This is a genomic window from Aquabacterium sp. A3, assembly GCF_038069945.1.
Lineage (GTDB): Bacteria > Pseudomonadota > Gammaproteobacteria > Burkholderiales > Burkholderiaceae_C > Aquabacterium.
This window is the reverse complement of the sequence record NZ_JBBPEV010000001.1, coordinates 1762640-1877260: the sequence shown is the minus strand read 5'-3', so window position 1 is coordinate 1877260 and position 114621 is coordinate 1762640. Positions and strand designations below refer to the sequence as shown.

The window sequence follows — 114621 nt, the reverse complement described above, 5'->3', positions numbered from 1 at the left end:
GTTTCCAGCAGCCGGCGCAGCACCGATTGCAGGTAGGCCGGGTTGATCAGGGGCATGCTCATGAGGGTGTCCTGGTCTGGGGAAACAGCAGGTCCACGAAGGCCTGCACCGTGGGTTGCGGTTCGTGGTTGGCCAGGCCGGGGCGCTCGTTGGCTTCGATCACCCAGTAGGTGTCGCCGTCCACGCGGGGCACCATGAAGTCAAAGCCCACCACGGGGATGTCGAGCAGGCGCGATGCCTTTTCGGCCACTTCGCGCAGGTGTGGGTGCAACTGCGCAGTGACGTCGTGGATGGTGCCGCCGGTGTGCAGGTTGGCGGTCTTGCGCACCGCGAGCACCGCGCCGGCCGGCAAGATGCTGTCCATGTGGTGCCCGGCCAGGCGCACGCAGCGCTCGGTTTCAGCGTCCAGCGGGATGCGGCTTTCGCCGTGGGTGACGGCCTCGCGGCGCTTGCTGTGGCGTTCGATCAGGGTGCGGATGTCGGTCTGGCCATCGCCCACGATGCGGGCAGGCTCGCGCGTGGCGGCGGCCACGACCTGGTGGTCGATCACGACGATGCGCAAGTCATCGCCCGCCACCATTTCTTCCACGATCACGTCGTCGCAGTGTTTGCGCGCCGCATCGATGGCGCGGCTGACATCGGCCAGCCCACGCACGTCCACCGAAATGCCCCGGCCTTGTTCGCCACGCGCCGGTTTGACCACCACGCGGGGATGCTGGGTCAGGAAGGTTTCGAGCTCGCCCGGGCAGCCCACCACCAGTTGCTCGGGCGTGGCCACACCACCGGCGGCCAGCACGCGCCGCGTGACGCGCTTGTCGTCGCAGCGGCTCATGGCCACCGCCGAAGTCAGCTCGGACAGCGATTCGCGGCAGGTGATGCTGCGCCCGCCCAGGCTGAGCTTGAAGTAGCCGTACTCGGCGTCCAGCACCTCGGCGTGGATGCCGCGGCGGCGGGCCTCCTTGACGATGATCTTGGCGTAGATGTTCAGGCCTTCGTCGCTGTCGGGGCCGACGTAGAGGGTTTCGTTGATGGGGTTGCGGTTCTTGACGCAGAAGATGGGCACACGCTCGAAGCCGAGCTTGTCATACAGCTCGATGGCCTGGGTGTTGTCGTGCATGACCGACAGGTCCATGTGGTGCAGCCCGCGTGCCTCGTAGTGCCGCGCCAGCGCCTGCACCAGCGCCAGGCCGATGCCTTGGCGCACGCACTGCGGGTCCACGGCCAGCGACCACAGGCTGCAGCCATGCTCGGGGTCGTCGCAGGCGGCCACATGGTCCACGCCGGTGACCACGCCCACCACCTGGTGCGTGTCGGTTTCTTCGGCCACCAGGATGCTCAAGGCGTCTTCCAGCTGGGCGGCCGCGTGCCGCATGAAGCCATCCCAGACCGGCACCATGTGCCGCGCCTGCAAGATGCGGTTGATCGCGCTTTCGTCATCTGGCGTGGCCTGGCGCACATGCCAGCCCGGGCCTTGCCTCAGGGGCGCCCACTGGGCGATGCGGGCCAGCGGCAGGCGAAAGGTGTGTGAGGGGTCCAGAAAGAGCTGTTGCGGCGCCAGGGCCACCAGCACGTGGGGGTCTTGTGCGTACAGCGCCACGTCGCGCTGGCGCGGGGCTTCGGCCACCAGGGCGTCGACCAGCTCGCGCTGGGTGGCGAAGGTCTGGCCCATGAGCAGGCGGCCCCAGCCGCAGTCGATGATGGTGTTGGGCGTCATGTCGTGTCTCGGGGCCGGCTCACACGCGGTGGTGCTGCATCCACATCTCCAGCAAGGCGACTTGCCACAGGCGTGATCCGCGCAAGGGCGTGAGGTGCTCGGCGGGGTGGGCCAGCAAGGTGGCGATGGCGTCGCGCTGGAACAGGCCGCGCTCCAGTGCGGCGCGGCTGCCCAGGGTGTCGCGGATCATGTCCAGCACGGGGCCGTCGATGTACTTGAGGATGGGCACGGGAAAGTAGCCCTTGGGTCGGTCCACCACCTCGGTGGGCAGCAGGCGCCGTGCGATGGACTTGAGCACGCCCTTGCCGCCATCGCCCAGCTTGTCGACCTCGGGCAGGCGCCCGGCCAGCTCCACCAGCTCGTGGTCCAGGAAGGGCACGCGCGCCTCCAGGCCCCAGGCCATGGTCATGTTGTCCACGCGCTTGACGGGGTCGTCCACCAGCATGACGGTGGTGTCCAGGTGCAGGGCCTTTTCCAGCGGGCTGCCGCCAATGCTGCGGAAGTGCTGCTCCACATAGGCCTGGCTGATGCCGGGCTGATGCGCCACGGGTTGCAGCAAGCTGCTGAGTTGATCGGGCGTGTGGTCAAAGAACACCTGCTCGTAGGCGGCGGCCGCGTCCTGCGGCGTCACCTGGGCCAGGTGCGGGTACCAGTGGTAGCCCGCAAACACCTCGTCGGCGCCCTGGCCGCTTTGCACCACCTTCGTGTGCTTGGCCACCTCGCGCGACAGCAGGTAGAAGGCCACGTTGTCGTAGCTCACCATGGGCTCGCTCATGGCGCCGATGGTGCCGGGCAGCGCGTCCATCAGTTCGCTGGTGGGGATGTGGATCTGGTGGTGGTCGGTGCCAAAGCGCTGGGCCACCATGTCGGAGTACTTGAACTCGTCGCCGGCCTCACCACCGGCGGCGTCAAAGCCGATGGAGAAGGTTTGCAGGCCGGGCTGTCCCATCTCGGCCAGCAGGGCCACGATCAGGCTGCTGTCGACGCCACCGGACAGCAGCACGCCCACCGGCACATCGGCCAGCGCCCGGCGCTGCACGGCGGTGCGCAGGGCCTGCTCGACCAGCTTTTCGCGTTCGATGGTGGGCATGGCGGCCAGCTCGGGGTCGGCCTCGACCCGCAGTTGCCACCAGGTGTGCAGGGTGCCTTCGCCTTCGCCATCGATGGTCAGGCTGGTGCCTGGTGGCAGCTTGCGCACGCCTTTGAGTAAGGTGAGCGGCGGGGGCACCACGGCGTGCCACGACAGGTAGTGGTTCAGGGCCATGAGGTCGATGCTGCGATCGATCTCGGGGTCTTGAATCAGGGCAGGCAGGCTGGAGCCAAAGCGCAGGCCCCCCGGTGTTTGCGCCACGTAGAGCGGCTTGATGCCGAAGCGGTCACGCGCCAGGGTGAGGCGGCCGGTGTCGCGCTCGTGCACCACCACGGCGAACATGCCGTGCAGCCGCTGCCAGGCGTTCTGGCCCCAGGCATGAAAGGCCTTGAGCACGACCTCGGTGTCGCCGCTGGAGGCGAAACGGTAGCCGAGCTGTTGCAGTTCGGCGCGCAGTTCGGGGTAGTTGTAGATGCAGCCGTTGAAGACCAGGGTGAGGCCCAGATCGCGGTCGACCATGGGTTGCTGGGCGTGTTCGCTGAGGTCGATGACCTTCAGGCGGCGGTGGGCCACGGCAAAGGCGCCTTGCTGGAACATGCCGTGGGCATCGGGACCGCGGGGGGCGATCACATCGGACATGCGCTGCAACAGCGCCGCATCAGGGGCGCGCCCGTCAAAACGACGGACACCGACAAAGCCACACATGGACAGGACTCCTCTCTTGTGGCGCCGGTGGGCCCGGACAGCGACGGGCCAGGAACGGCAAGGTGTTCGGCACCCGCCGGCGCGATCAGTGATCGACAACGATCAGACGGCGACGACGGATCGAAAAATACTATTGTACAAATGTATTGCACTGAAGGCAAGCCGCGCACCGGATGCCTGCAGGAATGGTGGGGGCTCGCGATAATGCGCAGGCGGCAGTCTTGCCGTGCCGTTTGCCCTGCCTGCCCATGCTGATGAAGCGATCCCTGCGCGAGTTGACCCGCACCTTTGTGGCGGGCCTGCTGGCCGCCTTGCCCTTGTTCGCCACTGCGGCGGTGTTCATCTGGCTGGGACGGCTGCTGTACGACTGGCTGGGGCCCAACAGCCTCGTGGGTCAGGTGTTCGTGCAATTGGGCATTGGCCTGTCAGGCTCGGCCTTGCTGGGCTATGCCCTGGGCGCCTTGATCATCGTGCTGGGGGTGTTTGCCTTGGGGCTGCTGGTCGAGGCGGAACTGCAGCGGGGCCTGGCCCGGCTGGTCAATGGGGTGGTGCGGCGCATCCCCCTGGTGCGCAATGTGTACGACCTCATCAGCCGCTTTGTGGACATGCTCAGCCAGCGTGAAGACGACGGCCTGAAGTCGATGAGCCCGGTGTGGTGCAGTTTTGGCGGTGAAGGGGGCGTGAAGGTGCTGGGGCTGCTGTCCACGCCGGACCCCATCGTGCTGGATGGTCAGCGCTACCGCGCGGTGCTGGTGCCCACCGCACCGGTGCCCGTCGGGGGCGGCCTGCTGTACGTGCCCGAGACCTGGGTGACACCGGCCGAGGTGGGCATGGACGGACTCACCAGCATCTACGTGTCGATGGGCGTGACCAGCAGTCAGGTGCTGGCCGGCGTCGGGGTGCTCAAGCCGAAATGAACTGGCGCACGGCCTGCGCAAACAGCTCGGGCTGCTTGAGCGTGATCCAGTGGCCTGCCTTCAGTTCGTGCCGTTGCAGCGAGGGGGCCCAGCGGTCGAGGTTTTCGCTCAGCGAGGGGCTGACGAAGCGGTCGCCCGTGGGCACCAGCACTTGCACAGGGGCGTGGGCCACGCGCTGACCGGGGTGCATCAGCCGAGGCAGGAAGTTGGCGCGGTAGAGGTTCACGCCAAAGCGGCCGTCATCGGCCTGACCGTCTCGCGGCGGCACGGGGGTGCGCTCCAGCCAGCGCATCACCAGGTGCCACTGCCGCCCCAGCACCGCACGCCACAGCAGCTCGGGCACCCAGGGCAGGTGAAACAGGTACACGTACCAGCTCTTGATCAGTTGCAGGCCCATCTGGCCCATGCCGCGCAGGCTGGGCTGGCGCAGGCGGTCGCGCATCCAGTGGCCCACGTGGTCCAGGCAGGGCCCGGAACACGAGGTGTACGAGGCGATGCGGCCCTTCAGGCTGGGGTCGGTGACGAACTCCCAGCACTGCACCGAGCCCCAGTCGTGCCCCACCAGGTGCACGGGGGCGTTGGGGCTGACGGCGTCGATCACGGCGCGGAAGTCCTCGGTCAGGCGGGCCAGGGCATACGCCTGGGTGGCCGTGGGCTTGAAGGACTGCCCGGCGCCGCGCACGTCATAGGCCACCACCTGGTAGTCGTTGGCCAGCCAGGTGGCCACGGCCTCCCACTTGCTGCTGTTGTCGGGGTAGCCATGCACGCACAGCACCACCGGCCGGTCGCGGCGTCCCCACCGGCGCACGGCCAGCACGCCATCGGGGCCTTGAACCGTCAGACGCTGAAAGGGCAGGGTGGGCATGGTGGTGGCGCGGTGGGGGCAAACACAGGCAAGCTCTGATCCTAGCGATGACCGGGCCGGGCCATGGCAGCGTGCGCGACAAGGGTGGTGGTCTGGGCGACAGGCGGGCCCCAGGGTTTCCCTTGGTGCCTGCGGCGGCGGATCAGCCGCGTGCGCTGTCGGGCAGGCCGAACACGTGATCAAACACCCAGTTGAAGACGAAGGTGTAGATCAGAAAGAAGACGACCAGGCCAATGTCGGCCACCAGCGCGGCCCACCAGCTCATGTCCAGCCACCAGGCGATCAGCGGCACGGTCAGCAGGATCAACCCGCCTTCGAAGCCGAAGGCGTGCGCCACGCGGCGTTGGATGGTGCGGGTGCGGTCGGCCTGGCGGCGCTCCCAGGCTTCGAACAGCGCGTTGAAGACCATGTTCCAGCTGACGGCGGCCACCGAGGTCAGGGCCGCGAGGGCGCCGGCGTGCGCCAGCCCGTGCCCACTGAAGAGCATCACCGCCACGGTCACCACCGTGATGGCGATGGCCTCGTACAGGGTGGCGTGGATGAGCTTGCGGCGCACCCCTTGCAGGGTGCCGATGCGTGGCGGCATGGTGGTGGCTCAGCGGGCGCAGGACTGACGCACGGCGTGCTCCCACTGGCCCATCAGCTCGGCGGCGCGCTCGCGGGAGAGGGTGGGGTAGAAGGTGCGTTCGGCCTGCCACAGGCGGGCAATCGCCAAGGTGTCGGGGTACACACCGGTGGCCAGGCCGGCCAGGTAGGCCGCGCCCAGCGCGGTGGTTTCCACCACCTGCGGGCGCACCACCGGGATGCCCAGCAGGTCGGCCTGAAACTGCATCAGCAGGTTGTTCACGCAGGCGCCACCGTCGACGCGCAACTCGCTGACGGCACGGCCTCCGGCGGCCGCGTCCCGGCTCATGGCCTGAAACAGTGCGGCGCTCTGGAAGGCGATGGATTCGAGTGCGGCACGGGCGATGTGGGCCACGGTGCTGCCCCGCGTCAGCCCGACGATGGCGCCCCGGGCGTCGCTGTCCCAGTAGGGCGCGCCCAGTCCGGTGAAGGCGGGCACGAACATGACGCCACCGGCGTCCGGCACGCTTTCGGCCAGGCTCTGCACCTCGCTGGCCGCGCGGATGGCTTTCAATCCGTCGCGCAGCCATTGCACCACGGCACCGCCGATGAACACACTGCCTTCCAGGGCGTAGTCGGCCTGGCTGCCGATCCGGGCGGCGGCCGTGGTCAGCAGGCCATTGCCCGATGTGCGGGCCTCATGCCCGGTGTGCATCAACATGAAGCAGCCGGTGCCGTAGGTGTTTTTGGCCAGGCCGGGGGCGAACATGGCCTGGCCGCACTGGGCCGCCTGCTGGTCGCCCGCGATGCCCGCCACCGGCAGGGCCGGCACGCCGTCCAGGCCCCACACCGAGGGTGCGACCTCGCCAAACAGGTGGCTGGACGCGTGCACCTGCGGCAGCACCGAGTGCGGGATGTTCATCAACGCCAGCAGCTCGTCATCCCAGCACAGGGTGTGGATGTTGAAGAGCATGGTGCGCGAGGCGTTGCTGACGTCGGTGGCGTGCACGCGGCCCTGCGTGAGCTGCCACAGCAGCCAGGTGTCCACGGTGCCGAAGGCCAGCTCTCCGCGCTCGGCGGCGGCACGGGCGCCGTCCACGTGATCGAGCAGCCAGGCCAGCTTGCTGCCCGAAAAATAGGGGTCGACGACCAGGCCGGTCTTGTCGCGGATCATGCGCTCCAGGCCCTGCTGGCGCCACTGGGCACAGCGCGCCTCGGTGCGGCGGTCTTGCCAGACGATGGCCCGGGCCACGGGCTGGCCCGTGTCGCGGCGCCACAGCACCACGGTCTCGCGCTGGTTGGTGATGCCGATGCCCCGCACCTGCGTCAGATCGTGCCCCTGCGCCCGCAACATCGCCAGCGCCTGGTGGGCGGTGTCGCGCTGGGTGGTCCACAGCTCCAGCGGGTCGTGCTCCACCCAGCCGGGTTGAGGGTAGTGCTGGTGGATCTCTTGTTGCGCACTGGCCAGGATCTGGCCTTGCGCATCAAACACGATGCTGCGAGAGCTGGAGGTGCCCTGGTCCAGGGCGAGGAGGTAGGTCATGGGTGTACCTCAGGAGGCGATGGTCAGCGCCACACCCCATTCCTGCATGTGCTGCGCGAAAGGCGCGGGGGGCAGGGCTTCGGTGAACACGCGCGTCATGTCTTGCAGGTGGGCCACCTTGGCCAGGGCGGCTTCGCCAAACTTGCTGACATCGGACACCAGCCAGCGTTCGCGGGCCTGGCGCATCAGGGTCTGCACCACGGGCAGCTCGCGCAGGTCGCGATCGCGCAGGGTGCCGTCGGGGTCGACGCCCAGGGTGCTGATGATGGCGAAGTCCACCCGGAACTGCTCCAGGAAGGCCACCGTGCTCTCACCCTCCAGGGCGCTGTCACGGCCGCGCAGCACGCCCCCGGCGATGTGCACCTTGCAGTCGCGGTGCTCGCTCAGCAGGTTGGCCACGTGCAGGTTGTGGGTCACCACGGTGAGCCCGGGCGTGTCCAGCAGCGCGCGGGCCACGGCCTCGACCGTGGTGCCGATGCCCAGCATCAGGCTGCTGCCCGGGGGGATGGCGGCGGCCACCGAGCGCGCAATGCGGGCTTTGGCGTCGGCGCGCAAGGCCTGGCGCTCTTTCCAGGCGCCGCCCAGGGGCACCTCGCGTGGCAGGCTGACCCCGCCGTGAAAGCGCTGCAACAAGCCCGCCTCGGACAGCCGCTGCACGTCGCGGCGCACCGTCTGCATGGTCACGTTCAGGCGCTGCGCCAGACGCTCGACCGACACCGCACCTCGGGTCTTGACCTCTTCCAGCAGGGCAAGCTGCCGGGGGTTGGGGCTCCAGGTGGCGGTGGGCATGGACGCGGTCTCCTGACGATGTGCCCGGCGGCCGGGCATGCTGATGAACGGGGTGATCGTGCAGATTATCCGAAAAATCCCGGTTGTTTTCGATCAGAAACGAATCGAAACGATCAAATACGATACGATTCGATCATGTTCGAACAAAATCTTGCCGCCCCCGATGTCACCGCAGACGTGCTGGTGGTGGGCGGCGGCATCAATGGCGTGGGCATCGCCCGAGACCTGGCAGGCCGGGGGTGGCGGGTGGTGCTGTGCGAACAGGACGACCTGGCCAGCCACACCTCGTCGGCCTCCACCAAGCTCATCCACGGCGGGCTGCGTTACCTCGAATACCGCGAGTTTGGACTGGTGCGCAAGGCGCTGCAAGAACGTGAGGTGCTGCTGCGCAGCGCGCCCCACATCATGTGGCCCCTGCGCTTCGTGCTGCCCCATGATGCCAGCATGCGGCCCGCCTGGATGATCCGCCTGGGGCTGTGGCTGTACGACCACCTGGCCCAGCGTGAATTTTTGCCGGGCAGCCACGGCGTGGCCCTGCAGCACAGTGCGTTGGGGCGGCCACTGCAGCCGGGCTGGCGCTGCGGGTTCGTGTACTCCGATGGCTGGGTGGACGATGCCCGCCTGGTGGTGCTGTGCGCCCAGGATGCTCAGCGGCACGGCGCCACCATCCTCACGCGCACCCGTTGCGAGCGCCTGCAGGCCCATGCCGATGGCTGGCGGGCCGAGCTGCAGTCGCGCGATGCGCACACCGGACAGGCCACCGCGCAGACCCGCGTGCGCGCCCGGTGTGTGGTCAATGCGGCAGGCCCTTGGGCCGAGCACCTGCTGCGCCAGGTGATGGCCGTGCCGCCTCAGGGGTCGGTCCAGCCGGCCTCCAGCGGGCGCTTGCGCCTGGTCAAGGGCAGCCACATCGTCGTGCGCAAGCTGTTTGAGCATGACCACGCCTACATCTTCCAGGGGCAGGACCGGCGCATCATCTTTGCCATTCCCTACGAAGACGACTTCACCCTGGTGGGCACCACCGACGTCGAGCACCACGATGACCCGGGCCGGGTGGCGATCTCTGAGGACGAGGTGCAGTACCTTTGCCATGAGCTGGGTCGTTACCTGGCGCAACCCATCACGCCAGCCGACGTGGTGTGGGCTTACGCCGGCGTGCGGCCCCTGCTTGACGACGCCAGCGGCAACGCGGCGGCCGTCACGCGGGATTACCAACTGCAGACGCACACGGCGCCCGCGCCCTGGTTGACGGTGTGGGGCGGCAAGCTGACCACCTTTCGGGTGCTGTCTGAGCAGGCGGCCGGCCAGGTGGGGGCCTTGCTGGGCGAACAGCGGCCCGACTGGACCGCGTCAGCCACCCTGCCGGGGGGCGACCTGGGCCAGGCCATGGGGCAGCCGGCCCAGCCCGGGCGGGCGCACCGGCAGTGGGCCCAGTGGTTGCAGGCGCGCCACCCCGGGCTCAACCCGGCCCTGCTGAACCGCTGGGCGCGCAGCTATGGCAGTGCGGCCCTTGACTTGCTGGACGGCGTGCGCCACACCGCCGACCTGGGCGCCGAGGTGGCCCCCGGCCTGCACGAGCGCGAACTGCGCCACCTCATGACCCACGAATGGGCACGCACGGCCGACGACGTGCTGTGGCGGCGCTCCAAGCTGGGGCTGCACCTGGATTCGGCCGGCCGCGAGGCCGTGGCCAGGTGGCTGACCTCGGTTCGACCCCAATAACCCTACCAAGTGGTACATTAAATTACTGATTGGTAATTTAATTCGGCTGATCCGACTACAGTGGGCTGGCGGTCACTTTTGGCCGCGTCACTTCAGGAGATCGAGCCCATGAAAAAAGCACTGTTGGCATCCGTGTTGGCCTTCGGCACCATGGTGAGTGCCCACGCCAAAGACCTGGTGGACACCGCCGTCTCGGCCGGTTCGTTCAAGACCCTCGTGACCGCCGTGCAAGCTGCTGGTTTGGTGGACACCCTCAAGGGCCCAGGCCCGTTCACCGTGTTCGCGCCCACCGATGAGGCGTTTGCCAAGATCCCCAAGGCACAGCTGGATGCGCTGCTCAAGGACAAGGCCAAACTCACCGCCGTGCTGACCTACCACGTGGTGCCGGGCAAGGTGATGGCCAAGGACGTGAAGCCCGGTCAGGTCAAGACCGTGCAGGGCGGCGAGATCACCATCAGCACCACCGGTGGCGTGATGGTGGACAACGCCAAGGTGGTTGCCACCGATGTGGAGGCCAGCAACGGCGTCATCCATGTCATTGACACGGTGATCATGCCCAAGTGAGCGTGCTGCGTGGCGTTCAGGTGGCGCCTTGCCCCTGACGCCGCCACTGCATGGGCGACACCCCGGACCATCGCCTGAAGGCGCGTGAAAACGCGCTTTGTTCGGTGTAGCCCAGCAGCTCGCTGACTTCGGCCAACGTCAGCCGAAGATCCGACAGGTGCAGCTCGGCCAGCTCTTTGAGCGCCCCGTCTCGCAGACTGCGAAACCGATGGCCACGCTCAGCCAGTCGGCGGTACAGCACCCTCGGCGACAGCTGCAGCTCCGCCGCCACCCGATCCAGTTCGGGCATGCCGTGCGGCGCCAATTGCCTCACAACCCGCCGTGTCAGCTCCACCAGGTCGCCTGGTTCTGGCAGGTGGGCCAGTGCGGCATCCACCTGCGCTTCCAGCAAGCCCCGCAGCACCGGGTCGGGCTGATGCAACCGGGTTTGCAGCAGCGCCATGGGGATGAGCAGCCGGGTCACCGGCTGATTCCAGCGCACCGACGCACCAAAGTACGCGTGAAACTGGGCCTGTGACGCCGGGCCGGGCGGCGGGTTGACAAAGTCCACGCCACGCACGGGCATCGCCTGGCCGATGAGCACCCGCGCAAACTGCACGATCGCGGTGATCCCGGTTTCGTCGAACAGCGCCCCCGGCCGGCCCCGGCTCACGCCCCACTGCAGCACCATGCACCCATCTTCGACATGGTGCTGAATGGGGTTGATGTCGTTCAGCAGGCGGTGGTAGCGCTGGATGCGCAACAGCGCGGCCCCGAGGCTGTCGCAGGCCAGCAGCACATAGCCCAGCGCACCCAAATGGGCGGGCTGGATGTGCTGGCCCAGGTGCAGCCCCAACAGCGGGTCGTTCAGCCGCTCGGCCGCCCGCAGCAGCCATTGACAGAAGGCCTCAGCGGGCATGCGCCCGAGATGATGCGCGCCAGGCTTCAGGGCCTCGGCGGGCAGCACGGTGGCGGGGTCCACGCCGTGCTGCTGCAGGTGACTGCTCAGCACGGCCACCAAGGTGTGCGGCACCATGCCCTGGATGGCATCTCGGATGTACAGGCGGCGGAACTCTGGATCGACGGCGGGGGCCAGCATGGACGAAATTGTTAAATGCCCAACCGTGCCGGTCAAGACAGGTCAGACCCGCCAAGCCTAAGCTGTGTCATCGTCATTCATGTGATGCACCACATCCACACCATGTCCAACACCTCCCACGCCACCCGTCCCACCCTGTTCGTCACGGGCGCCGCCGCAGGCATCGGTCGTGCCGTGGCCGAGCACTTTTTACGCGCCGGCTGGTTCGTGGGGCTGTATGACGTGGACGAGGCGGGCTTGCAAACGCTGCAACAGGCTTGGGGCGCGGAGCAGTGCATCACCGCGCGACTGGATGTCACCTCGGTGAACGACTGGGTCATGGCGCTTGCGGCCTTTGAGCAACGCACGGCGGGCCGCCTGGACGTGTTGTTCAACAACGCCGGCGTGGCTGTGACGGGCCCCTTTGAAGAGGCCCAGCTGGTCCGCCATCACCGGCTCATCGACATCAATCTCAAGGGGCTGGTCAGCGGCTGTCATCTGGCATTTCCACTCTTGAAGCGCACCCCGGGCAGCCGCGTCATCAACATGTGTTCTGCCTCGGCCCTGTATGGTCAGCCCGAGCTGGGCTCCTACTCGGCCACCAAGGCGGCGGTTCGCAGCCTGACCGAAGCCCTGGACATCGAATGGCGCCGTCACTGCATCCGCGTGGTCGACGTGCTGCCCTTGTTCGTCAACACGGCCATGGTGACCGATGAGGTCAGCCGCATGAAGACCGTCTCCACACTGGGCGTCCGCCTGGGGCCACAAGACGTGGCTGACGCCGTCTGGCGCCTGGCCAACACCCCGCCTTCACGGCTGGCCGTGCACAACCTGGTGGGATGGCAGACCAAGCTGTTTGCGACGCTGTCCAAGCTGTCTCCCGGCTTCATGAATCGGCTGGTGACAGCCCGCATGGCCGGTTACTGAGCGTCGGGCGCCTCAGTCCTCACGCGGCATCAGGAAGTGGCCGCGCGCCTGCACCACCGGCTTGCTGGGATCGTCCTGCCACAGCGACACCATCACCAGGGCCACGCGGTTGCCCTGACGCACCGTGGTGCACTGTGCGAAGGTGTCGATGGGCTTGGCCGACCGCATGTAGGCGATGGCAAAGTCCACCCCGCGCGGCACGCCGGTGATGCCGGGCGTGGTTTGCACCAGGTGCAGGATCATGGCGGTTTCGCCAAAGCCCGCCAGGATGCCGCCGTGCAGTGCCGGCAACACCGGGTTGCCGATCAGCTCGGGCTTGAAGGGCATGCGAAACACGGGCCCGGCGTCCACCTGGGTTTGCTGGTGGATGTTCAGGAAGTCCACATAGGGCGAGCGGCCCACCGGCAGCGCCGAGGTCTCGGCCGTGCTGTCGGGGGTGGACACGAACACCGCGCTGGGCTCGATGCTGGCCGGGGCGATCAGGGCCGACGCGGCCTCTGATGGGGTGGGCGCCTTGGGCGCCGCGCCCGCATCCTTGCGACGGGTGTTGGCCGTGGCCCGCATGAAGGTGGCGTGCACCGTGGCCACCGGCTCGCTCTGGCCAGGCTGGTGCAGTTCGCCGCGCACAAAGGCCACACTGCGCGACAGGCGGTGGCATTCGGCGGTGCAGATCAGGTCGGTTTCGGCCACGGGCGGGCGCAGGTAGTCCATGCGCAGGTCCAGCGTGGCGTAAGGCTCCAGCGTTTCCATGGCGCAGCCCACGGCCACCCCGCAGGCCGTGTCGGCCAGCACGCTCAGGCAGCCGGGGTGGATCAGCCTGCGCTCGCTGTCGCCCGTCCAGGTGGCGCGTGCCGGCAGCAACAGGCTGCAGCGACCTTCGGCCACGTCCACCAACTGCATGCCAGAGGCCGCCGCGTAGGGAATGCCGGAGATGAAGGCCTGGGCCCAGGCCTTGCGGTTGTCACCGTTGAAGATGCTCATGAGGAACCACCCGTTTCACGCGAGGAGGGGTCAGGGAAAACGCGAAGGCTCCATTGTCCACAAAACGGAGGCGGCTGACGCAAACGTCAGCGAGGCCGCAGGTCCACCGCCAGCCCCGAGGCCGTCACACGCAGGTCGTGCACCACATACCCCATGCGGTCGGCGCTGCGCAGGTCTTCGGGCTTCAGCCGGTGAATCACCTGCCCGTTGAGCCGATCTTCGGCCAGCCAGCCTGCCAGACGGGTCAGGCCTCGTTGCAATGGCTCGGGCAGCCCGGCCACCCGGGCCGACTCCAGCCTGGGCTCGCGCAGGCGAATGGTGAGGTCGGTCGGCTCGTAACGCAGGCCAAAGCTCAGCGCCACCTCTCCCGTGTGCTCGCGGCTGCGCAACAGGTCGCGCGCCACCAGCGGCACGGTGGCCGTCACGCGATTGGCCTGGGGCTGCAGGCTCAGCCTGGGCGACAGGGCCTGCACATCCAGCACGTTCAGCACCCGTTGCGTCAGCGGGAATTGGCCTGACAACTTCTCCAGCAACTCACCCTGGCTGATCTCGACCGTGCGCGGACCCATCAGGCTGGCGCAGCCGGCCACCGTCAGGATCAACATGCTCGATGCGTACAGCAGGAGCGAGCGTCGGAGGGGCGGTCCGGAGGGCGTGGTGATCAATGTGATGAAGAACAAGTCTTGCGAGACGCCATCATGCCATCACACTTGGCGCCGGCAGCGCCTCAATCCTGCCAGTGCCAGCAGTCCCAGCCCGGTCAGGGTCAGGCTTGTCGGCTCAGGGACGGCCACGGTGTGCGCTGCCAAGCTGGAGACATCTCCATTGGCCCACAGGGAGTACAGGTCCTGAAAGTCCTGCTGGTCATCGTAAGCATCAAGCTGCCCATACACAAAGGGGTCCCAGGGCAGGTTGTTCGCCGCAACGAACGGGCTCCATGGGTGCAGATCAACATCCAGGAACTCGCTGAGCATGGGCCAAGTCTCGATCGAGCCGCTGCCCTCTGCGAACTCGAGGGCGCTCTGGTCTGGATCCAGGCCATCCGCAAGATTCACGGTCTGCCCTTGGAAGCTCGCCAGCATCCAGATGTTGCCGTTCCGCCAGTGTTGAGAATCACTCAGAACTGCCATGCTGAAGGCGGGCAAGTTGTCGTTGAAGCCGAATGTGATGCTGACATCCAGTGCTGGCGAGGCAACCTCTGACGAATCAGCATCTGGATTCATCAGGAAGTGATATTCGTAGCTGGAGGCGTATGCAGTGCTGGCGACACCCATGGCCAATACCGCTGCAGCGATGGTTTTAAACATCTCATCCCTCATTGATTAAGTTGGTGTTTGGGCGATCTTTGATGCCCAGTAGCGGACTGTCAACGGTGTGCAATTTGGCGTCAATCACCCATTCGTAGGAGGGGGCTGACGTCACTCAAAGGCAGCACCTGCACCCCATGAAACTTCTGCGCCCGTCGCCCCAGCTTCAACAGCGCCGCGTCCTTGCTGAACAGCCAGCGTGCGCCCACATGCACCGCCAGGTCGATGAACACCTGGTCATCCGGGTCTTTGCAGCGCAGGCTGCAGCGTGGGGGCTCGTCCACGAAGGTGGCGTGCTGGAACACCGTCAGCGTCAGCATCGGGTCGGGTTGCCAATCCTTGAAATAGCTGCGTGGCCACACCTGGTGCCACTCCTGCTCCATCGAGGGGCAGGCCAGCCAGCGCAGGCGGCCGTTCAGGATGCCCTCCACGATGGGGTGCGCGGCCGGGTCTTTGAACACCCGCCAATCCAGCAGGGCGTTGGTGTCGAGGATGACGATGGGGGCGCCGTCTGCGGGAGGCCGGGTGCTCATGTGCACATCACGCCGCCGAGGCGATCACGCCCCCGCCCAGGCACACCTCGCCTTGGTACAGCACGGCTGATTGGCCGGGCGTGACCGCCCACTGCGCCTCGGGGAAGCGCAAGGCCAGCGTCTTCGCGTCCGCGGCCGTCACCTCGCAGGGGGCATCGGCCTGTCGGTAACGCGTCTTGGCGGCCAGCCCGGTGGCGCCCATGGCGGGGCCACGGCCATCCACCCAACTCAGGTCGTCGGCCACCAGCGTGTGCTGCTGCAGCCAGGGATGATCATGGCCTTGCACCACGTACAGCGTGTTCTTCTCGATGTCTTTGCGCGCCACGAACCACGGGTCGTGCTCGCCACCGCCGCGCTGCGAGCCTTTCTCTTTCACGCCCCCAATGCCGATGCCCTTGCGCTGGCCCAGGGTGTAGAAGCTCAGGCCCACGTGCTCGCCCAGCTTGCGGCCGCGGTCATCGAGGATCGGGCCGGGCGTGTTGCTCAGGTAGCGGTTGAGGAACTCGCGGAACGGCCGCTCGCCAATGAAGCAGATGCCGGTCGAGTCCTTCTTCTTGGCGTTGGGCAGCTTGATCTCATCGGCGATGCGGCGCACCTCGGTCTTGGGCAGCTCGCCCACCGGGAACATCGTTTTGGACAGCTGCGCCTGGTTCAGGCGGTGCAGAAAGTAGCTCTGGTCTTTCAGCGGGTCCAGGCCCTTGAGCAGCTCGAAGCGCTCGCCGCTGTCATACGACGCGTCGGCCACGCCGCGCACCCGTGCGTAGTGGCCGGTGGCGATCTTCTCGGCGCCCAGGCGCATGGCGTGGTCCAAAAAGGCCTTGAACTTGATCTCGGCGTTACAGAGCACATCCGGGTTGGGCGTGCGCCCGGCCTGGTACTCGCGCAGGAACTCGGCGAAGACGCGGTCCTTGTAGTCGGCCGCGAAGTTCACGTGTTCTATCTCGATGCCGATCACGTCGGCCACCGAGGCGGCATCCAGAAAATCCTGACGCGACGAGCAGTACTCGCTGTCGTCATCATCTTCCCAGTTCTTCATGAAGATGCCGATGACCTCGTGGCCCTGTTGCTTGAGCAACCAGGCGGACACGGCCGAATCCACGCCGCCGCTCAGGCCGACGACCACACGTTGCGGACGCAGGGACATGCTGTGGATCAGGCGGCGCGGTGGTAGTGCGGCGCCGAGAACACGCTGTCGTGCACTGTGAGCAGCGACAGGGGGTAGCGCTCGCCGGCCAGGTAGCGCTCCAGGCACTCCAGCACCAGCGGGCTGCGGTGGCGCTCGGGGCAGGCGCGGATTTCGTCGGCCGTCATCCACACGGTGCGCACGATGCCCTCGTCCAGCTCCAGGCTCAGGTCAGGCTCGGACACCGTGCCAAAAAACGCCAGGCGCAGGTAGGTGACGTCTTCACCCGTGCGGGTGCGCCGAAAGCGCGACATGAACATGCCGATGAAGCCCTGAGGCTCGAAAGCACAGGCGGTTTCTTCCAGCGTTTCGCGGATCACGCCCTGGATGGGTGACTCGCCCTGGTCCAGGTGCCCCGCCGGGTTGTTCAGCAACAAGCCATCAGAGGTTTGTTCTTCCACCAGCAAAAAGCGGCCCTCGCGCTCGATGAGCGCAGCCACGGTGACGTTGGGCTTCCAGCGCACCTGGGCAGGTGGCTGGGGCACTTCCGCAGCAGGGACGGCTTCCAACAAATCGGCGGTGTTCATGAGGCCGACATTATCCGCCAATGTCGTGTCTTGTGTGTGACCCCCGGCAGGGGGATCGGGGGGCGGGTTCGCGTCATTTTTGACAACATTCATCCTCAAATCGGGGGGTGAACCGCCCTCCCGCACGGGAAAACCAGGGCACGGGGTGACATTCCCCCCAGGGAAAGCCCCGAACTTTGTGTATGCTGGCGCGTTCTGCGCGGTTTGCCCGTGAGAACACCTTCACCAAAACACTGCCCCAGTCAGCATGTAGGAGACACGTATGCTCATCGGCATACCCATGGAGACCACGGTCGGCGAAACCCGCGTGGCCGTGACCCCGGAAACGGTCAAGAAGCTCAAAGCACAGGGCCACACCCTGCGCGTGCAGTCGGGCGCCGGCGTGGCCGCCAGCGTGACCGACGAAGCCTACGTGGCCGCCGGGGCCGAGATCACCGATGTGGCCGGTGCCTTTGGCGCCGACATGGTGCTCAAGGTGCGTCCGCCCTTTGCCAACGAGATCGCCCTGATGAAGCCGGGTGCGGTGCTGGTGGGCATGCTCAACCCGTTTGACAAGGACGGGCTGCAAAACCTCACCAACGCCAACCTGACCGGCTTTGCGCTGGAAGCCGCGCCGCGCACCACCCGTGCCCAGAGCATGGACGTGCTGTCCTCGCAGGCCAACCTGGCGGGTTACAAGGCCGTCATGATCGCCGCCGACAAGTACCAGCGCATCTTCCCGATGCTCATGACCGCCGCCGGCACCGTCAAGGCCGCCCGCGTGGTGATCCTGGGTGTGGGTGTGGCCGGTCTGCAGGCGATTGCCACGGCCAAGCGCCTGGGCGCGGTCATCGAAGCCTCGGACGTGCGTCCTTCGGTGAAGGAGCAGGTCGAGTCGCTGGGCGCCAAGTTCATCGACGTGCCGTATGAAACGGCCGAAGAAAAGGAAGCCGCCGAAGGCGTGGGCGGTTACGCCCGCCCGATGCCGCAGTCCTGGCTGGACCGCCAGAAGGTGGAAGTGGCCAAGCGCGTGGCGCAGGCCGACATCGTCATCACCACCGCCCTGATCCCCGGTCGCGCCGCCCCCGTGCTGGTCACTGAAGACATGGTCAAGTCCATGAAGCCCGGCTCGGTCGTCGTCGACCTGGCCGCGCCCGCCGGTGGCAACTGCCCGCTGACCGAAGCCGGCCGCACCGTGGTCAAGCACGGCGTGACCCTGGTCGGTGAAACCAACCTGCCGGCCCTGGTGGCCGCCGACGCGTCCGCACTGTACGCCCGCAACGTGCTGGATTTCCTGAAGCTGGTGTTCAACAAGGAAGGCCAGTTCCACGTCGATCTCGAAGACGACATCGTCAAGGCCTGCCTGATGTGCCGTGACGGTCAGTTGCTGCGGGCCTGAAGAGCTGAGTAGGAGTACCCCCCCATGCAACGCGTCATGCTGCGAGCCAAGCTTCACCGTGCCACGGTGACCGAGGCCGACCTGAACTACGAAGGCTCCTGCGGGATCGATGAAGACCTGCTGGACGCCGCCGACATGAAAGAGTTCGAGTACATCGAGCTCTACAACATCAACAACGGCGAACGCTTCTCCACCTACGTCATCAAGGCGCCGCGTGGCTCGGGCGCGATCTCGCTGAATGGCGCCGCGGCTCGCAAGGCCCACGTCGGCGATCTGCTGATCATCTGCACCTATGCGCCCATGAGCGATGGCGAGGTGGCCACGTACAAGCCCAAGGTGGTGTTGCTCGATGAGCGCAATGCCATCAAGGAAATCCGCAAGTTCGACTGATTCAACAAGCTCCCAGGAGACCACGATGGAAGCGATTTCGCACGTCGTCATCAACCTGACCATCTTCGTGCTGGCCATCTATGTGGGCTATCACGTGGTCTGGAACGTGACCCCAGCCCTGCACACGCCCCTGATGGCCGTCACCAATGCCGTGTCGGCCATCGTCATCGTGGGCGCCATGCTGGCCGCCGCCCTGACGGAAACGCCCACGGGCAAGATCATGGGTGTGCTGGCGGTGGCGCTGGCGGCCGTCAATGTGTTTGGTGGCTTCCTGGTCACCCGGCGCATGCTGGAGATGTTCAAGAAGAAAGACAAGAAGGCAGGAGCCAAGTAAATGAGCATGAACCTCATCGCACTGCTGTACCTGGTGGCCTCGGTGTTCTTCATCCAGGCCTTGAAGGGCCTGAGCCACCCCACCACGTCCATCCGCGGCAACCTGTTCGGCATGACGGGCATGACGATCGCCGTGCTCACCACCATCGGCCTGATCCATGGCCAGGTGCAGGCCCTGCAGATCAACTTCACCGAAGGCCTGGCCTATGTGCTGCTGGGCCTGGTCGTGGGCGGCGGTGCTGGCGCCGTCATGGCCAAGCGCGTCGAGATGACCAAGATGCCCGAGCTGGTCGCCTTCATGCACAGCATGATCGGCCTGGCCGCGGTGTTCATCGCCGTGGCCGTGGTGGCCGAGCCCTGGGCCTTCCAGATCGTGGCCAAGCCCCTGGCCGGCGAGCTGGCCCAGATCCCGGTGGGCAACCTGCTGGAGCTGGCCCTGGGTGCGGCCATCGGTGCCATCACCTTCTCGGGCTCGGTCATCGCCTTCGGCAAGCTCAGCGGCAAGTACAAGTTCCGCCTGTTCCAGGGTGCGCCCGTGATCTTCAAGGGCCAGCACATGCTGAACCTGGTGCTGGGCCTGGTGCTGATCGCCCTGATCGGCGTCTTCATGGCCACGCAGCGCATGGACGTGTTCGTGGCGCTGATCGCGCTGAGCTTCATCCTTGGCGTGCTGATCATCATCCCCATCGGCGGCGCCGACATGCCCGTGGTGGTGTCCATGCTCAACAGCTACTCGGGCTGGGCCGCAGCGGGCATCGGCTTCTCGCTGAACAACTCGATGCTGATCATCGCCGGCTCGCTGGTGGGCTCGTCCGGTGCCATCCTCTCGTACATCATGTGCAAGGCGATGAACCGTTCGTTCTTCAACGTGATCCTGGGCGGCTTCGGTGGTGACGCCGGTGCGGCCGCAGCGGGTGGCGCACAGCAGCAGCGCAGCGTCAAGAGCGGCTCGGCCGACGACGCCGCCTTCATCCTGGGCAACGCCGAGACCGTGGTCATCGTGCCGGGTTACGGCCTGGCCGTGGCCCGCGCCCAGCACGCCGTCAAAGAACTGGCCGCCAAGCTCACCGAGAAGGGCATCAACGTCAAGTACGCCATCCACCCGGTGGCCGGCCGCATGCCCGGCCACATGAACGTGCTGCTGGCCGAGGCCGAAGTGCCCTACGACCAGGTGCACGAGATGGAAGACATCAACGGCGAATTCGGCCAGGCCGACGTGGCCATCATCCTGGGGGCCAACGACGTGGTGAACCCGGCGGCCCATGTGAAGGGCTCGCCGATCTACGGCATGCCCATCCTGGAGGCCTACAAGGCCAAAACCGTGATCGTGAACAAGCGCTCCATGGCCAGCGGCTACGCCGGCCTGGACAACGAACTGTTCTACATGGACAAGACCATGATGGTGTTCGGCGACGCCAAAAAGGTGGTCGAGGACATGGTCAAGGCGGTGGAGTGACCGCTTTCCCCCTCATCCAAAAGGCCGACCCTGTCGGCCTTTTTTATGGGCGCCACATCGTCCGTTTGCGGGAGTGACGCTGCCATCCGGGCTGTGTAATATCAAGGATATTCAGGGGAGAAACCATCATGTCGATGAAACAATGGGGCGCCGCTCTGGTGCTGGCGGGTGTGAGTGGCATGTCAAGCGCTGCATTCAATTCTGCTGTCGCCGAGCAGGGGGTGTCGGCTCAGCTGACGGGGCTGCAATCATCCAGTCTCGTGCCGGACTTCCCCTACCAGCAACTGAGCATCGGCACCAGCGGTCTTGATTGGGATTGTGCCGCCGGCAGTTGTACTCTGGCGGCCGACGCGCGTTTGGATGTGCTGATGACGGCGCCAAGCCCCCGCACGGTTCAGGTGGAAGGTGGCTGGAGCCATTTCTTTCTGGAGGTGAGCGCTGAATGGCCGGGCCTGACCGTGCAAGATCCTCTGGGAGGTTCCTGGAGCCTGTTGCCCGACTTGGCGGATTGGCATTATGGTGTCCACGTTGCTGAGAACCTGCGGCCAGACGACGTGCAGTTCATCAGCACCAAGGGGGTGTTGCAGGTGCCTGAAATGTTCACAAGTGCTGTCCTGTCCACGGTGTTCACCGCTCAAACAGGTTGGGTGGAAGTTCAGCCCAACACGTCGGCTGGTAGCATATTGTCCACGCCCACCACGCCGGCGGTGGCAGCCTGGCCATTTTTTGGGTTTCGAACGCCCTATATCTCGGCGCCCGTTTACGCCTTGCCCTCCCTCGATCCCTCATGCACGAGCGCCTCGTGCATGCGCTACGAGCACGGTACCCTGGTGATCGACGCCCACCGCATGAGCTTCGGCGTGCAGGCCGTGGCAGCGGTGCCTGAGCCCGCCACCTGGGCCAGCATGGGCCTGGGCCTGCTGGCCTTGGGAGCGCTGGCGCGACGTCGCCATCGCGCCCACTGACTCACTTCAGCCCATCCAGCCCGAACTTCTTGCTCAACACCCGGTCCAGCAGACGGGTGGGCAGCCATTGTTTGAGCGCGGGCAGCAGGGTGCTTTTTTCACCCAGGCGCACCACGGGTGGGCCATCGGCCTTCAGCAATTGATCCACCAGCAGGCGGGCAAAGGTGTCCGCCGGCATGGCGTTGCTTTGGCTTTCGTTGGCACGGGCCAGCACACTGGCCTTGATGGCCTGGTAGGGTGAATCGGCGCCCAGGCTCACGGCGTTGCCCGCATTGCTGCCAAAGGCCGACTGGATGCCACCAGGCTGCACCGTCACCACCTTCACGCCCAGGGGCGCCAGCTCCATGCGCAGCGCGTCCGACGCGGCATTGAACGCCGCTTTGCTGGCGCAGTAGGGGCCGGCAAAGGGCGTGGTCAGCACGCCTGACACGCTGCTGATGTTCACCACCAGCCCGCGTCGCCTGGCGATCATGCCCGGCAGCACGGCACGGGTCAGGGCCATGGGGGCAAACAGGTTCACGTCAAACTGGCGTTGCCATTCGGCGGTCGGTACATCCAACATGGGGCCCATGGCGCCATAACCTGCGTTGTTCACCAGGGTGCCGATCTGGTGGCCCTCTTGGGCCAGTCCGGTCAGCAGTGCCTGCACTGACGCCTCGTCGGTCACGTCCAGTGGGCGGGTCATCAGGCCTTCGGCCGCGAGTGGGGCCAGCGTGTCCAGTCGGCGTGCGGTGGCGCACACCGGCAGGCCGCGTGCGTGGAAGGCCCGTGCCAGGGCCTGGCCAATGCCCGAGCCGCAGCCCGTGATGATCACCAAAGGGGGGCGCGTTGCCATGCCGCAGTGCCTTTCAGGAGTTGTGAGGGAATCCAGCAGAAGGTTACCGCGATAATCAACGCATCTCCCTGTTGTGTCCACCCAAGTACTGCCCGTGCCTGATGCCCGTCCTGCCAAACCGTCGGCCACGTCCGCGCTGGTCCGGCGGGGCCGTGGCCGCCCTCCGTTGACCCGCGACGAGGCCCAGGCGGTGCGCGACCGCATCCAGGCCGCTGCCGCCCAGGTCTTTGCGCAGCACGGCTACCACGGGGTCTCGGTCGAGTTGATCCTGCAAGCCTGCGGGGTGTCCCGCCCCACGTTCTACCGCTACTTTCGCAACACCGACGAGGTCATCAACCTCGTGCTGCAGGACGTCAATGATTCGCTGATTCGCGAGGTCACCCTGGCTGTGCGCACGGCCGATGGGCCCTTGCAGAAGGTGGAGTCCGGCTTGCTGGCGTGGCGCCACTGGGGTGAGCGACAGGGCCCATTGCTCAAGGCCGTGTTTGCCGAGATGCACGACACGCACTCTCCTGCCGCCGCCCATCGGCAACGTGTGCTGGAGGCGCTGGCCCGCGAGCTCAACGAGGCCGTCACCAGCCTGGGGCGTGAGCCCTTTGACCCTCTGCAGGTCGAGACCTTCGTGATCGGGGTGGAGTACCTGGGCTATCGCTTTCACTTCGGGCCTGATGGCCCCACCGAAGAATCCTGGCAGCGCACCCGCGATGCAATGGTGCGGCTGGCGCTGGGGATGCTGGGCGGGGCGCTGGAGTGGGCGCACGCGCCGCAGCTGGCCGGGGTGCTGGGCCTGCGCGTGCGCTGACGCGTCAAGGCTGGGGCGCGCTGGCGACGGCAGGTGGCGCCGCCACCGACAAGGGCGCGGCCGGCGGCACACAACCCAGTTGCGCGCCCACGCCTTTCAAGAAGGCCCGCCGGATGCCACCGGTCACGATGGCCTGGCTCACCCGTCGCGAGTGACGCTCGGCGCCACTGAGCTTGCGCAGCCAGCTGCGAAAGGGCACCACCCCCTCGACCGTTCGGCGCACCATGCCCACGCCAGAGTCTTCGGCAAAGTCGCTGCCGCGCTCCAGCCACGAGCTCACGTCGCCGCCTTTGGGCGCATCCAGGTCCGAGCCCAGTGCGGCATTGAGCAGGATGATCTGTTCACCGATGTGCTGGCAGCTCAACTCCTGGGGTGGGTGGTAGGCGCCTTGATCCACGGCATCTTGCAGCACGGCAGGGATCTCGCTGCGGACCATGTTCAGATCGCTCAAGGGGGTCAGCACCGCGCCGCCCACCCGATCGGTGACGGCCTCTTCATGCTCGACGACACGGCCGTCGGCCTGTGTGGTGGCCTTGGGTTTGCTGGCGCAGGCCGACAAGCCCAGGGCGGCCGCCAGGCTCAGGGCAACGATGCAGGTCGGTCGGCGCGTGGTGTGTGGCTGGGTCATGGTGTGATCGGAGGCTCGGTGGAGGTCGTTGCGGCAACCACCTGGTTGCGTCCCTGGAGCTTGCCCTGGTAGAGGGCCGTGTCGGCGCGCTGAATGGCGTGCTCCATGTCTTCGTCTGGCCCCACCTCGGCCACGCCCAGCGTGGCGCTGAGGGCCAGCGGCAGCTGGCCTGGGTGTTCGATGCGCTGGATGGCCAGGCGCAACCGTTCGGCCACGGGCAGGCCGTCGGTGAGGCCCGCAAACGGCAGCACCACCAGAAACTCTTCGCCGCCCCAGCGTGCGACGTAGTCCATGTCGCGCACCTCCGCGCGCAGCACGCCGGAGACGGCCTGCAAGGCCCAGTCGCCCACGGCGTGTCCGTGAGTGTCATTCAGGCGTTTGAAGTGGTCGATGTCGAGCAGCATCACGCACAGGGGATGTGGTCGGCGTTGGCGTTGCGCTTGCTCACGCTCAAGGGCTTCGATCAGGCTGCGTCGGTTCATCAGACCGGTCAGGTGGTCGGTGGTGGCCACGCGCTGAAGTCGGCGCTCGGCCTCGGCGATCACGTGCACGTAGACCACCGTCAAGGCCCCGAGCACGACCATGGTCGACAGCAGATTGAAGTGGTGCATGTAGGCGAGCGTGGCGGGATCCATGGCGCGGGCCGGCGCCGCCTGACGCCACCACAGGTCCATGCCCAGGTACATGAAGGCCACCAGCAGGCCCAGGCCCACCCGCAATGGCCACCTTGCCAGCGTGCTGGCCAGGATCACCGGGATGGTCACCAGCAGGTAGTAATGAAAGCCGCTGTCCCAGCCCACAACGTACACGGCCAGCATGGCGTGGCCGATGACCTCGACGCCCATCAGGCTCAAGCCCCAGCCCAGCCTGTCGCGCTGAATCCAGGCGCTGGCCAGCACGTAGATGAGCACGCTGCCGATGTTGATCCACCCCAGTGGCGTCACCCCGTGCTGAAAAAACAGCCATGCGAACGCCGCGTGGACCACGCCGCCCAGCAGCGATGCCACGAGCAACAACCTGGCAAACGCTTCGTAAGCCACCGACGCACGGCGCATCCATCTCCTCCAGCATGCTGTGGATTCAGCATAGCAGGCGCGTCGTGGGCTGATCCATTGAAATGCACGGTGAGTCCCGTTTGGGGTTTTCCCGGTGGGGTTTCGTGATGAATGGCACGACTTCCGGTCGATGTTCCGGCCCTTGCGCTGGGGGCCATTTGCCTAGCATGTCAGCATGTCCAAGGGTGCCACACCGGGTGGTGATCTCATGTTCGGGCTGAAGCCATGTTGACGCAGCGCGAGTCGCCTTCCACGCCATCAGGCACGGATCTGCCGCAGGATCCGGGCCCAGATGGGCTTGTGCGCGCGTCGCTGGCGGCGGTGCTGGGTGAAGCCTCGCTGGACGCGGCCTTGGCCGCCCTGGCCACGGTGCTGGCGCAGCGCCTGGGGTGCCGGCGTGTGGCCATCGGGTGGGTAGAGCGTGACGCCTGGCGGGTCAGGGCGCTGTCTCATGGCGCGCAGGTCAGCGAGCGGGCGCGCCTGCCCGAACTGCTGGAGGCCATGCAGGAATCGGCCGTTCAGGGTCAAAGCCTGTGTGTGCCCCGCGTGGCCGATGGCCTGGTGCGCATCACGCTGGCCCATCGTGCCTTGATGCGCCAAGAAGGACTGTTGGGCGTGCTGACGGTGCCACTGGCGCTGCGGGGTGTCACCTGGGGTGCCGTCACCTGTGAGCGCGAACACGGTCGATTCTTGCCGGGCGAGATCATCGCCATGGAATCCATGGTGGAGCAGGTGGTGCCGCTGTTGCGGCTGCATCACCAGGCCGGCCTGGGCGCCTGGGCGCGGTGGCGCGATTCGGTGCGCACGGGCTGGGCGCAACAGGGGCGCCGCGGCCGCATGGTGTGGCGATGGGCTGCCGGGGCCACGGTGCTGGCGCTGGCCGCCTTGTTGGCGTGGCCTCTGCCCCGAAACCTGCCCGCGCCCGCCAGGGTCGAAGGGGCTTTGCAGCGCGTCATGACGGCGCCCATGGATGGCTTTCTCCAACAAGTGATGGCGCGGCCGGGCGACGTGGTGCAGCCCGGTCAGGTGCTGGCCCAGATGGCCGATGAGGACCTGCAGCTGCAAGTGCGGGCCTTTCAGGCGGATGTGGCGCAACACGACAATGCCTTTGTGGACGCGTTCACGCGCGGTGAACGTGCCGAGGCGGCCATGGCCCAGGCCCGTGCCATGGAGGCCCGTGTGCAGTTGGCGCGGGCGCAGCAGCAATTGGCCCGCACCCGCATCCTTGCACCGTTCGAGGCGGTGGTGATCTCGGGCGACCTCAGTCAGCGACTCGGCGCCCCCTTGCAGCGCAGTGACCTGCTGTTCACCCTGGCCCCGTTGAGCGGTTGGCGGCTGGTGCTGGACGTTGACGAGCGCCAGATCGCCGAGGTGCGGCCCGGGCAGGTGGCGCAGGTGCTGCTCACGGCCTTGCCGGACTCGCCCATGCGCCTGCGTGTGACGCGCGTGACACCCCTGGCGCGCTCGGTGGAGGGGCGCCAGCGCTTCGAGGTGCTGGCCCAGCCCGATGGGGCGGTGCCGGCAGGGTGGCGCCCGGGCATGCAGGGGGTGGCCCAGATTGAACTGGCGCCGCAGCCGCTGGCCCTGCGATGGGCGCAAGAGGCTTGGCGAGGCCTGCGCTGGATGACGTGGTCGTGGTGGTGAGGACCGGACATGCACGATGCCCTGTTGTCGCCCCATTGGTTCCGCATCGCCGGCTTGCACGCGCAGTTGCGCCCGCAGGTTCGGGTGCACCGACAGCCGTCGCGAGGGCAGGGCTGGTATGTGCTGTACAACGCGGCATCTGGTCGATTTCACCGCGTGCATGCGCGTGCCTACGAACTGGTCGGTCGCCTCGATGGCGAACACAGCATCGATGCCATCTGGAAAGACCTGATCGAACAGCTCGGCGATGACGCCCCCACACAGGACGAGGTGATGACCATGCTCGCCCAGCTGGCCGAGGGCGACCTGCTGCAGGCCGAGCACATGCCGGATCTGCGCCGGCTGCTGGCCCAGGCAGAGCGGCGCACACAGGCAGAGCGGCGCGCACGGGTCAATCCATTGTCGTTTCGGGTGCGCTTGTTCGACCCCATGCCTTGGATGCAGCGCATGGGCGCATGGGCGCGGCTGCTGTTTGGTGCGCCGGTGGCCTGGTTGTGGCTGCTCTCTGTGTGCGCTGCAGGGGTGCTGGCCTGGCGCCATCAGCCCGAGTTGTGGGCGCAAGCGCAGTACAGCCTGGGACAGCCGCATGTGCTGTTGATGATGTGGCTGATCTATCCCTTGATGAAGGCCTTGCACGAAGCTGGACACGCCCTGGCCTTGCGCCGCTATGGCTGTGAGTCACGCGAGGTGGGCGTGACCTTTTTGTTGTTGATGCCCTTGCCCCATGTGGACGCCACGGACGCCTTGCGCCTGGCCAGCCGGTGGCAGCGGGCCACCATCGTGGCCGCCGGGATGGCCGTGGAGCTGGCGGTGGCGGCGCTGGCCATGTTCGCGTGGCTGGTGGTGGAGCCCGGTCTGGTGCGAGACATGGCGCTCGTGACCATGCTGCTGGGCGGGGTGTCTACCCTCTTGTTCAATGGCAACCCATTGATGCGCTATGACGGCTATCACCTGATGTGCGATGTGCTGGACCTGCCCAATCTGGGGCCACGCAGCACGCGCCACTGGCGCCGGCATCTGCAGCAACTGCTGTTGTGGTGTGTGGGGCAGCGCGCATCGACGGCAGCAAGCCCGGCCACCGACATGCGTGAGCGCTGGGCCCTGTGGCTGTATGCGCCGCTGGCCTGGTGGTGGCGGCTGGTGGTGTCGGTCATGGTGATGCAGTGGCTGGGCCACTGGTCACCGTGGCTGTCTTGGGCGGTGGGCTTGTGGATGGTCTGGGCGCTGCTGCTGTCGCCGGTGCTGACCTGGGTCAAGGAGACCGTCAGCCTGCCCGAACTGGGCGCTGCGCGGGGCCTGGCGCGTTGGGCGCTCACGGCCTTGGTTCTGGCGCTGGTGCTGTTGACCTTGTGGTGGCCGTGGTCGCCCTCCTTGCACGCACAGGGCCTGGTGTGGCTGCCCGACGCGGTCATCCTGCGTGCACCCCACGCGGCACGGGTCGACGCGGTGCTGGCGCGCGATGGTGAGCGCGTGCAGCTGGGTCAGCCGCTGTTGCGCCTGAGCTCGGATGAGCTCGTGGCCGATGCAGCGGTGCTGCAGGCCCGCATCGCGGCGCTGGAGGCCGAACGCAGCGCGGCCTGGGGGCATGACCCGGTGCGCGTGGGTCAGGCTCAGGAAGCCTTGGCCCGCGATCAGGCCGCGCTGGCGGATGTGCAGCAACGCCTGCAGCGCCTGGTGCTGCGGGCGCAGGCCCCCGGCGTGTTTGTGCTGCCCACCGCCCAGGATGGCTTGCTGCGCCATGTGCAGCAGGGCGAGACGCTGGCCCACGTGCTGCCCGCCCATGGTGCCCGCGTGCTGGCCTTGATCGACGACGATGACGTCGGTCTGTGGCGGCAGGCGCTGGAAGGCGCTGAAGCGTCAACGGCCCGACCCGAAGTGATGCTGGCCGACCAGCGTGGCCAGGTTCACGCGGCGCGCCTGCTGCGCCAGGCCCCGGCGGCACTGGAGCGTCTGCCCACACCCTCACTGGGTGCTTTGCAAGGTGGGCCCGTGCCCACCGACCCGGCCGATCCCGAGGGCTTGAAGCCCCTGCGGCCTGTGTTCGTCGTCGAGCTGGACGTGCCCACGCGCGACCACGCACGCGTTGGCGCGCGCGCCCAGGTCAAGCTCAACCTGCCTGAGCAATCTCTGGCGCAGCAACTGTTCTTCCGACTTCGGCAACTGCTCTTGAGGCAGTTTGCCCAGCTGGCCTGAGGAGGTGTTGCATGCCCACCTTGTTGCACTCTTCCTGGCGCGCAGCGGCGCCCACCACCCACCGTCAGGTTCTGGCCGATGGCGTGCGCCAGGCCCATTGGGTGCCGCGCCCGGGCCCTCTGTGGGGCACCTATCCCATGATGAATGTCGCGCAGCGTGGCCCCGCCACGGTGGCTGACTGGTGGCGTCGCTGGCGGCACCAGGAGCCGCCGCCGTCGGCGGCCCGCTGCCAGGTGATCGTGCAGCAGGTGCTGCGCCGCGCCGAGGCGCTGGCCACCACGCCGCCCACGGCGTTCACCCAGCGGGTGCAGCATGCACGCCTGGGCCTGGTTCGCCATGGCCTGGGCTTGGCGCATCTGGTCGAGCCCTTGGCCGTGGTGGCCGAGGCGCTGCGCCGCCACTCGGGGCTGACGGTGCGTGACGCCCAGGTGCATGCCGCCGTGCTGATGCTCTCGAACGTGCTGGTCGAGCTGGCCACTGGCGAAGGCAAGTCGGTCGTGGCCGTGCTCACGGCCGGTGTGGCGGCACTGGCTGGCGTGCCGGTGCATGTGCTCACGGCCAACGACTACCTGGCCGCACGGGACGCCGAACAGTGGTCTCCGGTGTACGCCTTGCTGGGCCTGCGTGTCGGATTGATCCAGGCCAGCGATGAGCCCGATGCGCGGCGTGAGGCCTACCAGTGCGAGGTGGTGCACGCCAGCGCCCGTGAGGTGGCCTTCGATCACCTGCGTGATCGCCTGGGTGCGCAAGACAACGCCCGGGCGGGGCTGGGGCATGAGCGCCCCGTGCTGCGCGGCCTGTGCATGGCCGTGCTGGACGAGGCCGATGGCGCCCTGGTCGACGAGGCCACGGTGCCCATGATCCTGTCTCGCCAGGTGGCCGATGACCTGGCCCAGCGTCACCGGGTGGCGCTGTTCCTGGCCCGGCAGATGCAGGTGAACGTGCATGCGGTGGAACATCTGCCCGGTCGCTGGCAACTGACCGAGGTGGGGCGTGACTGGTTGCGCGCCCGTGCCCAGTCGCTGGGCGGCGACTGGCGGCTGCGGCGTTGGCGCGAAGAGATCATCACCCTGGCCCTGACGGCCTTGCACAGCCACCAGCGCGACGTGCACTATGTCGTGCACGATGGCGAGATCCAGATCGTCGATGCCTTCACGGGTCGACGCGCCGAAGGCCGCCATTGGTCACGTGGCCTGCATCAGCTGGTGGCCCTCAAGGAAGGCCTGAGCCCCGCTCCCCTGACCGAGACCCTTCAGCAACTGAGCTACCAGCAGTTCTTTCCGCGCTACCTGCGGCTGTGCGGCCAGAGTGGCACGCTGTGGGAGGCCCGCGCCGAGATGCTGGCGGTGTACGGCGTGCCCGTGGTGCGCGTGGCCCCGCATCGTCCGGTGCAGCGGGTGGAGCGTGGTGTGAGGGTCCGCCAAGACGACCACGCGCTGTGGCAATCCGTGGCCCATCGTGTGGGCCAGCTGCACGCCGAGGGCTTGCCGGTGCTGGTGGGCACCCGGTCGGTGGCCGAATCCGACGAGGTGGCCTCGGCGCTGCGCCTGGCGGGTCTGGCGCCCCGGGTGCTCAATGCCCGGGACGACGCCGACGAGGCGGGCATCGTGGCCCGGGCCGGACAGCCCGGGGCGATCACCGTGGCCACCCAGATGGCGGGACGGGGCACCGACGTTCCCGTGCCCGAGGCCGTCGCGGCCCGAGGCGGATTGCAGGTGCTCAGCGTGGGCCTGTTGCTGTCCGGTCGGGTGGCTCGGCAACTGGCGGGCCGCGCCGGTCGCGGTGGGCAGCCTGGCGCCCATGAGCGCTGGCTCAGCCGACGTGATGCACTCTGGCGGTCTTGCCCATGGTGGGCCCGCGTGCTCGTGGCCACCTTGCCCGGGGCGTGGTCGTGGGCCTGGTGCTGCACCCTGGCGGCCGTTCAGGCGCACCACGCGCGTGCGCAGGTGCAGGCCCGCTGGCAGGGTCTGGCCCATGAGGACCGACAAGGCGAGCGCCTGGCCTGGACCGGGCATCATCCCTGGGATCGGTGAGGCCCGCTGTGCGTCGACACCCCTCGCCCCCATCCCCCCCGCCCGTGGCCTTCCAGGTGGAAGAGCTCGAGTCGCGTCTGCTGTTTTCAGCCGATGCCGCCGTCTTGCTTCCGGGGGCCGCGCTGCTGGACACCGGCTCCTCCCCTGAGGTGAGCTCGCTGCAGGCCTGGGTGGCCCCGGCCGCCGTCGCCGAGGTGGTGGCCGCACAGTCGCCATCGGACGGTGGCGAGATCGTGTTCGTGGACGCAGGGGTTCCCGACGCTCATGGCTTGGTCGAGCAGATCCGGGCGCAACTGTCGCCAGAGCGTGATCTTCAGGTCGTGATGCTCGATGGTCAGCGAGATGCGTTTGCGCAGATCGAGGCGGCGCTGGCCCAACACCAAGGCCTGAGTGCGATGCACCTCATCACCCACGGTGATGGCGAAGGGCTGCAATTGGGCGGTGTGCGCCTGAGTGCCGACACCCTGCTGGACCACGCGGGCGACGTCGCGGCCTGGGGCGGTGCCCTGGCGCCCGACGCAGACCTGCTGCTGTATGGCTGCGACCTGGCCTCCACCGAGCTGGGCCGTGCCTTGGTGACGCAATTGGGCGAGTTGACGGGGGCCGATGTCGCCGCGAGCACGGACCTGACGGGGCACACCGATCTGGCGGGCAACTGGACGCTGGAGTACAGCGTGGGGACGATTCAGGCAGCGACCCTGGAGGGTGGGCAGTGGCACAACGTGCTGGCCACCGCATCGTTCAGGGATGGCGAGAGCGGCTACACCGGCACCGAGGACACGTTCCTGGAGCTGCTGGGTCCGGCCAACAACAACGCCGCCGACACCACGATCTATGCGGGGCGGTCGGGCACCTACGACCCCTTCCAGATCCTGTTCAAGTTCAACGACATCGTGGGCGCAGGCGTGGGCCAGATTCCTCAGGGATCGACCATCAACAGCGTCACGCTCACCCTGACCATCACCGCCCAGTCCACCTTCACCAACCCCACCTTCAGCATTTACCGCATGCTGGAGAGCTGGTCGGACACGACCACGTGGAGCACGATGGGTGGCGGCGGTGGCGGTGTGGACGGTCTCGAAGCACGGCTCATTGCCGACGTGACCCTGGCAGAAAGCGGCAACAAGACCTACACCGTGGGCAGCACAGCGGCCCTCGTGGCCAGCGTGCAGGCGTGGGTGAACGACCCCGCCAGCAACCAGGGTTGGTACATCTTCAACGACGACTACGGGTCACGGGTGGGGTTTGCCTCGTCCGAGGTGGGCACCGTCAGCCAGCGTCCCAAGCTGACCGTGGATTTCACCCCGCCCACGCCACCCTCGATGGACCTGGACGCCAACAACAGCTCTGGCGCCACGGGCAACAACTACAGCGGCGCGTATACCGAGAACATCCCGGCGGCCATCGCCGATGTGGCCGATGCCACGATCACGGCGGGCGCCGGCACGCTCACCGGCATGACGGTGAGCTTGAACAACCGGCCTGATGGCGTGCTGGAGTCCTTGAGCTTCACACAAGACACCACGCCCATCACGGGCAGCTACGACAGCGGCACCGGGGTGCTGACCTTGTCGGGCAGCGCCAGCGCGGCGCAGTACCAGGAGGTGTTGCGTTCCATCCGCTACGACAACAGCTCGGACAACCCCACCACCACAGCGCGAGGCCTGACCGTCACGCTGACCGATCAATATGGCCAGACAGCGACCGCCTCGTCGAGCCTGAGCGTGACACGCGTCAACGACGCCCCCACGATCACCAGCAACGGTGGCGGCGGCAGCGCCACCATCTACGTCAATGAAACGCTGACGGCGGTCACCACCGTCACGTCCACCGACCCCGACAGCGGCTCGCTGACCTACAGCATCTCGGGTGGTGCGGACGCGGCGAGGTTCAGCATCAACAGCAGCACCGGTGTGCTCACCTTCTCGTCGGCACCCGACCATGAGGCACCGACCGATGCGGGCGCCGACAACATCTACGACGTGATCGTGCGCGTCAGCGATGGCAGCTTGACCGACACCCAGACCCTGTCGGTGCAGGTGCTGGACATGCCCACCACGCTGGTGGTCACCACCACGGCCGACACCAACGACACGGGTCTGGGCAGCTCCTTCACCATTGAGCAACTCAACGCGGTCTCGGGTGGCAGCGATGGGCGGGTTTCGTTGCGCGAGGCGCTGATCGCCGCCAACACCACGGCGGGCCTGGACACCATCGGCTTCAACATCCTCACGGGGGGTGTCGATGCCTACGGTGCGTATGTCATCACCACCACCAGCTCGCTGGCCACGATCTCTGACGCCGTGGTGATCGACGCCTCGACCCAGCCCGGCACGGGCGCGGCAGGGCATCCCTTGATCGTGCTGGACGGCAATGGCGCGGTGGCGTACGGCCTGCAGCTCAGCTCCACGTCGGACGGCAGCACCATCCGGGGCCTGGTCATTCGCGACTTCACGTCTTACGGCCTCTACCTGCCTGCGGGCTCGGACAACCAGACCATCGTGGGCAACTACATCGGTTCGTTCAATGCCGATGGCAGCGATGCGGGCGCGGCCAAGGCCAACAACTCGGCCGGTGTGTACAGCCATGGGGCCAACCTGGTGCTGGGCGGCACCACCGCTGCCGATCGCAACGTGATCTCAGGCAACGGGGCCACGTACAACGTCTACCTGGGCACGGGCTCGAACAACGCCGTGGTGCAAGGCAACTACCTGGGTACCAACGCCGCCGGCACGGCGGTGATCGCGGGCAATGGCAGTTATGGTCTGATGGTGGAGTCCTCGTCCACCAACGTCACCATCGGTGGCACCGCCGCGGGCGCTGGCAACGTGATCTCGGGCTTCACCTCTCGGGGCGCGTGGATCACCACCACGGGCACGGTCACGATCCAGGGCAATTACTTTGGCACCAACGCGGCGGGCACGGCGGCGCTGGGCAATGTGGTGGGCCTGTACATCGATGACGGTGGCGACGTGGTGGTGGGTGGCAGCGCGGCCGGTGCGCGCAACGTCATCTCGGGCAACACCAGCCACGGCATCCATGTCACGGGCAGTGGGGTCATCAGCATCCAGGGCAATTACATTGGTGTGGCGGCCGATGGCACCAGCCTGCTGGGCAATGGCGGGGCCGGGGTGTACATCGCGGCCAGCGATGTCACGGTGGGCGGCAAGAATGCGGATGAAGGCAACCTGATCGCGGGCAACACGGGCGCTGGCATCGCCGTGGCCTCGGGTTATCACAACTTCTTCTACCGCAACAGCATCTACGGCAACGGTGGCCTGGGCATCGACCTGGGCAACGATGGCGTCACCGCCAACGATTACAACGATGGTGACGGCGGCGCCAACTATTCAAACAACTTCCCCGTCATCACCTCGGTGGTCACCATCGGTGATACCACCTTCATCAAGGGCTCGATCGACTGGTACACGGGCGGAGAGCCCATCTACATCGAGTTGTTTGCCAGCCCGTCGGCCGACGCTTCCGGGTATGGCGAAGGCCGAACCTACCTCGGCGCAGTGCAGGTGAGCACCGACACCAATGGTGACGCGACGTTTTCGCTGGCCGTGACTGGCGCCTCGGTGGGCGACTGGATCACGGCGGTGGCCAACGTGGAAGGGGGCTTCACCGGAGCCTCCGAGTTTTCGCTGGCCGTGCAGGCCGTGTCGCTGGCCAACGCACCTCGCGGCAAGGCCATCTGGAACAACAACGATCGCTTCTTCCAGTACACGGCCGACTGGAATGGCACCAGCTTCAATCCCACCGGCGTGACGGGCGTGGACCTGGGCGACGACATCACCATGATGGCCGCGGCCGAAGCGCCCACCCGCAACGAGATCATCCTGATCGGCTCGGCGGACGTGTCAGGGCGCATCCTGGCGGTGATCTGGGATGGCAGCACCTGGTCGTCGGTGCTCAGCATCCCCATTGCCAGCCCCTCAGCCACGGCCAGCTCGCACTTCAGTTTTGCTGTCGCTTATGAGAACGAGAGCGGTGATGCCATGCTGGTGTGGGACAACGGGAACACCGCCGGCTTGGGCCTGTCGTACGCCACCTGGGATGGCAGCAACTGGTCTTCGGTCAACACCATCGCCATGCCGGTCACGGGCGAGCCTGTGCACCTGCGCCTGGCCAATCAGCCGGGCAGCGATCAGATGGTGCTGGTGGGACAGACCACGGCCGCCAGCAACAACCAGTTTGCGATGGTGTGGAATGGCGCCAGTTGGGGCAACGTCGTCACGCTGGGCACGAACAGCTCGCAACAGTATTTCGAGACCCAGGTGGCCTACGAGGCCCAGAGCGGGCGGGCCATGGTGCTGTACGACGCCTCGGCGTCCAACTCGTCTGACTTGCAATACCGCCTGTGGGATGGCTTGAGCTGGAGCACCGAACAGACGGTCACGGCGCCGGCGGGCATCACGGCCACCTCGGAGCTGTACTCCACGGCGATCGCCTCTGACTCGGGCAGCAACCGCATCGCCATCGCGGCCAAGAACGCGTTGGAAGAGGTTTGGCTGGCTGTGTGGGATGGCAGCAGTTGGGGTGACAAGCTGGTGGCCACCACCTCGGGGGTGGAGTTGGTGGAAGATCACCCGACGATGTCGCTGGCATTCGAGACGCAGTCGGGTGATCTGCTGGCCGCCTATGGCAAGAGCGCCGGGCCCAATGTGTACTACCGCACCTGGTCGTCCGGCAGTGGTTGGTCGTCGGAGTTGACCGGTCCCAGCATGGGGGGCACGGATGTGCCCTATGTGGTCAAGCTCTACGCCGACCCCCACAGCAACAGCGTCATGATGGGCGTGCAGGACAACGCCCAGGATCTGCACTATGTGCTGTGGAATGGCAGCAGTTGGGGCGCGGTGCAAACGGTGGAGACCACGACGGGCGAGACCTACCGCGAAAACTTCACCTACGTCTGGTACGAGAACGCCGCCCCCGTGATCAGCAACCTGTCGGGCGACACCATGGTGCACACGGCGAGCCAGGGTGCTGCCGTCATCGACCAGGGCACCGGCGCCAGCGTTGTCGATCCGGACAGCACGGGCTACGAAGGCGGCAACCTCACGGTGTCGATTGCAGCCGGCGGCGTGCCGGCCCAGGATGTGCTGGGCATTCGAGACCAGGGCCATGGCGCCGGCCAGATCGGCGTGAGTGGTGCCAACGTGAGCTACGGCGGCACCGTCATCGGAACGTTCACAGGCGGCGTGAGCGGCAACGACCTGGTGATCACGCTCAATGCCTTGGCAGACGACGCCGCCGTGACGGCCCTGGTGGCCAACATCACCTACAACAACCTCAGTGGCAGCCCCACCGTGGGCGCGCGCACGGTGCGCTTCACGGTGACCGATGGCATGGGGGTGAGCAGCACGCCCGTGGACACCACCGTGATCGCCACGCTGGCCAACACGGCGCCCACCCTCACCAGCGGCAGCACCGCCTCGGTGGCCGAGAACAGCACGGCGGTGATGACGGTCACGGCCACCGATGCCGATGTGCCGACGCAGACGCTGACCTACAGCATCGTGGGTGGGGATGACGCCGCGCGCTTCAGCATCAACAGCAGCACCGGGGTCCTGACGTTCGTGAGCGCGCCCAACTACGAGAGCCCGGACGACATCGGTGGTGACCGCGTCTACCACGTGACGGTTCAGGTGAGCGATGGCGCCCTCACCGGCACGCAGGCCATCGCCGTCACGGTGACGGACGTGGATGAATTCGACGTGGGCGCGGTGACGGACGGCAATGTGGCGGCCAACCAGGTGGCCGAGAACGCCGCCAACGGCAGCACGGTGGGCATCACGGCCACGGCCACCGACGCCGATGGCAGCACCAACACCATCACCTACTCTTTGAGCAACAACGCCGGCGGGCGCTTCGCCATCAACGCCAGCACCGGCGTGGTGACGGTGGCCGATGGCAGCCAGCTCAACTACGAGGCCGCCACCTCACACGGCATCACGGTGCTGGCCACCAGCGCGGACGGCTCAAGCAGCTCGCAAAGCTTCACCATCAACCTCACCGACGTGGACGAGTTCGACGTGGGCGCGGTGACCGACAGCAACGCGGCGGCCAACCAGGTGGCCGAGAACGCCGCCAACGGCAGCACGGTGGGCATCACGGCCACGGCCAGCGATGCCGATGGCAGTACTAACACCATCACGTACAGCCTGAGCAACGATGCGGGCGGGCGCTTTGCCATCAACGCCAGCACGGGCGTGGTGACGGTGGCCGATGGCAGCCAGCTCAACTACGAGGCCGCGACCTCGCACGGCATCACGGTGCTGGCCACCAGCGCCGATGGATCGACCAGCTCGCAAAGCTTCACCATCAACCTCACCGATGTCGATGAGTTCGACGTGGGCGCGGTGACCGACAGCAACGCCACCGCCAACCAGGTGGCCGAGAACGCCGCCAATGGCAGCACGGTGGGCATCACGGCCACGGCCAGTGACGCCGATGGCAGCAACAACACCGTCACCTACTCGCTGAGCAACGATGCGGGCGGGCGTTTTGCCATCAACGCCAGCACCGGCGTGGTGACGGTGGCCGATGGCAGCCAGCTCAACTACGAGGCGGCCACCTCGCACGGCATCACGGTGCTGGCCACCAGCGCCGACGGCTCGACCAACTCGCAAAGCTTCACCATCAACCTCACCGACGTGGACGAGTTCAATGTGGGTGCGGTGACCGACAGCAACGCGGCGGCCAACCAGGTGGCCGAGAACGCTGCCAACGGCAGCACGGTGGGCATCACGGCCACGGCCAGCGATGCCGATGGCAGCAACAACACCGTCACCTATTCACTGAGCAACGATGCGGGTGGGCGCTTCGCCATCAACGCCAGCACGGGCGTGGTGACGGTGGCCGATGGCAGCCAGCTCAACTACGAGGCTGCCACCTCGCACAGCATCACCGTGCTGGCCACCAGTGCCGATGGCTCAAGCAGCTCGCAAAGCTTCACCATCAACCTCACCGATGTGGATGAGTTCGATGTGAGCGCCGTCAGCGATGTGAACGCGGCCGCCAATGAGATCGCGGAGAACGCCTCCAACGGTGACGCAGTGGGCATCACGGCCTTGGCCAGCGACGCCGATGCCACCACCAACACCATCACCTACAGCCTGATGGATGACGCGGGCGGGCGCTTCACGATCAACGCCAGCACGGGCGTGGTGACGGTGGCCAACGCCAGCCTGCTGGACTACGAAACCGACACCTCGCACAACCTCACCGTGCTGGCCACCAGTGCCGATGGCTCAAGTTCCTCACAAGGCTTCACCATCCAGGTGCTGGACCGCAGTGAGGCCGGGGTGGGGGCGGTGTCCGACACCGATGCAGCCGCTGACCAGGTGGCCGAGAACGCGGCCAATGGCACCGCGGTGGCCATCACGGCCCAGGCCATCGACCCCGATGTGCTGGACACGGTGACCTACAGCCTCAGCGATGACGCCGGTGGTCGCTTTGCGATCGATGTGAACACGGGCGTGGTGACGGTGGCCGATGGCGGCCTGCTGGACCGCGAAGCCGCAGCCAGCCACCAGATCAGCGTGGTGGCCACCAGCACCGATGGTTCGTCCACCAGCCGCAACTTCACCATCAACCTGGTGGACGTCGACGAGTTTGATGTGGGCGCCGTGACCGATGGCGATGGCGCCGCCAACCAGGTGGCCGAGAACGCCGCCAATGGCAGCGCCGTGGGCATCACGGCCCAGGCCAGCGATACCGATGCGACCTCCAACACCATCACCTACAGCCTGGATGACGACGCTGGCGGGCGCTTCGCCATCAACGCGAGCACCGGCGTGGTGACGGTGGCCGACGGCAGCCTGCTGGACCGCGAAGCCGCGGCCTCTCACGACATCACCGTGCGGGCCACCAGTGCGGACACATCGAGCAGCACCCAGGTGTTCACCATCAACCTGGTGGACGTCAACGAGGCCGACATCAGTGCGGTGAGCGACGCCGATGCCGGTGCCAACACCGTGCTGGAGAACGCCGCCAATGGCAGCACGGTGGGCATCACCGCGCAGGCCACCGACGCCGACGCCACCAACAGTGCCGTGACCTACAGCCTGAGCGATGACGCCGGGGGGCGGTTTGCCATCAACGCCAGCACGGGCGTGATCACCGTGGCCGACGGCAGCGCCTTGAACCGAGAGGCCGATGCCACGCACGACATCACCGTGGTGGCGACCAGCGCCGATGGCTCCAGCAGCAGCCAGGTGTTCACCATTTCCGTGGGTGATGTGGACGAGTTCGATGTGTCGGCTGTGAGCGACGTCGATGCCGGGGCCAACGAGCTGGCCGAGAACGCCACCAACGGCAGCGCGGTGGGCATCACGGCGCAGGCCAGTGACGCCGATGCCACCACCAACGCCATCGCCTACAGCCTGACGGACGACGCCGGGGGGCGCTTTGCCATCGACGCCAGCACGGGCGTGGTGACGGTGGCCGATGGCAGCCAGCTCAACTACGAGGCCGCGACCTCGCACAGCATCACGGTGCTGGCCACCAGCGCCGACGGCTCAAGCAGCGCCCAAAGCTACACCATCAACCTGAGCGACGTTGACGAGTTCGACGTGGGCGCGGTGAGCGACAGCAACGCGGCCGCCAACCAGGTGGCCGAGAACGCAACCAACGGCAGCATCGTGGGCCTCACGGCCCTGGCCAGCGATGCCGACGGCAGCAACAACACCATCACCTACGGCCTGTTTGACGACGCGGGCGGTCGCTTTGCCATCGACGCGAGCACGGGCGTGGTCACGGTGGCCAATGGTGGCTTGCTGGATGCCGAGTCGGCCGCCAGTCACGACATCACGGTGCGGGCCTTGAGCAGTGATGGGTCCAGCAGCACACAGGTCTTCACGATCCTGGTGGGCGACGTGGACGAGTTTGACGTGGGCGCGGTCAGCGATGCCAACGCCGCCAGCGACCAAGTGGTCGAGAACGCCGCCAATGGCAGCACGGTGGGCATCACGGCATCCGCCAGCGATGCCGATGCGAGCACCAGCGCCATCAACTACAGCCTGACGGACGATGCGGGTGGACGCTTCGCGATCAACGCCAGCACCGGCGTGGTGACTGTGGCCAACGGCAGTGCGCTCGATCGCGAGGCCGCTGCCAGCCACGACATCACCGTGCTGGCCACCAGCGCGGACGGTTCCACCAACTCGCAGACCTTCACCATCCATGTCGGCGATGTCGATGAATTTGATGTGAGCGCGGTGAGTGATGCCGACGCCACGGCCAACCAGGTGGCCGAGAACGCCGCCAACGGCAGCACCGTGGGCATCACCGCCCAGGCCAGCGATGCCGACGCCACCGGCAGCACCATCACCTACAGCCTCAGTGCCAACGCGGGCGGCCGCTTTGCCATCAACGCCAGCACGGGCGTGGTGACGGTGGCCAATGGCAGCCTGCTCAACCACGAGGCCGCCACCTCGCACAGCATCACCGTGGTGGCCACCAGCGCCGATGGCTCCAGCAGCAGCCAGTCCTACCTCATCCAGGTGAGTGACGTGAACGAGTTCGCCGTGGGCGCGGTCAGCGATGCCGACGTGGCGGCCAACGTGGTGTCCGAGAACGCGGCCAATGGCAGCACGGTGGGCATCACGGCCTACGCCGTCGATGCCGATGGCAGCAACAACACCGTCAGCTATTCGCTCAGTGACGACGCGGGCGGTCGATTCACCATCGATGCCAGCACGGGCGTGGTGACCGTGGCCAACGGCAGCTTGCTGGACCACGAAAGCAGCACGTCGCACGCGATCACCGTGCGTGCAGACAGCAGCGACGGCTCGTTCAGCACGCAGGGCTTCACCATCAGCCTGGCCGATGTGGATGAGTTCGATGTCAGCGCGGTGGTGGACACCAACGCCACCGTAAACGCCCTGGCCGAGAACGCTGCCAATGGCAGCCTGGTGGGCATCACGGCCCAGGCGACGGATGCCGATGGCTCGAACAACGCCGTCACCTACAGCCTCAGTGACGATGCGGGCGGACGCTTTGCGATCGATGCCGGCACGGGCGTGGTGACGGTGGCCAATGGCAGCTTGCTGGATTACGAAGCCGCGACCAGCCACGACATCACGGTGCTGGCCACCAGCGCCGATGGATCGACCAGCGCACAGGGCTTCACCATCGGCCTCAACGATGTGGACGAGTTCGATGTGGGCGCCATGACCGACAGCGACGCGGCGGCCAACCAGGTGCCCGAGAACGCCGTCAATGGCAGCACCGTGGGCATCACGGCGTTGGCCAGTGATGCCGATGGCAGCAACCACACCATCACGTACAGCCTGAGCGATGCTGCCGGAGGACGATTCGCCATCGACGCCAGCACGGGTGTGGTGACGGTGGCCGATGGTGGGCAACTGGACCACGAGGTCGCCAGTTCGCACAGCATCACGGTGTTGGCCACCAGTGCCGATGGCTCCAGCAGCAGCCAGACCTTCGTCATCAACCTGCTGGATGTGAACGACAACACGCCGCTCATCACCAGCCTGGGTGGTGGTCCATCGGGGGCGGTCTCGGTCAACGAGAACACCTTGGCCGTGACGACGATGTCGGCGACCGACGCCGACCTGGGCGACACGCTCACCTACAGCATCGTTGGCGGCGCCGACGCCAGCCTGTTCGTCGTGGATGCCAACTCAGGGGCCTTGCGCTTCCTGGCGGCACCTGACCATGAGGCGCCTGCGGACGCCGATGGCAACAATGTGTACGAGGTGCAGGTGGCGGTCAACGACGGGGTTCACCTGGTCACCCAGCAGGTGGCTGTGACCGTGGCCGACGTGCCCGAATCGTCAAGCCCGACGGGCGAGGTGCCGCCACCCACGGCACCCCCTGTCACGCCCGCACCGCCCGCGCCAGCCACCCCCACCCTGGACGAGCCCGCGCGCATCGAGCCGCCCGCTGCCGACCCCTCCGTCGTGGACGACACGGGCGCCGACAGCGGCACCGAGCAAGAGGCCCCAGACACGTCGCCGGGTGGCGAGGCCTTGCTGGGCGTCCCTGGCCTGGTGGCCGATGCGCTGGGTGCGCCCTCGGGCGTGTCGGCTTCGTCCGCCAACGCCGGTGCCGGGGGCGTGACCCCGGCGTCTCCCACCGACTATCGATGGACCTGGCAAGGCGTGGTCTTCGAGCCCGACGCCTGGTTGAGCAGCTCGCCCGTTCAGGTGCTGATCCAGGCCATCGAGGTGGCTCAGCAGGCCACCGATGGCGCACCAGGGCGACCTGACGCGGTGCCCGTGGACATTGGCCTGGGCCAGCTCAGCGCCTGGCCCCCCGCGTCGGGCGACCTGAGCCTCACGCTCGATGCGCAGGCCATGCAGTTGGGCGGGGTGGCCTTGTCCGCCGGGGCGGTGTGGTGGGCTGTGCGCACCAGCGGGGTGCTGGCCAGCATGGCCGTGTCGGCACCGGCCTGGCGTGGCATCGACCCCTTGCCCATCCTCAGCCGCGAGCGTGACGACGATGCCCTGCCGTCCGAGCCCGACGACGCTGCCGGAGGGGCCGAGGCCCTGTTCGATGGTTTGCGCGCTGACCGCGCGGTGGTGGACATCGAGCCCGCCTGAACGGAACTGAACCAGGATGAGCCCTTATTCCTCAGACCACATGGGTCGGAAAGCACCGACCATGGGCACAAGATGGGCGCAGAGTGGACGCCCCAGAGGTTTGCGCATGATGAAAATGATTCAGTCGTGTGGCCTGGGTCTGGCGATGTGGCTCGGTGCAGCCCACGCCGAGCCCTTGAGCTGCCTGATCGAACCGGATCGTGTGGCTGATGTCGGGGCCGCATCGGTCGGCGTGATCGAAGAGGTTCGCGTCGAACGGGGTGATCGCGTCAAAGCCGGCCAGGTGCTGGCGACGCTGAGCTCTGGCGTTGAGCGCGCCTCGGTGGCCGTGGCCCAGGCCCGGGCCCACGCCGATGCCGAGGTCAAGGCCGCAGAAGCTGCAGCGGCCCTGGCACGCAGCAAGCTGGACCGTGCACGCGATCTGGTCAAGGCCAACTTCATCTCGCCTCAGGCGCTGGAGCAGGCCGAGGCCGAATACCGTGTGGCACAACAGCGGGCTCAGCAGGCGGTGGACGCCAGGGATGTGGCCCGTCGAGAGTACGAACTTTCGACGGCCCAGTTGGGCCAGCGTCTGATCCGCGCCCCCTTCGAGGGCATCGTGATCGAACGCTACCGCAGCCAGGGTGAGCGCATCGAACGCGAGCCGGTGGTCAAGATCGCGCGCATCGATCCCCTGCGCGTGGAGGCAATTGCCCCGGCGGCGCTGTACGGCACCATCCGGGCCGGGCAAGGGGCCCGGGTCACGCCCCAGCTCAAGCAGTTCGGCACGCTGTCGGCCACCGTGTCCCTGGTGGACAAGGTGGTGGATGCGGCCTCCAACAGCTTTCGGGTTCGATTGACCTTGCCCAACCCTGAACAGGCCATCCCGTCCGGTTTGCGGTGCACGGTGGAGCTGGTGCAGGGTGGACCTTCAGCGGGCATGCCCTGAGGCCAGCATGGGCGGCTCTCGGCGCGATCGATGGTGGAGCGGGTGGCGCACGTGGTGGCGCCCCTCGGCCACGACGCGTCTGGTGTGGGGCCTGGTCTCGCTCACCCTCAGCGTGGTGCTGCTGCTGGACCTGATGCTGGGGATCTTTCCCAGTGAGCAGACGCGCTTGCGCGACCTGCGCGAGCGCGAGGCCCATGCCCTGGCGGTGCAGGCGCGCGTGCTGCTGATTCAGCCCGATGGACCCGTGCTGCTCAACCGTGCGTTTGACGACCTGGCCGAGGCTTCGAGCGACATCCTCTCGGTGGGCGTGCGTCGCCGCGACGGCGTCTTGCTGGCCGCTTCCTCGTCCCACGAAGAACACTGGGTGGCGCGTGACGACCTGCGCTCCACCATGAGCGCCGTCACGGTGCCCCTGCTGTCGTCGCAGGGGGTCTGGGGCGCCGTGGAAATCCGTTACCAGGACCAATCCAGGCTCGCAGGGTGGCGCGACTGGCTGGGCGGCTCGTTGTTGTCGTTGATGCTGGGCCTGGGCACGCTGGGCGCTGGCGTCTATTACTTCTACCTGCGGCGCATGCTGCAGCATCTGGACCCCTCGCAGGCCATCCCTGACCGTGTGCGCGCCGCCTTTGACGCCCTGACCGAAGGCCTCATCGTGCTGGACGATCGCCACCGCGTGATGCTGGTCAACGAGGCCTTGTTGCGGCTGTACCCGGCCCATGAAGGCTGGATGGGCCGCTCGATCAACGACTTTGCCTGGCTGACCGAAGCCTTGTCCACGACCGGGCGCGACCAGACCCCTTGGGACGAGGCCATGCGCAGCGGGCAGCCCGTGCTGGGGGTGCGACTGGACATCGGTGCCCAAGGGCAAAGCCCGCACCATGTGCTGCTCAACTGCGCGGCCATCACCGACGGCCGGGGCAAGCCCCGGGGCTGTCTGGTCACGCTGGACGATGTCACCGAACTGGACCGTGCCAACGCACGCCTGCGCCAGGCCTTGACCGAGCTGGAGTCCTCGCACGCCCAGATCCAGCGGCAGAACGTCGAGCTGGAGCAACTGGCCAACCACGACCCCATGACAGGCTGCCTCAACCGGCGCTCGTTTTACGCGCGGGCAGGGCGGCACTTCACGCAGAGCCAACGCTACGGCACCCCGCTGGCCTGCATCATGACCGACATCGACAAGTTCAAGAACTTCAACGACACCCATGGTCATGCCGTGGGTGACCAGGTCATCCAGCAGGTGGCCCGTGTGCTCAAGACCTCGTTGCGGGCTGACGATCTCTTGTGTCGCTACGGTGGCGAGGAGTTCTGCATTTTGCTGCCCGCCACCACGCTGGACGAAGCCATGCAGGTGGCCCAGAGGATGCGAGCCCGCATCGAAGCCGAGGCCGGCGCGGCCATCACCGAGACACCCGGCCTGCGCATCACCTCCAGCTTCGGTGTGTGCACCCTGCCAGAGCGTCAGCCCGAGACATTGGACAAGCTCATCGAGCAGGCCGATGCGGGCTTGTACGCCGCCAAAGAGTCTGGCCGCAACCGGGTGTGTTACGCGCCTGAGGTGTGTGCGGATGTGGCGGGGTGAGTTTGTGCGTTGATTTGTGCGTTGATGGTGTGCGATGGGTGGCGGCGCCGGCCCTCGGGGCGGGGCACGACCGAGGCCGCGCACCTCTTCAACACGATGGCGTGAGTGCACCCTGGTCGCAACCGCCCATGCCGGGCCTGCGCCGCCACCCATCACACACCATCCCGAACCACCGAGTTGGTTGACGAGTCAGTCGCATCCCCTCAACGCACCGAACGTGCCTCAAGGAGCGAGGTGCGACGACCTCAAGCCGCCACCGCCTGCACCCCATGCTCGGACGCCGCCTTCAAGCCCAGCATCTGACGCGCCTCGGCGGGTGACGCCACCTCGCGGCCTGCACGGCGCGCACACGCCGCCAGCGCCTCGATCAACTGGCCGTTGCCGCTGGTCTTCTCGCCACCTGGCAGGTAGAAGGTGTCTTCCACGCCGGTGCGCAGCATGCCGCCCAGCTCGGCCGTGGCCTGGTGCACGGCCCAGATTTCTTCGCGACCAATCAGGGTGGTCTGCCAGACGGTGCCTGGTTCGCGGTACTTTACCAGCAGCTTGAGCAGGTCCACATCGGCCGGCATGCCCGAGGCCACACCCATCACGAAGTTGTACTCCAGCACATCGGCCATGCCCGCCTTGCGGTACATGCCCACCGAGCGCACGATGCCCACGTCAAAGCATTCGAACTCGGGGCGCGTGCCGGCTTCGTTCATCACATCGATCATGGCCTTGACCTTGTCGACCGTGTTGTCAAACAGCATGGGCGGCCAGGCCCACTGGCCGTTGTCCTTGATCTTCAGGTAGTTCAGGCTGCCCGCGTTGCAGGCGGCGATCTCGGGGCGCACCGCGCGGATGCACGCGGCCGGGCCGCTGATGTCGGGGCCCACCACGCCGGTGGTCAGGTTGATGATGACGCCGGGGCAGGCCTCGCGGATGGCGGTGTCGATCTCGCTGGCCACCGCCGGGTCCCAGCTGGGAAAGCGCCCCATGCCCGGCTCTTGCCGGCGCAGGTGCACGTGCATGATCGAGGCGCCCGCATCGTAGGCCTCGCGCGCAGCAGCGGCCATTTCCTTGGCCGTCACGGGCACGGGGTGTTGTTGCGGGTCGGTCAGCACGCCCGTGAGCGCACAGGTGAGGATGGCCTTGTCCATGTCAGTTGTCCTTCGTCAGTTCGATGTCGATCAGCAGGGCCTTGGCCTGCACCTGGGTGCCCGGGGTGGCGTGCACGGCCTTCACCGTGCCCGGCGCCTGGGCGTTGAGCCACATTTCCATCTTCATGGCCTCGATGGCCATCAGCGGCTGGCCTTCGGTGACCACGTCGCCGGCCTGCACCAGCACCTGGGTGACGGTGCCTGCCACGGGGGCCAGGGCGCGGCTCGGGTCGAGCGCGTTGCCCGCATCGGGCCAGGCCGAGACCTCGGTGAAGCTGAACACCGCCGCGTCGATCACCAGGTGCAAGGTGTCACCCAGCCACACAGCGCGCACGCGGCGTTGCACGCCATCGAGTTCGATGCGCGCTTCGCCACGCTCGGCGTTGTCGCTCAAGAGACGCAGGGTGACAGCCCCCGCTTGCGGGGTCATCGCCACGCGGTAGAGGCCGCCAGAAGCCGCGCTCACACGCAGCGTGCGCTTCACGCTGTCTTGCTGCAGGGGCAGGTCCCAGGCGCTGACGCTGTCGGCGCGCAGCAGCGTGGCCGTGCCTTGCTGACGTGCGCCGAACAAGGCGCCCGCGATCAACCACGCCTCTTCCGAAGCCACTGGCGCTTGCAGGATGAGGTCGCCTTCGCTTTGCCACTGGTCGATCAGCGTGGTGGTCATGCTGCCGGCGCGAAAGCGCGGGTGGTCGACCAGGTCACGCAGGAAGCGGGCGTTATGCTTCAGGCCCAGCAGCGGCGCATCGTCCAGCGTGGCCATCAGGCGGCGGATGGCGTCGGCGCGGTCGCGACCATGCACGATGAGCTTGGCCACCATCGGATCGTAGTGTGGCGTGACTTCGCCACCTTCGCGGATGCCGTCGTCGATGCGCACGCCTTCATACAAGGCCTGCGCGGGGCGCCACCATTGCACGGGGCCCGTCTGCGGCGCAAAGCCCGCGTACGGGTCTTCGGCGTACAGGCGCGCCTCGATGGCGTGGCCCGTCAGCGTGATGTCTTCCTGCTTGGCAGGCAGCGGCTGGCCGTCGGCCACGCGGATCTGCCACTCCACCAGGTCGAAGCCCGAGACCATTTCGGTGACCGGGTGCTCCACCTGCAGGCGGGTGTTCATCTCCAGGAAGTAGTGGTTCAGGTCCTGGTCGACGATGTACTCGATGGTGCCGGCACCACGGTAGCCGATGGCCTGCGCAGCCAGCACGGCGTCGCGACCCATGCGTTCGCGCATGGCGGGGCTCACCACGGGCGAGGGCGATTCTTCGATGACCTTCTGGCGGCGGCGCTGGGCCGTGCAGTCGCGCTCGCCGATGTAGACGGCGTTGCCGTGCGCATCCGCAAACACCTGGATCTCGATGTGGCGGCCATCGAGGATCAGGCGCTCCAGCATCAGCGTGCCGTCGCCGAAGGCGTTCTGCGCCTCGCGGCGGGCGCTGGTGATGGCTTGGGCGAGCTCGGCCTTCTCGTGCACCAGGCGCATGCCGCGCCCGCCACCACCGCTGACGGCTTTCACCAGCAGCGGGTAGCCCATGCGCTCGGCCTGCTCGATCAGGGTGGCGTCGTCCTGCTGGTCACCCAGGTAGCCGGGCGCGCAGGGCACGCCAGCTTCGATCATGGCGCGCTTGGCACCGGCTTTGTCGCCCATCACGCGGATGGCATGGGGCGAAGGTCCGATGAAGGTCACGCCCGCGTCGGCGCAGGCTTGTGCGAAGTCGGCGTTCTCAGACAGGAAGCCGTAGCCGGGGTGCAGCGCGTTGGCGCCGGTCTTGCGGCAGGCAGCCAGCAAGGCTTCGACGTTGAGGTAGGACTGCGCTGCCGCAGCAGGCCCGATGCAGACGGCCTCGTCGGCCAGCGACACGTGCGGTGCTTGCGCGTCGGCCTCGCTGAAGACGGCCACCGTGCGGTAGCCGAGCTTGCGGGCGGTGCGGATGACGCGGCAGGCGATTTCCCCGCGGTTGGCGATGAGGATTTTCTTGATCATGGTGTGATCAGCCTTGTTGGGGAACCCACTTGGGTTTGCGCTTTTGCATGAACGCGCCGGTGCCTTCCTGGCCTTCGTCGCTGAGCACGGCTTGGGCGAAGAGCTGCGCGGCGTCGTCCACCAGCTGCTCGGGCGGGGTCAGGCGGGCACGTGCCAGCAGGCCCTTGGTGGTGGCAATCGCTTGCGGGCCGCAGGCCAGGATGCTGGCGAGCGTGCGCTGCAGCGCGCCTTCCAGTTCGTCGGCGTTGCTGTGCACCTCATGCACCAGGCGCAGCGTGAGCGCCTCGGCTGCGTTGATCTTGGCGCCGGTCACTGACAGGCGCTTGGCCTCGGCGTAGCCCAGGCGTTCGACCAGAAAGGGGGCGATCTGCGCGGGGATGATGCCCAGCGAGGTCTCGGGCAGGCGGAAGGCCACGGTGTCCAGCGCCAGGCTGACATCGGACACGCAGGCCAGGCCGAAGCCACCGCCCATCACCGTGCCTTCGAGTACCGTGACGATGGGCAGGGGCGAGCGGGCGTAGGCCAGGCACAGGCGACCGAAGGCGGCGTTGGTCTCGGCCACCGGGTTCAGTCCCTCGACGGGATCGGGCGCGGCCTGCATCTGCGCCATCTTCATGCGCGCCTGGGCCATGTCGGAGATGTCACCGCCCGCGCAGAAGTGCCCGCCGCTGCCGCGCACGACCACGGCCCGCACGCTGGCGTCTTGTTCAGCAGTGTTCAGCGCCGACAGCAACTCGCTGACCATGGCCAGCGACATCGCGTTGCGCACCTCGGGGCGCTTGAGCGTGAGGGTGCAGACGCCTTGCGTGGTCTGCGCCAGGATGGTGGTGAAGGTCATCTCAGGGGGCCTCTCAGCGCGCCTTCTTGGGCAGCGTGCCTTCGAACTTGCAGATGATGCCGAGCATGATTTCGTCGGCGCCACCGCCGATCGAGACCAGACGCCCGTCGCGGTAGGCCTGCGAGATCGGGTTGTCGTAGGTGAACCCCATGCCGCCCCAGTACTGCAGGCAGCTGTCGGCCACCTCGCGGATCAGGCGGCCGCACTTGAGCTTGGCCATCGAGGCCAGCTTGGTCACGTCCTTGCCTTGCACGTACTCTTCGACGGCGCGGTAGGTCAGCGAGCGCAGCAGCTCGACCTCGGTGCGCAGCTCGGCCAGGCGGAAGTGGATGACCTGGTTGTTGATCAGGGGCGAGCCGAAGGTGTGGCGTTCCTTGCAGTACTCGATCGTCAGGTCGATGAGCTTGTCCAGCATCTTCAGCGAGTTGGCCGCACCGTACAGGCGCTCTTCCTGGAACTGGATCATCTGCATCATGAAGCCCGCGCCCTCGGTGCCGATCAGGTTGCGGCGTGGCACGCGCACGTTGTCAAAGAAGATCTGCGCCGTGTCCGACGAGTTCATGCCGATCTTCTTGATCTTCTGCGTGGTGATGCCCTTGGCGTCCATCGGCACGATGATCAGCGACTTGTTGCTGTGCACCGGGCCTTCGGAGGTGTTGGCCAGCAGGCAGCACCAGTCGGCTTGCGTGGCGTTGGTGATCCACATCTTGCTGCCGTTGATGACGTAGTCGTCGCCGTCGGTGCGGGCCGTGGTCTTCAGTGCGGCCACGTCGGAGCCGCCACCGGCCTCGCTCACGCCAATGCAGCCCACCATGTCGCCGGCGATGGCGGGGGCCAGGTATTCCTTCTTCAGCTCATCCGAGCCAAAGCGGTGCAGGGCGGGGGTGCACATGTCGGTCTGCACGCCAATGGCCATGGGCACGCCGCCACAGGGGATGGCGCCCAGCTCTTCGGCCACCACCATCGAGTACGAGAAGTCCAGGCCCATGCCGCCGTAGGCGGTGTCGTATTTCACGCCCAGCAGGCCCAGTTGGCCCATCTTCTTGAACACCTCGTGGGCGGGGAAGATCTCGGCGGCTTCCCACTCCTTCACGTAGGGGTTGATCTCTTGTTCGCAGAAGCGCTTGACGGTTTCGCCCAGGGCGCGGTGTTCGGCGGTGAATTGCATGGGGTGTCTCCTCGGATCTCGGTCTGGTGTGTGTGGCGGGATGGCCAGGGAACAAGGAAGGGTGGGCGCTTTAGAAGCGCGCCACGCCAAAGGTGTTGCCACGCAACTGGCGCTGGTCGGCGTCGCGGGCCAGGTCCAGGCACAGCGAGAGCACGCGGCGGGTGTCGCGCGGGTCGATCACGCCGTCGTCCCACAGGCGGGCGGTGCCGAACAGCACGTTGGCTTCGGCGTCCAGGCGCTTCTTGATCTCGGCCGACATGCCTTCGAGCATGGCGTCGTTGACGGGCATGCCGGCACGCTCCATCTTGCCGCGCGTGACGATCTCCATGACCTTGGCCGCTTGCGCGCCGCCCATCACGGCCACGCGGGCAGAGGGCCAAGAGAAGATGAAGCGCGGATCAAAGCCACGGCCGCACATGCCGTAGTTGCCGGCACCGAACGAGCCATTGAGCACGATGGTGAACTTGGGCACCCGCGCATTGGCCACGGCCTGGATCATCTTGGAGCCGTGCTTGATGGCGCCGCCGTGTTCAGCGGCCGAGCCCACCATGTAGCCGGTGGTGTTTTGCAGGAAGACCAGCGGCGTGCCGGATTGGTCGCACAGCTGGATGAACTGCGCCGCCTTGGTCGAGCCCTGCGGCTGGATGGGCCCGTTGTTGCCCAGGATGCCGACCAGGTGCCCGTTGATGCGGGCGTGGCCGCACAGCGTTTCGCTGCCGTAGTTGGCCTTGAATTCCAGGAAGTCGGAGCCGTCGACGATGCGGGCGATGACCTCGCGGGTGTCGAAGGGCTCGCGGTCGTCGGTGGGGATGCAGCCGAGCAGCTCTTGTTCGTCGTACAGCGGGGGGGGCACGGCGGCGGATTCACGCACGGCATCCTCCACCTTGTCCCAGTTCAGCTTGTCCATCAGCTCACGCGTGAGCGCGATGGCGTGGGCGTCGTTGTCGGCCAGGTACTCGCCCAGGCCGGTCACGCTGGCGTGCATCTCGGCGCCGCCCAGGTCTTCGTCGGTCGCGTCTTCGCCGATGGCGGCCTTCACCAGCGGCGGGCCGGCCAGGTAGATGCTGGAGCGCCCCTTGACCAGCACCACGTAGTCCGACAGGCCGGGCAGGTAGGCGCCGCCAGCGGTGGACGAGCCGTGCACCACCGCGATCTGCGGGATGCCCATGGCGCTCAGGCGCGCCTGGTTGGCAAAACTCTTGCCGCCGTCCACGAAGATATCGGCCTGGTACATGAGGTTGGCGCCGCCGGATTCGACCAGGCCGATCAGGGGCAGCTTGTTCTCGCGGGCGATCTCTTGCGCGCGCAGGCCTTTCTTCAGGCCCATGGGCGAGATGGTGCCGCCCTTGAGCGCGGAATCAGACGCGGTGATCAGGCAGCGCTTGCCCGCGACCACGCCAATGCCGATGACGGTGCCGCCACCCAGCACGCTCTTTTTGCCGTCGTCGTCGTGCATGCCCAGGCCAGCGAGCGTGGAGAGCTCCAGGAACGGCGTGCCACGGTCGATCAGGCGGGCCACGCGCTCGCGGGGCAGCAACTGGCCGCGCTGGTCGAATTTGTCGCGTTTGGAGGCCGAGCCCTCGCGCACCAGGGCCTCAAGGGCGCGCACCTCGTTCAACCGCTCCTGCATGCGGGCGGCGTTGGCGCGAAAGGCGTCGGATTGCGGGTGGAGTTGCGTGCGCAGGGCGGGCATGGGCTGTGGCATCCTTGTTCGTGCTGGTGCACCGTCTTCGCACTGTAGCGCTTGCTTGACGTTAACGTCAACTGATTGCGTCTAGGGTGAACCACCAATGTCGCACGTCATTCGTCGGCCATAATTCAACGCTGAGTCAACCAAGGGGGTTGCACGTCCAGGGAGTGACACGGTGGTTCGCCAGGTGAAGGTCAAAACAAAAGCGGTTCAGTCCGCCGACGTGTCGGCGGGGGCGGGTGACCATGCCGGTGTGGCCGCCGCGATGGTTTGGCCCATTGAAGATGCCCACGAGACCGATGCCTTGATGGGCATTGCAGAAGTGTGCGATCGCTATCAGGTGTCTCCGCGCGCATTGCGCTTCTACGAAACCAAGGGCTTGCTGGCGCCCCGGCGCATCAATGGCACCCGGGTGTACAGCCGCGACGACCGGGCCCGTCTGTACCGCATTCTGCGGGCCAAGTCGCTGGGCATGCCCCTGGCCGAGATCAAGCATTACCTGGACATGTACGGCCGGCACGGCGAAGGACGCATCCAGCAGCTGGCGTTCGTGGTGTCCAAAACGGACGAGGCCATCGCCGACCTGGAAGCCAAACGCGCCCAGATCGACGCCACCCTGGCCGAGTTGCGGGCCATCAATGAGCACAGCCGTGCGGTGTTGGCCAGCAAGCAGGGCAAGGACAAGTGATCGCTCAGGGGTCAGCGCACGCCGATGAAGCGCTTCCAGCGCTGCTCGTTGCGGTGTTTGCTGTCGTACAGCGCCTGGTGGGCACGTTGGATCATCTGCTGCGACGACAGCACCCGGTCGTCGTAGGCTGACACGCCGATCGAGGCGCCCACGCCCACCTCGTCGCCCGTCTCCAGCCGGATGGGCACGCTGACCGCGCGCCGCACGCGCTGGCACAGCAGTTCGGCCGCGTCCGGACCACCGTGGCGCATCACGATGCCGAACTCGTCGCCATCGAAGCGGGCCAGGGCGTCGCCAGCGCGCACCTGCTGACCCAGGCGCCGCCCCACCTCGCGCAACACCGCCTCACCCGCCAGGTGGCCAAAGCCATCATGGATCTCCTTGTAGCCATCCAGGTCGATCAGCACGATGCTGAAGGCCTCGCCGGTGCGCATGGCGTGGGCGAGTTCGCCCTCCAGGGCCATGGTGAACAGGGTGCGATTGCCCAAGCCCGTCAGGGGGTCGGTCAGGGCCAGCTCATCGATGATGCGGGCGCGCTGGCGGTTGCCCAGACAGGCGCTGGCCAGGGTGGCCAGGTCCTGCAGGGTTTGCGCCCAGTGGTCGGGCAGCGGGTGGGGATGGTCGTTCATGGCCGACAGGCAGCCCAGCACCAGGCCACGCTCGTCCATGATGGGCACGGCCGCGTGCACCGGCCAGCCTCTCTGGGTCTCTGGCGATTGGGTGGCACTGGCCTGGGCCACCACCGCCTCACCCACCGAGCCGGCCCGGGGCCACGCCTCGGGCACCGCGCCCACCCTGGTCAGCGGGCGCACCTGTTGATCGTTCACCAGGCACAGGGCGGCCATGGGGGTGTGCAGAGCCTGGGCCGTGGCGCGAGTCAGTGCATGCAACTCGGGCCAGGCCTCGGGGGCCATGGCCAGCAATTGCTGCACGGCCTGCAGCCGAACCTGCTCGTGGTCGTCGTCGATGAAAGGGGAGGCGCTCATGTCGTCTGGTGAAAACTGCAAGGGTCAGCGTGGTGATGTGTCGAGGCGTTCGTGATGAACGCCTCACCTGTGCTGTTTATCGGCAGTTGGTGAGGGTTTCCGAAGCCGGGATTGACCCGCTCCCGCATCTGCAGGGGACCTTCGGGATTGCGAGGGGGGCGCGCTGCGCTCACGCTGCCACCATGGAGGTGCCAATTCCGGCGTTGTTCACCAAAGGAGTTTCATCATGAACGTGTCGCAATGGACCCAAACCGAAGACCTGTTTGACGTGTGCCCCCATGCCGGTGGCTGGTGCCGCATGATGGGCTGGCAGCAAGGCATGGACGAAGCCGCAGAAGCCACCTGCTTTGTGGACGGCGTGATCTGAGAGGTTGTTCGGGTGGCATCAGGTGACGGGCGTGTCGCAAGACATCGCGCGCCACAGGATGTCGAACAGCTCGTCGAACTGCTCGACCAGCGATCGTTTCTCTCGGCGCACGATGTGCATCAGGGTGACCCGACCCACGATGCCCATGAACACGTCCAGCAGCACTTTGCTGGACACGCGCCGGTTGAGAACCCCACGGGCCTGACCATCCTGAAAGACGCCCAGGAAGGCGTTGATCAGCTCCGGGCTCTCGTAGATGCGGATGTTGCGGTGCCTGGACACCGGCACGGCCGTGAACAGCAGCAGCATGACCGCCGGGTGGCGGTCCATGTAGTCCAGCGTCACCCAGAAGGTCTTGCGCAGGCGTTCGCGGGCATCGTCGATGCCTTGAAGGTGGTCCAGCATGCGTTCGGCCAGGCGGCCCAGCATCACGTCCAGCATGGCGTAGACCAGCACCTCCTTGCTGCCAAAGTACTTGTAGATGGTCTGCAGCGACACGTTGGCCGCCTTGGCCACCTCGGCCAGACTCACTTCGTGAAAATCCCGTTCGGAAAACAAGAGCAGCACCGCCTTTTCGATGCGCTGCAGCGTGTCGGCGCGCATGGTGCTCAGCGCGGCACGGCGCTCGTCGGGGGTTTCGGGCAGGTTGGGGCGGGGCTCACTGGCTTGCATGGGAACGGCGTCGATCCGAATGGGTAAGCATTATTACCAAATGATCATATCTTGGTGAAAGTGCGGCACTTTCACTTGCTCTTCATTGACGTTAACGTCAATATCGTGGCCTGAGGCACGACCCATGACCACGGGATCAGGGCACGACACGCGGGTGTCGCACCGGATTGCTGCGGGTTAACCATGAGACTGCGTGAAGGTAATTCAAATTACCGGCGGTGACATGAGGGCGTGTTCAACCCTTCACCGACCCGAGGAGACTTCATGGCCATCGCCTGCTTCACCCCCACCTGGATGACCGAAGAACACCAGATGGTGTTCGACTCTGCCAAGCGCTTCATGATCGAGCAGTGGGCACCCAAAGACGAAGGCTGGCGCGCCCAGGGCATGATGGACCGCCAGGCCTGGGAAGACGCGGGCGCCAACGGCTTCCTGTGCGCCTCGATGCCTGAAGAGTACGGCGGTGGCGGCGGCGATTTTGGTCATGAAGCAGCCCTGGTGCTGGCCCAGGGCGAAGCCGGCATCGGCGGCTTTGGTGGCTCGCTCCACTCGGGCATCGTCGCCCCGTACATCCTGCATTACGGTACCGAAGAGCAGAAAAAGCGCTGGCTGCCCAAGCTGGCCACCGGCGAGTTCATCAGCGCCATCGCGATGACCGAGCCCGGCACGGGCAGTGACCTGCAAGGCGTGCGCACGCTGGCCCAGAAGTCGGCCGATGGTGAAACCTACACCATCAACGGCAGCAAGACCTTCATCACCAATGGCCAGCTGGCCAACCTGATCATCGTGGTCTGCAAGACCGACAAGGACCAGGGCGCCCAGGGCATCTCGCTGTTCGTGGTCGAGACCGACGAGGCCCCCGGCTTCCGCCGCGGCCGCAACCTCGACAAGATCGGCATGGAGGCGCAAGACACCTCCGAGCTGTTCTTCGACGACGTGGTGGTGAGCAAGCACAACCTGATCGGCGAACAAGAAGGCATGGGCTTCTTCCAACTGATGCAGGAGCTGCCCCAAGAGCGCCTGCTCGTGGCCCTGGCTGGCATCGCCGCCATGGAATACGCCATGAAGGTGACGCTGGAGTACACGAAGGAGCGCAAGGCCTTCGGCAAGCCCATCTTCAGCTTCCAGAACACGCGCTTCAAGCTGGCCGAGTGCCAGGCCCTGCTGCTGGCCTCGCGCGCCCTGGTCGATGCCGCCATGGTCTCGCACCTCAAGGGCGAGCTGGGCGTGGACCGCGCTGCGCTGATCAAGTACTGGATCACCGACAACCAGTGCAAGCTGATCGACGAATGCCTGCAGCTCTTCGGTGGCTACGGCTACATGAAGGAGTACCCGATCGCCCGCCTGTGGGCCGACTCGCGCGTGCAGCGCATCTACGGCGGCACCAACGAGATCATGAAGGAACTGGCCTCGCGCTTCCTGTGATGCGCTGACGCCCCCTTCACACCAACACCCCTCACACACAAGGAGCTTCACATGATCGAAGCCTACATTTTCGACGCTGTGCGCACCCCGCGCGGCAAGGGCAAGAAAGACGGCAGCCTGCACCAGGCCACACCCGTGTGGCTGCTGCGCACCCTGCTGCAGGGCCTGCAACAGCGCCACAACCTCGACACCTCGCTGGTCGACGACGTCATCCTGGGCTGCGTGACCCCGGTGGGCGAGCAGGGCGCCGACATCGCCCGCACCGCCGTGCTCGATTCGGGTTGGGCCGAGTCGGTGGCGGGCGTGACGCTGTCGCGCTTCTGCGCCTCGGGCCTGGAAGCCATCAACATGGCGGCCGCCAAGATCCGCGCCGGCCTGGGCGACATGGTCGTGGCCGGTGGTGTCGAGAGCATGAGCCGCTGGCCCATGGGCAGCGACGGTGGCGCCTGGGTGATGGATCCGCGCATCAACAGCGGCACCGCCTTCGTGCCCCAGGGCATCAGCGCCGACCTGATCGCCACGCTGGAAGGCTTCTCGCGCGCCGACCTTGACGCTTATGCCGCCGAGTCGCACCGCCGCGCCGCCGCCGCGCAGGCCGAAGGCCGCTTCGACCAATCGGTCATCCCCGTCAAGGACATCAACGGCATGCTGATGCTGGCCAAGGACGAGACCATCCGCCCTGGCACCTCGGTCGAGTCGCTGTCCAAGCTGATGCCCTCGTTCGAGATGATGGGCACCATGGGCTTTGACGCCACCGCGCTGGACAAGTACACGACCATCGAGAAGGTCATCCACGCCCACCACGCCGGCAACTCCTCGGGTATCGTCGACGGCGCCGCCCTGGTGCTGCTGGGCAGCAAGGAAGCCGGCCAGAAGGCTGGCCTCAAGCCCCGCGCCCGCGTGCTGATGACGGCCGAGTGCGGCTCTGAGCCCACCATCATGCTGACTGGCCCCACCCCGGCCTGCAAGAAGGCGCTGAGCAAGCTGGGCATGACCCCGGGCGACATCGACCTGTGGGAAATCAACGAGGCGTTTGCCACCGTGCCGATGAAGACCGCCCGAGACCTGGGCGTGTCGATGGACCGCGTCAACGTCAACGGCGGCTCCATCGCCATGGGCCACCCGCTGGGTGCCACCGGCGCCATCATCCTGGGCACCGCCCTCGATGAGCTCGAGCGTTCGGGCAAGTCCACGGCGCTCGCCACCCTGTGCATCGGTGCCGGCATGGGCATCGCCACCATCATCGAACGCGTCTGATCCGGGAGGCACAGTCATGACTCAATCTCAAGCCAGAAACGAAGCCTTTGGATTTGACATCGATGCCGACGGCATCGGCCTGGTCACCATCGACATGCCGGGCCGCGCGATGAACGTGCTCAACCCAACCCTGGTCGAGCCGTTCGCCGCGCTGGTCAACCAGCTGGAAACCGATGCCAACCTCAAGGGTCTGGTCATCACCTCGGCCAAGTCGACCTTCATCGTCGGCGCCGACATCGACCAGCTCACGCAGATCACCTCGGCCGAAGAGGCCTACAAGCTGTGTGAAGACTTGAAGGGCATGCTGCGCCGCATGGAAAAGTGCGGCAAGCCCGTGGTGGCCGCGCTCAACGGCACGGCGCTGGGCGGCGGTCTGGAGCTGGCCCTGGCCTGCCACGCCCGCATCGCCATCGACGACCCCAAGGCCAAGTTCGGCCTGCCCGAGGTCAAGCTGGGCCTGCTGCCCGGCGGCGGCGGCACCCAACGTGTGCCGCGCATGATCGGCATCCAGAAGAGCTTCGAGCTCATCACCCAAGGCAAGGAACTGACCGCAGCCAAGGCCAAGGACATGGGCCTGGTGACCGAGCTGGCCACCAGCCGCGAAGACATGCTGGCCAAGGCCAAGGCCTGGTGCAAGGCCAACCCCAAGGCCTCGCAGCCCTGGGACAACAAGGGCTTCCGCATCCCCGGTGGCGACAGCAAGAGCCCGGCCGTGGTGCAGGTGCTCGCCATTGCCCCGTCCATGGCGAATGCCAAGGCGCACGGCAACTACCCCGCGCTGACCCACATCATGAGCTGCCTGTTCGAGGGCTGCCTGCTGGACTTCGACGCCGGCTCGCAGGTCGAGTCGCGCTACTTCGCCGCGTGCGTGGTCTCGCAGACCAGCAAGAACATGATCGGCACGCTGTGGCACCAGCTCAACGCCATCAAGAAGGGCCAGTCGCGTCCCAAGGGCTTCGCTGAATCGAAGGTCAAGAAGGTCGGCATCCTGGGCGCCGGCATGATGGGCGCGGGCATCGCCTACGTGTCGGCCAAGGTCGGCATCGACGTGGTGCTGCTCGACACCACGATCGAGAACGCCGAGAAGGGCAAGGCCTACTCGCAAGGCCTGCTGGACAAGGCCATCTCGCGCGGTCGCAGCACCGCCGAGAAGCGCGACGCGCTGCTGGCCCGCATCCAGCCCACCACCTCGTATGAAGACCTGCAAGGCTGCGACCTGGTGATCGAAGCGGTGTTCGAAGACCGCGACATCAAGGCCGTGTGCACGAAGAAGTCGGAAGCCGTCATCGCGTTGGATGCCGTGTACGCCTCGAACACCTCGACGCTGCCCATCACCGGCCTGGCCACGGCGTCGAGCCGCCCGGCCAACTTCATCGGCCTGCACTTCTTCTCGCCGGTGGACAAGATGCCGCTGGTCGAGATCATCGTGGGCGAGAAGACGTCGGACGAGACGCTGGCGCGCGGCTTCGACTACGTGCTGCAGATCGGCAAGACACCGATCGTGGTCAACGACGCCCGGGGCTTCTACACCTCGCGCGTGTTCGGCACCTACGTGATGGAAGGCCTGGCCATGCTGGGCGAAGGCGTGCACCCGCGTTCTGTCGAGGTGGCGGGCCTGAAGGCCGGCATGCCCATGCCGCCGCTGGCCCTGCAAGACGAGGTCTCGCTGAGCCTGGCCCTGCACATCGCCGAGCAGACCAAGAAGGACTTGCTGGCCGAAGGCAAGGACCTGCCCCACCACCCCGGCCAGGCCGTGTTGCAGAACATCGGGGCCACGCAAGGCCGCATCGGCAAGAAGGCCGGCAAGGGCTTCTACGACTACAACGGCAAAGAGAAGTCGCTGTGGCCTGAGCTGACCAAGCTGTACCCGCCGGTGGCCCAGCAGCCCTCGCAGCAAGAGCTGGTCGACCGCCTGCTGTACGTGCAGGCCAACGAAGCCGCCCGCTGCTATGAAGAGGGTGTGGTGCGCTCGGTGGCCGACACCAACATCGGCTCGATCTTCGGCTGGGGCTTCGCACCCAACCAGGGCGGCGCGCTGCAGTTCATCAACGCCGTCGGTGCCAAGAAGTTCGTCGAGCGCGCGCGTGAGCTGGCCAAGGCCTATGGCCCGCGCTTCGAGCCCGCAGCCGTCATCGTGAAGATGGCGCAAGAAGGCGGTCGGTTCGAGGACGTGGTGTGAGCGTGAGCGCTGCCCACGCCACCACGGCCGGCCCGCTGAGCGGCCTGCTCGATGGCCTGCGGGTCATCGACCTGTCGCGCAACCTGCCGGGGCCGTTCAGCACGCGCATGCTGGCCGACCTGGGCGCCGAGGTGATCAAGGTCGAGCCGCCCGAGGGCGACCCGGCGCGGCCCCTGACGGCCTTGTTCGAGGCGCTCAACCATGGCAAGCCCTGCCGCACGGTCGACTTCCGCAGCCAGGCCGATCTGGCACAGCTGCGCGACTGGCTGGCGGCGGCCGATGTGATGGTCGACAGCTTCCGCCCTGGGGTGCTGCAAGGCATGGGGCTGGATGCCGAGCGCCTGCATACGCTGAACCCGAAACTGGTGATGGTCTCCATCACCGGCTTCGGTCAGACGGGGCCCTGGGCCGGCAAGGCCGGACATGACCTGAACTTCCTGGCCATGTCGGGCGTGCTGGACCAGATGCGTGCGCCCACGGGCGAGCTGGCCTTGTCCAACGTGCAGTGGGGTGACCTGGCCGCAGGCAGCGCCATGGCCACCATCGCCGTGCTGGCCGCCGTCATCGAGGCGCGTCGCACCGGGCGGGGGCGTCATGTGGACGTGAGCATGACCCATGGCCTGCATGCCCACCTGGTGATGCCCAAGGCCACGGCGGCGCTGCTGGCGCCCATCCTGGGGCGGCGTCCGCAGGCAGGCGAAGACCTGCTCAACGGCGGCCTGCCTTGCTACAACCTGTACGCCACGGCCGATGGCCGCCACCTGGCCGTGGGGGCGCTGGAGCACAAGTTCTGGAAGGTGGCCTGCGAGGTGTTCGAGCGGCCGGATTGGGTGAACCGCCACTGGCAGCGCGGCGCCTTCCCGGGCTCGCCGGATGCGGCGGCGCTCAAGGCCGAGGTGGCTGCCCTGGTGGCCAGCCAGCCCCTGGCCTATTGGGCGCACAAGTTCGACGCGGCCGATGCCTGCGTGACGCCGGTGCTGACGCTGGACGAGGCCCAGGCCCACCCGCTGTTTGCGGGCGGCCAGGCGGTTCAGCCCTGGACGCCCGTCTGACGGCGCACTGCCGAATGGTTTTGTCTGATCGGGGGGTCAGACGGATGCAGGCTTGGTCCTTTCGGGGGCCAATGCCTGCATTTTTTCTTCCACCCGCTGCTCCATCGCGCGGGTCATCTCTTTGCGAAAGCGATTGAGCTCTTGCACCGAGCCGAAACTGCGCTCCATCAGCGAGCTCATGTTGGCCAGGATGCGCTCAACCACCTTGTTTTCCCACACGGTGTCGAACTGGATCTGCTTGTCCAGCCAATGCTCCAGCCATTCCGGGTTGGGCAGGCGCGACTGGATGGTGTCGCGCGGAAAGAGCTTTTCGTTCACATGCAGGTTGGTGGGGTGCAGGGCCTGGGCCGTGCGCCGCGCGCTGGCCATCAGCACGCCCACCTTGGCAAAGGCGGCGCGGGCCTCATCGCCGAACTGGTTCAGGGCCCGCTTCATGTAGCGCAGGTAAGCGCCGCCGTGGCGGGCTTCGTCGCGGGCCAGGGTGTCGTAGATGGCCTTGATGACGGGCTCGGTGTGCCAGTCGGCGGCACGGCGGTACCAGTGGTGCAGCCGGATCTCGCCGCAAAAATGCAGCATCAGGGTTTCCAGTGGTGGTGCGGGATCGAACTCAAACCGCACCTCATGGAGCTCGGCCTCGGTGGGCACGAGGTCGGGGCGGAAGCGGCGCAGGTACTCCATCATCACCAGCGAGTGCTTCTGTTCTTCAAAGAACCACACGCTCATGAAGGCGCAGAAGTCGCTGTCACCCCGGTTGTCACGCAGGAACATTTCGGTGGCCGGCAAGGCGGCCCACTCGGTGATGGCGTTCATCTTGATGGTTTGTGCCTGCTCTTCAGACAGCTGGCTGGCATCGAACCGGTCCCAGGGGATGTCGGTTTCCATGTTCCAGCGCACGGACTCGAGTTGTTTGAACAGTTCGGGATAGAGCATGCAAGACTCCGTCAAGGACGTTGGTTGCCCACGGGCGCTTGAGGTGCCCATGAGCCGATGGGATCATGATATCGACCCAGGCCAGCGATGCCAGCCAGGGACAAACATCCCCCTGGTACGTCAGGTTATCGGGTCTGGATGACAAGGGCGTGGCAGTGACCCTTGAGTAACTTGGGTGGCGTGGGCCTGGATGGCCTGCCGCTCGTCGGCGCTCAGCCGTTGCAGGTTCTTGACCATCAGGGCCGTGCGCGGACTGGCGGCCAGCTCGGCTTCGTGGCGGTCCAGAAACGCCCAGTACAGGGTGGTGTAAGGGCAGGCGTTGTCGCCCGTGCGCTGCTTGGGGTCGTAGCGGCAGCCTTTGCAGTGGTTGCTCATGCGCTGGATGTAGGCGCCCGAGGCCGCGTAGGGCTTGCTGGTGAAGCGACCGCCGTTGGCGTACAGGGCCATGCCGGCCACGTTGGGCAGCTCCACCCATTCCACGGCGTCCACGTAGATGGCCAGAAACCAGTCGGCCATGGCCTGGGGCTTCACCCCCGCCAGCAGTCCGTACAGGCCCAGCACCATCAGGCGCTGGATGTGGTGGGCGTAGCCATGGCGCAGGGTTTGCTGCAGCACGTCGCGCAGGCAGGCCATGTCGGTGTCGCCCGTCCAGAAAAACTCGGGCAGGGGCTGTGTGGCCTGCAGGTGGTTGGCGTCGGCCAGGTCGGGCATGTCCAGCCAGTACACCCCGCGGATGAACTCTCGCCAGCCCAGCACCTGGCGGATGAAGCCTTCCACGCTGGCCAGGGGCGCGCGCCCCTCACGCCAGGCCGCTTCGGCCGCCTCGATGACTTCGCGCGGGTGCAGCAGGTGCAGGTTCAGTGCCACCGACAACAGCGAATGCCAGCCGAAGGGTGTGTCGTCCCACATGGCGTCCTGGTGCGGGCCGAACCCGGCCAGGCGGGTGCGGATGAATGTGTCCAGCGCCACCAGGGCCTGGCTGCGCGTGACAGGCCAGATGAACCCGTCGAGCTGGCCGGGATGCCCGGCAAACCGATGGCGCACCAGGTTCAGCACCTCCTGGGTGAGTGCGTCGGGTTCGAAGCGGGCCGGGGCGGGAATCGGGCCTGGTCCGGTCTTGGGGTAGGGCTGGCGGTTGTCCTCGTCGTAGTTCCATTGCCCGCCCACGGGCTGGCCTTCGGGGTCCATCAGCACCCGGTGTTCTTGCCGCATCCAGCGGTAGAACCACTCCATGCGCAGTTCCTTCTTGCGCGCAGCCCATTGGGCAAACCCCCGCCGGCTGCACAGGAAGTGCGTGTCCTCCATCCAGCTCAAGGGTGTGCCCCGGCGCACGGCGGTGTCTTCAATGGCGCGCAGCAGGCGCCACTCGCCGGGCTCGACCACGCGCAAGCGGCCCGGGCGCAGGGTGTCCAGGGCGTGTGCCAGCCGCTCGGGCAGGGTGGGCAGGTGCGCCAGGGTGTCGTCGTCCAGCCGCAGGTGCTGCACGGTCCAGCCCTCGGCGCGCAGTTCGGCCACGCGGTGCCGCATGGCCGCAATGAACACGGCGATGCGGGCCTGGTGGCTCCACACGTGGGTGGCCTCGCCAGGCGCCTCGATGAACAGCAGTGCGTCTTGTGCCGGGTCGGCTTCGGCCAGGGCTGGGTGATCAGGGCCGAGTTGGTCGCCCAGGATCAGGATGAGTTCACGCGGGCGCACGACGGGCCTCCTGGCGACAGCGGTCCGAGCAATAACGCACCTCATCCCAGGTGCGCGCCCATTTTTTACGCCAGCTCATCAGTCGCTGGCAGTGGGCGCAGGGCTTGGTGGGCAGGTGGGCTTTGAAGCCTTTGGGCTTCGGCGTGGCGCTGGAAGAGGGCATGGCGGCAGCGCCTCAAGCGGCAGACGGCACGCGGCGCGGGTGGGCCTGTCGCCAGGATTGCACGGTGGTGCTGAGGTCGCTGATCTGTCCCAGCACGGTGATGTCGGCCGGCGGGCGGCGGTGCAGCAGCGGGTGCTGGCCACCCGCCCACAGGGCCACATGGCGGGGCAGTTTGGACCGCAATTCGGTCAGGGTGTCTTGCACCAGGGGTGCCGGCGCGGCGGCGGTGAAACTGACGGCCAGCACGTCGGCCTGGAGCGCTTCGGCGCTTTGCACCAGATCCCACAAGGGGGTCTGCGGCCCGAGGTTGATGGGGTGGGCGCCCAACAGGGTCAGCCAGGCTTCGGCCGCCAGCAGGCCCAGGCCATGGGCCTCTCCGGGCAGGGTGCTGAGCACCACGCGCGGCGCATCGTCGGCCTGGGGCAGCGGCAGTTGATGCAGGGCGGCGCACAGCGCCTGCTGCACCGCCTGGCTGACGGCGTGTTCTTGCTGCACCTGAAAGCGGCCACGCAACCAGCCATCGCCCATGGCCACCATCAGCGGGTTGACCACGCTGGTGATGAAGCGTGCGATGCCTTCCTGCGCCAGGGCGCGTCGCAGGGCCCGCCGCACGGCGATCAGGTCGTGCTGGTCCACCGCCAGCAGGCAGGTGTGCACCCAGTCGATGTGGGGGCCGGGTGGCAGGGTGGGGTGTCCGGCGGGCGACCCCGTCCAACGGGCCAGCACACCGTCGCCGTCGTTGGCCTCGGGGGCGGCGGTTTGACCACGACGGCGCACCTGGCCGGGCAGCAGGCCTTGGGCGTCCGCGCTGCGCTCGGCCAGGGCCAGGAGGTCTTGTGCGGGCAGCGACACGACCCGCCCGGGGCGATGCCCCACGTCCAGCAGGCGCTTGATCAGCCTCAGGCGCTCCACCTGATCCACCGGGTAGGTGCGCTCGCCTTGACCGTCACGCTGGGGCGTCGGGAAGCCGTAACGCTTCTCCCAGATGCGCAGGGTGTCCTTGCTCAGCCCGGTGTCTCGCTCGACGGCCGCGATTGACAACTGCAGTGCATTGTTCATGGTGACGCTGATTTGACGTGGACAGAAGATTGTCTTCGAGGTGTGTCAGCTCTAATATAGGCCAACGAGCGATATTTGACCAAGACAAAAGAGGCCGACATGACGACAAAAACCGTTCAGATGACCGACAACGCCCGGCGCGACTGCATCCGATGGCTGGCTGGCGGCGTAGTGGGGGGTGTGGTGGCGCTGTGGGCCCCGTCGTCGCAGGCGGCCGAGGCCACGTGTCCGGCCTTGCTGCAGCACACCGTGCCCCGCTTGCAGGACGAAAAGCCGCAGTCGCTGTGTCAATACCAGGGCCGTGTGCTGTTGGTGGTCAACACCGCCAGCCGCTGCGGCTTCACCGACCAGTACGAGGGGCTGGAGGCCTTGCATCAGCGCTACCAGGGGCGAGGCCTGGTGGTGCTGGGGTTTCCGTCCAACGACTTTGGCCGCCAGGAGCCGGGCAGCAACCAGGACATCGCCGATTTTTGCGACAACCAGTTCGGAGTGAAGTTTCCGATGTTCACCAAGACCACCGTCAAGGGCGAGCAGGCCCACCCCTTCTACCGAGGTCTGGCGGCCGCCAGTGACAGCACGCCACGCTGGAACTTCCACAAATACCTGGTCGCCCGCGATGGCCGCACGGTGACGGCCTATGGCAGCCGCGTGCAGCCGGACGACGATGACCTGGTGGCCGCCATCGAGCGCGCACTGGCCGCCGGGGGCACGCCCTCAGCGGCCGGGCGTGACAAGGCCGTGACAAAATAAAACCAATCAGTTACGATATATACCAACCGGTATTTAAACAAGGAACAGCCATGAAACGCATCGCGGTGGTGGGCAGTGGCATCAGCGGGCTGGGGGCAGCCTGGCGACTCCGCCAGGCCATGCCGGCCGCTGAGGTGGTGGTGTTCGAAGCGGATGGGCGCGCAGGCGGCCACGCCAACACGGTCGACGTGACCCTGCCGGGCGCCGGCGGGCGCACCATCACGCATGGCGTGGACACGGGGTTTTTGGTGTTCAACGAGCGCACCTACCCGCACCTGATCAAGCTGTTTGCCGACCTGCAGGTGCCCACGGCCGCCTCCGACATGTCCTTTTCTGTTCAGGTGCCTGACGACACCACGGGCATGGGCGGCTTGCCGCCGGGCCTGGAGTGGTGCGGCTCGACGCTCAGTGCCGTGTTTGCTCAGCGGCGCAATCTGTGGTCGCCTGCCTTCTGGCGGATGCTGGCCGACATCCTGAGGTTCAACCGACTCAGCACCGAGCTGGCCGAGCGTGGCCAGGAGGCAGAACTGCGCGAGCCCATCGGCCAGTTCCTTCAGCGCCAGGGCTTCAGCGAGGCTTTCCAGCAGGGCTATCTGCTGCCGATGGTGGCGTGCATCTGGTCCTGCCCTGTTCGGCAGATGATGGCGTTTCCCATCGCCACCTTGATCCGCTTTTGCCACAACCACGGTCTGCTGCAGGTGAGCAACCGACCGCAGTGGTACACGGTGCGGGGCGGCTCGCGCGAGTACGTGCGGCGGATCGTGCGCGACCTGCCCGATGTGCGGCTCAACAACCCCGTGCACAGCGTGGTGCCCCTGGGGGTGTCGGGCGAAGCCGGGGTGATGGTGCACAGCCGCCTGGGCAGCGAACGCTTTGATGCGGCGGTGCTGGCCTGCCACAGCGACCAGGCCTTGGGCATGCTGGGCGAGGGCGCTCATGCGGACGAAGCGGCCGTGCTGGGTGCGATCCGGTACCACGACAACGAGGCCATCCTGCACACAGACGCCTCGCTGCTGCCCCGCACGCGAGAGGCCTGGGCCGCATGGAACTACGAGCGTGCAGCGCAACCGGGCGATGAAGACCAGCATGTGTGCCTGCATTACCTGCTCAACAAACTGCAGCCTCTGCCCTGGTCTCAGCCGGTGATCGTGTCGCTCAATGCCCTGCGTCAACCCCGCGCTGACCAGGTCATCAGCCGCATCCAGTACGCCCACCCGGTGTTCGACATGGCCGCGATCGAAGCGCAGCGGCGCCTGCCCCACATACAGGGCCGCCGAGGTCTGTGGTTTGCCGGGGCCTGGACGGGCTACGGCTTCCACGAAGACGGCCTCAAGTCCGGCCTGGCCGCCGCCAACGACCTGTTGGCCCGCGCGGGCCATGTTCAGGAACGGGCGGTGGCATGAGCGCTGCAGCGGTCCCCCAGATTGGTTTCGGGCTGGTGATCCACCAGCGCCTCAAACCGGCGCGACATGCGTTTCGCTACGGCAACTACTTCTGTCTGTTGCCCATGCGGGCGCTGGCCCGCCAACCCGCGCCGCTGCTGCACCGCAATCGCTGGGGCTGGCTGAGCTTTCACGACGCCGACCACGGTGATGGTGGTCCGGACGCGCTGGCCTGGCTGGATGGCGTGCTGCGTGCCCATGGGGTGTGGCATGACGATCTGGCCCAAGGCGAGGTCTGGCTGCAAACCTACCCGCGTGTGCTGGGTTATGTGTTCAAGCCCGTGAGCTTTTGGTATGTGCACCGCCCGGACGGTGAGCTGCACGCCGTGGTGGCCGAGGTCAACAACACCTTCGGCGAGCGCCACCTGTACCTGCTGCACGGCGAATCGCTGCGCTGGGGGCATGAACAGCGTGCCAGCAAGGCCTTCCACGTGTCGCCCTTTTGCCGGGTCGAGGGGCACTACCGCTTTCGGTTCATGCGCACCGCCCAGCGGCTGGTGGCCCGGGTGGACCACCACGACGACGCGGGCCCCATCCTGCTGACGTCCATCAGCGGCGCCTTGCAGCCCTGGAGCCGTGCCAGCGTGCGCCAGGCCATCACGCGCTGGCCCTGGATGACGCTGGGTGTCATCGCGCGCATCCATTGGCAGGCCCTGCGCCTGTGGCTCAAGCGTGTGCCCTTCTTCAGCAAACCACCCGCCCCAACGGAATTCGTCACCGACCCTCTGTCCCGCCCCACAGGACCGACACCATGAAGCCTTCTTCCAGCACGTTGAACCCCGCCAACCACGACCGCCTCACCCTGCCGGGTGATGCCCCTGCGGCGGCGCGCGCCGTCTTGCGGCTGCTGCAGCGCCTGCGCGTGGGCACGCTGGAGTTGCAACTGCCCGATGGCAGCACCGCCCGCATGGGGCACGCCCGCGCCGTCGGTGATGCCGAGCCCCGCGCCGGACTCATCCTGCACGACTGGGCCGTTTGCAGCCGGGTGCTGAAATCCGGTGACATCGGCTTTGCCGAGGGCTACATCGACGGGCAGTGGAGCACCCCCGACCTGACCGCCTTGCTCAAGCTGTGCATCGCCAACCGCGAGCACATCGAATCGGCCATCTATGGTCACTGGTGGGGCCGCCTGATCTACCGCATCCGCCACCTGCTCAACCACAACTCACGCACCAACAGCCGCAAGAACATCCAGGCCCACTATGACCTGGGCAACGACTTCTACCGCTTGTGGCTGGACCCGACCATGAGCTACTCCAGCGCCTGGTTCGAGGGTGAGCTCAAGGGTGATCTGGTGCAGGCCCAGCGTGCCAAGGTCAAGCGTGCACTGACGGCCGCCGGGGTGGAGCCCACGGCGGGCGCGGCCCCCACGCGCGTGCTGGAGATCGGTTGTGGCTGGGGCGGGCTGGCTGAAATCGCCGCCGCCGAGCATGGCGCGCACGTGACGGGCGTGACCTTGTCGGACGAGCAACTGGCCTGGGCGCGCGAGCGCATGGCGCGCGCCGGCCTGGCCGAACGTGCCGACCTGCGCCTGCAGGATTACCGGGACATCCGCGACGAGCCCTTTGATGCGTTGGTGTCCATCGAGATGTTCGAGGCCGTGGGGCAGTCGTACTGGCCAGGCTACTTCGACACCGTGGCCCGGTGCCTCAAGCCGGGGGCCCGCGCCTGCATCCAGACCATCACCATCCACGACGATCTGTTCGAGCGCTACAGCCGCTCCACCGACTTCATCCAGCAGTACATCTTCCCGGGGGGCATGCTGCCCAGCGACCAGGTGTTCCGCCAGCACGCGGCCCGCGCCGGTCTGGAGGTGGTGGACGCCATGGCCTTCGGCCCGGATTACGCTGAAACCTTGCGCCGCTGGCGCACGGCCTTCCATGCCCACCTGCGCGAGGTGCAGGGCCTGGGCTTCGATGCGCGCTTCCAGCGCATCTGGGAGTTCTACCTGGCCTACTGCGAAGCCGCCTTCGACATGGGCAACACCAACGTCGTGCAGTACACCCTGCGCAAGCCTGGCTGAGCCACGCCGGTCTGCACACCATGCTCAGCCACCACGCCAGCGCCCGCTACGGCCTCATCGGCCTGCCTCTGGCGTTCGCCGCCATCCCGCTGTACGTGGTGCTGCCCGCGCATTACGGCCAGACCTTGGGGGTGCCACTGGGCCTGCTGGGGCTGGTGCTGCTGCTGACCCGCCTGGCCGATGCCTTCATCGACCCCTGGCTGGGCCGATGGGTGGACCAACTGCTGGCCGCCGGTCGCGGGCGGGGCTGGATGGCGGTGGCCGCGGCGGCACTGGTGCTGGGCTTTGTCGCCGTGTTCTTTCCGCTGGTGCAGGGCCAGACCGCCTTGGTGTGGTGGGCCGCCGCCGCGATCATGTTCACCTTCGTGGCCTACAGCCTGGCCACGGTGATGCACCTGGCCTGGGGCACGCGCCTGGGGGGGGAGCAGGGGCAGCGGGCGCGGCTGGTGGCCTGGCGTGAAGGCTTCGGCCTGGTGGGCGTGGTGAGCGCCAACGTGCTGGCCGTGCAGGCGGGCGCCGGCTGGACGGCGGCGGTGCTGGCGCTCACCTTGTTGCTGGGGTGGTGGGCCCTGGTGCGTGGGCCTCAGGCAGGCGTTCGCCCTGTCGGTGCGCCGGCATCCCCCCTGGCCGCCGACCTGCGCTTGCCCTGGCGCGGGGCGGGTTTTCGGCGGCTGATGGCGGTTTTTTTGCTCAACGGCATCGCCAGCGCCATCCCGGCCACCCTGGTGCTGTTTTTCATCCAGGACGGCTTGCAGGCCACCGCCTATGCCCCGGCCTTTCTGGGGGGCTACTTTCTGGTGGGGGCCTTGAGTGTGCCCTGGTGGGTGCGCTGCATTGGCCGGCTGGGGCCCATGCGGGCCTGGGCGCTGGGCATGGGCCTGAGCGTGCTGGCCTTCGTCGGGGTGCTGGCCCTGGGGCCGGGTGACGTGGCCGGCTTTGGCCTGGTCTGCCTGGCCAGCGGTTGGGCCCTGGGCGCCGACCTGACGGCCCCTGGCACGCTGCTCACCGGCGTGGTGCAGCGTGCCGGGCACCAAGGCCAGGCCGAAGGAGCCTACGCAGGCTGGTGGCACTGGGCCACCAAACTCAACCTGGCGCTGGCCGCCGGCCTGGCCTTGCCCGCGCTGCAGTGGCTGGGCTACAGCCCGGGCGCCCGAGAGCCCGACGCCTTGCAGGCGCTCACCCTGGCGTATGGCGTGTTGCCCTGCGTGTTCAAACTGGCCGCCCTGAGCGCCTGCTGGCGCTGGCGGCATCACCATGCCCTGGCCTGAGCCCCGGCATCAACACGATAAGGAGAGTTGGCATGAACGAGTTGCGACGTCACGTGGTGCGGGCCCAGTCGGCCGGCCTGGTGGGGTGGTCGGGTCTGGGCCGGCTGCGCTGGTGGATGGTGGTGCTGGCCCTGAGCACCCTGACCGGGCTGTCGGGCTGCGCCAGCCCCCCCGTGCCGGCCGACTACGCGCAGGAGCAGCCCCGGCTGGACCTGCGCAGCTACTTCAATGGTCCGCTGACCGCGCATGGCGTGTTCATCGACCGCTCGGGCCGGGTGGTCAAGCGCTTCACGGTCAAGATGGTGGGCACCTGGAACGGCGACACGGGCGTGCTGGAAGAAGACTTCTTTTACAGCGACGGCAGCACCGAGCGGCGCGTGTGGACGCTCAAGGACCTGGGCAATGGCCGCTGGTCGGGCACCGCAGCCGACGTGGCCGGCGAGGCCGTGGGGCAGTCGGCGGGCAACGCCCTGAACTGGCGCTACACGCTCAAGCTGCCGGTGGACGGTCGTGTCTACGAGGTGCAGTTTGACGACTGGATGTACCTCATGGACGAGCGGGTCATGCTCAACCGCGCCGTCATGAGCAAGTTCGGCTTCACCCTTGGCGAGGTCTTGCTGACCTTCAGCCGCCCATGAACCCCGGCGCCACGCAGGAGACCACAAGATGTCGTTGAACCCTCGGCTGCAGGACTGGGCCGACCGCACGGCCTGGGTGGTGGGCGCCTCCACCGGGATCGGGCGGGCCACGGCCAGCCACCTGCATCGGCTCGGTGCGCAGGTGTTCGTGTCGGCCCGCAATGAGGCCGCCTTGCAAGAGTTCGTGCGCGATCACCCCGGCAGCGTCGCCGTGCCGCTGGACGTGACCGACCGCGAGGCGGTGGCCGCCGCCCACGCCCAGGTGATGCGACAGGCGCGCGCCGGCGGGCTCGACCTGGTCATGTACTGCGCGGGGTATTACCAGCCCATGCGGGTTGAGACCTTCGACCTTGACGAGGCCTTGCGCCATGAGCGCATCAATGTGGGCGGTGCCTGGCATGTGCTGGCCGCGGTGCTGCCCACCTTGCGCCGCCAGGGACATGGCCACCTCAGCCTGGTGGCCAGCGTGGCCGGCTTCAGAGGGCTGCCCAAGGCGCTGGCCTATGGCCCCACCAAGGCGGCCTTGAACAACATGGCCGAGGTGCTGTACCTGGACCTGCAGCCCCAGGGCATCGGCGTGTCCGTCATCAACCCCGGCTTTGTGCAAACCCCCATGACGGCGCAAAACGATTTCACCATGCCCGCGCTGCTCACCCCCGAGCAGGCGGCACGGGCCATCGTCGCGGGGTGGCAGTCCGGGCGGTTTGAAATTCACTTCCCCTGGCGTTTCACATTGTGGTTGAAGTTCTTGCGGCACCTGCCGCACCGCTGGTACTTCCCGGCCGTGCGGCGCGTGACCGGTGGGTGAGCCCGCCCGCGTGCATTCCGCACGCGCCGTGGGAATGCCGCGACGCTGGCACTCAAGTCGGGGAGTGACGCGTCCGATGCTTGAGTCATGATGGTCTTGAGGGTGTGGCGTTCATCCCCATCTGGTTGATCAGACCCACCTCACGCCTGGAGACACAAGATGCACATGCTGTACAACTCGGACAGTTACGCCGTGGTCCAGATCGATCTGCCCACGCCGGACTGGACGATGCCCGATCCGCCGGCCCTCACCCGGGGCGGCTACGAGATCGTGGACAAATTCGCCCGCAAGGAAGTCTTCATCGAGGGCGCCCTGGCCGAGTCTTTCAAGCTCGGCGTGGAAGAGCTGATTGAAAACTCGCCCAGCGTGGAAGAGTTCGACGCGTACCTGGAGAAGTTCGCCAGCATGGCCAACCAGCCGGTCGTGATGCATTGAACCCGCCACCGCGCCAAGCACCTGCTGACACGTACTCATGGGCAACTGGGTGAGCCCCGATGTGCTGAGCCAATGGTGGCTGCCGCTGGCCTTGCTGGGCGTGGCGGGCCTCATGTCGGCCTGGCGCGCCTGGCTGGCCGCGCGCTCCAAGGGCCGGTCGCCGCCACCGCTGCGCACCGCCGACGCGGGCGCAACGGCCCAGCCCGCAAAGCATGCCCCCACACCACCGGCACGGCCCGAGCCACCCGCCGGCGCTGCCGCCCTCAGTGACCCCCTCACTGGCTTGATGAGCCGCCTGACGCTCGAAGACCGGCTGTCGGCGGCCAGCAGCCGCGCCGAGCTGCGAGGCCGCCAGTTGGCTCTGCTGTGCATCGACATCGACGGCTTTCGAGGCATCGTGGCGCAGCACGGCCAGGTGGTGGGCGACGCGGTGCTGCGCGAGGTGGCCCGCCGCCTGCAGGGCATGGGGCGCACCACCGACGCCCTGGCCCGTCTGGCGGGCGACCAGTTTCTGATGCTGCTCGATGGCGACCCCGACGCCAGCGCCGCCGCCCTGGTGGCCGACCGCGTGCGACAGGCCGTGCGGCGGCCTTTCCTGATCGACACCGCCGAGCTGCACCTGAGTTGTTCCATCGGCATCGTGATGCACCCCGAGCACGGCCCCAAGGCCCGCTTGCTGGCCCATGCCGACACCGCCTTGTTGTCGGCCAAGCGCGCCGGTGGCAACGTGCATTGTTTTTTTGAACAGAACCTGCAGGCCGACCCCGACACCGAGGCTGAACTGCATGCCCAGTTGCGTCAGGCGCTCAAGCCCTCCGAGCCTGGCCTGGTGCTGCACTACCAGCCCAAGGTGACCGCCCAGGGCGGGCACCTCACGGGCGTGGAGGCCTTGCTGCGCTGGCAGCACCCGCTGCGCGGGCTGTTGCGCCCCAAGGATTTCATGTCGCTGGCCGAGCGTTATGGCCTGCTCGCCCCCTTGAGCCAGTGGGTGTTGCACGAGTCTTGTCGGCAATTGCGGGCATGGCACGACCAGGGGCTGCACATCAGCATGGCCGTCAACCTGTCGCGCCAGCAAATGCGGCAGGCCGACCTGCTGGTGCAGCTGCAAGACGCGCTGCAAACGCACCGGCTCTCGGCCGAACACCTCATCATCGAGGTGGCCGAGGGAGACGCCATGGCCGATCCCCGGCTGACCACACGCGTCTTCGAGCGCCTGCATGCCCTGGGCGTGCGGCTGTCCATCGACGACTTCGGGTCGGCCCAGGGCAGCGTGCCCCAGTTGCGCTACCTGCCGGTGGTGGAAGTGAAGATCGACCAGCGGCACGTGCAGGATGCCGAGGTGGACACCGATGCCCAGGCCATCGTCAAGGGCCTGGTGCAACTGGCGCATGCCCTGGACCTGCGTGTGGTGGCCGAGGGCGTTGAAACCGAAGCACAACAAGACCTCATGCGCCGCCTGGGGTGCGACGAGCTGCAAGGCTATCGCCTGGCCGCGCCCATGGGCCCGGAGGCCCTGCCGTCCTGGCACAGCAGCCAGGGATTGGCGACCTGAGCGGCGACTCAGCTTCCGGCTGAAAACCGGCAGATCCGCGCGGCCATGGCCGACAGCGGCAGCACATGGCGTGCCGCACCGAGCTTGATGGCTTCCGCTGGCATGCCCCACACCACGCTGCTGGCTTCATCCTGGGCGATCGTTTCTGCCCCCGCCTGGAACATCTCCAGCAGACCGTGCGCGCCGTCGTCGCCCATGCCGGTGAGCAAGAGGCCCATGGCATTTCGCCCTGCGGCTTGGGCCACCGACTTCAACATCACGTCCACCGAAGGACGGTGGCGCTTGACCAATGGGCCGTCGGTCACCCGGGTGCGGTACTGCGCGCCTTGCCGTTCTACGCGGAGGTGCTTGCCTCCTGGCGCGATCAGCACCCGTCCAGTCATGATGCGATCTCCGTCCCGCGCCTCCATGACCTCCATGTCGCACAGGTGATTGAGCCGCTGGGCCAGGGAGGCCGTGAAGGCCTCTGGCATGTGCTGCACGATCACGATGCCCGCAGTGGTTCGAGGCAAGGCCGTCAGAATGGCTTCCATGGTTTGTACGCCGCCCGTGGACAGGCCCATGGCGATCAGGCGATCGGTGGTCTGGGCCATGGCGCCCGGCGAACCGGGCACCGGCGGCATGACGAAGGGCGCAGCGGTGGGGCTCTTGAGGCCGCCTGGCGTTGGCGTCGGCATGGGCGTGGCCCTGCGAGGCAGGGCGCTGAGGTTGGCCCGGGCTGCGGCACGAACCGCATCCACCAGTCCGTTACCGCTGTCGTCCAGAAAGTCCTTGAGCCCGGCCTTGGGCTTGGTCACAAAGCCCACCGCCCCAGCCTCCAGTGCCTGCAAGGTGGTTTCGCAGCCCACCTCGGTCAGCGTCGAGCACATCACCACCGGCGTCAACCGGTGCGACATGATCTGCTTGAGGAACGATATGCCGTCCATGCGTGGCATCTCGACATCCAGCACCACCACGTCAGGCCACTGTGCCTGCATCTTGGGCCAGGCAAACAATGGATCCTGCGCGGTGAAGATGATGTCCATGCCCGCTTTGGTCAAGAGGTCTGCAAGGTGCTTGCGGACCACGGCGGAATCATCGATCAGCGCAACCTTGATGGGGGTGGGCATGAGCTTCTCCTGTCATCGCTGCGTGCCGGCTGGCCTCGTTTCATGCGCACCTCGCCTGTCAGCAAATTGAGGTGCACGGTGCGTGGAACCGATTCGCCGACGTCCACGCCCGTCAGGCTGAAGCCCAGTTCGTCCAGCAGATTGAAACCCATCTCGATGTTGCGCTCACCCACATAACGCATGGAGCGCTCCAGGTCGGGCATGGTGTCGGCGCCGCCGTAGAGATGGACCTCATATTCTTCGGGTCGCGTGCCTGCGCGCCGTGTGGCATCGAACATCATGCCGATGGCCTCATCGCCGAACTTGCCATCGCGGGGCTGACCGGGCGCACGCTGTCGGCAAGGCAGCAGGTAATGGCACATCCCGCCGATGCGACGTTTGGCGTGCCACCATGTCACTGCCACACATGAGCCCAGCAGGGTGTGCAGGTCAGAAACCCGTTCGCCAAAGAACAGCTCGCCTGGCATGAGCATGATCTCTTGCGGCGCCTGACGTGGGGTTGAGCGCGTATCAGGCATGCTGGTAAACCGCGGTGCGAACCGGCTTGAGCGGCAGATCAAGGTTGGCCAGGGACTCGGAGTGGCCAGGCAGAAGGTACCCGCCAGGCTTGAGGGCCCTCACCACCCGCTGAACGATGTCGCGCTTGGTTGCGACGTCGAAGTAGATCAGCATGTTGCGCAAGAAGATCACGTCAAACACACCGATGTCCGGCAACGGCTCCAGCAGGTTGGCCGTCATGAAGCGCGTGCGCTCGCGCAGCGTTCTGGCCACCAGCATGTGATTGGCATGGGGCCCATGTCCCTTCAGGCAATACCGTTGTCGGTAGTAATCGGGGATGTCTTTGGCGCGCGAGATCGGGTAGAGCGCACGGCTCGCCTTGTGAACCACCTCGGTCGACAAGTCGGTGCCGACCACCTCCCAGGGCCGAGTGAGCCCCAGACGATCAGCCAGCACCATGGCAATGCTGTAGGCCTCTTCACCGGAGGAGCTGGCCGCACTCCACGCGCGGAAGGACCCGCCCGTCAAAGGCTGCGTGACGAGCTGCGCCAGAAACTGGAAGTGCTCCGATTCTCGGAAGAAGTAGGTCTCGTTCGTGGTGAGCCTGTCCACCAGTTGGGTCAGGGCACCCGAGTCGGCGCCGGCCAGCACGCGGTTCACAAAATTGTCCAGATCGCGTTCGCCGCGTTCGTGGGCCAGCTTCTGAACGCGGCCTTGCACCAGCGCATGCTTGTCAGGCCCCAGGCGGATGCCGGACTGCGTCTCGAAGTACTTCACCACCGCGTCGAAACTGCGACGCGACAGGCCTTGTTCGGTCAGTGTAACCACAGCGTCGGCTCGGTGGGAGAAGCAATGAGCTGGCCGAGTTCCTGGTCGTCAAACACCCGACCAACGTCCAGCAGTTCAACGCTTTGGCTTTTCACGCGCACCACGCCAGAAATGAAGTGGGGTGCCACACGGCTGCCCAACGCAGGAACCGCATTGATCTGTGACGGATCGACCTCCAGCACCTCGTGAACAGCGTCCACCAGCACGCCGTGACGCTGCATGCTGCCGTCGTTCAGTGGCGACTCCACGATCACGATGCAGGTCCGGCGCCCGATGGCGGTGCCGTGCAAGCCCAGCCGTGCGCCCAGGTCCAGCACCGGCACCACGGCGCCGCGCAGGTTCATCACGCCTTTGACGAACGCCGGCATCATGGGCACCTTGGTCATGCGGCCCACTTGCAGAATCTCTCGTATGGGCTCGATGGGCATGGCGTACAAGGCTTCACACAGGGTGAAGCGCAGCATCTGGCGGCGGTCTTCGGTGTGCGTCACCGATGCGCCGGGACTGGTGGCTGGTTCGACGACTGTCATGTGGAACTCCTCTGGCCGTTTGTCCATCAGAAGCGGCCGAAACTGCTTTCATCGACTGATGCACCGCCGTTGCCGCCATCACCATCCAGTGACCTGGACGGCGTGTGCATCAAGGGCGAAGAGCGGCCCGCGCCGGGGCGCCCGGCCGTGGACTTGTGTCGACTCCTTGAGGGCGCTGACTCAGAGGCCTCCGCACGGCCGATCTGGAAGAAGTGCATCATCTCCTGCAACTGGCCCGCCTGTGCAGACATTTCTTCGGCGGTGGCCGATAGCTCTTCTGATGCCGATGCGTTCTGCTGTGTGTTGCTGTTGAGGTGGCCCATGGCGTTGGTGATCTGGTTGACGCTGCCGGCCTGCTCGCCAGACGCCGCTGAGATTTCCTGAACCAGCTCGCTCGTCTTGTTGATGGACGGCACCATCTGTGTCAGCAACTGGCCAGCGTGTTCGGCCATCTTCACGCTGGAGCCCGCCAACTCGCCGATCTCTTGTGCGGCCACCTGGCTGCGTTCGGCCAGCTTGCGCACCTCGGCGGCCACGACAGCAAAGCCCTTGCCATGCTCACCGGCTCGAGCGGCCTCGATCGCCGCGTTCAGGGCCAGCAGATTGGTCTGGTAGGCGATGTCGTCGATGATGGAGATCTTGGTGGCGATCTGCTTCATGGCCTCCACGGTGTTGGAGACCGCAACGCCCCCGTCCACCGCCTCCTTGGCGGCCTTCGTGGCCATGCCATCGGTGATGCTGGCGGAGTCGGAGTTCTGCCGAATGGAGGCGGCCATCTCTTGCAGTGAAGCGGTGGTTTCCTCCACCGCCGCCGCCTGAGCCGATGCGGCTTGTGACAAGGACTGTGAGGTCATCGAGACCTGGCCCGCCGCCGAGCTCAACTGCTGCGCGGCCGAGTTGACGTCGCTGATGGTCATGACCAGTTGGTCGATCATCTTGTTGACATCGGCCTGAAGCTGACCAAAGATGCCGCCGTAATCGCCGCTGATCTGCCGCGTCAGGTTGCCTTGGGCCACGTCGCTGAGCACCGCACTGACCTGGGTGAGGTTGTCCTCGGTCACCGTCAGCAACTTGTTGATACCCTCGGCCAGCGTCATGAAGAAGCCGGTCTTGCCATCCAGTGAGACACGGGCGTCAAACTGCCCTTGGGCTGCGCCCAGTACGATCCCGGACACTTCGTCCACCACGCTCACCTCTGCGGTTCGGTCCAGCCACTCCACCACGGTGCCCGAGCGCTGGCCATGCTCGTCATGCACGGGCGCGGCCGTCAGGGTGAAGGTTCGTCCACCCACCTTGATCTCGCTGCGGTGCGTACCTTTGATCATGCCCAGCAGGTTGCGCTGGTGGGCCGGGTTACGGTGGAACTCATCGAAGCTGTGCCCGATCACCTTGTCCGCCGAGAAGTTGGGCAAGGCCTTGCGCAGATCAGCCTCTGCGATCCTGAGCATGGTGTTGACGCTCTTGTTGCAGTAGCGGATCACGCCATCGGCATCGGCAATCATCACGCTGGCGCTGACCTCGTCCAGCGCCTGCCGAACACGGATGGCCTCTTGACGTTGGGCGTCGATGTGCTTGAACAGTGCACGCACCCGCTCGACGGTCTCGTTGATGAATGCCTTCTTGCCTGGCAGTTGTTCGATCTCGGCATCAAAGTGACCACGCCCCAGTTCATCGATGACCGCCAAGGCGCGCTTCTTCACCCGGATGTGGGCAGCGACCATCTCATTGACGCCCTCGGCCATGGTGGCAAATGCACCTTGAAAGCGATCGACCTGTATGCGCACGTCGATGTCTCCAGCCTCGTGCTCCTGCGCCATGTGATTCATCTCGGAGATCAGGCCAGTGAGGTTGCCACGCACACTCTCGATGATCTGATTGATGAAGGCCTTCTTGCCTGGCAGTTGCTCGATCTTGGCGTCGAAATTGCCGCGCCCGAACTCGTCGAACACGGCCAGGGCGCGCTTCTTCACACTGATGTGGGCATTGACGAGTTCGTTGACCCGTTGTCCCAGCGCCTTGAAGTCGCCATCGAGCTGCTCGGTCTGGACTTCATCATCGATGTCACCGATGGCGTGTTGTGTGTTGACACGCTGCACCTCTCGGTCCAGTGCGGAGATCTGATCCAGCAGCTTGTTGAGGTGGCGCCCGAGGTTGGGGTCCAGGCCCGTCAGCCGGTTCATGGTGACGCGTTGACTCAGGTCGCCCTGAGCAGCAGCCTCCAGCACGCGGCCGAGTTCTGCGGCCGCCTGGTTGATTTCTTCCCGACCCTGGCGGTCTTGCTGTCCGAACAGTTGTGCAAGCATGAAAAGCTCCTGAAATCAGTGGCGATGGTGGGTGCCATCTGCGTGTGAGCGCACCAGGTGGCTTTGGTGAACGCACTGGTTGACCAGTGCGGGAACATCGAGAATGAGGGCCACGTCACCGCTGCCCAGAATGGTGGAGCCGGCCAGACCTCTGACCTGGCTGAACATGGCGCCAAGGGGTTTGATGACGGTCTGGTGCTCGCCGGCCAGCTTGTCCACGATGAGGCCGATCGTGCCGATGCCGGCGCGAACCAGCAGCAAGCTGCGTCGGCTGTTGGCCTGAGGTTTGACGCCAAAGTGCCGCGCCAGGTCCAGGTAGGGCAGCGTCTCGCCCCGCAAGTCAAAGTAGCCCGTGGATGCCTCGGGTGCGCGGCGGTACTCTGATGGGGTTTCGATGCACTCGACCACCATCTCCAGAGGTACCACATAGTGGACATCGCCCACCTCGCACAAAAAGCCATCGATGATGGCCAGCGTCAATGGCAGTCGGATCTGGGTGGTCGTGCCTCGGCCCGCTTCGCTGGCCAACAACATCTGTCCGCGCAAGGCCTCGATGTTGCGCTTGACCACGTCCATGCCCACCCCACGGCCTGAAATGTCCGTGACTTGCTCGGCCGTTGAAAAACCGGGATGGCAGATGAGCTGGTGCACCTCGGCATCGCTCAGGGTTTGCTCAGGACTGACCAGACCACGCTCAATGGCTTTCGTCAATATGCGTTCACGGTTCAGGCCACGGCCATCGTCGCTGACTTCAATGACGATGGTGCCTGACTCATGGTATGCGTGCAGCGCCAACTGACCTTTGGCGCTCTTGCCTTGCTCCAGTCGTTCGCTGGCCGATTCGATGCCGTGGTCCAGGCTGTTGCGAACCAGGTGCATGAGCGGGTCGGCGATCGTTTCCACCATGCTTTTGTCCAGCTCGGTATCGGCCCCGGTGATCTGCAGGTCCACGTCCTTGCCCAGGTTCTTCGATACATCGCGCACCACCCGCTGGAAGCGGGAGAAGGTCTCGCCGATCGGCACCATGCGCAGGCCCAGTGCACCATCGCGTGCTTCCTGTACCAGGTCATGTATCCGTTGTGTGGCCTCTGTCACCAGGGGCGATCGCTCCTGGTGCGCCGCCAGTTGAGCCCCCGAGCTGGCGATCACCAGCTCGCCGATGAGGTCGATGAGTTTGTCGAGCTTGTCGGCGCGCACGCGGATGAATTTGGCATCACCGGCGCGCCGCCCTTGGTCGTTCACACGGCGGTCGGCCACGGGCGTGCGGCGTTCAACTGGCAGCGGCTCCAGGACGTCTTCAGCCACCGGCACCGGGTCGATGGATGCTGCCGACAACTCAGCCGCTTCGTCGGCGGGGTGCTCGTGGCGCTCGTGGACGGCACAACCTTGTTGGTCCAGGACCTGCAGCCAGCGCTGCAGTCCTTCATCGTGCAGGCCCAGCTGATCGCCCAGCGTCAGGTAGACCTGGCGTTCGGTGTCTGGCGCCAGGATGTGGATGTCGCAGTCGTCTTCGGCAAACTCGAACACCGCCGCAATGTCGTCATGACCGCGCTCGGTCGCCAAGGCGATGTCAAAACCCAGGTGGCAGGATTCGGGGTCGAGGTGGGCCAGTTCAGGCACCGGATCTGTCCAGGTGTGCACCGCCTGCAGATCCCCCAGATTGCGCAGGTAGCGGATGAAGGCCAGAGGATCAAGGCCATTGCGCAGGGCGTCCGGGCCGAAGCGCAGGGTGATGTGCCAGCATGTGCTTGGCGAGGTGGGCAACAACTCCGCTGGTGGGGCCGCAGGCGAAGCGTCGCTGGCGCCAGGGGCCTCCGGCAGGGCCTGGCCACGCAGACGCAGGAGCGCTTCGGTCAGCTCCCGCCCTCGCTCGGCCACCGCGTCGCTGGCCTGCCCGCTCACCACTTCGTCCATGAGCTTTTCCATCTGGTCGCGGCAGGCCAGCAACACGGCAAACAAATCCGCGCTCAATGGCAGGCTACCGCTCCGCAGGTCGTCCATGACGCTCTCCACGCCATGGGTGAAGCTCACCACATGGGTGAAGCCGAAGAGGCCAGCCGTGCCCTTGATGGTGTGCGCCGCCCGAAAGGCTGCGTTGAGCATCTCGGTGTCGTCTGGCGTGTTCTCCAAGGTCAGCAGGGCCTGTTCGAACTGGCGCAGCATGTCGCTCGCCTCTTCCATGAAGCCCTCACGTGCTGCGGCAATGATCTCGGCATCTTCGTCGTTGACTTGCATCGGGGGCTCCGGGTGTCAGTGGGGGGCGGTGATGGCAAAGTGCTCGCCGAGGCCGAAGATCTCCAGCACGTCCCGAACCACTCGACTGGGCTGCTGCAGTTGCAGGTGCTTGCCCTCGTGCTGCAGGCACTTGTCCAGAGACAGCAGCAGTTGCAGCCCGGCAGAGTCCATCTCCTGAACGGCCGAGAGGTTCAGCGTCACGGCGTCATGGAGCGGCTGAATGTGTTCAAGCCAGTGAAGGCGAAGCTCTGACGCGTGCACGATGTTCAACTCCGGGCCGACATCAATGTGGCAGGATGTGTTCATGGTCTTACACCGTCAGTCGGTTGACCAGGTCCACCAGTTCGGAGGGCGGACAGGGTTTGGTGGCCCACGCGGTAGCCCCGCATTCTTTGGCTTCCTGCTTGCGCTGCGGCCGCGATTCCGTGGTCAACATCACCACCGGGGTGAACCGGTAGTCACGCTTCTCCCGCAGTGCCTTGACGAACGACAGCCCATCCATGGTCGGCATGGCGATGTCGCAGACGATGGCCGACACCTTCTGGCCATCCAGCGCGCCCAAGGCTTCCTGCCCATCGCTGGCCTCGATCACGGCATAGTGCGCGTGCTCGAAGGCGAACCTCATCACCTGGCGCACTGTGGGAGAGTCGTCGACCAGCATCACCGTTTTGTTCATGGTGAATCCTCCTGTCAAACACACAGCCGATTGACCGCGTCCACCAACTGAGACGGCTGGAAGGGTTTGGTGATCCAGGCCCTCGCACCAGCGGCTTTCCCTTCAGCCTTTTTCGACTCCTGCGCTTCGGTGGTCAGCATGATCACGGGCAGGAACTTGTGTGCCGCCGACTGCTTGAGCTCTTTCACGAACGTGATGCCGTCCATGTTGGGCATGTTCACGTCGCATACGACCAGGTTCACCTTGTGTTCCGAGACGCGTTTGAGGGCTTCCAGCCCGTCGCCTGCCTCGACCACCGTGTAGCCCGCCTTCTGCAAGGCCAGCTTCACCACGGTTCTGAAGCTGCCGGAGTCGTCGACGACAAGGATCGTTTTGCTCATGGCGTATACCCTGGGTTCAGAAAAACTCGACGCGACTGCCGCGATCGATGAGTTCGGTGTTGTGATGTTGTGAACGCTGCTCGTCCATGGTGTAGCTGGCGGCCAGCTCGTCCAGCCACCGTCTGATGTCTTGGGGCTCTGGCTCGATGCCCTTGGCCGAGAATTCGTACAGGCGATCGATGTCGCGGTTGAGGATCTGAAGCAGTTGCTCGACACGGTCACCAAACTGAAACTCGGTGAAGGCCTGGTCAACCTGCGCCGCGAGCGCGTCACTGGCCTGCTGAAGATCGGACCCGCTGGCGATGGAGCCCCCGAGCGATTCGAACATGGCACTGATCGCATGCCGAGCCCTCAGCTCCAGCTCCAGCCGGAGCTCTTCGTCATTGGTGTCCTGGATCAGGGCGGCTTGCTGCATTTGGTGGCCGGCCTGGTGCAGTGGCTGCACCATCTGGTCCATGGCATCGCACAACGCCACGATGGATCTGGACACGCGGCCGATCTCCGTTGAAATCGTCTGGCGTGCGGCCATTTCTTCCGGTGATCCGCCACAACCCCTGACGGCCTCGATCGAGGCATTGAAGGCGACCATGCGCGTGTGCTGGGCCAGCTCACGCGCATCTTTGCTCCACTGCTGGAGCTGGCACAGGGCATCGATGCACTGCTTGAGTTGCTGCCGCATCTCTTCGCGTTGGGCAAACGCTCGCTTCAGTGGGGTCATCAGCTCATCCAGCGCGGGCCGTTGCGCATCCACGGCATCGCCGATGACGCCGGCGGCCACATTGGGCTTGAAGTTGGCCAGTTGGGCCGTGACCGAACCGATCAGTTCTGACAGCGTCGAGAAAGTCGACAACAGGCCTTCCAGGCCTTGCTGATTGAGGGTCCTGCCCAGGCTGAGCTGCTTGCTCCACTCGTCGGTGACGTCATGCACCAAGGCATGAAGACCCCGCGCACTGTCGGCCGGGGTCGCGGCCACTGCTGGCCCCTGCGGCGTATCGGCATCGCTGGCCGCGGCGGATGTGCCATGGTCTGGCAGCCACCAACACAGCAAACCCAGTGCGCCGAGGCTCAAGCCCAGCCAGCCCATCGTCCAGCCGCCCGACAACACCAGCGCTGCACCGACGAATCGGCTGGCGCGGCGCCATGCGATGGGCAGGCGGGGCACGGGCCTGACCAGCCACGAGGGCAGGTGTGACAGACGGGCAGCGGGCATGGTCAGGGCAGGCTCCTGTAGGTTGAGCCGTCGGTGCTGGGTGATCCAGCATCGGCTCCTGACGGCATATCGACCGCCTCCGCCGATTTTTCAGTTTTTTTCACGCGCCGCTCGTGCAAAAGCACCGCCTTGGGGAGCCTTTTCCGGTATTGCCTTAATCGCCATGCGGCTCGACCGATATCCCGAAAGTGTCCAGTTCTTGATGCTGACCCATGTCCACCCCCATCGCAGGCACACCCCTGTCCACGCTGACCGAGCGCTTGCTTGCTCCTGGGGCGTGGCTGTTCAACCGTTTGCCGACGTCAGGCAAGTTCGGCTTGTTGAGTGCACTGTTGTGCTTGCCGCTGGTCTGGATCGGATGGGTTGAGATCGATGCGCAGATGCACCGCGACCAGATGCTCAGCTTGCACCGGGTTCAGCAGCAGGCGCTGCCAGACCTGGACGCGCTGTTCGCGGCGGCGCTCAAGCGTGCGCCGCTGGCACCGGGGGAGTTGACAGATGCGCGGGCCGCGCTACAGCGCATTGCTCAGGCATGGACGCCTGCGGATGATCGCCCCAGCGTTCGCAAAGCACTGGATGCGGTGCAACACGCTTTGGCTCACCCCGATGTGCCGGGCCAGGACCGCATCAGGGCGATCATGCACCTGACCTACACGCTGGGCGCAGCCGACGATCCATTTGCCCTGGATGTGCTGGATGGAAACACCGCGTCCGCGGTGGCGGACATGGAGCGTGCCAATCAGCACAGGCTGTGGCTGCACGTGGGGGCCTTGGCGGGTCTGGTGCTGCTCATCGTGTACATGGCCGCATCGCTTCAGTACACGATGCGGCGTCGCCTGGGCGCCATGAAGCACATGGTGGAGGCGATGGAGCATGCCGATTTCAGCCACCGCCTGGGTGTGGACGGCAGCGATGAGGTGGCCGACATGCTCCAGAGCATGAACGGCTCGTTCGACCGTCTGGCGGAGCTCATTCGCGTGGTGCAATCCGGTGCGTCTGCGGTGCAGTTTGCCACCGAGCAACTGGCTTCAGGCAACATCGATTTGTCGGGGCGTAACCAGCGCACCATCGGCGGCCTGCAGGATGTGGTGGCCTCGGTGGCACGCTACGCCACGCAGTTGCAGGCCTGTGGCGCCGAAGTGGACCGGATGGTCGAGACGGTGCACAACCTGCGCCTGGATTCCGCGAATTCACGCAAGCAGATGGGGCGTTTACAGGAGCGCATGGACGCGCTGAGGGCGCACAGTCAGGACATCAGCCAGATTGTCAACCTCATCGACGCCATCGCATTTCGCACGAACGTCCTGGCGCTCAATGCGTCCATTGAAGCCAGCAAGGCGGGAGAGGCCGGCCGGGGGTTTGCGGTGGTGGCCCAGGAGGTGCGGTCTTTGGCCATGCGCAGTGCCGACTCATCGCGCAAGATCGCTGACATCGTGCGCCGCTCCACAGACGACATCGATCTGGGCGCGGCGATGGCCGAGGAAGCCGGGCGTGCCATCCGGGGTGCCGAGGGGCACATTGACGAGGTGCATCAGGCGATTGCCGGGGTGGCCCAACTCACCCGTGAGGGCGAAGAAGAGTCCAAGGTCATCCTGACGGAGATCAGATCACTGTCGGAGGTGACCGAGCGCAACACCGACCTGGTCAATCAGTTGGCCAGCGCCAGCCGAGCACTCCAGACGCAGGGTTGCACACTGACGGACAAGGTCAACCAATTCCAGCTCGATTGAGCCAGCGGCCCTAAAATCGGGGCATGAACACGCTCGCCCCATCATCCGCTGCCACGCCTGCCGTGGAGCGTCGCCCCTACACCCGCGCCGCGCAACTGCCCGAGATCATGCGCCAGCGCATCGTGGTGCTGGACGGCGCCATGGGCACCATGATCCAGCGCTACAAGCTGACCGAAGCCGACTACCGTGGCGCGCGGTTCGCCGACCACCCCAAAGACCTCAAGGGCAACAACGAGCTGTTGCAGCTGACCAAACCCGAGGTCATCCGCGAGATCCACGAGCAGTACCTGGCCGCCGGTGCCGACCTGATCGAGACCAACACCTTCGGGGCCACCACCGTGGCGCAAGATGATTACGAGCTGCCCGAGCTGGCCATCGAGATGAACCTGGTGGCCGCACGCATGGCCCGCGAGGCCTGCGACAAGTACAGCACGCCGGACAAGCCGCGCTTTGCGGCCGGCGCCATCGGCCCCACGCCCAAGACGGCCAGCATCAGCCCCGACGTGAACGACCCGGGCGCACGCAATGTCGATTTCGACACCTTGCGCCAGGCCTACTACGAGCAGGCCAAGGCCCTGATGGACGGCGGCTGCGATGTGTTTCTTGTGGAGACCATCTTCGACACGCTCAACGCCAAGGCGGCCATCTTCGCCATCGATCAGCTGTTCGAGGACACTGGCGAGCGCCTGCCCATCATCATCTCAGGCACGGTGACGGACGCCTCAGGGCGCATCCTGTCGGGCCAGACGGTCAGCGCCTTCTGGCACTCGGTGCGCCACGCCCACCCGCTGGCCATCGGCCTGAACTGCGCCCTGGGCGCCACGCTGATGCGGCCCTATGTGGAAGAGCTGGCCAAGATCGCGGGCGACACCTTCATCAGTTGCTACCCCAACGCCGGTTTGCCCAACCCCATGAGCGACACCGGCTTTGACGAAACCCCCGAGATCACGGGTGCTTTGGTCGAAGAGTTTGCCAAAGCGGGCTTTCTCAACATCGCCGGGGGCTGCTGCGGCACCACGCCCGACCACATCGCCGAGATCGCACGCCGCGTGGGCCAATGGAAGCCGCGCTGCCTGCATGAGGGGCAGGCCACGGGCTTCTTCACTGGCCTCAAAGGCTGATTGGCTGAGCCCTCGGCCTCATTGCCACGGGCCGGGCTGAGGCTCTTCCACCAGCCTGCCCAGATCAAACCCCTGTTCAATGAGTTTCGCGTTGATGGTGGCGCGGTCGGTCGGGTCCAGGTAAGGGGTGCGCGACAGGATCCACAGGAATTCTTGCTGGGGTTCGCTGATCACCGCATACCGGTAATCGTCGGCCAGCTGGATCACCCAATAGGGCGCCCATACTGCGTTCAGCCAGGCCAGGAAGGTGGGGGCAAAGCGCACCTCCAGTTTGGAGGTGTCGGTGCCCTTGGCCACCGGGATGCCGAAGAACTTGGGCGGCTTGACACGCGCCGCGCCAATCACCTGGCTGGTGCCGCGGTCGGCCGTGCCACAGGTGTTGATCACTTCCACCTGGCCGGTCATCAGCAGCCGGTAGTCGGCCGTGGTGTTGGCCACGCACTGGCGCTGGAAGGTGTTGGGGTAATAGGCGATCTGGTACCAGCGGCCCTGGAATCGCTGAAGATCGACCGATGACACGGTTTGAAGCGTCGGCGAGGATGAGCCGAACGCCTGGACATGGGGGGTGACCAGCGCACCGGCGGCCACACCGGCTGCCAGCATCAGGGACCGCAGGGCGGGCAAGGAGAGGGCACTGAACATGGCAAGGCTCCAACATTGGTGATGCCCCACGTTACACACACCGTGAGAAGGCGCTACCGATGGCCAGGTCGCCAATGAGGTCAAAACGGCGTCATCCGAAGAGGCCGGGGCACAAATTGCGCCGATCAGGATGTGCGCGTGCCGGGATGCTCAGAACAGCTCGATCTTGGGCACTTCGGGTTCGGGGAGCTTGATGTCGTCGGCGGTGACGTTGGAACGCGCAAACACCACCTCCTTGCCGTTGGCAGGGCGAGCGCGAACAGCGCCTTCCGTCACGGCGGCGTGGGCGATGCGCTGCTCTTCTGTCACGTAGCCGTCGATCCAGCGTTCCATCAGGTCTTCCAGATCTTGCGGCGGCGGGGGCGCATCGCCGCCCACCAGGGCATACAGCGAGGCGCTGTGTTCCGACAGGCTGCCCAGCGCCGATTCGACCTGCTCCAGCAGCTGTCGGTTGATGTCCTGGAACTGCATGTGGCCCATGGCGTCGATGATGTCGGTGGTGATCGAGTCCATGCCATCGCTCATGTTCTGAGACAGCTCCACCAGGTAAGGCACCACCTCGTTGAGGCTGGCGCTGATCTGGGCAATGTGCGTGGCCACCTCGGTGAGGTGCAGGGCCGCACCGCCGTCGCTGTCCAGCTCGTTGGCCTGAGCCAGTTCGCCTTCGATGGTGTCGGCCACCGACTGAATGCCCCGGCTGATCTTGTCGGCGGCCTCGGCCGTCTGCGCCGACAGGCGGCGCACTTCGGCAGCCACCACCTTGAAGCCAGCGCCTTCTTGGCCAGCCCGTGCGGCCTCGATGGAGGCATTGATGGCCAGCAGGTTGGTTTGCTGAGAGATGTCCCCGATGAGCGCTGCCAGCGGCGTCAGGTGACGAACCTGCTCAACCACGGTGCGGATGCGTTCTTGGTTGTCCTGGCGGGCCTGGGCAAAGGCCTGTTGCGAGGCCGACAAGGTTTCCACCGTGGCCTGGTTGCCCGAGGCCTCTTGTTGTGACGACTCGGACAGCACGCGCGAGCGTCCCACCGCCTCGACGATGTGTTGATGCAACTCTGCGCTGCGGTGATGCACGCGGTTCAGACGATTGACCGTTTCCAGCACGGCGTGCTCGGAGGTGCGTATCGTCACGGTCACCTGCTTTTGCAAGATGGCAAAGCACTGCTCCAGCCGGGCCAGATCCTGGCTGATGACTTCGGTGACGGTTTCGGGGGCGTGAACCCGGCTGAGACGGATGTCGGCGCCCAGCAAGCCCAGCACCGCACCGGCCATGACACCCGCCGCCGCTTGCACGCCAAACCAGTCTGCCGCCAGCCAGTGCAGGCCGATGGCGCCACCGCCCACGGCCATCAAGAAGACCCCCCTGCTGAGCCAGCGCATCAGAAGCCTGCGACGCAACGCGCGTTCGGTTTCGGCAGCGTCGGGGGCAGTCGGCGGCGCCAAGGCGCCGGTGGCCAGGTCGGTGGTCTCGTCGTCGTTCATGTGCGCCTTTCCCGCGATCAGGCTCCAGGCAGGACCTGCTTGACCACCTTGACCAGGTCGCTGCCGGTCACCGGCTTGACCAGCCAGCCCGAGGCGCCCAGCTTTTTGGCCTCGTCGCGCTTGGCCGCCTGGCTTTCGGTGGTCAAGGCCAGGATGGGCGTGAAGCGCAGGATCTTGCGCGTTTCCTTGATGAGCAGCAGGCCATCCATCTTGGGCATGTTGATGTCGGTGATGATCAGGTCTGGCTTGAGTCCGGCCTTGATCTTGCCAAGGGCCATCTCGCCGTCCGATGCGGTGTCCACCTTGAACCCGCTGATCTCCAGTGTGCTCTTCAGACTCATCAGCATGGTGCTGGAGTCGTCCACGAGGAAGACGGATTTCACGATGCAGCCTTTCTTGTGATGAGGCCGGGTGGCGATCAGGCCTGGGTATGAGCCAGGGCCTGGCTGAGCAATGGATCGTTGACAGCACCGACCACTTTGGGTCTCACCATCAACAGCACCTGCAGCACGGCGGCATGCAGGTGCACGCATTTAGACAGGTTTACGGCCGGTTTGGCCTGTTGCTTGAGCCAGTCAAACAGCCCTTCAGCATCCTCGACCGTGACAATGTCTTCAAGCGCTGCGTGTTTTTTCAGGTAGCGAATGCCCATCACAAAAGCTCCTTCGGATTGAGAACCATCAGCACGCTGCCGTCGCCCATCAGGGCGGTGCCGGCAAAGCCCGTCAGACCTGCCAGCACGCCTTCGAGTGGCTTGAGGATGATGTCGCTGGAGCCGTGGAACAGGTCGACCAGCAGGCCCACGCTCTCATGGCCGGCGCGCACCACCAACACGGCGTACTCGCTGTCCTCATTCATCACGGGGGGGGCTTCCAGCGCCAGCAGGTCATGCAGGGCTTGCAGTGGCACGATGCGCCCCCGAAGCACCGTGGTACGGGCCTGCTTGAAGTGGTGGATGTCGTCGGTGTGCACACGCACGGTCTCGACGATCAGGTCCATGGGGACCCCGAAGCGACGTCCGGCGGCCTCGATGATCATCACATTCGTCACGGCCATCGACAGGGGCAGCGACAGCCGCAAGCACGTGCCTTTTCCGAACTGGCTGCTGAGCTCCACCGAGCCATTGATGCGCTCCACGGCGGTACGAACCACGTCCATGCCCACGCCGCGCCCTGACAGGTCGGAGATGGTGTCTGCGGTGGAGAAGCCCGGCAGGAAGATGAGCTGCACGGCTTCGGTATCGCTCAGCGTCTGCGCCTTGTCTTCAGGGATCAGCCCGCGTTCGATGGCCTTTTGGCGGATGCGTTGAGGGTCGATGCCCGCGCCATCGTCGTTGATCTCAATCAGCACACGATCGGACTCCTGACGGGCAGAGACACGGATGGTGCCTTGCGCGGCCTTGCCTGCGCGTGTGCGGACATCCGGCATCTCGATGCCATGGTCCAGGCTGTTGCGGATGATGTGGATCAGTGGATCAGCCAGGGACTCGATCACGTTCTTGTCGGCTTCGGTGTCTTCGCCCTCGATCACGAGTTGCACGTCTTTGCCCAGTTTGCGCGAGATGTCGCGCACGAGGCGGCCAAATCGCTGGAAGATCGTGCCCACAGGCATCATGCGCACCTGCATGATGGCGTGCTGCATGTCTTCGGCAATGCGGTTGATCACGGCGTACTGGGCCTTGATCTCGCGGGCCAGTTCGCGTTGCTGAAAGTGGGTTTCTGCCCGTTGCGCCAGGTAGGGCAGCGCGTTCTTGGCCACCACCATTTCGCCGATCAGGTCCATCAGCCGGTCGATCTTCTCTTGGCCCACCTTGAGCACCTTGTGGTGCGCAGGGTCGTCGCCTGCACCTCGCCGTGCGGCGTCTTGCCCCGGTGACGTCAAGGCCTCATCGGCCGGCATGGGCCATGGAGAACCGGGGTCGGTGACCTCGGGGGGGCTGTCTTCGGTGGACGCGAGGTCTGCAGGACGGTGTGCGGCGGCCCAGTGACCCAATGCGGCCGCTGAGACGTCTGCGGGCAACGCTGCCATCGAGTCTTGTGCCTGGGATGCGGTGTCATCGCTCAGCGCCTGCAACAACTGGTGCAGGGCGCGGCGAACGGCCGCCACGGTGCCGGGGCGTGCGCCGCCACGGTTCAGCAACTGCACCTGGTCATCCCAGATCTGCAGGGCGCGCTGTCGAAGCGTCTGGATGTGGCGTTGCGCGGCTTGTTCGGCGGTGCTGGTTGGCGCCTGAGCCGCACCCGATGGGGGTGCCAGGCGACTCAAGGGCAGCACTTCGAGCTGCTCGGCCACGCAGCGGAAGTGGTCCTCGACATAGGCCAGTGGTGCGTCCGACAGGCCGATGAACGACAGGTTGCAGCGATAGCAGTCTGCGTCGGCCAGATCGGGCCAGTCTGTCTGGGTGCCGACGTGCAGGTGCAGCAAGCCCGGGGTTTGCCGGGCCAGCAGCCATGGGTCTTCGCCTTTGAAGAAGCACTCCGGCTCGGGCTGGTAGCGCCAGATGACGGCCTGGGGATGGGTGCGCCAGGGTTGGTCTGGCAGGGCCTCCACCCAGGCCGGGCAGGGCGATGCAGGCTCTGTGGCTGGTGCGGCCGCCGCTTGGGATGACGGCGCAGCAGCGATTGGCGGTGCGGGGGGGGGCGCGTTCAGCAGGGCACGCAGCGCCGAGGCCAGTTGGGTCGAGCGCCCATCGGCAGAGGCTGCGATCTTTCCGTCGCGTTCAATCTGATCAACCAGCTGAGCGGTGTAGTCCATGGCCTCCAGCAAGGCGTCGGCCATGTCGTTGTTGTACGCCAGGGCCCCCTGGCGCACGCGGTCCAGCAGGTCTTCGCCGGCGTGCACCACGCGTTCCATGGCCTTGAATTCAAACAGCCCGCAATTGCCCTTGAGCGTGTGCACCAGGCGAAACAGGTCATTGAGCAGTTCAGGGTCGGTGGGTGCCTTCTCGATGTCCAGCAGTCGTTGCCCCACCTGCTCCAGGCACTCGCGCGCTTCCAGGATGAACTGGTCCAGCAGTTCGGTCTGGTTCATGGTCTCACTCCTTCAGCGGCCTTCAAGGCGGCGGCCCGATCGCCCAGCAACAGCGCTGCTGTCAGCACCAGCTCTTGCGGCTTGGCAGGCTTGATCAGGTAACAGTTGGCCCCGGCATCGAAGGCGGTCTGAGTGTCCTGGCTCTGGGCCTCGGTCGACACCATCATCACCGGGGTCTGACGGGCGGCACTCAGTTGGCGAAGCTCTCGCACAAAGGTGAACCCGTCCATCTTGGGCATGTTGATGTCCACCACGTACAGGTCGAACCCCTCGTCGTCGGTCAACATGCCAACCTTCTCCAGGGCCTCCAGCCCATTGATGGCCTCTTCGGTGTCCCAGCCTGCATCCCCCAGGATCTTGCGGTGGTACATGCGCACGGTGGCGGCGTCGTCAATCACAAGGATGCGGCTCATTTGCGGCCCTCCAGCGGCTTTTCGTAGACCATGGCATCCGGAAAGCGTCGGACGTCGAACAGGGAAGAGATTCGGCTCATGGATTCAGAGTGACCCAGGCAGATGAAGCCGCCGGGGCGCAGGGCATCGAACATGGCTTCGGCGGCGGTGCGCCGCGACAGGTCATCGAAGTAGATGAGCAGGTTGCGGCAAAAGATCACGTCGATGTCCCGAAAGCGCTGGGTGTCTTTGGGATCGCACAGGTTGACGCGGCTGAAGTCCACCGCATCGACGATGTCGCGTGACAGCTGCCATTGCCCCTCGCCCATCTTGCGAAAGTACTTGTTGAGGTAAGCCTTGGGCAGGTTGGCCACAGACCGGTCCGAGTACACCCCCTGCTGGGCGGCGCGCAACACCGAGGTGTCGATGTCCGAGGACAGGATCTCCACCTCGTAGTCGTCGATGTGGGGCCAGCGCTCCAGCAGGTACAGCGCGATGGAGTAGGGCTCTTCTCCGGTGGACGAGGGAATGGACCAGATGCGAATGCGTGACCCCGGCTTGCGCCGCGACGTGATGTCGTCGAGCATGCTGTTGACCAGGCAGTCGAACTGATAGGCTTCGCGAAAGAAATAGGTTTCGTTGACCGTCATCGCATTGACGAGGGCCTGCATCTCGTCGCCACTGGTCTCGAACCGGAGCTTGATGAAGTAGTTGCGGAAGTTCTCGCTGTCGGTGAGTTCGATGCGCTCGACCAGGCGCTTGTCCACAAAGTAGCGCTTGGATTGGTCGAACTGGATCCCGGTCTTGCGGTAGAAGAACTCTCTGAACTTCTCGAAGTCCGCTTCCGAGATCGTGGGCTTGGCCAAGGCGGCGGCAGCTTTCATGATGCTTCGATTCGTTGCTGCGCCATGTCTGCAGCGAATCCGATGAACGCGTCATCGGGAAAGCGTTGACGGGCCTGCTCGATGAAGGGCAATGCGGCGGTGGTGCCACTTTCGGCCGCCACTTCCAGGGCAGCGGCAACCACATTGACGTGCGGGTCGCGCTGAAGCGCACCGCTGACCCAGCGCATCACGTCCGGGTGTCGCAACTCGTTGAGCACATTGAGGGTGAAGATGCGCACATCGGCGTCCGGGTCGTCCAGCAGTCGCTCCACATGCGGTCCCATGGCCTGAGGCATGCTGGACAGCACCTCGATGGCCGAGTTGCGCAGGTTGGCGTCTTCGCTGCGCAGCAGTGGCATCAGCCCGGCGGCCACCTCGGGGCTGCCTTCGCGGCGCAGCGTGGTGAAGATCATTTCACGCACGGCGTGGTCGGTTTCGTGGTGCAGGTGTTCGCACAAGGTGGGGGCCACCTGTGCCACATGCCCCAGGTCGCGCACCGCCCAGCGGCGCACGGTGGGATCAGGGTCCTGCAGTTGCAGGCACAGGCCTTCAAGGTCGCGCGCGTACTCGCGGGGTGCAACCCGGCGCAGGCCGCCTTCAGTGGCTTTTCGCAATCCCATCGCGGGTCCTTTCCTTGCGGTGCAGCCAGCCCAGCAGCTGCCTGGCGATCTGGTGGCAGGGCAGCACCACACTGGCGCCGCCGGCTTCAATCAGTTCTTGTGGCATGCCAAACACCACGGCGGTGGATTCGGCTTCGGCGATGGTGCGGCCACCTCGGCGCTTGAGTTCTGTCATGGCCTTGGCGCCGTCATCGCCCATGCCGGTGAGCTGAACTCCGGTGATCTGGCTTGGGGGCAGGTGGCGCATGGCGCTGTTCACCAGCACATCAACTGAAGGGTGCCAGGGGTGTCCGGGTGTCTCGGGCTTGGGGGCGGCCACCAGGCGTCCCAGGCGTTCCATCACGATCATGTCGGTACCGCCCTGACCGATGTAGACGTGGCCGGGCTCCAGGGGGCGAGGGGTGTTGACCTCGGTCACGGGCATGGCACACAACCGGTCCATGCGGCGTGCAAAGGCGTCCGTGAAGTTCGGGGGCATGTGTTGCGCGACCAGCACCGCACAGGGGAAGTCCGCCGGCAGCGCGGGCAGGATGTCTTCCAGTGTGCGTGGTCCGCCAGTCGAGACGCCCACGACCACCAGCGACAGTTCGTGGCGCCCTGCGCTGTGCGCCGCTGAAGGGGCCGACGGGCGCACCGCCGGTCCAGGGCGCGCGGGTGTCGGGTGGCGCACAGGCTCGGCGGGGGTGTGCCGCGTCTTGGGATGTGCCCGCAAGGCGGCCCGCACCTTGCTCAGCAATTGCTGTGCAATGTCGTCGATGGACAAGGAGATCGTGCCGCCCGGCTTGGTGATGAAATCCACCGCACCCAGCGCCAGGGCCTCCAGCGTTGCCAGGGCGCCTTCTTCGGTCAGCGACGACACCATGATCACCGGTGTGGGCCGGGCCGCCATGATCAGCGACAGGGCGGTCAGGCCGTCCATGCGCGGCATGTTGATGTCCAGGGTCACCACATCGGGTTGCCATTCCACCAGCGTTTCAACCGCTTCGGTTCCGTTGTTTGCCGTGCGCGTGTCGTGACCAGCTTCGTTCAGCACCCCCGTGATCAATCGCCGCATCAGGGCCGAGTCGTCCACCACCAGCACCTTGGCCATGGTCAGTCTCCTTCAGTCTCGCGAGGATCAGGCCGCACGCGCGGCAGGCAGCGCGGGGGCGTGGTCCTGATCCTGGCCAAAGGCTTGGGTGATGGCGCTCATTTCGGTGCCCCTCAGCAGGTGTGTGGGGTCAAGCAGCATCACGAGACGGTCGCCATCCAGTCGGGCCACCTGGCGAATCAGTCGGCTTTGTTCGCTCGACATCTCCGGGGCAGGGGCCAATTGGCCGCGCGGAATGCGCAAGACCTCTGCCACCGAATCGACGATGAAGCCGGTGCGCAGTCCGCCCAGCAGGTACACCATGATGCGCTGTCGGTCGTTGCGTTCGATGGCGGGCATGTCCAGGCGGGTGCGCTGGTCGATCACCGGCAGCACCGTGCCTCGCAGGTTGATCACGCCTTCCACGAAGTGGGGTGTCTTGGGCACACGGGTCAGGCTGTCGGGCACCCGCACGATCTCTTGAACGCTCATGATGGGCACGGCGAACTCTTCGTCACCCAGCCGGAAGATCACCACCTGGGCGTCGTCGTCGGTGATGTCGGTGACGGGGTCGGTGCTGGGTCCAGGCATGGCGTGGGTCTCCTTGTCCTCGGTGTGTGGGGTGGCATGTCGCGCAGCGGCATCCAGGGCATCCCGAATGCCCGACAAGCCGAGCAGACGGTCGGTGGCGATGATCGAGACCAGTCGTTTGCCACCGTCCAGTCGGCAGATGGACGAGAACTCCTGCATCTGCTGGTCTTGCGCCAGGATGCCGGGCATGGGCTCGGTTTCGCTGGCGGGCACGCTCAGCACCTCTTTGACCGAATCGGTCACCAGGCCCACCTGAGCGCCACCTGGCAGCGCGATCACCACGATGCGGTGGTGCTCGCCCATGGCTTCATCCGGCAAGGCAAACAGCGCGCGCAGGCTGACCAGGGGCAGCAGTCGCTGGCGCAGCGAGATCAGCCCCAGCACGTGGGCGGGCACATTGGGCATGGCCGTGATGTGTTCAGGCACCTGCACGATTTCCTGCACGTCGGCGATGTCGATGGCGTACTCTTGCGATGCCACTGAAAACGACACCAGGCGGCGCTCGTCGCTGTGATCGTCGCTGTCGTCACCATTGGCGGCAACACCGTCCATGGGCGTGTGGTTTGGCCCCTCGGCGCGACGCTGTTGATCCACTTCACGGAAGTGGCTGTTGACAAGGCGGTCAAAGTCCAGCGTCATCAGCAGGTCTTGCCCTCCGTCGGCGCGTGGACGTTTGATCACACCCGTCAGGTAGTCGGCCGACACGATGCTCTGGATGGCGCTGGCGGGTTCGATCTCGCCGGGCTCTACATTGAGCACACTGGCCACACGGTCCACCACGAACCCCAGGGGCTGTCCCAGGTTGATCACCAGTGCCCTTGTGGCGTCGTCGTGCGCCTGTGCGGGGCAGGCAAACAGACGGCGCAGGCTGATGATGGGCAAGACCCGGCCACGCAGGTTGGCCAGGCCATCCAGCACGGCGGGGGCCAGTGGCAATTGGGCCACCTGGGGCACACGAATGATCTCCTGCACAGGCCCCATGGGCACAGCAAACATTTCGCCGGCCACTGAAAAGCTCACAAACTGCAGGCTCTGGGTGAGCTCACCCTCGTCGGCCTGTTCCATCGACATCACGGCATTGCTCATGACACACCTCGTTGGTCATTGGGTGGTCCGGGCCGTGGCAGCCAGCCCGGTGGCGCAGGGGTGCTCAGTTGCTTTGCAGCTCGTCGGCCAGCGAGGCGATCTCTTCAATGGCGGCTGACAACTCTTCGGCCCCTTGAGATTGCTGGCGTGCAGCAGCGGCGGCCTGCTCTGCGGCTTTCTCGGCCTGTTGGGCCGCAGACGAGACCTGCTCCACGCCCACCTTGATCTGGGTGAGCGCTGCAGCGATCTCTTGCGCAGCGTTGACGGCCTCCAGGTTGCCCGCCTCGACCTGCGAGACCTTGTTCTCGATCTCCAGCAGGTTGGTGGTGATGGAGCGGGCCTTGTCCACCTCGCTCAGTGCGGTGCCCATGATCTCTGACAAGTCCCGGCCAACCAGACCGATCTGATCCTGGATGGCCTTGACCATGTCTTTGATGCGGTCGGCGTTTTCGGCCGAGTCATGGGCCAGGTTGCGGATGTCGGTGGCCACCACGACAAAGCCTTTGCCGTACTCGCCGGCACGGGCGGCTTCGATGCTGCCATTGACCGCCAGCATGTTGGTCTGGATAGACACCTGGGTGATCGCATCGACGATCTTGTCGATCTTGCGCGACACCAGCTCCAGTTCCTTGATCTGCTTCATGCTGCCGCGTGTGGCGCTCACGCCCGTCGAGATGCTGGTGATCAGCGCGTCGATGTTTTTCTTGTTGTCGCCCATCAACTCCTTGATGGCGGCGGCGCGGGTGTTGGCCTGGGTGGCGCGGCCTTCGGCCACCTGGGCGCCTTTTTCGATCTGCGTCACGGCGGCCGCCGACTGCGTGGTGGCTGCGGCCTGGCCCTGGGCACCTTTGCGGATTTGCTCCAGGGCGACCATGATCTGACTGGCCGACCGCGAGATTTCCTGCACGGCCGATGACAACTCTTCGGCCGAGCTGGCCACCTCTTCGGCGCTCTTGCCAATGTCCGTCGAGTTCTTCAAGTCTTCGGCCAGCTCCGACAGGGACTGTGCCGTCTGCTCGCATTCAGACAATGCCACCGTTTGTTCGGACACGGTCTTGTTGGCTTCTTCGCAGGCCGAGGACTGTTCCTGCGCTGCCGCAGCGATTTGTTCAGCACCCTTGAGGGCCTGTTGCGCGGCCACGTTACTTTGGGTGGCGGCGGATGCGATCTCGGCGGCGCCAGCGGCGATGTCTGCGGCGTCGGTGCGGATGCGCTCCAGCTGGGTCGTGATGACGCTGCTCTTTTCGACTTCGTTCTTGATGGTGTCGGCGGCGTCATTGATGCCATCGGCAATGACCTTGACCTCACCCTGGATCTGGCCCACCAGCTCCTGAATCTGGGACGCGCTTTTCTCTGAGCTCTCGGCCAGCGTGCGCACCTCATCGGCCACCACGGCAAAGCCCTTGCCATGCTTGCCGGCACGGGCCGCCTCAATGGCCGCGTTCAAGGCCAGCAGGTTGGTCTGGTCGGCAATGCGCGCCACGGCTTTGACGATGTCGCCAATGTTGGCGGCCTGGCGCTCCAGTTCGGCCACCATCTTCACCGACTCGGCCTGACGGTCTGCGGCCACGGTCACATTGCGGATGGTGCTGCTGACTTCTTCATTGATCACTGCGGCCAGCGTGCGCATGCCGTCGGCCATGTGCTGCGCCTGGTTGACGGCTGCCAGCTGCCGGCTGATGGCGCCGCTGACCTGCGTGATTGCTGCCAGGGATTCCTGGGCCGCGCCCGAGGCTTCTTCCGCGCCAGTGGCGATCTGCCCTGCCGCGCGCTTGAGCTCTTCGGCTGCGGAGGCCGATTCATTGATGCCCGCCGACAATTGAGATGACGCCGCCGCCACCCGCTCGGCCGCCTGCTGCTGCTTGGCCAGCGTGCGCGCGCGTTTGCGCTGGGCATCGGCGTCGCGCGCCACGGATTTGCTCACCACCGTCGGGATGGCGTGCAGGGAGGGAGAGTCGTCCGACGAGCGGGTCTTGCGGATCAGGGCCATGTTGAGCGTCCTCAAAAAGGGGGGGGGGGTGACGACTCCGAACTTCCACAAGTCGCGTCACACCAGTATTTCGGAGGCGCTCTTTCCGGGCTTGAATGAAAAAACGTGCATTAAGTGCACATTTCCGGGGCCTCAGAACAATTCGATGGTCGGCGCTGCTGCGCTGGGAGTCACTCCGGCCTGCGTGGTCACCCGCTGGTGGGCCGTGCGCTGGGCGTCCATCACATAACTTTGTTGCCAGTCGTCCAGCAACTGTCTCAGGGCCTGGGCGCGCTCGGTGGTCGTGGGGTCTGAGTGGTGCCCGGCGTCCGCCAGGTGCCCGGCGATGTCCTGCAGCGCCTGGCTGACCCGCTCCAGCAATTGCCGACTGACGTCCTGAAACTGCATGTGGCCCAACACATCCACCATGTCACGGCGGATGTCCTGCATGCTGGCCTCCATCTCTTCAGACAAGGCTTTGAGCTGGCACGCCACCACGCCCGGGCGGGTGCCCATGTCGCGGATGCCTTCGCCAATGCGTGCCAGCGCCGCCAGATCGACGGATTCGGCCAGCTCTTGCTGCGAGGCTTGCTGGTGCGTGTCGGCGATCGCCTGGATGCTGGCCGTGATGCTTTCGGCGGCCTGCGCCGTCTGGGTGGACAGGCGCCGCACCTCTTGAGCCACCACCTTGAAGCCCGCCCCTTCGGGGCCGGCGCGGGCGGCCTCGATCGCGGCATTGATGGCCAGCAGGTTGGTCTGCCGCGCCACTTCGGCGATCAGCTCGGCCGAGGGTGTCAGCGCCGCCACCTGCGACAACAAGGTTTGCACCATCTGCTGGTGCCCCTGCTGGCTGGCCTTGAAACGTGACTCCTGCTCTCCCAGGCATGACAGGGCCTGGTGCTGCGCCTCAGCCTGCAGGACCGTGTCGGCCGACAGGTGACCCGACTGGCGCGTGGCCGATCCCAGCTCGTCTTGCAGCGCGTTGCAACGCTCGTGAATGGCCTGCAGTCGCGCCACCATCTCCAGCACGGCCGTGTGACTGGTGCGCTCGGCTTCGCGCACCTGCTGGTCGAGGATGTGCATGCATTGGGTCAGCACCTCGAAAGACGCTGCGCCGGAGCGCTGGCGACTGACGGGCTGCCACCACGCCCACAGGCGTTGCCAGAGCTTGGGCATGCCTGCCTCACGCCGTCTGAGCGGATACCTGATGAATCAACTTCATCAGGTCGCTGCCCTTGGCGGGCTTGAGCATCCAGCCGGTGGCGCCCAGGCGGCGTGCCTCGTCGCGGTGCTGCTTCTGACCCTCGGTGGTCAGCGCCAGGATGGGGGTGAAGCGCAGTTTGGCCCGCGCCTGACGGATGAACTCGATGCCGTCCATGCGCGGCATGTGGATGTCCGTGATGATGATGTCCGGCTTGAGTCCTGCCTGCAGCTTGTGCATGGCCTGCTCGCCGTCTGAAGCCACTTCCACCTTGAACCCGCTGATCTCCAGTCCGGCTTTCATGCTCATGAGCATGGTGGTGGAGTCATCGACCAGGAGAACCGTTTTCATGCTGCATCCCAGGGCTGCCATCCGCAGGCCGACCATCGACCTTCAGGGCATGAGGCAGTATCGGATGACCACCCTGTCCACTGGAGTCTGTCGCATCGCGCCAAGGCCCTCGTGGCGCATTACTGCCCAGAGATCGTGGCCAGGCTTGATTTGACGTTTTATTGGCCTAGACAAACACTCGTCGAATTAAATTGATTCGCATCAAAAATGCAGTCTGGCCTGGACAAATCGCCGGTATGGGCTCAGGCATACGGGTCGTCAAACCCCAGCCCCGCCAGGATCTCGCGCTCGCGCGCTTCCATGGCCTCGGCTTCTTTCTTCTTCAGGTGGTCCCAGCCCTGCGCGTGCAGGGTGCCGTGCACCAGCATGTGGGCGTAGTGGGCTTGCAGCGACTTGCCCTGCTCTTGCGCCTCTTGCTCGATCACGGGCGCGCAGATGATGAGGTCGGCCATTACCACGGGCGCTTGCGCGTAGTCGAAGGTCAGCACGTTGGTGGCGTAGTCCTTCTTGCGGAAGTCGCGGTTCAGGGCCTGGCCCTCTTCGGCGTCGACGATGCGCACCGCGATCTCGGCGTCCGTGTCCAGCGCCGCGCGAATCCAGCGCGCCACCTTGTGGCGGGGCAGGGTGTCGCGGTGGCGCTTGTCGGCGAACTGAAGGGACAGGCTCAGGCTGGGTTTCATGCGTCGGGGTCGGCAGGGGTGTGCTTGTCGGGGGTGCGTTCGCTGGCCTGGGCCGCCTGCGCGGCGTCGTAGGCCTCGACGATGCGGGCCACCAGGGGGTGCCGCACCACGTCGGCCGCGGTGAAGTGGGTGAAGGCCACGCCCTTCACCCGGCGCAGGATGCGTTCGGCCTCGATCAGGCCGCTGCGCGCGCCCCGGGGCAGGTCGATCTGGCTGACGTCGCCCGTGACCACGGCCTTGGTGCCGAAGCCGATGCGGGTGAGGAACATCTTCATCTGCTCGGGCGTGGTGTTCTGGGCTTCGTCCAGGATGACGAAGGCGTGGTTGAGCGTGCGCCCGCGCATGAAGGCCAGCGGGGCGATCTCGATCAGGCCCTTCTCGAAGGCCTTGGTCACGCGGTCGAAGCCCATCAGGTCATAGAGCGCGTCGTACAGGGGGCGCAGGTAGGGGTCGACCTTTTGCGTCAGGTCGCCAGGCAGGAAGCCCAGGCGCTCGCCGGCCTCCACCGCCGGGCGCGTCAGCACGATGCGCTGCACGGCGCTGCGCTCCAGCGCGTCAACGGCACAGGCCACGGCCAGGAAGGTTTTGCCCGTGCCCGCCGGGCCGATGCCGAAGCTCAGGTCGTGCGCCATGATCTGCCGCAGGTACGTCACCTGGTTGGGCGTGCGGCCCTGCAGGTCGGTGCGCCGGGTGTGCAGGGTGGGGCCTTCGGGCCCATCGTCGCTTGCGGTGCCCGGGGTATCGCCCCCCGTGGCGTGCTGGCGCAGGCTGCGCTGGTGGGTGGCGATGGTGAGCTGCACCGCCTCCAGGCTCAAGGCGCGGGTGGTGCGGGCGTACAGCTCGTCGAGCGTGGCGGCCACCACATGCACCACATGGCGCTCGCCTTCGATGCGAAACCGCTCACCCCGGCGCGCCAGCGTCACCTGAAAGGCGGCCTCCACGGCGCGCAGGTGCTCGTCCAGCGGACCGCACAGGCGGGCCAGGCGGGCGTTGTCGGCGGGGGCAAGACTGTGGCGAAGCAGCATGGGGGCAGGGGTGAGTGCGCGACGCGCGGTGAAAGATGGGCCTTGAATTGTCGCTTGCCCGGGGCTTCACCATGTGACAAGTCACGCGACAATGTCAAAAGATTGTTGCACCCGCCATGCCAGACCACACCTCTTCTGCCGCCTCGCCTGGAGCCATGCACCGCGCCGCCCGCCAGTTTCAGCGCTGGGCGTCGCAGGCCCAAGGGCGCGCGGGGTGGCTGGGCCTGGTGGTGGTGAGCCTGGTGCTGGCCCTGGCCACCGGCGCCGGGGTGTGGTGGCTGACGCAGTCCTCGCGCAACCTCACGCAGCCCTTGACGCAAGCCAAGGACGCTGGCGTGCAGGTGCTCAACCGGGCCTGGGCGGTGCGGGGTGAGCAGGCGGTGTTTCCGGCGTCTGGCGTGGGGCGGCTGGTGGCCTTGCCCGACGAGTGGTCCAACACGCAGGCGGGCTACCAGGGGCCCGTTTGGTATCGTTTTCTGTTTGATGCACCCGTGCCCGACCCGCGCGCCGACCTGATCGCGCTGCACATCGAGCGGGCCTGTTCGGCCGTCGAGGTGCACCTCAATGGTCAACTGCTGTACCGCAGCGGTCACATGAGCGAGCCCGTGGCCCGTCAGTGCCACCGGTCTCACCTGGTGCCCCTGCCGTCGGCCCTCATGAAGGGGCGCGACAACCAGCTTGACCTCAAGGTGGTGGGCTACCCCCTGGAGCGCGTCACCGCGCGCGAGCGGGCCGGTGGGCTGGCGGGCGTGCGCATCGGCCCCTTGCCGGCATTGCGCGCCTTGCATGAGGCACATGTCTTCTGGACCACCACCGTCTCGCAGGCCCTGGGCGGCGTGCTGTTGGTGCTGGGCGCCTTTGCGCTGGGGCTGGCCTGGGTGCGGCGCCTGCCCTACCTGGTGTATTTCGGCCTGCTCACCATGGGCTGGGCCTTCATGAGCGGGCGCTTCATCCCCGATGACTGGCCCATCCCGAACGCCGCCGTTGAGGTGCTGATCGCCATGGTGTTTGCGCCCATGACGGCGCTGGCCGTGCAGTTTCTGCTGGGCTATGCCGGCGATGCGCGCCTGGTGATCCGGGGGGTGGACTGGCGCGGCCGCATCCTGTGGCTGCTGTGGGCGCAGTGCCTGCTGTTTCCCATCAGCCTGGCCCTGGTGGGCGAGAACGTGCTGTTCCTGGCCACGCGGGTGTGGTTCGTGCTGTTTGCGCTGGAGCTGTTTGCCGCCATCGGCTACTTTCTGTGGGCCGCAGGGCGCGGTGGCCGGGTCGAGTTCTGGCTGATGAGCGTGGCCCTGGGCGCGGTGGCGGCCGTCGTGGGCATCGAGTTGGCGTTTCAGCTGGGCTGGCTGGAGATGTGGGGGGTGCACATCACCCACTTCGTCATGCCCTTGCTGTACGGGGCGGTGGCCGTGCGGCTCATCCAGGTCTATGCCAAGGCCCTGCAGACGGCCGAAGGCGCCCGCATGCAGCTGGAAAAGCGCGTGCAGGAAATCAGTGTCGAGATCGAGCGCAACTTCACCCAGATCGCCGAGTTGCGGGTGGAACAGATCGCCGAAAAAGAGCGCAAGCGCATCGCCGCCGACCTGCACGATGACCTGGGCGCCAAGTTGCTGACCATCGTGCACACGAGCGACAACGACCGCATCTCCAGCCTGGCGCGCGAGGCGCTGGAAGAGATGCGCCTGTCGGTGCGTGGCCTCACCGGGCGGCCCATGGTGCTGTCCGATGCCCTGGCCGACTGGCGCAGCGAGGTGGTGTCCCGCCTGGGGCAGGCCGGCATCGAGTGCGAGTGGCGCAATCCCAACGACATCGTGGAAGAGCCGCTGTCGTCGCGCACCTATGTGCAGACCACCCGCATCGTGCGCGAGGCCGTCAGCAACGTGATCAAGCACAGCGGGGCCTCACACGTGATCGTCTCGGCCGAGGTGGACCTGGACAACCACGTGTTCATGCTGGTGATCCAGGACAACGGTCGCGGCATTCCGCTGGAGCTGGATGGCCGCCTGGACCGGGGCCATGGCATGACCACCATGAAGCACCGCGCCAAGCAGCTCAACGGGCAATGCCTGGTGGAATCGGGCCCCGGCTTTGGCACCGTGATCCGCATGACGCTGCCCTTGGAGATGGCCGTGGCGGTGAAGGCCTGATAGCATCACGTTTTAAAGTACGCAATATCGTAGTGAGGCCCAGCACCATGAAGCAAATCCTGCTGCTCGAAGACCTGCCCGAGATCCGCGCGTGGCTCAAGACCCTGGCCCTGCAGGTCTTTCCCGGCGCTCAGATCAGCGAGTGTTCGCGCATCCACGATGCGCTGGAGCTGGTCAGCGCCATGCGCTTTGACGTGGCCATGGTCGACCTGGGGCTGCCCGATGGCTCCGGGGTGGAAGTGGTGCAGGCCCTGCGCGACAAACAGCCCGATGTGCAGTCGGTGGTGGTCACCATCCACGACGATGACGAGCACCTGTTTCCGGCCCTGCAGGCCGGCGCCTTCGGTTACCTGCTGAAAGAACAATCGCGCGAGCAACTGGCCGAGCAACTGCACCGCATCAGCCAGGGTGAGCCGCCGCTGTCGCCGTCCATTGCCCGCCGTGTGATCCAGTACTTCACGGCCCAGGCGCGCATGCAACCGGCCCTGCAGCCTGACAACGTCACGCCCCACGTGCAGCTCACCGAGCGCGAAAACGAAGTGCTGCTGCGCGTGGCCAAGGGCTTCACCCTGCCCGAGATCGGTCAGCAGCTCAATTTGTCGCGCCACACCATCGCCGACTACGTCAAGCAGATCTACCGCAAGCTCAATGTGTCGTCGCGGGCCGAAGCCGCGCTGGAGGCGCAGCGCCTGGGCCTGTTCCGCCGTTGACCCGCCCTGACTGACCGCGTTTCATGATTTCCCGTTTGACCGGGGTGCTGGCCGAGAAGGCCCCACCCCATGTGCTCGTGGACGTGCAAGGCGTTGGCTACGAGGTTCAGGTGCCCATGAGCACCTTCTACAACCTGCCCGAACTGGGCGCCAAGGTCACGCTGCTGACGCAGTTCATCGTGCGCGAAGACGCGCAGTTGCTGTTTGGCTTCCTGACGGCGGCAGAGCGCGAGTCCTTTCGCGAGCTGGTCAAGGTCAGTGGCGTGGGCCCGCGCATCGCGCTGGCCTTGTTGTCCGGCCTGAGCGCCAACGAGCTGGCCCAGGCCGTCTCGGCGCAAGACACCACCCGCCTGGTCAAGGTGCCGGGCATCGGCAAAAAAACCGCCGAGCGCCTGCTGCTGGAGCTCAAAGGCAAGCTGGCCCCCGCCCTGGTGCTGCCGGGACAGGCGGCCGCCTCCGATGCGCAGGCCGACATCCTGCAGGCCCTGATGGCCCTGGGCTACTCCGACAAAGAGGCCCAGGCCGCGCTCAAGGCCCTGCCGGCCGACGTGTCGGTCAGCGATGGCATCAAGCAGGCGCTGAAGGCCCTGGCGCGCTGAGCACCACAGGCCGTGGCTTTACACGCGCACGGTGCCAGCCGCCGGCCGCGATGCCGCTATCATGCGCCGTCATGAAATGGTTAGATCGATCGGGCCGGGTGGATGCGGCCCCTGTGCAGGCCCGTGGCTGGCGCTTGTTCACCATGTTGTCATTGAGCGCTGTGCTGGCCTGGTCTGGGGCGGCAGAGGCGGTGGCCGCCCCGCGCGGCAAGACGGCGACCGAGCCCGCACCCGAGACGGCCGCCGAGTTCTGCCAGCGCGTGGTGCGCAAGCTGCCCAATGTGTCGGCCGCCTTGTGCGCCGGGGCCCAGCTGGGGTCGGGGCCATCCCGGTCGGTGCGCGGCGTGCCCCTGTTCCAGCGCGACGTGGTGTCGCCCAACCCGAGCCTGCGTGTGCTGGTGGTGGGCGGCATCCATGGCGACGAGTTGTCGTCCACCGCGCTGGCGCTGCACTGGATTCGTGCGGCCAAAGAAACGCCCTCCAACATCCACTGGCGCTTCGTGCCCCTGATGAACCCCGATGGCATGCTGCAGCGCCGTCCCTGGCGCATGAACGCCAACGGCGTGGACCTGAACCGCAACTTTCCCACGCCCAACTGGGACAAGGAAGCCACGCACTACTGGAACCAGCGCACCCGCCGTGACCCTCGCCGTTACCCGGGGCCCCAGCCTTTGTCAGAGCCCGAATCCCGCTGGCTGCACGACGAGATGGAGCGCTGGAAACCCCACCTGATCGTGTCCATCCACGCGCCCTATGGCGTGCTGGACTTTGACGGCCCCACCGTGCCACCGCAGCGTCTGGGGCGCCTGTACCTGGACCAGGTGGGCATCTTTCCGGGCAGCCTGGGCAACTACGGCGGCGTGCACAAGAAGGTGCCCGTGGTCACCATCGAGCTGCCCAGCGCCATCCGCACCCCGCAAGAAGCCGAGATGCGCCAGATGTGGCTGGACCTGCTGCGCTGGACGGCCGAGCGCCTGGGCGCTGGCTGAGCCGGCTCAGCGCGGCCGCGCCGCCAGGATGTCCAGCAGGCGCTGGATCTGCAGGGGCTTGACCAGGTAGTGGTGAAAGCCCGTCTGCAGGGCCCGCGCAATGTGCTCGGGCAGGGCGTCGCCACTCAGGGCGATCCACTGCACCCGCGCATGGGCCGGGCGGCCACTCAGGCGCCGGCACAGGTCCAGGCCGCTGCCATCGGGCAGTCCGATGTCGATGAGGGCCACATCGGGCTGTTCACGCTCGATCAACTGGGCGCCCTCGGTGGCGGTGTCGGCCGAGTACAGGCGCACCTGCGGGTAAGGCGCAAACAGCGCCTCGACCAGGCTGCGGTTCAGTTCGTTGTCTTCCACATGCACCACCCGCAGCGAGGGCAGGCTGATGGCCGGGGAGGCCTTTTGCCGACCCACGTGGCCGTTGGAGGCGCCCGGGCTGGCCGCCATGGGCAGGTGCAGGGCAAACACGCTGCCGCGCCCCAGGGTGCTGCTGACCGAGATGCGGCCTTGCATGAGCTCGGCCAGGCGCTGCGAGATGGCCAGCCCCAGGCCCGCGCCCTGGGCCGACGAGCCCAGGCGCGTGAAGGGCTGGAACAGGCGCGGCAGGTCGTCGTCGGCGATGCCCAGGCCCTGGTCGCGCACCTCGACCACGCCTTCTTGCGCATCGGCCGACGACTTGCCCACCAGCCACACCGTGCTGCCCGGGGTGCTGAACTGGATGGCGTTGCGCAGCAGGTTGCTCAGGATGGCGCGGGTGTGCTGAGGGTCGGCCCACACGGCGGGTGACTGGCAGTCCACCACCAGGGTGATCTGGCGGGTTTCGGCCTCGGTTTTGAGCGCGGCGCACACGTCCTTGAGCAGCATCGACAGCTCGACCCGCTGCGTGCGGGGGCGCACCGGGGCGGCCTCCAGCTGCGTGTACTCCAGAGCCTGGTCCAGCAGGCCCAGCAACTGCTGGCCGGCCGCGTGCAGGTGCCCCAGGTGGCGCCGCGAGGTGTCATCCCCCTGCAGCGAGGGGCTCATGTCCAGCAACTGGGTGAAGCCCAGGATGGCGTTGAGCGGCGCACGCATGCCGTGGCTGAGGTGCGACAGGAAGTCGGCCCGGGTGGCCAGGGCGATCTCGGTTTCAAGCCGGCGCTCGTGCTCGGCCTGGGCGCGGCGCTGATCGCGCAGGTCGGTCAGCACCTCGATGTGGCGCTGCACCTGCCCATCGGCCCCCATGATGGGATGCACCGAGCGGGCCACCCACAGGGGCTCGCCGTCCTTGCGGTGGTGGCACACGGCCAGCTTGTCCACGCTTTGCCCCTGGGCCAGCTGCTGGTTGATGCGGGTGATGGCCGCGCTGTCGGTTTGCGGGCCGCACAGCAACTCTTCGGGCAACTGCCCGTGGCACTCGGTGAGGGTGAAGCCCGTGAGCCGGGTGAAGGCGGGGTTCACCCAGGTGATGCAACGCCGGGCGTCGCACAGGATGATGGCGTCGCTGACGCGATCGGCAATCAGCGCCAGCTCCTGGTTGGTGGCCTGGGCCCGCTGCAGCGCCGATTGCAGCTGCAGGATCTGGGCCGATGCGCTGTCGGCTGGGGTGTCGGGCGAGTCGGCGAGGTGTGAGGACATGGTGTCGGCTCCTGACCGTTGGAAGACCAGTGTACGTGCATTGGCGTTCGTGTAATAGCCCTGTCTGGCAAGGGGTTGGCGCTCGGGTTACGCTAAGCACTTTCAACGTCACAGAGCCTGCTTGCGCCATGCCCTCCATCCACGACTTTGAAGCCCAATCCATCACCGGTGAGACGGTGGCCTTGTCACAGTACAAGGGGCAGGTGATGCTGATTGTGAACACCGCCAGCAAGTGCGGCTTCACGCCCCAGTTCGAGGGCCTGGAGGCGCTGTGGAAAAGCCACGGCCCCAAGGGGCTGGCCATCGTGGGGTTTCCGTGCAACCAGTTTGGCGGACAAGACCCGGGCAGCAACGACGAGATCGCGGGCTTTTGCCAGCGCAACTACGGCGTGAGCTTTCCGATGATGGCCAAGATCGACGTGAATGGCCCGGCGGCCCACCCGCTGTACCAGTACCTGGTGGAGGCCGCCCCCGGCATCCTGGGCACCAAGGCCATCAAGTGGAATTTCACCAAGTTTCTGGTGGGGCGTGACGGCCGGGTGCTGGGCCGCTACGCCCCCACCGATTCGCCCAAGAGCCTGATCAAGGACATTGAAGCCGCACTGGCAACCAAGGAGCCCGCATGAAGCTGATGGACTACGGCGTCAAGCCGATCGACTTTGCCCACCCTGAAACCCACATCGGTGCCGATGAAGGCGTGTCTCGCCGTGGGTTCGTGATGACGGCCCTGGCCAGCGGCTTTGCCGTGGCCGCCCAGCCGGTGCTGGCCCAGGCCATCACCACCAGCGCCGAAGGCCTGACGGCGGGCGAGGTGAAGATTCCGGTGGCCGGTGGCCATATCCCGGCCTACCGGGCGGTGCCTGCCAAGCCCGGCAAGTACCCGGTGGTGCTGGTGGTGCAAGAGATTTTTGGCGTGCACGAGCACATCAAGGACATGTGCCGCCGCTATGCCCGCATGGGCTACTACGCCATCGCGCCCGAGATGTTTGCCCGCCAGGGCGATGTCTCGAAGATGAGCGACATTGGCCAGATCCTGTCTGAGGTGGTGTCGAAGGTGCCCGATGCGCAGGTGTGCGCCGACCTGGACGCCGCCGTGGCCTTTGCCGCCGCCAGTGGCCAGGCCGATGCCACCCGCGTGGGCCTGGTGGGCTGGTGCTGGGGTGGCCGCACGGCCTGGATCTATGCGCACCACAACCCCAAGCTGAAGGCGGCCGTGGCCTATTACGGCCTGCTCAGCGGCATGAAGTCGCCCATCAAGGCACACGACCCGCTGGACATCGCCGAGCAGATCAAGGTGCCGGTGCTGGGCTTGTATTCGGGCAAGGATGCCTACATCCCGATGGACCAGGTGGACCGCATGCGCGCCGGGCTGATGAAGTCGGGCAGCAACTCCGAGATCGTGGTGTTCCCGAACGTGGACCACGGCTTCAATGCCGATTACCGGCCCACGTACGACAAGCGCGCCGCCACCTATGCGCAGCAACTGGCGTCGGACTGGTTGAAAGACCACGGGGTGTGAGTTTGGGGGCGTTGGCCTCTGGCGCACGACCCTGCAGCGCCCCCAGGCCCCAAGGCCGCTTCACGTGGGTGGTTCAGCCCCTGGCTGAACTGCCCTGCGCTGCTCAGCAACGGCCGGGGCCCGGGAACTCCCTGCGCGGATGGCGCTGCGCCCCATCCGCTGCGGTCAAACAGCCCGGGCCAGTCAGTTGTTGAAGCGTGGCCGCTTGCGCGCCCACGCCCGGCCATTGCCTGCGCTGCTCGGCACCCCCGAGGCGCAGCCTCAGGGCCTGGGGGCGCTGCAGGGTCTGGGGTGGGGCGGGTTTAGGCTGGAAGCGGTCTTTCCTAGATGACTGCTTTGCGGCAGCATTTTTAGCGTCCCTTGCGCATTGCGGTGTCGACGCACACTTAGGCTCTGGAGCTTTAGCGTAGCGAACAGCTCGGGTGTTGAGCCCTGTTGCCGTGGTCTCCTTCAATGTTGCGGCTGAGGGCCTGCTAGGTGACTCCCGCGGGTCTCCATCATGATTGCGCGCTGCTGCGTTTGCGCCCGACTATCCGCGATGCGGAAGCGGCCACGGCAGCGCCAACTAGGCCGGCGACGACGTAAGAGCCGATAAGGCGAAGAGGGATGGTGACGATGATGATCATGGTGAATGCTCTATGGAATGGCGATGAAACGGTGGGGGGCGTTACGCTGCAGCTTGCTCCGTGGCCCAAGTGCTGTCAGGAACCTTAGTGCCGCAGTGCATGCAGAAGGCTGCGTGCTGCGCCAACTCCCCTTCGCAATTTGAGCAGAGCCGCACTATGGCCGCCTGACGCATGAACGCGATCTGCAGGACGCAGGGGACGGTGATGCGATAGGCAGGGCTGGCTAGGTCCACGGAGGCCCACAAGATCGTAATGGCCCAGCCGACCGGACCAGAGAGCACGCTGATACCGCGCATCAGCGTACCGGTCGCTGCGAAGGAAAGGCCGCGCCCTAGCAATGCTCTGGCGATGGCGTTCGCGACGATCGCCGCCAATTTGTAGGGGGCGAAGCCGGTGGAGCGAATAAGGGCAATCAGAGCACTAGATGCGATCGGGCCGGCGCCAACCACCCGCTTGGCACCAAGCTGCTTGGCCATCTCTTCGCGTTCCTCAGGCGTCATCTTGTCGACCGATTGGATGAGAACCTTTTTGATGATGGCCATTTCGATGTCAGCTACTGACTCAACTGGACTGACATCGATCTTGAATCGGGTGGCGACATCGCAGAGCAATTCACGGTAGGGTATGCCCTCGCCACCACGGAATATATTCATGATGGTGTTGCCAGCGTATCGCTGCAGTTCCTCTGCTATCAGAGTTTTCTCTGCGTCTCCAAGCTCTTTGCGCTGAGCCGCAGCATACAGGCGGGCGCACACATCGGACGCAAGCGCTATGCGGCCCGCGCCTTTGTCAGTGATGTGGTCAACCAAGATCGCGAGGTCGTCTTGGGATGCTGAATTGAGGACCTCTGCCAAGTGGATATCGGTGATCTGGGACATGGTTTTCGATTCGTTTGCTAGTGGATTAGTTGCTGTTTGCCCGATGTGTGGCGGCCGCGGCTTGATTGGCGAGTGATGCAGCCAGTGCGGCAAGCAACCTTGCGGAGTCGGTGGTCCGTGCCCCCGCCAGCATCTGCCTTCCAAGGATGAGACATAAGCGTTGGCGCAAATTGGTCAACTCTTGCGGCTCGGGCTTGTTGTAATGCGCGCGATGCAACACCTCTAACGCCGTCCGCTTTGGGTCACAGGGTTTGTCTCCCACCACGTGCTTCGCCGCGTCTGAGTAATAGAAGATGTCGCTGATAGAACTCCCCAGTACTTGCCAGTCATGGGGACCCATCAGCAAGAAAGGCAGGGGAATGCCGATCTGCTGAGAGAGCTCGAAGAGGGTTTCGAGCCGGGGCGCGCGAGGCATGCCATCACTTCCACCGCTACGGAGGCGGCGCAACGTTGACCGTGCTATGCCTGTGCGCTTGTGTACTGCGGTGTCGGTGAGACCGTTGCCGCGACCGTCGCCCTCCAGTTCGGAGGCCGCCTTCATGGCGTTGATCAAATTTGCCGTGAGGAGAGCACGCAGCGCGTAGAAGTCCTTCGGGGGCTGGTGTTGGAAGCAGTCAAGTCCTGTGTCAGTCATTGCGTTGCAATCTATTGCGAATGACCGAACTCTAGAGATTAGATGACGTCTTGCACAGCGTTTTGTGGAGCGCACACGCTCCATATTTGGCCTATATGAATCAATAACGCTCCACAATGCCCCCCGATTGGAGCATCCGCGCTCCACTGCGCGAAATTGCGGGACAGCGGAGCTGGCTCAGTCAATTGGATACACGCGCGACGCAGTGCAATAAACAGCCACTTCAGCTCCGGATTGGAATAGGAGATTCTTCACCTCCCCTGTCAGTCAGCAACCCTCTTCCGACGCTAAGCGATGGGATCATCTCGTATCGAAACATGAAGGGAGCATTGAATGAAAGACTTTCCGTATTTCACGACGATTGGGCTGTCGTCTTGGATTGTGGGCAAAGCCCTCAAACATGTCTTCTGGGACAAGGAGCCTTCGGCTGCGGAGCGACAAACGTCTGAAGGCTCAGGATGGGGGCCTGGTACAACGCCAGGTCATGAAGGAAGCGCCGCAGCAGATGAATCTGGCGAGAGTACGCTTGTGGCCGCCCCCTTAGCCCAGCGTTCGAGTGCCGCCGATTTACTCGCCGCACCAGCAAAGTCATACCCTGCCGAGGATCGTGCGTCACGACATGATCGACGACTCTGCGTCTTTGACACTAATGCAATCCTGAACAACCCACATTGCATTTACGAGTACGGGACGTCAGACATCTGTATTCCTGCGACCCTACTGAACGAACTAGACAAGATCAAAACTCGCTCGGACGAGCGGATCAAGTTCATGGCACGTCGTGCTATCGATCTTTTCCATCAGCTCCGGCAGGTGAAGCATCCGGATGATCCGCTTGGCCACCCTACGTTCAAGATGACCTCTTCGGCGTCGCCGCCGGTGATCTACTTCCCGCGGCGCTCACCCACCCACTACGCCCAGTGTCTGGATCCAAGAAAGGCTGATGATCAGATTGCAATGACCGCCATTCTGGCTAAGTCCGAGCGCAAGGAGGTCCTATTCATCTCCGGCGACAAAGCGCTCCTCACGCGCGTGGCCGACTTGGTGGAGACGAGTTACGTGCCGCCCAAGGAGGCGAAAGGCTTCGTGAGTGTCGCGCCGCGCAAGTACCCAGGGGCTTCGTTGCCACAGTATCTGGAGGTAATCGCTGCGGAGGTTGAGTTTCTAGATTCCCTACTCAGGAGTTTGGGTGGTCGCAGTGAGTTGGAACCCTATGTATTCGAGACCATGTTGGGTGCGGCACGGCGTGGCAACGTTTTCGCGCAGAAGATCGTCGGTGGACTGTATTATCAAGGAAGGGGCACACCGAAGAGCCGAGCTGATGCATGTAAGTGGTTTGCTAGCGCCGCGCACCTTGGCGATGACGAGGCGCTCTGGGTTCTGCACGATATGGCGTTAGCCGGGCCGGGGCTGCAAGACGCAGATGGGAGCATCTGAGGTCAGAACTTGCGGCCTGCGGCAGCTATTAGCCGACCAGCACGAAGAACTCAACGGCAGCAACCGCTGCAACGCCGCCCCAGCATCAGCCCGCCCCCAGGGCGCGCCCGTGCGCCTCGATGCTGCCGAGGAGCGCCGTCATGGGCTGGGCCTGTCTTCGCGGGCGAAGACAGGCTTTGTGGTCTGACTGGCCGGGGATGTTTGAGCAGAGCCGTCAGCGCGTGGCGCTGGCGGCGTCGCGAGTTCCACGGCCCCAGCCCATGATGAGCACCGCAGGGTAGTCCTGCGTCAGCAGGGCCAGCATCGTGAAGCTCGGGCGTGCCCTGGGGGTGGGCTGATGCTCACCACGCACCACTCACCCCGCCACGCGGATGCAGTTGCGCCCATCCCCCTTGGCCTGGTACAGCGCCTCGTCGGCCAGGGTCAGCCATTGCTCGGGGCTGTCGCTGCCGGGGCTCCAGCCTGCCACGCCGATGCTCACGGTGGCCGCCACGCTGTGGCCTTCGCATTCGGTGGGCTGGCTGGCCCAACGCTGGCGTATGCGCTCCAGGGGAATCAAGGCCTCGTGCGGCGAGGTGGAGGGCATGAAGATCGCGAACTCTTCGCCGCCGATGCGGGCCGCCAGGTCGGTGTCGCGCACCGAAGCGGCCAGCAGCTTGCCAAACGCTTTGAGCACCAGATCGCCGCTGGCGTGGCCGTGCGTGTCGTTGATCCGTTTGAAGTGGTCCAGGTCCATCAGCACGATGGTGGCCTGCCCGCCATAGCGGCGCACCTGCGGAATGTGCCGCGCCACCAGGTCAAAAAACCGGCGGCGGTTGGCCAGGCCCGTCAGGCTGTCCACCGTGGCCTGCTCGCGCCACAGGGCCGCCGCCTTGCTGCGGGCATCTTCGTCGGCCCGGGCCTTGATCAGCGCCCCCAGCATCTGCGCCAGCGGCTCCAGCAGGGCCACCATCTCTTCGGTGTAGCCCTCGCTGCGATTGGCCAGCGCGATCATGCCCACCACCTTGTTCTGGTGGCGCAGCGGCAGCCCCATGAAGCTGTCAATCACCGGGTGCCCGCTGGGGGTGCCGCGGCTGGCGGAATGCCGGCCGTGGTGGTGGCTGATCACCACCTTGTCGTGGGTCACCACATGGCCAAACAGGTTGTCCAGTTGGGTGAACACCAGGCCGCCTTCGGTGTCCATGTGGCTGTCGTGCCAATGCCGAGAGGTCTCGTCCCAGCTCAGGTCCGTCATCGTGGGCACGCGCAGGCTCATGCGCCCATCGGCGGCACGCTGCACCACGCCAATGAAGCCAAAGGGGCTGTCGGTCAGGTCCAGCAGGGGTTCGAACAACAGGTCGAACGCCGCCTTCAGATCCTGGCCATGCAAAAACGCACGTTGGGTGGTGTTGACCAGGTCCAGCACCCGCTGACGTTGGGTGCGTTGCCGCTCGGCCACCTTGGCGTGGGTGATGTCCATCAGCGTGCCCACGGCGCGCAGGGGCTGGCCCTGCTCATCGCGGCTCACCAGCTTGCCATAGCTTTGCACCCACACGTAGCGCCCCTGCTTGTGGCGGATGCGGTATTCCACCGAGAACACCGGCAGCTGCTGAAGTTGCTCGTCGCTCAAGGCCAGCCGCCGCGAGATCTTGGTGCGCACCATGTCGCGGTCGGCGGGGTGGATGAGCTCGGTCCAGTGGGTGTTGTCGCCTTGCAGCTCATCGGGCTCGTAGCCCAGCATGGCGATGGTGCGGGGGCCGTGCAGGCGCTCGCCCGTTTGCAGGTTCAGCTCCCAGGTGCCGATCTGGGCCGCCTCCAGCGCCAGCTGCAGGTGCTCGCGGGTGGCCTCGTTGTGGGCCTCCAGCGCTTGCTGAGCGCTGACGTCCGTCAGGTAAGCCCGCAGCCGGGGCGGTTGCGCCTGGTCGGCGTGCGTCAGCATCCGCACCCAGCGCCCATCGTGCTTCAGGCGGAAGGTGCCGTGGTGGGGCTGGCTGCCCTCGGTGGGCGACATGATGGCGCGCACCACATCGGCGTCGGCCGGATGGCACAGCGCGTTCAGCGGCGCGCCGGCGGCCAGCAGCCGGGCGGCCTCGACGCCCACGATGTGGGGCAGGTTGTCAGAGCGGTGGGCCAGGCGGGGCGTGGGCCCATCCATCATCCACAGCAGCGTGGCGGTGGGCCCCAGGGTGTGCAGGGCGCGCTCCCACTCGGCCAGACGGCGTTGCTGCCGGTTGCGCAGCGCGTCAGAGACCACCTGGGCAAAGGCTTGCAGCCGGTGCCGCTGGTCGGCGCCAAAGTCGCGTCGCGGGCGGCGGTCCAGCACGCACAGGGTGCCGATCACCTCGGTGCCGCTCCACAGGGGCTCGCCGGCGTAAAACAGCAGTTGTTGCGGCCCGCGCTGGGTGAGGGGGTGCTGGCGCCACCGGGAGTCTTTGCCCAGGTGGGGGCACACCACGCCTTGCTGGCTCATGAGCACGGGCTCGCACAGGCTGTCTTGCAAGGGGTATTCGTGCCAGTCCACGCCATGACGCGATTTGAGCCAGAAGCGGTCCTGGTCGGCCAGGGCCACCAGGCAGATCGGCATGTCCAGGCAGGAGGCCACCAGCGCGGTGAGCCGGTCGATGTCGGGGTCGGGCGCGGTGTCCAGCACGTCCAGTTCGTGCAGGGCGTCGAGCCGGCGGAGCTCGGCTTCGTGGTGCAGCGGCGTGAGCAGGGATGACATGCAGACGGTAAGGGCAAAGGGTGCACAAGGCTCAGGACCTCATCCTACGGACCTGGGCCGCCAGTGGATGCACCCCCTTCTGGCCGGGTGCCAGCCTGCGTGAACAATGTCGCCAAACCGGACAATGCGGTAACACGCCCCCCGAT

99 protein-coding genes (1 of these 99 running past the window's edge) are annotated in these 114621 nt (G+C 66.1%); 40 read left to right on the top strand and 59 right to left on the bottom strand.

Features of this window, described 5'->3' with window-relative positions; all coding sequences use genetic code 11:
• The 3 genes in view from WNB94_RS08230 to WNB94_RS08220 are tightly spaced (at most 19 nt apart) and all read right to left on the bottom strand, a layout consistent with a single transcriptional unit that may run on beyond the window.
• Positions 1-62, bottom strand: partial view of an osmoprotectant NAGGN system M42 family peptidase gene (locus WNB94_RS08230; protein ID WP_341389605.1) — the start only. The gene continues 1066 nt to the left of window position 1, outside the view; 62 of the gene's 1128 nt are visible here — the first part of the coding sequence; the start codon lies at positions 60-62; the stop codon falls past the left edge of the window.
• Positions 59-1714 carry an N-acetylglutaminylglutamine synthetase gene (gene ngg / locus WNB94_RS08225; RefSeq protein WP_341389604.1) on the bottom strand — a complete coding sequence of 552 codons (1656 nt, stop codon included), beginning with the start codon at positions 1712-1714 and terminating at the stop codon, positions 59-61. Before ngg ends, WNB94_RS08230 begins: the two co-directional genes overlap by 4 nt.
• 19 nt (positions 1715-1733) lie before the next feature.
• A complete protein-coding gene (locus tag WNB94_RS08220; protein ID WP_341389602.1) occupies positions 1734-3509 on the bottom strand; it encodes an N-acetylglutaminylglutamine amidotransferase in 1776 nt (591 codons plus the stop codon).
• Between the two features lie 254 nt (positions 3510-3763).
• Between WNB94_RS08220 and WNB94_RS08215 the strand changes: the two genes are divergently transcribed.
• Positions 3764-4426, top strand: coding sequence for a DUF502 domain-containing protein (locus tag WNB94_RS08215; protein WP_341389601.1), 663 nt, complete (start codon positions 3764-3766; stop codon positions 4424-4426).
• Here WNB94_RS08215 and WNB94_RS08210 read toward each other — a convergent pair.
• The 4 genes from WNB94_RS08210 to WNB94_RS08195 form a co-directional block, all read right to left on the bottom strand.
• Entirely contained in the window at positions 4413-5291 is an 879-nt protein-coding gene (locus tag WNB94_RS08210; RefSeq protein WP_341389600.1) for an alpha/beta fold hydrolase, read from the bottom strand. The genes WNB94_RS08215 and WNB94_RS08210 overlap by 14 nt on opposite strands.
• A gap of 142 nt (positions 5292-5433) precedes the next feature.
• Positions 5434-5877 (bottom strand): PACE efflux transporter, encoded by a 444-nt coding sequence (locus tag WNB94_RS08205; RefSeq protein ID WP_341389598.1) that lies wholly within the window; start codon positions 5875-5877, stop codon positions 5434-5436.
• A 9-nt stretch (positions 5878-5886) separates the two neighbouring features.
• Complete coding sequence (gene glpK, locus WNB94_RS08200) at positions 5887-7398, bottom strand: glycerol kinase GlpK (protein WP_341389596.1); 1512 nt, start codon at positions 7396-7398, stop codon at positions 5887-5889.
• Positions 7399-7407: 9 nt separating this feature from the next.
• Complete coding sequence (locus WNB94_RS08195; RefSeq protein ID WP_341389595.1) at positions 7408-8187, bottom strand: DeoR/GlpR family DNA-binding transcription regulator; 780 nt, start codon at positions 8185-8187, stop codon at positions 7408-7410.
• A gap of 135 nt (positions 8188-8322) precedes the next feature.
• Between WNB94_RS08195 and glpD the strand changes: the two genes are divergently transcribed.
• Positions 8323-9909, top strand: a complete 1587-nt coding sequence (gene glpD, locus WNB94_RS08190; protein ID WP_341389594.1) for a glycerol-3-phosphate dehydrogenase — start codon at positions 8323-8325, stop codon at positions 9907-9909.
• A gap of 108 nt (positions 9910-10017) precedes the next feature.
• Positions 10018-10473 carry a fasciclin domain-containing protein gene (locus WNB94_RS08185; protein WP_341389592.1) on the top strand — a complete coding sequence of 152 codons (456 nt, stop codon included), beginning with the start codon at positions 10018-10020 and terminating at the stop codon, positions 10471-10473.
• A gap of 16 nt (positions 10474-10489) precedes the next feature.
• Here WNB94_RS08185 and WNB94_RS08180 read toward each other — a convergent pair whose 3' ends face one another.
• Complete coding sequence (locus WNB94_RS08180; protein WP_341389591.1) at positions 10490-11551, bottom strand: AraC family transcriptional regulator; 1062 nt, start codon at positions 11549-11551, stop codon at positions 10490-10492.
• Positions 11552-11653: 102 nt separating this feature from the next.
• Here WNB94_RS08180 and WNB94_RS08175 point away from each other — a divergent pair, with 102 nt between their 5' ends.
• On the top strand, positions 11654-12457 hold the full coding sequence (locus tag WNB94_RS08175) for an SDR family oxidoreductase (RefSeq protein ID WP_341389590.1): 804 nt from the start codon (positions 11654-11656) through the stop codon (positions 12455-12457).
• 12 nt (positions 12458-12469) lie between these two features.
• On the opposite strand, the gene WNB94_RS08170 is transcribed toward WNB94_RS08175, so the two are convergent.
• The 6 genes from WNB94_RS08170 to WNB94_RS08145 all read right to left on the bottom strand — a co-directional run bounded on the left by WNB94_RS08170 (position 12470) and on the right by WNB94_RS08145 (position 16988).
• Entirely contained in the window at positions 12470-13438 is a 969-nt protein-coding gene (locus WNB94_RS08170; protein WP_341389589.1) for a PaaI family thioesterase, read from the bottom strand.
• 86 nt (positions 13439-13524) lie between these two features.
• Positions 13525-14043: a YceB family lipoprotein gene (locus WNB94_RS08165; protein WP_341389588.1), complete on the bottom strand. Its 519-nt coding sequence runs from the start codon at positions 14041-14043 to the stop codon at positions 13525-13527.
• A 99-nt stretch (positions 14044-14142) separates the two neighbouring features.
• Positions 14143-14745 (bottom strand): PEP-CTERM sorting domain-containing protein, encoded by a 603-nt coding sequence (locus tag WNB94_RS08160; RefSeq protein WP_341389587.1) that lies wholly within the window; start codon positions 14743-14745, stop codon positions 14143-14145.
• Positions 14746-14825: 80 nt separating this feature from the next.
• Positions 14826-15278, bottom strand: coding sequence for a PIN domain-containing protein (locus WNB94_RS08155; RefSeq protein ID WP_341389585.1), 453 nt, complete (start codon positions 15276-15278; stop codon positions 14826-14828).
• Between the two features lie 7 nt (positions 15279-15285).
• On the bottom strand, positions 15286-16422 hold the full coding sequence (gene mnmA / locus WNB94_RS08150; protein ID WP_341389584.1) for a tRNA 2-thiouridine(34) synthase MnmA: 1137 nt from the start codon (positions 16420-16422) through the stop codon (positions 15286-15288).
• Between the two features lie 8 nt (positions 16423-16430).
• Positions 16431-16988: an NUDIX hydrolase gene (locus WNB94_RS08145; protein WP_341389582.1), complete on the bottom strand. Its 558-nt coding sequence runs from the start codon at positions 16986-16988 to the stop codon at positions 16431-16433.
• Between the two features lie 262 nt (positions 16989-17250).
• Between WNB94_RS08145 and WNB94_RS08140 the strand changes: the two genes are divergently transcribed.
• The 5 genes from WNB94_RS08140 (at position 17251) to WNB94_RS08120 (ending at position 21510) form a co-directional block, all read left to right on the top strand.
• Entirely contained in the window at positions 17251-18366 is a 1116-nt protein-coding gene (locus tag WNB94_RS08140; RefSeq protein WP_341389581.1) for a Re/Si-specific NAD(P)(+) transhydrogenase subunit alpha, read from the top strand.
• A 24-nt stretch (positions 18367-18390) separates the two neighbouring features.
• A complete protein-coding gene (gene panD, locus WNB94_RS08135) occupies positions 18391-18756 on the top strand; it encodes an aspartate 1-decarboxylase (protein WP_341389580.1) in 366 nt (121 codons plus the stop codon).
• Between the two features lie 25 nt (positions 18757-18781).
• Entirely contained in the window at positions 18782-19090 is a 309-nt protein-coding gene (locus tag WNB94_RS08130; protein WP_341389578.1) for an NAD(P) transhydrogenase subunit alpha part 2, read from the top strand.
• On the top strand, positions 19091-20545 hold the full coding sequence (locus WNB94_RS08125) for an NAD(P)(+) transhydrogenase (Re/Si-specific) subunit beta (RefSeq protein WP_341389577.1): 1455 nt from the start codon (positions 19091-19093) through the stop codon (positions 20543-20545).
• Positions 20546-20673: 128 nt separating this feature from the next.
• Complete coding sequence (locus tag WNB94_RS08120; RefSeq protein ID WP_341389576.1) at positions 20674-21510, top strand: PEP-CTERM sorting domain-containing protein; 837 nt, start codon at positions 20674-20676, stop codon at positions 21508-21510.
• Position 21511: 1 nt separating this feature from the next.
• Here the strand turns inward: WNB94_RS08120 and WNB94_RS08115 are convergent, their stop codons facing one another.
• Positions 21512-22345, bottom strand: a complete 834-nt coding sequence (locus WNB94_RS08115; protein ID WP_341389574.1) for an SDR family oxidoreductase — start codon at positions 22343-22345, stop codon at positions 21512-21514.
• Between the two features lie 73 nt (positions 22346-22418).
• Here WNB94_RS08115 and WNB94_RS08110 point away from each other — a divergent pair, with 73 nt between their 5' ends.
• Positions 22419-23147, top strand: a complete 729-nt coding sequence (locus tag WNB94_RS08110) for a TetR/AcrR family transcriptional regulator (RefSeq protein WP_341389573.1) — start codon at positions 22419-22421, stop codon at positions 23145-23147.
• Between the two features lie 4 nt (positions 23148-23151).
• Here the strand turns inward: WNB94_RS08110 and WNB94_RS08105 are convergent, their stop codons facing one another.
• Entirely contained in the window at positions 23152-23775 is a 624-nt protein-coding gene (locus WNB94_RS08105; RefSeq protein WP_341389572.1) for a hypothetical protein, read from the bottom strand.
• A complete protein-coding gene (locus WNB94_RS08100) occupies positions 23772-24830 on the bottom strand; it encodes a GGDEF domain-containing protein (protein ID WP_341389570.1) in 1059 nt (352 codons plus the stop codon). The genes WNB94_RS08105 and WNB94_RS08100 overlap by 4 nt, the downstream gene beginning before the upstream one ends.
• 225 nt (positions 24831-25055) lie before the next feature.
• On the opposite strand from WNB94_RS08100, the gene WNB94_RS08095 reads away from it, so the two are divergent.
• The 6 genes from WNB94_RS08095 to WNB94_RS08070 all read left to right on the top strand — a co-directional run bounded on the left by WNB94_RS08095 (position 25056) and on the right by WNB94_RS08070 (position 44783).
• Entirely contained in the window at positions 25056-26474 is a 1419-nt protein-coding gene (locus tag WNB94_RS08095; protein WP_341389568.1) for a GAF domain-containing protein, read from the top strand.
• 9 nt (positions 26475-26483) lie between these two features.
• Positions 26484-28667, top strand: coding sequence for a hypothetical protein (locus WNB94_RS08090; protein ID WP_341389567.1), 2184 nt, complete (start codon positions 26484-26486; stop codon positions 28665-28667).
• Between the two features lie 11 nt (positions 28668-28678).
• The gene (locus WNB94_RS08085; protein WP_341389566.1) at positions 28679-30700 is read left to right on the top strand and encodes a preprotein translocase subunit SecA; all 2022 of its coding nucleotides are present in this window, start codon (positions 28679-28681) and stop codon (positions 30698-30700) included.
• Positions 30701-30708: 8 nt separating this feature from the next.
• Positions 30709-42273, top strand: a complete 11565-nt coding sequence (locus WNB94_RS08080; protein WP_341389565.1) for a cadherin domain-containing protein — start codon at positions 30709-30711, stop codon at positions 42271-42273.
• 106 nt (positions 42274-42379) lie between these two features.
• Positions 42380-43201, top strand: coding sequence for an efflux RND transporter periplasmic adaptor subunit (locus tag WNB94_RS08075; protein WP_341389563.1), 822 nt, complete (start codon positions 42380-42382; stop codon positions 43199-43201).
• A gap of 7 nt (positions 43202-43208) precedes the next feature.
• The gene (locus tag WNB94_RS08070) at positions 43209-44783 is read left to right on the top strand and encodes a sensor domain-containing diguanylate cyclase (RefSeq protein WP_341389562.1); all 1575 of its coding nucleotides are present in this window, start codon (positions 43209-43211) and stop codon (positions 44781-44783) included.
• 245 nt (positions 44784-45028) lie between these two features.
• Here the strand turns inward: WNB94_RS08070 and WNB94_RS08065 are convergent, their stop codons facing one another.
• The 5 genes from WNB94_RS08065 to WNB94_RS08045 form a co-directional block, all read right to left on the bottom strand.
• Positions 45029-45922, bottom strand: a complete 894-nt coding sequence (locus tag WNB94_RS08065) for a beta-keto acid cleavage family enzyme (protein WP_341389561.1) — start codon at positions 45920-45922, stop codon at positions 45029-45031.
• A 1-nt stretch (position 45923) separates the two neighbouring features.
• Complete coding sequence (locus tag WNB94_RS08060; RefSeq protein WP_341389560.1) at positions 45924-47900, bottom strand: acetyl/propionyl/methylcrotonyl-CoA carboxylase subunit alpha; 1977 nt, start codon at positions 47898-47900, stop codon at positions 45924-45926.
• A 7-nt stretch (positions 47901-47907) separates the two neighbouring features.
• The gene (locus tag WNB94_RS08055; RefSeq protein ID WP_341389558.1) at positions 47908-48738 is read right to left on the bottom strand and encodes an enoyl-CoA hydratase/isomerase family protein; all 831 of its coding nucleotides are present in this window, start codon (positions 48736-48738) and stop codon (positions 47908-47910) included.
• Between the two features lie 13 nt (positions 48739-48751).
• The gene (locus tag WNB94_RS08050; RefSeq protein WP_341389557.1) at positions 48752-49906 is read right to left on the bottom strand and encodes an acyl-CoA dehydrogenase family protein; all 1155 of its coding nucleotides are present in this window, start codon (positions 49904-49906) and stop codon (positions 48752-48754) included.
• A gap of 70 nt (positions 49907-49976) precedes the next feature.
• Positions 49977-51599 carry an acyl-CoA carboxylase subunit beta gene (locus tag WNB94_RS08045; RefSeq protein ID WP_341389556.1) on the bottom strand — a complete coding sequence of 541 codons (1623 nt, stop codon included), beginning with the start codon at positions 51597-51599 and terminating at the stop codon, positions 49977-49979.
• 184 nt (positions 51600-51783) lie between these two features.
• On the opposite strand from WNB94_RS08045, the gene WNB94_RS08040 reads away from it, so the two are divergent.
• Entirely contained in the window at positions 51784-52284 is a 501-nt protein-coding gene (locus tag WNB94_RS08040) for a MerR family transcriptional regulator (RefSeq protein ID WP_341389555.1), read from the top strand.
• An 11-nt stretch (positions 52285-52295) separates the two neighbouring features.
• Here WNB94_RS08040 and WNB94_RS08035 read toward each other — a convergent pair whose 3' ends face one another.
• A complete protein-coding gene (locus tag WNB94_RS08035) occupies positions 52296-53270 on the bottom strand; it encodes a GGDEF domain-containing protein (protein ID WP_341389554.1) in 975 nt (324 codons plus the stop codon).
• Positions 53271-53496: 226 nt separating this feature from the next.
• Between WNB94_RS08035 and WNB94_RS08030 the strand changes: the two genes are divergently transcribed.
• Positions 53497-53637 carry a hypothetical protein gene (locus WNB94_RS08030; RefSeq protein WP_341389552.1) on the top strand — a complete coding sequence of 47 codons (141 nt, stop codon included), beginning with the start codon at positions 53497-53499 and terminating at the stop codon, positions 53635-53637.
• Positions 53638-53655: 18 nt separating this feature from the next.
• Here the strand turns inward: WNB94_RS08030 and WNB94_RS08025 are convergent, their stop codons facing one another.
• Positions 53656-54309 (bottom strand): TetR/AcrR family transcriptional regulator, encoded by a 654-nt coding sequence (locus WNB94_RS08025; RefSeq protein ID WP_341389551.1) that lies wholly within the window; start codon positions 54307-54309, stop codon positions 53656-53658.
• 264 nt (positions 54310-54573) lie between these two features.
• Here WNB94_RS08025 and WNB94_RS08020 point away from each other — a divergent pair, with 264 nt between their 5' ends.
• From WNB94_RS08020 to WNB94_RS08005, 4 genes are read left to right on the top strand one after another with little or no spacing between them, the layout of a single operon-like run.
• Positions 54574-55734 (top strand): acyl-CoA dehydrogenase family protein, encoded by a 1161-nt coding sequence (locus tag WNB94_RS08020; RefSeq protein WP_341389549.1) that lies wholly within the window; start codon positions 54574-54576, stop codon positions 55732-55734.
• Between the two features lie 51 nt (positions 55735-55785).
• Positions 55786-56991, top strand: a complete 1206-nt coding sequence (locus WNB94_RS08015) for an acetyl-CoA C-acetyltransferase (RefSeq protein WP_341389548.1) — start codon at positions 55786-55788, stop codon at positions 56989-56991.
• A gap of 16 nt (positions 56992-57007) precedes the next feature.
• Positions 57008-59170: a 3-hydroxyacyl-CoA dehydrogenase NAD-binding domain-containing protein gene (locus WNB94_RS08010; protein WP_341389547.1), complete on the top strand. Its 2163-nt coding sequence runs from the start codon at positions 57008-57010 to the stop codon at positions 59168-59170.
• A 2-nt stretch (positions 59171-59172) separates the two neighbouring features.
• Entirely contained in the window at positions 59173-60222 is a 1050-nt protein-coding gene (locus WNB94_RS08005) for a CaiB/BaiF CoA transferase family protein (RefSeq protein WP_341389545.1), read from the top strand.
• Between the two features lie 36 nt (positions 60223-60258).
• Here the strand turns inward: WNB94_RS08005 and WNB94_RS08000 are convergent, their stop codons facing one another.
• The 4 genes from WNB94_RS08000 to WNB94_RS07985 form a co-directional block, all read right to left on the bottom strand.
• Positions 60259-61152, bottom strand: a complete 894-nt coding sequence (locus WNB94_RS08000; protein ID WP_341389544.1) for a ferritin family protein — start codon at positions 61150-61152, stop codon at positions 60259-60261.
• 120 nt (positions 61153-61272) lie between these two features.
• Positions 61273-62847 (bottom strand): cryptochrome/photolyase family protein, encoded by a 1575-nt coding sequence (locus WNB94_RS07995; protein WP_445819032.1) that lies wholly within the window; start codon positions 62845-62847, stop codon positions 61273-61275.
• A complete protein-coding gene (locus WNB94_RS07990) occupies positions 62834-63010 on the bottom strand; it encodes a DUF2256 domain-containing protein (protein ID WP_341389541.1) in 177 nt (58 codons plus the stop codon). Before WNB94_RS07990 ends, WNB94_RS07995 begins: the two co-directional genes overlap by 14 nt.
• A 12-nt stretch (positions 63011-63022) precedes the next feature.
• A complete protein-coding gene (locus WNB94_RS07985) occupies positions 63023-64069 on the bottom strand; it encodes a MerR family transcriptional regulator (protein ID WP_341389539.1) in 1047 nt (348 codons plus the stop codon).
• Between the two features lie 99 nt (positions 64070-64168).
• Between WNB94_RS07985 and WNB94_RS07980 the strand changes: the two genes are divergently transcribed.
• The 9 genes from WNB94_RS07980 to WNB94_RS07940 all read left to right on the top strand — a co-directional run bounded on the left by WNB94_RS07980 (position 64169) and on the right by WNB94_RS07940 (position 72985).
• The gene (locus WNB94_RS07980; RefSeq protein WP_341389538.1) at positions 64169-64819 is read left to right on the top strand and encodes a glutathione peroxidase; all 651 of its coding nucleotides are present in this window, start codon (positions 64169-64171) and stop codon (positions 64817-64819) included.
• Positions 64820-64869: 50 nt separating this feature from the next.
• Positions 64870-66222, top strand: a complete 1353-nt coding sequence (locus WNB94_RS07975) for an NAD(P)/FAD-dependent oxidoreductase (RefSeq protein ID WP_341389536.1) — start codon at positions 64870-64872, stop codon at positions 66220-66222.
• Entirely contained in the window at positions 66219-67016 is a 798-nt protein-coding gene (locus WNB94_RS07970; protein WP_341389535.1) for a DUF1365 domain-containing protein, read from the top strand. The genes WNB94_RS07975 and WNB94_RS07970 overlap by 4 nt, the downstream gene beginning before the upstream one ends.
• Positions 67013-68284, top strand: a complete 1272-nt coding sequence (locus tag WNB94_RS07965) for a class I SAM-dependent methyltransferase (RefSeq protein ID WP_341389534.1) — start codon at positions 67013-67015, stop codon at positions 68282-68284. Before WNB94_RS07970 ends, WNB94_RS07965 begins: the two co-directional genes overlap by 4 nt.
• Positions 68285-68304: 20 nt before the next feature.
• Positions 68305-69552, top strand: coding sequence for an MFS transporter (locus tag WNB94_RS07960; protein WP_341389533.1), 1248 nt, complete (start codon positions 68305-68307; stop codon positions 69550-69552).
• 116 nt (positions 69553-69668) lie between these two features.
• Positions 69669-70190 (top strand): DUF3833 domain-containing protein, encoded by a 522-nt coding sequence (locus tag WNB94_RS07955; RefSeq protein WP_341389984.1) that lies wholly within the window; start codon positions 69669-69671, stop codon positions 70188-70190.
• 28 nt (positions 70191-70218) lie between these two features.
• Entirely contained in the window at positions 70219-70998 is a 780-nt protein-coding gene (locus WNB94_RS07950; protein ID WP_341389532.1) for an SDR family NAD(P)-dependent oxidoreductase, read from the top strand.
• Between the two features lie 159 nt (positions 70999-71157).
• On the top strand, positions 71158-71433 hold the full coding sequence (locus WNB94_RS07945; protein WP_341389530.1) for a BTH_I0359 family protein: 276 nt from the start codon (positions 71158-71160) through the stop codon (positions 71431-71433).
• A gap of 37 nt (positions 71434-71470) precedes the next feature.
• Positions 71471-72985, top strand: coding sequence for a putative bifunctional diguanylate cyclase/phosphodiesterase (locus tag WNB94_RS07940; RefSeq protein WP_341389528.1), 1515 nt, complete (start codon positions 71471-71473; stop codon positions 72983-72985).
• 8 nt (positions 72986-72993) lie between these two features.
• Here the strand turns inward: WNB94_RS07940 and WNB94_RS07935 are convergent, their stop codons facing one another.
• Genes WNB94_RS07935 through WNB94_RS07890 form a run of 10 tightly spaced genes read right to left on the bottom strand, consistent with a single transcriptional unit; the run spans position 72994 to position 82754 of the window.
• Positions 72994-74094, bottom strand: coding sequence for a protein-glutamate methylesterase/protein-glutamine glutaminase (locus WNB94_RS07935; protein ID WP_341389527.1), 1101 nt, complete (start codon positions 74092-74094; stop codon positions 72994-72996).
• On the bottom strand, positions 74067-74567 hold the full coding sequence (locus WNB94_RS07930; RefSeq protein WP_341389526.1) for a chemotaxis protein CheD: 501 nt from the start codon (positions 74565-74567) through the stop codon (positions 74067-74069). Before WNB94_RS07930 ends, WNB94_RS07935 begins: the two co-directional genes overlap by 28 nt.
• A gap of 37 nt (positions 74568-74604) precedes the next feature.
• Positions 74605-75420 carry a CheR family methyltransferase gene (locus WNB94_RS07925; RefSeq protein ID WP_341389524.1) on the bottom strand — a complete coding sequence of 272 codons (816 nt, stop codon included), beginning with the start codon at positions 75418-75420 and terminating at the stop codon, positions 74605-74607.
• Positions 75408-75950 carry a chemotaxis protein CheW gene (locus WNB94_RS07920; protein WP_341389523.1) on the bottom strand — a complete coding sequence of 181 codons (543 nt, stop codon included), beginning with the start codon at positions 75948-75950 and terminating at the stop codon, positions 75408-75410. Before WNB94_RS07920 ends, WNB94_RS07925 begins: the two co-directional genes overlap by 13 nt.
• A gap of 26 nt (positions 75951-75976) precedes the next feature.
• The gene (locus WNB94_RS07915; RefSeq protein ID WP_341389522.1) at positions 75977-78253 is read right to left on the bottom strand and encodes a methyl-accepting chemotaxis protein; all 2277 of its coding nucleotides are present in this window, start codon (positions 78251-78253) and stop codon (positions 75977-75979) included.
• A 15-nt stretch (positions 78254-78268) separates the two neighbouring features.
• Positions 78269-80488: a chemotaxis protein CheA gene (locus WNB94_RS07910; protein ID WP_341389521.1), complete on the bottom strand. Its 2220-nt coding sequence runs from the start codon at positions 80486-80488 to the stop codon at positions 78269-78271.
• Positions 80489-80503: 15 nt separating this feature from the next.
• Positions 80504-80794 (bottom strand): STAS domain-containing protein, encoded by a 291-nt coding sequence (locus WNB94_RS07905; RefSeq protein WP_341389519.1) that lies wholly within the window; start codon positions 80792-80794, stop codon positions 80504-80506.
• Between the two features lie 4 nt (positions 80795-80798).
• Positions 80799-81164: a response regulator gene (locus tag WNB94_RS07900; protein WP_341389518.1), complete on the bottom strand. Its 366-nt coding sequence runs from the start codon at positions 81162-81164 to the stop codon at positions 80799-80801.
• Between the two features lie 14 nt (positions 81165-81178).
• Positions 81179-81544 (bottom strand): response regulator, encoded by a 366-nt coding sequence (locus tag WNB94_RS07895; RefSeq protein ID WP_341389517.1) that lies wholly within the window; start codon positions 81542-81544, stop codon positions 81179-81181.
• A gap of 16 nt (positions 81545-81560) precedes the next feature.
• Positions 81561-82754 carry a hypothetical protein gene (locus WNB94_RS07890; protein WP_341389515.1) on the bottom strand — a complete coding sequence of 398 codons (1194 nt, stop codon included), beginning with the start codon at positions 82752-82754 and terminating at the stop codon, positions 81561-81563.
• A 212-nt stretch (positions 82755-82966) separates the two neighbouring features.
• Between WNB94_RS07890 and WNB94_RS07885 the strand changes: the two genes are divergently transcribed.
• Together WNB94_RS07885 and WNB94_RS07880 are read left to right on the top strand one after the other, a co-directional pair.
• Positions 82967-84484 (top strand): methyl-accepting chemotaxis protein, encoded by a 1518-nt coding sequence (locus WNB94_RS07885; RefSeq protein WP_341389514.1) that lies wholly within the window; start codon positions 82967-82969, stop codon positions 84482-84484.
• Positions 84485-84507: 23 nt separating this feature from the next.
• The gene (locus WNB94_RS07880) at positions 84508-85605 is read left to right on the top strand and encodes a homocysteine S-methyltransferase family protein (protein WP_341389513.1); all 1098 of its coding nucleotides are present in this window, start codon (positions 84508-84510) and stop codon (positions 85603-85605) included.
• Between the two features lie 18 nt (positions 85606-85623).
• On the opposite strand, the gene WNB94_RS07875 is transcribed toward WNB94_RS07880, so the two are convergent.
• The 15 genes from WNB94_RS07875 to WNB94_RS07805 all read right to left on the bottom strand — a co-directional run bounded on the left by WNB94_RS07875 (position 85624) and on the right by WNB94_RS07805 (position 100624).
• Complete coding sequence (locus tag WNB94_RS07875; protein ID WP_341389511.1) at positions 85624-86247, bottom strand: lipocalin family protein; 624 nt, start codon at positions 86245-86247, stop codon at positions 85624-85626.
• Positions 86248-86397: 150 nt separating this feature from the next.
• Positions 86398-87726: a methyl-accepting chemotaxis protein gene (locus tag WNB94_RS07870; protein ID WP_341389509.1), complete on the bottom strand. Its 1329-nt coding sequence runs from the start codon at positions 87724-87726 to the stop codon at positions 86398-86400.
• Positions 87727-87743: 17 nt separating this feature from the next.
• A complete protein-coding gene (locus WNB94_RS07865; RefSeq protein WP_341389508.1) occupies positions 87744-88109 on the bottom strand; it encodes a response regulator in 366 nt (121 codons plus the stop codon).
• Positions 88110-88144: 35 nt separating this feature from the next.
• Positions 88145-88378 carry a hypothetical protein gene (locus tag WNB94_RS07860; protein WP_341389507.1) on the bottom strand — a complete coding sequence of 78 codons (234 nt, stop codon included), beginning with the start codon at positions 88376-88378 and terminating at the stop codon, positions 88145-88147.
• Positions 88378-90756, bottom strand: coding sequence for a chemotaxis protein CheW (locus WNB94_RS07855; protein ID WP_341389506.1), 2379 nt, complete (start codon positions 90754-90756; stop codon positions 88378-88380). Before WNB94_RS07855 ends, WNB94_RS07860 begins: the two co-directional genes overlap by 1 nt.
• Positions 90753-91169 (bottom strand): response regulator, encoded by a 417-nt coding sequence (locus WNB94_RS07850; RefSeq protein ID WP_341389505.1) that lies wholly within the window; start codon positions 91167-91169, stop codon positions 90753-90755. The genes WNB94_RS07855 and WNB94_RS07850 overlap by 4 nt, the downstream gene beginning before the upstream one ends.
• Positions 91166-92032 carry a CheR family methyltransferase gene (locus WNB94_RS07845; protein WP_341389503.1) on the bottom strand — a complete coding sequence of 289 codons (867 nt, stop codon included), beginning with the start codon at positions 92030-92032 and terminating at the stop codon, positions 91166-91168. Before WNB94_RS07845 ends, WNB94_RS07850 begins: the two co-directional genes overlap by 4 nt.
• Positions 92029-92652, bottom strand: a complete 624-nt coding sequence (locus tag WNB94_RS07840; protein WP_341389502.1) for a HEAT repeat domain-containing protein — start codon at positions 92650-92652, stop codon at positions 92029-92031. The genes WNB94_RS07845 and WNB94_RS07840 overlap by 4 nt, the downstream gene beginning before the upstream one ends.
• Positions 92630-93742, bottom strand: coding sequence for a chemotaxis-specific protein-glutamate methyltransferase CheB (cheB, locus tag WNB94_RS07835; RefSeq protein ID WP_341389501.1), 1113 nt, complete (start codon positions 93740-93742; stop codon positions 92630-92632). Before cheB ends, WNB94_RS07840 begins: the two co-directional genes overlap by 23 nt.
• Positions 93743-93769: 27 nt before the next feature.
• Positions 93770-95398 (bottom strand): chemotaxis protein CheW, encoded by a 1629-nt coding sequence (locus WNB94_RS07830; protein ID WP_341389500.1) that lies wholly within the window; start codon positions 95396-95398, stop codon positions 93770-93772.
• A gap of 64 nt (positions 95399-95462) precedes the next feature.
• On the bottom strand, positions 95463-97388 hold the full coding sequence (locus tag WNB94_RS07825; RefSeq protein WP_341389499.1) for a methyl-accepting chemotaxis protein: 1926 nt from the start codon (positions 97386-97388) through the stop codon (positions 95463-95465).
• 132 nt (positions 97389-97520) lie between these two features.
• Positions 97521-98198, bottom strand: a complete 678-nt coding sequence (locus WNB94_RS07820) for a methyl-accepting chemotaxis protein (RefSeq protein ID WP_445819047.1) — start codon at positions 98196-98198, stop codon at positions 97521-97523.
• A gap of 352 nt (positions 98199-98550) precedes the next feature.
• Positions 98551-98919 carry a response regulator gene (locus WNB94_RS07815; protein WP_341389496.1) on the bottom strand — a complete coding sequence of 123 codons (369 nt, stop codon included), beginning with the start codon at positions 98917-98919 and terminating at the stop codon, positions 98551-98553.
• 242 nt (positions 98920-99161) lie between these two features.
• Positions 99162-99599, bottom strand: a complete 438-nt coding sequence (gene ybeY, locus WNB94_RS07810) for an rRNA maturation RNase YbeY (RefSeq protein ID WP_341389494.1) — start codon at positions 99597-99599, stop codon at positions 99162-99164.
• Positions 99596-100624: a PhoH family protein gene (locus WNB94_RS07805; protein ID WP_341389492.1), complete on the bottom strand. Its 1029-nt coding sequence runs from the start codon at positions 100622-100624 to the stop codon at positions 99596-99598. Before WNB94_RS07805 ends, ybeY begins: the two co-directional genes overlap by 4 nt.
• A gap of 116 nt (positions 100625-100740) precedes the next feature.
• On the opposite strand from WNB94_RS07805, the gene WNB94_RS07800 reads away from it, so the two are divergent.
• The 4 genes from WNB94_RS07800 (at position 100741) to WNB94_RS07785 (ending at position 105069) form a co-directional block, all read left to right on the top strand.
• A complete protein-coding gene (locus WNB94_RS07800; protein WP_341389491.1) occupies positions 100741-102771 on the top strand; it encodes a sensor histidine kinase in 2031 nt (676 codons plus the stop codon).
• Between the two features lie 47 nt (positions 102772-102818).
• Positions 102819-103481 (top strand): response regulator, encoded by a 663-nt coding sequence (locus WNB94_RS07795; RefSeq protein WP_341389490.1) that lies wholly within the window; start codon positions 102819-102821, stop codon positions 103479-103481.
• Positions 103482-103504: 23 nt separating this feature from the next.
• Positions 103505-104080, top strand: a complete 576-nt coding sequence (gene ruvA, locus WNB94_RS07790) for a Holliday junction branch migration protein RuvA (RefSeq protein ID WP_341389489.1) — start codon at positions 103505-103507, stop codon at positions 104078-104080.
• 71 nt (positions 104081-104151) lie between these two features.
• The gene (locus tag WNB94_RS07785; protein WP_341389488.1) at positions 104152-105069 is read left to right on the top strand and encodes a M14 family zinc carboxypeptidase; all 918 of its coding nucleotides are present in this window, start codon (positions 104152-104154) and stop codon (positions 105067-105069) included.
• A 6-nt stretch (positions 105070-105075) separates the two neighbouring features.
• Here the strand turns inward: WNB94_RS07785 and WNB94_RS07780 are convergent, their stop codons facing one another.
• A complete protein-coding gene (locus WNB94_RS07780) occupies positions 105076-106680 on the bottom strand; it encodes a PAS domain-containing hybrid sensor histidine kinase/response regulator (protein ID WP_341389487.1) in 1605 nt (534 codons plus the stop codon).
• Between the two features lie 128 nt (positions 106681-106808).
• On the opposite strand from WNB94_RS07780, the gene WNB94_RS07775 reads away from it, so the two are divergent.
• Both WNB94_RS07775 and WNB94_RS07770 read left to right on the top strand, forming a co-directional pair.
• Positions 106809-107306 (top strand): glutathione peroxidase, encoded by a 498-nt coding sequence (locus WNB94_RS07775; RefSeq protein ID WP_341389485.1) that lies wholly within the window; start codon positions 106809-106811, stop codon positions 107304-107306.
• 5 nt (positions 107307-107311) lie between these two features.
• On the top strand, positions 107312-108199 hold the full coding sequence (locus tag WNB94_RS07770) for a dienelactone hydrolase family protein (RefSeq protein ID WP_445819046.1): 888 nt from the start codon (positions 107312-107314) through the stop codon (positions 108197-108199).
• A gap of 497 nt (positions 108200-108696) precedes the next feature.
• Here the strand turns inward: WNB94_RS07770 and WNB94_RS07765 are convergent, their stop codons facing one another.
• The 3 genes from WNB94_RS07765 to WNB94_RS07755 are packed head-to-tail and all read right to left on the bottom strand — an operon-like array spanning position 108697 to position 110337.
• Complete coding sequence (locus WNB94_RS07765; RefSeq protein ID WP_341389482.1) at positions 108697-108825, bottom strand: hypothetical protein; 129 nt, start codon at positions 108823-108825, stop codon at positions 108697-108699.
• A 41-nt stretch (positions 108826-108866) separates the two neighbouring features.
• Positions 108867-109703, bottom strand: a complete 837-nt coding sequence (locus WNB94_RS07760; RefSeq protein WP_341389480.1) for a ubiquinol-cytochrome C chaperone family protein — start codon at positions 109701-109703, stop codon at positions 108867-108869.
• 25 nt (positions 109704-109728) lie between these two features.
• Complete coding sequence (locus WNB94_RS07755) at positions 109729-110337, bottom strand: helix-turn-helix domain-containing protein (protein WP_341389479.1); 609 nt, start codon at positions 110335-110337, stop codon at positions 109729-109731.
• A gap of 333 nt (positions 110338-110670) precedes the next feature.
• Between WNB94_RS07755 and WNB94_RS07750 the strand changes: the two genes are divergently transcribed.
• Positions 110671-111774: a PIN domain-containing protein gene (locus tag WNB94_RS07750; protein ID WP_341389478.1), complete on the top strand. Its 1104-nt coding sequence runs from the start codon at positions 110671-110673 to the stop codon at positions 111772-111774.
• Between the two features lie 214 nt (positions 111775-111988).
• Here the strand turns inward: WNB94_RS07750 and WNB94_RS07745 are convergent, their stop codons facing one another.
• Both WNB94_RS07745 and WNB94_RS07740 read right to left on the bottom strand, forming a co-directional pair.
• Complete coding sequence (locus WNB94_RS07745; protein WP_341389477.1) at positions 111989-112126, bottom strand: hypothetical protein; 138 nt, start codon at positions 112124-112126, stop codon at positions 111989-111991.
• Between the two features lie 3 nt (positions 112127-112129).
• Positions 112130-114475: a diguanylate cyclase gene (locus WNB94_RS07740; RefSeq protein ID WP_341389475.1), complete on the bottom strand. Its 2346-nt coding sequence runs from the start codon at positions 114473-114475 to the stop codon at positions 112130-112132.
• Positions 114476-114621 lie beyond the last annotated feature (146 nt).

Bases quoted from the DNA above. Each gene is read 5' to 3' on its own strand.
- WNB94_RS08165 (WP_341389588.1), bottom strand. From the start codon at position 14,043: ATGTTGATCCTGACGGTGGCCGGCTGCGCCAGCCTGATGGGTCCGCGC.
- WNB94_RS07895 (WP_341389517.1), bottom strand. From the start codon at position 81,544: ATGAGCAAAACGATCCTTGTCGTCGACGACTCCGGCAGCTTCAGAACC.
- WNB94_RS08065 (WP_341389561.1), bottom strand. From the start codon at position 45,922: ATGGACAAGGCCATCCTCACCTGTGCGCTCACGGGCGTGCTGACCGAC.
- ruvA (WP_341389489.1), top strand. From the start codon at position 103,505: ATGATTTCCCGTTTGACCGGGGTGCTGGCCGAGAAGGCCCCACCCCAT.
- mnmA (WP_341389584.1), bottom strand. From the start codon at position 16,422: ATGTCCCTGCGTCCGCAACGTGTGGTCGTCGGCCTGAGCGGCGGCGTG.
- WNB94_RS07800 (WP_341389491.1), top strand. From the start codon at position 100,741: ATGCCAGACCACACCTCTTCTGCCGCCTCGCCTGGAGCCATGCACCGC.
- WNB94_RS08210 (WP_341389600.1), bottom strand. From the start codon at position 5,291: ATGCCCACCCTGCCCTTTCAGCGTCTGACGGTTCAAGGCCCCGATGGC.
- WNB94_RS08185 (WP_341389592.1), top strand. From the start codon at position 10,018: ATGAAAAAAGCACTGTTGGCATCCGTGTTGGCCTTCGGCACCATGGTG.
- WNB94_RS08120 (WP_341389576.1), top strand. From the start codon at position 20,674: ATGTCGATGAAACAATGGGGCGCCGCTCTGGTGCTGGCGGGTGTGAGT.
- WNB94_RS08085 (WP_341389566.1), top strand. From the start codon at position 28,679: ATGCCCACCTTGTTGCACTCTTCCTGGCGCGCAGCGGCGCCCACCACC.
- WNB94_RS07880 (WP_341389513.1), top strand. From the start codon at position 84,508: ATGAACACGCTCGCCCCATCATCCGCTGCCACGCCTGCCGTGGAGCGT.
- WNB94_RS08125 (WP_341389577.1), top strand. From the start codon at position 19,091: ATGAGCATGAACCTCATCGCACTGCTGTACCTGGTGGCCTCGGTGTTC.
- panD (WP_341389580.1), top strand. From the start codon at position 18,391: ATGCAACGCGTCATGCTGCGAGCCAAGCTTCACCGTGCCACGGTGACC.
- WNB94_RS07975 (WP_341389536.1), top strand. From the start codon at position 64,870: ATGAAACGCATCGCGGTGGTGGGCAGTGGCATCAGCGGGCTGGGGGCA.
- WNB94_RS07920 (WP_341389523.1), bottom strand. From the start codon at position 75,950: ATGACAGTCGTCGAACCAGCCACCAGTCCCGGCGCATCGGTGACGCAC.
- WNB94_RS08015 (WP_341389548.1), top strand. From the start codon at position 55,786: ATGATCGAAGCCTACATTTTCGACGCTGTGCGCACCCCGCGCGGCAAG.
- WNB94_RS08010 (WP_341389547.1), top strand. From the start codon at position 57,008: ATGACTCAATCTCAAGCCAGAAACGAAGCCTTTGGATTTGACATCGAT.
- WNB94_RS07780 (WP_341389487.1), bottom strand. From the start codon at position 106,680: ATGTCCTCACACCTCGCCGACTCGCCCGACACCCCAGCCGACAGCGCA.
- WNB94_RS08220 (WP_341389602.1), bottom strand. From the start codon at position 3,509: ATGTGTGGCTTTGTCGGTGTCCGTCGTTTTGACGGGCGCGCCCCTGAT.
- WNB94_RS08140 (WP_341389581.1), top strand. From the start codon at position 17,251: ATGCTCATCGGCATACCCATGGAGACCACGGTCGGCGAAACCCGCGTG.
- WNB94_RS07960 (WP_341389533.1), top strand. From the start codon at position 68,305: ATGCTCAGCCACCACGCCAGCGCCCGCTACGGCCTCATCGGCCTGCCT.
- WNB94_RS07955 (WP_341389984.1), top strand. From the start codon at position 69,669: ATGGTGGTGCTGGCCCTGAGCACCCTGACCGGGCTGTCGGGCTGCGCC.
- WNB94_RS08045 (WP_341389556.1), bottom strand. From the start codon at position 51,599: ATGCCCGCCCTGCGCACGCAACTCCACCCGCAATCCGACGCCTTTCGC.
- WNB94_RS07830 (WP_341389500.1), bottom strand. From the start codon at position 95,398: ATGAGCAATGCCGTGATGTCGATGGAACAGGCCGACGAGGGTGAGCTC.
- WNB94_RS07820 (WP_445819047.1), bottom strand. From the start codon at position 98,198: ATGGTGCAAACCTTGTTGTCGCAGGTGGCGGCGCTGACACCCTCGGCC.
- WNB94_RS07885 (WP_341389514.1), top strand. From the start codon at position 82,967: ATGTCCACCCCCATCGCAGGCACACCCCTGTCCACGCTGACCGAGCGC.
- WNB94_RS07970 (WP_341389535.1), top strand. From the start codon at position 66,219: ATGAGCGCTGCAGCGGTCCCCCAGATTGGTTTCGGGCTGGTGATCCAC.
- WNB94_RS07875 (WP_341389511.1), bottom strand. From the start codon at position 86,247: ATGTTCAGTGCCCTCTCCTTGCCCGCCCTGCGGTCCCTGATGCTGGCA.
- WNB94_RS08070 (WP_341389562.1), top strand. From the start codon at position 43,209: ATGGGCGGCTCTCGGCGCGATCGATGGTGGAGCGGGTGGCGCACGTGG.
- WNB94_RS08100 (WP_341389570.1), bottom strand. From the start codon at position 24,830: ATGCGCCGTGCGTCGGTGGCTTACGAAGCGTTTGCCAGGTTGTTGCTC.
- WNB94_RS07770 (WP_445819046.1), top strand. From the start codon at position 107,312: ATGGACTACGGCGTCAAGCCGATCGACTTTGCCCACCCTGAAACCCAC.
- WNB94_RS07965 (WP_341389534.1), top strand. From the start codon at position 67,013: ATGAAGCCTTCTTCCAGCACGTTGAACCCCGCCAACCACGACCGCCTC.
- WNB94_RS08105 (WP_341389572.1), bottom strand. From the start codon at position 23,775: ATGACCCAGCCACACACCACGCGCCGACCGACCTGCATCGTTGCCCTG.
- WNB94_RS08115 (WP_341389574.1), bottom strand. From the start codon at position 22,345: ATGGCAACGCGCCCCCCTTTGGTGATCATCACGGGCTGCGGCTCGGGC.
- WNB94_RS07815 (WP_341389496.1), bottom strand. From the start codon at position 98,919: ATGAAAACGGTTCTCCTGGTCGATGACTCCACCACCATGCTCATGAGC.
- WNB94_RS07935 (WP_341389527.1), bottom strand. From the start codon at position 74,094: ATGCCCACCCCCATCAAGGTTGCGCTGATCGATGATTCCGCCGTGGTC.
- WNB94_RS07760 (WP_341389480.1), bottom strand. From the start codon at position 109,703: ATGTCCCAGATCACCGATATCCACTTGGCAGAGGTCCTCAATTCAGCA.
- WNB94_RS07805 (WP_341389492.1), bottom strand. From the start codon at position 100,624: ATGCTGCTTCGCCACAGTCTTGCCCCCGCCGACAACGCCCGCCTGGCC.
- WNB94_RS07910 (WP_341389521.1), bottom strand. From the start codon at position 80,488: ATGCAAGTCAACGACGAAGATGCCGAGATCATTGCCGCAGCACGTGAG.
- WNB94_RS07890 (WP_341389515.1), bottom strand. From the start codon at position 82,754: ATGCCCGCTGCCCGTCTGTCACACCTGCCCTCGTGGCTGGTCAGGCCC.
- glpD (WP_341389594.1), top strand. From the start codon at position 8,323: ATGTTCGAACAAAATCTTGCCGCCCCCGATGTCACCGCAGACGTGCTG.
- WNB94_RS08060 (WP_341389560.1), bottom strand. From the start codon at position 47,900: ATGATCAAGAAAATCCTCATCGCCAACCGCGGGGAAATCGCCTGCCGC.
- WNB94_RS07750 (WP_341389478.1), top strand. From the start codon at position 110,671: ATGAAAGACTTTCCGTATTTCACGACGATTGGGCTGTCGTCTTGGATT.
- WNB94_RS07980 (WP_341389538.1), top strand. From the start codon at position 64,169: ATGACGACAAAAACCGTTCAGATGACCGACAACGCCCGGCGCGACTGC.
- WNB94_RS07740 (WP_341389475.1), bottom strand. From the start codon at position 114,475: ATGTCATCCCTGCTCACGCCGCTGCACCACGAAGCCGAGCTCCGCCGG.
- WNB94_RS08155 (WP_341389585.1), bottom strand. From the start codon at position 15,278: ATGAGCACCCGGCCTCCCGCAGACGGCGCCCCCATCGTCATCCTCGAC.
- WNB94_RS08095 (WP_341389568.1), top strand. From the start codon at position 25,056: ATGTTGACGCAGCGCGAGTCGCCTTCCACGCCATCAGGCACGGATCTG.
- WNB94_RS08025 (WP_341389551.1), bottom strand. From the start codon at position 54,309: ATGCAAGCCAGTGAGCCCCGCCCCAACCTGCCCGAAACCCCCGACGAG.
- WNB94_RS07850 (WP_341389505.1), bottom strand. From the start codon at position 91,169: ATGAGCCGCATCCTTGTGATTGACGACGCCGCCACCGTGCGCATGTAC.
- WNB94_RS07845 (WP_341389503.1), bottom strand. From the start codon at position 92,032: ATGAAAGCTGCCGCCGCCTTGGCCAAGCCCACGATCTCGGAAGCGGAC.
- WNB94_RS08130 (WP_341389578.1), top strand. From the start codon at position 18,782: ATGGAAGCGATTTCGCACGTCGTCATCAACCTGACCATCTTCGTGCTG.
- WNB94_RS07755 (WP_341389479.1), bottom strand. From the start codon at position 110,337: ATGACTGACACAGGACTTGACTGCTTCCAACACCAGCCCCCGAAGGAC.
- WNB94_RS08020 (WP_341389549.1), top strand. From the start codon at position 54,574: ATGGCCATCGCCTGCTTCACCCCCACCTGGATGACCGAAGAACACCAG.
- WNB94_RS07915 (WP_341389522.1), bottom strand. From the start codon at position 78,253: ATGCTTGCACAACTGTTCGGACAGCAAGACCGCCAGGGTCGGGAAGAA.
- WNB94_RS08090 (WP_341389567.1), top strand. From the start codon at position 26,484: ATGCACGATGCCCTGTTGTCGCCCCATTGGTTCCGCATCGCCGGCTTG.
- WNB94_RS07840 (WP_341389502.1), bottom strand. From the start codon at position 92,652: ATGGGATTGCGAAAAGCCACTGAAGGCGGCCTGCGCCGGGTTGCACCC.
- WNB94_RS07940 (WP_341389528.1), top strand. From the start codon at position 71,471: ATGGGCAACTGGGTGAGCCCCGATGTGCTGAGCCAATGGTGGCTGCCG.
- WNB94_RS08170 (WP_341389589.1), bottom strand. From the start codon at position 13,438: ATGAGCATCTTCAACGGTGACAACCGCAAGGCCTGGGCCCAGGCCTTC.
- WNB94_RS07900 (WP_341389518.1), bottom strand. From the start codon at position 81,164: ATGAACAAAACGGTGATGCTGGTCGACGACTCTCCCACAGTGCGCCAG.
- WNB94_RS07870 (WP_341389509.1), bottom strand. From the start codon at position 87,726: ATGAACGACGACGAGACCACCGACCTGGCCACCGGCGCCTTGGCGCCG.
- ybeY (WP_341389494.1), bottom strand. From the start codon at position 99,599: ATGAAACCCAGCCTGAGCCTGTCCCTTCAGTTCGCCGACAAGCGCCAC.
- WNB94_RS07930 (WP_341389526.1), bottom strand. From the start codon at position 74,567: ATGCTCATGCCAGGCGAGCTGTTCTTTGGCGAACGGGTTTCTGACCTG.
- WNB94_RS08030 (WP_341389552.1), top strand. From the start codon at position 53,497: ATGAACGTGTCGCAATGGACCCAAACCGAAGACCTGTTTGACGTGTGC.
- WNB94_RS07775 (WP_341389485.1), top strand. From the start codon at position 106,809: ATGCCCTCCATCCACGACTTTGAAGCCCAATCCATCACCGGTGAGACG.
- WNB94_RS07765 (WP_341389482.1), bottom strand. From the start codon at position 108,825: ATGATCATCATCGTCACCATCCCTCTTCGCCTTATCGGCTCTTACGTC.
- glpK (WP_341389596.1), bottom strand. From the start codon at position 7,398: ATGACCTACCTCCTCGCCCTGGACCAGGGCACCTCCAGCTCTCGCAGC.
- WNB94_RS08000 (WP_341389544.1), bottom strand. From the start codon at position 61,152: ATGCTCTATCCCGAACTGTTCAAACAACTCGAGTCCGTGCGCTGGAAC.
- WNB94_RS08145 (WP_341389582.1), bottom strand. From the start codon at position 16,988: ATGAACACCGCCGATTTGTTGGAAGCCGTCCCTGCTGCGGAAGTGCCC.
- WNB94_RS08055 (WP_341389558.1), bottom strand. From the start codon at position 48,738: ATGACCTTCACCACCATCCTGGCGCAGACCACGCAAGGCGTCTGCACC.
- WNB94_RS07860 (WP_341389507.1), bottom strand. From the start codon at position 88,378: ATGGGCATTCGCTACCTGAAAAAACACGCAGCGCTTGAAGACATTGTC.
- WNB94_RS08180 (WP_341389591.1), bottom strand. From the start codon at position 11,551: ATGCTGGCCCCCGCCGTCGATCCAGAGTTCCGCCGCCTGTACATCCGA.
- WNB94_RS07795 (WP_341389490.1), top strand. From the start codon at position 102,819: ATGAAGCAAATCCTGCTGCTCGAAGACCTGCCCGAGATCCGCGCGTGG.
- WNB94_RS08175 (WP_341389590.1), top strand. From the start codon at position 11,654: ATGTCCAACACCTCCCACGCCACCCGTCCCACCCTGTTCGTCACGGGC.
- WNB94_RS07945 (WP_341389530.1), top strand. From the start codon at position 71,158: ATGCACATGCTGTACAACTCGGACAGTTACGCCGTGGTCCAGATCGAT.
- WNB94_RS08215 (WP_341389601.1), top strand. From the start codon at position 3,764: ATGAAGCGATCCCTGCGCGAGTTGACCCGCACCTTTGTGGCGGGCCTG.
- WNB94_RS07950 (WP_341389532.1), top strand. From the start codon at position 70,219: ATGTCGTTGAACCCTCGGCTGCAGGACTGGGCCGACCGCACGGCCTGG.
- ngg (WP_341389604.1), bottom strand. From the start codon at position 1,714: ATGACGCCCAACACCATCATCGACTGCGGCTGGGGCCGCCTGCTCATG.
- WNB94_RS08050 (WP_341389557.1), bottom strand. From the start codon at position 49,906: ATGCAATTCACCGCCGAACACCGCGCCCTGGGCGAAACCGTCAAGCGC.
- WNB94_RS07855 (WP_341389506.1), bottom strand. From the start codon at position 90,756: ATGAACCAGACCGAACTGCTGGACCAGTTCATCCTGGAAGCGCGCGAG.
- cheB (WP_341389501.1), bottom strand. From the start codon at position 93,742: ATGGCCAAGGTGCTGGTGGTGGACGACTCGGCCCTGATGCGGCGATTG.
- WNB94_RS07785 (WP_341389488.1), top strand. From the start codon at position 104,152: ATGAAATGGTTAGATCGATCGGGCCGGGTGGATGCGGCCCCTGTGCAG.
- WNB94_RS07990 (WP_341389541.1), bottom strand. From the start codon at position 63,010: ATGCCCTCTTCCAGCGCCACGCCGAAGCCCAAAGGCTTCAAAGCCCAC.
- WNB94_RS07825 (WP_341389499.1), bottom strand. From the start codon at position 97,388: ATGGCCCTGATCCGCAAGACCCGCTCGTCGGACGACTCTCCCTCCCTG.
- WNB94_RS08195 (WP_341389595.1), bottom strand. From the start codon at position 8,187: ATGCCCACCGCCACCTGGAGCCCCAACCCCCGGCAGCTTGCCCTGCTG.
- WNB94_RS08075 (WP_341389563.1), top strand. From the start codon at position 42,380: ATGATGAAAATGATTCAGTCGTGTGGCCTGGGTCTGGCGATGTGGCTC.
- WNB94_RS07905 (WP_341389519.1), bottom strand. From the start codon at position 80,794: ATGAACACATCCTGCCACATTGATGTCGGCCCGGAGTTGAACATCGTG.
- WNB94_RS08160 (WP_341389587.1), bottom strand. From the start codon at position 14,745: ATGTTTAAAACCATCGCTGCAGCGGTATTGGCCATGGGTGTCGCCAGC.
- WNB94_RS08205 (WP_341389598.1), bottom strand. From the start codon at position 5,877: ATGCCGCCACGCATCGGCACCCTGCAAGGGGTGCGCCGCAAGCTCATC.
- WNB94_RS08035 (WP_341389554.1), bottom strand. From the start codon at position 53,270: ATGAGCGCCTCCCCTTTCATCGACGACGACCACGAGCAGGTTCGGCTG.
- WNB94_RS07985 (WP_341389539.1), bottom strand. From the start codon at position 64,069: ATGAACAATGCACTGCAGTTGTCAATCGCGGCCGTCGAGCGAGACACC.